The 115,343-nt window shown below is 65.1% G+C and carries 95 protein-coding genes and 1 riboswitch (1 of these 96 only partly in view); of the genes, 37 read left to right on the top strand and 58 right to left on the bottom strand.

Annotated elements, in window-relative coordinates; all coding sequences use genetic code 11:
• Positions 1 to 104: 104 nt before the first annotated feature.
• Both C8N35_RS17300 and C8N35_RS17295 read left to right on the top strand, forming a co-directional pair.
• Positions 105 to 869 carry a gamma-glutamyl-gamma-aminobutyrate hydrolase family protein gene (locus C8N35_RS17300; protein ID WP_107990960.1) on the top strand — a complete coding sequence of 255 codons (765 nt, stop codon included), beginning with the start codon at positions 105 to 107 and terminating at the stop codon, positions 867 to 869.
• A 184-nt stretch (positions 870 to 1,053) separates the two neighbouring features.
• Positions 1,054 to 2,880, top strand: coding sequence for an IlvD/Edd family dehydratase (locus C8N35_RS17295; RefSeq protein WP_107990959.1), 1,827 nt, complete (start codon positions 1,054 to 1,056; stop codon positions 2,878 to 2,880).
• Positions 2,881 to 3,093: 213 nt separating this feature from the next.
• On the opposite strand, the gene C8N35_RS17290 is transcribed toward C8N35_RS17295, so the two are convergent.
• Positions 3,094 to 3,798: an energy-coupling factor ABC transporter permease gene (locus C8N35_RS17290; RefSeq protein WP_107990958.1), complete on the bottom strand. Its 705-nt coding sequence runs from the start codon at positions 3,796 to 3,798 to the stop codon at positions 3,094 to 3,096.
• A 63-nt stretch (positions 3,799 to 3,861) separates the two neighbouring features.
• Positions 3,862 to 4,105: riboswitch (cobalamin riboswitch) on the bottom strand.
• 143 nt (positions 4,106 to 4,248) lie between these two features.
• Between C8N35_RS17290 and denD the strand changes: the two genes are divergently transcribed.
• Entirely contained in the window at positions 4,249 to 5,232 is a 984-nt protein-coding gene (gene denD, locus C8N35_RS17285; RefSeq protein WP_107990957.1) for a D-erythronate dehydrogenase, read from the top strand.
• A 55-nt stretch (positions 5,233 to 5,287) separates the two neighbouring features.
• Here the strand turns inward: denD and C8N35_RS17280 are convergent, their stop codons facing one another.
• Together C8N35_RS17280 and C8N35_RS17275 are read right to left on the bottom strand one after the other, a co-directional pair.
• The gene (locus C8N35_RS17280; protein WP_107990956.1) at positions 5,288 to 6,481 is read right to left on the bottom strand and encodes an adenylate/guanylate cyclase domain-containing protein; all 1,194 of its coding nucleotides are present in this window, start codon (positions 6,479 to 6,481) and stop codon (positions 5,288 to 5,290) included.
• 152 nt (positions 6,482 to 6,633) lie between these two features.
• Positions 6,634 to 6,837, bottom strand: a complete 204-nt coding sequence (locus C8N35_RS17275) for a cold-shock protein (RefSeq protein ID WP_107990955.1) — start codon at positions 6,835 to 6,837, stop codon at positions 6,634 to 6,636.
• A gap of 296 nt (positions 6,838 to 7,133) precedes the next feature.
• Between C8N35_RS17275 and C8N35_RS17270 the strand changes: the two genes are divergently transcribed.
• From C8N35_RS17270 to C8N35_RS17260, 3 genes are read left to right on the top strand one after another with little or no spacing between them, the layout of a single operon-like run.
• Positions 7,134 to 7,319, top strand: a complete 186-nt coding sequence (locus C8N35_RS17270; protein WP_107990954.1) for a hypothetical protein — start codon at positions 7,134 to 7,136, stop codon at positions 7,317 to 7,319.
• Positions 7,316 to 9,604, top strand: a complete 2,289-nt coding sequence (locus tag C8N35_RS17265) for an efflux RND transporter permease subunit (RefSeq protein WP_107990953.1) — start codon at positions 7,316 to 7,318, stop codon at positions 9,602 to 9,604. The genes C8N35_RS17270 and C8N35_RS17265 overlap by 4 nt, the downstream gene beginning before the upstream one ends.
• Complete coding sequence (locus tag C8N35_RS17260; protein WP_107990952.1) at positions 9,601 to 10,089, top strand: hypothetical protein; 489 nt, start codon at positions 9,601 to 9,603, stop codon at positions 10,087 to 10,089. The genes C8N35_RS17265 and C8N35_RS17260 overlap by 4 nt, the downstream gene beginning before the upstream one ends.
• A 229-nt stretch (positions 10,090 to 10,318) precedes the next feature.
• On the opposite strand, the gene C8N35_RS17255 is transcribed toward C8N35_RS17260, so the two are convergent.
• The 10 genes from C8N35_RS17255 to C8N35_RS17210 form a co-directional block, all read right to left on the bottom strand.
• Complete coding sequence (locus C8N35_RS17255) at positions 10,319 to 11,929, bottom strand: TRAP transporter large permease (RefSeq protein ID WP_107990951.1); 1,611 nt, start codon at positions 11,927 to 11,929, stop codon at positions 10,319 to 10,321.
• A gap of 5 nt (positions 11,930 to 11,934) precedes the next feature.
• Positions 11,935 to 12,741 (bottom strand): TRAP transporter small permease, encoded by an 807-nt coding sequence (locus C8N35_RS17250; protein ID WP_428977119.1) that lies wholly within the window; start codon positions 12,739 to 12,741, stop codon positions 11,935 to 11,937.
• 148 nt (positions 12,742 to 12,889) lie between these two features.
• Complete coding sequence (locus C8N35_RS17245) at positions 12,890 to 13,894, bottom strand: DctP family TRAP transporter solute-binding subunit (RefSeq protein ID WP_107990950.1); 1,005 nt, start codon at positions 13,892 to 13,894, stop codon at positions 12,890 to 12,892.
• A 481-nt stretch (positions 13,895 to 14,375) separates the two neighbouring features.
• Positions 14,376 to 15,731, bottom strand: a complete 1,356-nt coding sequence (locus C8N35_RS17240) for a sigma-54-dependent transcriptional regulator (RefSeq protein ID WP_107990949.1) — start codon at positions 15,729 to 15,731, stop codon at positions 14,376 to 14,378.
• Positions 15,732 to 15,826: 95 nt separating this feature from the next.
• Positions 15,827 to 17,611: a sensor histidine kinase gene (locus C8N35_RS17235; protein ID WP_107990948.1), complete on the bottom strand. Its 1,785-nt coding sequence runs from the start codon at positions 17,609 to 17,611 to the stop codon at positions 15,827 to 15,829.
• 331 nt (positions 17,612 to 17,942) lie between these two features.
• Positions 17,943 to 19,061 carry a molybdenum ABC transporter ATP-binding protein gene (modC, locus tag C8N35_RS17230; protein WP_107990947.1) on the bottom strand — a complete coding sequence of 373 codons (1,119 nt, stop codon included), beginning with the start codon at positions 19,059 to 19,061 and terminating at the stop codon, positions 17,943 to 17,945.
• Positions 19,061 to 19,756, bottom strand: coding sequence for a molybdate ABC transporter permease subunit (gene modB / locus C8N35_RS17225; RefSeq protein WP_107990946.1), 696 nt, complete (start codon positions 19,754 to 19,756; stop codon positions 19,061 to 19,063). The genes modC and modB overlap by 1 nt, the downstream gene beginning before the upstream one ends.
• A gap of 7 nt (positions 19,757 to 19,763) precedes the next feature.
• The gene (gene modA / locus C8N35_RS17220) at positions 19,764 to 20,576 is read right to left on the bottom strand and encodes a molybdate ABC transporter substrate-binding protein (RefSeq protein WP_107990945.1); all 813 of its coding nucleotides are present in this window, start codon (positions 20,574 to 20,576) and stop codon (positions 19,764 to 19,766) included.
• Between the two features lie 40 nt (positions 20,577 to 20,616).
• Positions 20,617 to 21,027, bottom strand: coding sequence for a winged helix-turn-helix domain-containing protein (locus C8N35_RS17215; protein WP_107990944.1), 411 nt, complete (start codon positions 21,025 to 21,027; stop codon positions 20,617 to 20,619).
• A gap of 344 nt (positions 21,028 to 21,371) precedes the next feature.
• A complete protein-coding gene (locus C8N35_RS17210) occupies positions 21,372 to 21,839 on the bottom strand; it encodes an Lrp/AsnC family transcriptional regulator (protein WP_107991030.1) in 468 nt (155 codons plus the stop codon).
• A gap of 208 nt (positions 21,840 to 22,047) precedes the next feature.
• Between C8N35_RS17210 and hppD the strand changes: the two genes are divergently transcribed.
• Positions 22,048 to 23,160 carry a 4-hydroxyphenylpyruvate dioxygenase gene (gene hppD / locus C8N35_RS17205; RefSeq protein ID WP_107991029.1) on the top strand — a complete coding sequence of 371 codons (1,113 nt, stop codon included), beginning with the start codon at positions 22,048 to 22,050 and terminating at the stop codon, positions 23,158 to 23,160.
• A gap of 199 nt (positions 23,161 to 23,359) precedes the next feature.
• On the opposite strand, the gene C8N35_RS17200 is transcribed toward hppD, so the two are convergent.
• The 7 genes from C8N35_RS17200 to C8N35_RS17170 all read right to left on the bottom strand — a co-directional run bounded on the left by C8N35_RS17200 (position 23,360) and on the right by C8N35_RS17170 (position 32,570).
• Positions 23,360 to 24,598 (bottom strand): DUF1501 domain-containing protein, encoded by a 1,239-nt coding sequence (locus C8N35_RS17200; RefSeq protein ID WP_107990943.1) that lies wholly within the window; start codon positions 24,596 to 24,598, stop codon positions 23,360 to 23,362.
• Positions 24,599 to 24,602: 4 nt separating this feature from the next.
• On the bottom strand, positions 24,603 to 25,982 hold the full coding sequence (locus C8N35_RS17195) for a DUF1800 domain-containing protein (protein WP_107990942.1): 1,380 nt from the start codon (positions 25,980 to 25,982) through the stop codon (positions 24,603 to 24,605).
• Between the two features lie 285 nt (positions 25,983 to 26,267).
• Complete coding sequence (locus tag C8N35_RS17190; RefSeq protein ID WP_107990941.1) at positions 26,268 to 27,659, bottom strand: alpha,alpha-trehalose-phosphate synthase (UDP-forming); 1,392 nt, start codon at positions 27,657 to 27,659, stop codon at positions 26,268 to 26,270.
• 158 nt (positions 27,660 to 27,817) lie between these two features.
• Positions 27,818 to 29,602, bottom strand: coding sequence for a glycoside hydrolase family 15 protein (locus tag C8N35_RS17185; protein ID WP_210203575.1), 1,785 nt, complete (start codon positions 29,600 to 29,602; stop codon positions 27,818 to 27,820).
• A 113-nt stretch (positions 29,603 to 29,715) separates the two neighbouring features.
• Positions 29,716 to 30,456, bottom strand: a complete 741-nt coding sequence (gene otsB / locus C8N35_RS17180) for a trehalose-phosphatase (protein WP_107990940.1) — start codon at positions 30,454 to 30,456, stop codon at positions 29,716 to 29,718.
• A gap of 297 nt (positions 30,457 to 30,753) precedes the next feature.
• Complete coding sequence (locus tag C8N35_RS17175; RefSeq protein ID WP_107990939.1) at positions 30,754 to 31,521, bottom strand: SDR family NAD(P)-dependent oxidoreductase; 768 nt, start codon at positions 31,519 to 31,521, stop codon at positions 30,754 to 30,756.
• Entirely contained in the window at positions 31,521 to 32,570 is a 1,050-nt protein-coding gene (locus C8N35_RS17170; RefSeq protein ID WP_107990938.1) for a phosphotransferase family protein, read from the bottom strand. The genes C8N35_RS17175 and C8N35_RS17170 overlap by 1 nt, the downstream gene beginning before the upstream one ends.
• Positions 32,571 to 32,781: 211 nt before the next feature.
• Between C8N35_RS17170 and yegS the strand changes: the two genes are divergently transcribed.
• The gene (yegS, locus tag C8N35_RS17165; RefSeq protein ID WP_107990937.1) at positions 32,782 to 33,687 is read left to right on the top strand and encodes a lipid kinase YegS; all 906 of its coding nucleotides are present in this window, start codon (positions 32,782 to 32,784) and stop codon (positions 33,685 to 33,687) included.
• 51 nt (positions 33,688 to 33,738) lie between these two features.
• On the opposite strand, the gene C8N35_RS17160 is transcribed toward yegS, so the two are convergent.
• The gene (locus C8N35_RS17160) at positions 33,739 to 34,506 is read right to left on the bottom strand and encodes a DeoR/GlpR family DNA-binding transcription regulator (protein ID WP_107990936.1); all 768 of its coding nucleotides are present in this window, start codon (positions 34,504 to 34,506) and stop codon (positions 33,739 to 33,741) included.
• A 671-nt stretch (positions 34,507 to 35,177) separates the two neighbouring features.
• Here C8N35_RS17160 and glpD point away from each other — a divergent pair.
• The 7 genes from glpD to C8N35_RS17120 all read left to right on the top strand — a co-directional run bounded on the left by glpD (position 35,178) and on the right by C8N35_RS17120 (position 42,842).
• Positions 35,178 to 36,743, top strand: a complete 1,566-nt coding sequence (gene glpD, locus C8N35_RS17150) for a glycerol-3-phosphate dehydrogenase (RefSeq protein WP_107991027.1) — start codon at positions 35,178 to 35,180, stop codon at positions 36,741 to 36,743.
• A gap of 78 nt (positions 36,744 to 36,821) precedes the next feature.
• Positions 36,822 to 37,910, top strand: coding sequence for an ABC transporter ATP-binding protein (locus C8N35_RS17145; RefSeq protein ID WP_107990934.1), 1,089 nt, complete (start codon positions 36,822 to 36,824; stop codon positions 37,908 to 37,910).
• 15 nt (positions 37,911 to 37,925) lie between these two features.
• On the top strand, positions 37,926 to 39,002 hold the full coding sequence (locus C8N35_RS17140; RefSeq protein WP_107990933.1) for an ABC transporter ATP-binding protein: 1,077 nt from the start codon (positions 37,926 to 37,928) through the stop codon (positions 39,000 to 39,002).
• Positions 39,002 to 39,877, top strand: a complete 876-nt coding sequence (locus tag C8N35_RS17135; protein WP_107990932.1) for a carbohydrate ABC transporter permease — start codon at positions 39,002 to 39,004, stop codon at positions 39,875 to 39,877. The genes C8N35_RS17140 and C8N35_RS17135 overlap by 1 nt, the downstream gene beginning before the upstream one ends.
• Positions 39,878 to 39,963: 86 nt before the next feature.
• On the top strand, positions 39,964 to 40,740 hold the full coding sequence (locus C8N35_RS17130; protein WP_211200042.1) for a carbohydrate ABC transporter permease: 777 nt from the start codon (positions 39,964 to 39,966) through the stop codon (positions 40,738 to 40,740).
• 25 nt (positions 40,741 to 40,765) lie between these two features.
• Entirely contained in the window at positions 40,766 to 41,038 is a 273-nt protein-coding gene (locus tag C8N35_RS17125; protein ID WP_107990930.1) for a DUF2160 domain-containing protein, read from the top strand.
• Between the two features lie 88 nt (positions 41,039 to 41,126).
• Positions 41,127 to 42,842 (top strand): ABC transporter substrate-binding protein, encoded by a 1,716-nt coding sequence (locus C8N35_RS17120; protein ID WP_107991026.1) that lies wholly within the window; start codon positions 41,127 to 41,129, stop codon positions 42,840 to 42,842.
• Positions 42,843 to 43,097: 255 nt separating this feature from the next.
• Here the strand turns inward: C8N35_RS17120 and C8N35_RS17115 are convergent, their stop codons facing one another.
• The 6 genes from C8N35_RS17115 to C8N35_RS17090 form a co-directional block, all read right to left on the bottom strand.
• Positions 43,098 to 43,871, bottom strand: coding sequence for an ABC transporter permease (locus C8N35_RS17115; RefSeq protein ID WP_107990929.1), 774 nt, complete (start codon positions 43,869 to 43,871; stop codon positions 43,098 to 43,100).
• Entirely contained in the window at positions 43,868 to 44,695 is an 828-nt protein-coding gene (locus C8N35_RS17110) for an ABC transporter permease (protein ID WP_107990928.1), read from the bottom strand. Before C8N35_RS17110 ends, C8N35_RS17115 begins: the two co-directional genes overlap by 4 nt.
• Entirely contained in the window at positions 44,695 to 45,489 is a 795-nt protein-coding gene (locus tag C8N35_RS17105) for an ABC transporter ATP-binding protein (RefSeq protein WP_107990927.1), read from the bottom strand. Before C8N35_RS17105 ends, C8N35_RS17110 begins: the two co-directional genes overlap by 1 nt.
• Positions 45,490 to 45,703: 214 nt before the next feature.
• A complete protein-coding gene (locus tag C8N35_RS17100) occupies positions 45,704 to 46,684 on the bottom strand; it encodes an ABC transporter substrate-binding protein (protein ID WP_107990926.1) in 981 nt (326 codons plus the stop codon).
• Positions 46,685 to 47,085: 401 nt separating this feature from the next.
• Positions 47,086 to 48,813 carry a hydantoinase B/oxoprolinase family protein gene (locus tag C8N35_RS17095; protein ID WP_170122144.1) on the bottom strand — a complete coding sequence of 576 codons (1,728 nt, stop codon included), beginning with the start codon at positions 48,811 to 48,813 and terminating at the stop codon, positions 47,086 to 47,088.
• 27 nt (positions 48,814 to 48,840) lie between these two features.
• Positions 48,841 to 50,892, bottom strand: coding sequence for a hydantoinase/oxoprolinase family protein (locus tag C8N35_RS17090; protein WP_170122143.1), 2,052 nt, complete (start codon positions 50,890 to 50,892; stop codon positions 48,841 to 48,843).
• A gap of 216 nt (positions 50,893 to 51,108) precedes the next feature.
• Between C8N35_RS17090 and C8N35_RS17085 the strand changes: the two genes are divergently transcribed.
• Together C8N35_RS17085 and C8N35_RS17080 are read left to right on the top strand one after the other, a co-directional pair.
• Positions 51,109 to 52,014, top strand: a complete 906-nt coding sequence (locus C8N35_RS17085; protein ID WP_107990923.1) for a LysR family transcriptional regulator — start codon at positions 51,109 to 51,111, stop codon at positions 52,012 to 52,014.
• A gap of 260 nt (positions 52,015 to 52,274) precedes the next feature.
• Positions 52,275 to 52,838 (top strand): type 1 glutamine amidotransferase domain-containing protein, encoded by a 564-nt coding sequence (locus tag C8N35_RS17080; protein WP_107991025.1) that lies wholly within the window; start codon positions 52,275 to 52,277, stop codon positions 52,836 to 52,838.
• 244 nt (positions 52,839 to 53,082) lie between these two features.
• Here the strand turns inward: C8N35_RS17080 and C8N35_RS17075 are convergent, their stop codons facing one another.
• Genes C8N35_RS17075 through C8N35_RS17065 form a run of 3 tightly spaced genes read right to left on the bottom strand, consistent with a single transcriptional unit; the run spans position 53,083 to position 56,350 of the window.
• Positions 53,083 to 54,192: an HlyD family secretion protein gene (locus tag C8N35_RS17075; protein WP_107990922.1), complete on the bottom strand. Its 1,110-nt coding sequence runs from the start codon at positions 54,190 to 54,192 to the stop codon at positions 53,083 to 53,085.
• A gap of 6 nt (positions 54,193 to 54,198) precedes the next feature.
• Positions 54,199 to 55,860 (bottom strand): MFS transporter, encoded by a 1,662-nt coding sequence (locus tag C8N35_RS17070; RefSeq protein WP_107990921.1) that lies wholly within the window; start codon positions 55,858 to 55,860, stop codon positions 54,199 to 54,201.
• The gene (locus C8N35_RS17065; RefSeq protein ID WP_107990920.1) at positions 55,850 to 56,350 is read right to left on the bottom strand and encodes a MarR family winged helix-turn-helix transcriptional regulator; all 501 of its coding nucleotides are present in this window, start codon (positions 56,348 to 56,350) and stop codon (positions 55,850 to 55,852) included. The genes C8N35_RS17070 and C8N35_RS17065 overlap by 11 nt, the downstream gene beginning before the upstream one ends.
• 306 nt (positions 56,351 to 56,656) lie before the next feature.
• Between C8N35_RS17065 and C8N35_RS17060 the strand changes: the two genes are divergently transcribed.
• From C8N35_RS17060 to C8N35_RS17005, 12 genes are all read left to right on the top strand, one after another.
• Positions 56,657 to 58,873, top strand: a complete 2,217-nt coding sequence (locus C8N35_RS17060; protein ID WP_210203572.1) for a VTT domain-containing protein — start codon at positions 56,657 to 56,659, stop codon at positions 58,871 to 58,873.
• Complete coding sequence (locus tag C8N35_RS17055) at positions 58,870 to 59,607, top strand: endonuclease/exonuclease/phosphatase family protein (RefSeq protein ID WP_245926833.1); 738 nt, start codon at positions 58,870 to 58,872, stop codon at positions 59,605 to 59,607. Before C8N35_RS17060 ends, C8N35_RS17055 begins: the two co-directional genes overlap by 4 nt.
• A gap of 105 nt (positions 59,608 to 59,712) precedes the next feature.
• Positions 59,713 to 59,943, top strand: a complete 231-nt coding sequence (locus tag C8N35_RS24390) for a DUF2188 domain-containing protein (RefSeq protein ID WP_107990919.1) — start codon at positions 59,713 to 59,715, stop codon at positions 59,941 to 59,943.
• A gap of 240 nt (positions 59,944 to 60,183) precedes the next feature.
• Positions 60,184 to 62,385 carry a TonB-dependent siderophore receptor gene (locus C8N35_RS17045; RefSeq protein WP_107990918.1) on the top strand — a complete coding sequence of 734 codons (2,202 nt, stop codon included), beginning with the start codon at positions 60,184 to 60,186 and terminating at the stop codon, positions 62,383 to 62,385.
• A gap of 62 nt (positions 62,386 to 62,447) precedes the next feature.
• Positions 62,448 to 63,110 carry a class I SAM-dependent methyltransferase gene (locus C8N35_RS17040; RefSeq protein WP_210203571.1) on the top strand — a complete coding sequence of 221 codons (663 nt, stop codon included), beginning with the start codon at positions 62,448 to 62,450 and terminating at the stop codon, positions 63,108 to 63,110.
• A 327-nt stretch (positions 63,111 to 63,437) separates the two neighbouring features.
• Positions 63,438 to 64,568, top strand: a complete 1,131-nt coding sequence (locus C8N35_RS17035) for an ABC transporter substrate-binding protein (RefSeq protein WP_245926832.1) — start codon at positions 63,438 to 63,440, stop codon at positions 64,566 to 64,568.
• Positions 64,569 to 64,623: 55 nt separating this feature from the next.
• Positions 64,624 to 65,763, top strand: coding sequence for a YncE family protein (locus C8N35_RS17030; protein WP_210203570.1), 1,140 nt, complete (start codon positions 64,624 to 64,626; stop codon positions 65,761 to 65,763).
• A gap of 75 nt (positions 65,764 to 65,838) precedes the next feature.
• On the top strand, positions 65,839 to 67,083 hold the full coding sequence (locus C8N35_RS17025; RefSeq protein ID WP_107990917.1) for an isochorismate synthase: 1,245 nt from the start codon (positions 65,839 to 65,841) through the stop codon (positions 67,081 to 67,083).
• Positions 67,080 to 68,714 carry a (2,3-dihydroxybenzoyl)adenylate synthase gene (locus C8N35_RS17020; RefSeq protein ID WP_107990916.1) on the top strand — a complete coding sequence of 545 codons (1,635 nt, stop codon included), beginning with the start codon at positions 67,080 to 67,082 and terminating at the stop codon, positions 68,712 to 68,714. Before C8N35_RS17025 ends, C8N35_RS17020 begins: the two co-directional genes overlap by 4 nt.
• Positions 68,715 to 68,718: 4 nt before the next feature.
• On the top strand, positions 68,719 to 69,612 hold the full coding sequence (locus C8N35_RS17015) for an isochorismatase family protein (protein WP_107990915.1): 894 nt from the start codon (positions 68,719 to 68,721) through the stop codon (positions 69,610 to 69,612).
• A gap of 272 nt (positions 69,613 to 69,884) precedes the next feature.
• Positions 69,885 to 73,805: a non-ribosomal peptide synthetase gene (locus C8N35_RS17010; RefSeq protein WP_107990914.1), complete on the top strand. Its 3,921-nt coding sequence runs from the start codon at positions 69,885 to 69,887 to the stop codon at positions 73,803 to 73,805.
• The gene (locus C8N35_RS17005; protein ID WP_107990913.1) at positions 73,798 to 74,577 is read left to right on the top strand and encodes a 2,3-dihydro-2,3-dihydroxybenzoate dehydrogenase; all 780 of its coding nucleotides are present in this window, start codon (positions 73,798 to 73,800) and stop codon (positions 74,575 to 74,577) included. The genes C8N35_RS17010 and C8N35_RS17005 overlap by 8 nt, the downstream gene beginning before the upstream one ends.
• Before the next feature lie 244 nt (positions 74,578 to 74,821).
• On the opposite strand, the gene C8N35_RS17000 is transcribed toward C8N35_RS17005, so the two are convergent.
• Both C8N35_RS17000 and C8N35_RS16995 read right to left on the bottom strand, forming a co-directional pair.
• Positions 74,822 to 75,604 (bottom strand): ABC transporter ATP-binding protein, encoded by a 783-nt coding sequence (locus tag C8N35_RS17000; RefSeq protein WP_107990912.1) that lies wholly within the window; start codon positions 75,602 to 75,604, stop codon positions 74,822 to 74,824.
• Entirely contained in the window at positions 75,601 to 76,695 is a 1,095-nt protein-coding gene (locus tag C8N35_RS16995; protein ID WP_107990911.1) for a FecCD family ABC transporter permease, read from the bottom strand. Before C8N35_RS16995 ends, C8N35_RS17000 begins: the two co-directional genes overlap by 4 nt.
• A gap of 168 nt (positions 76,696 to 76,863) precedes the next feature.
• On the opposite strand from C8N35_RS16995, the gene C8N35_RS16990 reads away from it, so the two are divergent.
• Positions 76,864 to 77,766, top strand: a complete 903-nt coding sequence (locus tag C8N35_RS16990) for an alpha/beta hydrolase (RefSeq protein ID WP_170122142.1) — start codon at positions 76,864 to 76,866, stop codon at positions 77,764 to 77,766.
• Between the two features lie 595 nt (positions 77,767 to 78,361).
• Here C8N35_RS16990 and C8N35_RS23710 read toward each other — a convergent pair.
• The gene (locus C8N35_RS23710) at positions 78,362 to 78,616 is read right to left on the bottom strand and encodes a hypothetical protein (protein WP_146177424.1); all 255 of its coding nucleotides are present in this window, start codon (positions 78,614 to 78,616) and stop codon (positions 78,362 to 78,364) included.
• 56 nt (positions 78,617 to 78,672) lie between these two features.
• Here C8N35_RS23710 and C8N35_RS16985 point away from each other — a divergent pair, with 56 nt between their 5' ends.
• The 4 genes from C8N35_RS16985 to C8N35_RS16970 are packed head-to-tail and all read left to right on the top strand — an operon-like array spanning position 78,673 to position 82,032.
• A complete protein-coding gene (locus C8N35_RS16985; RefSeq protein WP_107990909.1) occupies positions 78,673 to 79,518 on the top strand; it encodes a beta-keto acid cleavage family enzyme in 846 nt (281 codons plus the stop codon).
• A 39-nt stretch (positions 79,519 to 79,557) separates the two neighbouring features.
• Positions 79,558 to 80,724 (top strand): thiolase family protein, encoded by a 1,167-nt coding sequence (locus tag C8N35_RS16980; protein ID WP_107990908.1) that lies wholly within the window; start codon positions 79,558 to 79,560, stop codon positions 80,722 to 80,724.
• Positions 80,725 to 80,726: 2 nt separating this feature from the next.
• Entirely contained in the window at positions 80,727 to 81,377 is a 651-nt protein-coding gene (locus tag C8N35_RS16975) for a CoA transferase subunit A (protein ID WP_107990907.1), read from the top strand.
• A 10-nt stretch (positions 81,378 to 81,387) separates the two neighbouring features.
• The gene (locus tag C8N35_RS16970) at positions 81,388 to 82,032 is read left to right on the top strand and encodes a 3-oxoacid CoA-transferase subunit B (RefSeq protein WP_107990906.1); all 645 of its coding nucleotides are present in this window, start codon (positions 81,388 to 81,390) and stop codon (positions 82,030 to 82,032) included.
• A gap of 433 nt (positions 82,033 to 82,465) precedes the next feature.
• Here the strand turns inward: C8N35_RS16970 and C8N35_RS16965 are convergent, their stop codons facing one another.
• Positions 82,466 to 83,359, bottom strand: a complete 894-nt coding sequence (locus C8N35_RS16965) for a SphA family protein (RefSeq protein ID WP_107990905.1) — start codon at positions 83,357 to 83,359, stop codon at positions 82,466 to 82,468.
• Between the two features lie 851 nt (positions 83,360 to 84,210).
• Between C8N35_RS16965 and C8N35_RS16960 the strand changes: the two genes are divergently transcribed.
• Positions 84,211 to 85,206: an enoyl-CoA hydratase/isomerase family protein gene (locus C8N35_RS16960; RefSeq protein WP_107991019.1), complete on the top strand. Its 996-nt coding sequence runs from the start codon at positions 84,211 to 84,213 to the stop codon at positions 85,204 to 85,206.
• A 478-nt stretch (positions 85,207 to 85,684) separates the two neighbouring features.
• Here C8N35_RS16960 and C8N35_RS16955 read toward each other — a convergent pair whose 3' ends face one another.
• The 5 genes from C8N35_RS16955 to C8N35_RS16935 form a co-directional block, all read right to left on the bottom strand.
• Entirely contained in the window at positions 85,685 to 86,980 is a 1,296-nt protein-coding gene (locus C8N35_RS16955) for an MFS transporter (RefSeq protein WP_107990904.1), read from the bottom strand.
• Positions 86,981 to 87,126: 146 nt separating this feature from the next.
• Entirely contained in the window at positions 87,127 to 88,371 is a 1,245-nt protein-coding gene (locus C8N35_RS16950) for an MFS transporter (RefSeq protein ID WP_245926831.1), read from the bottom strand.
• 620 nt (positions 88,372 to 88,991) lie between these two features.
• Positions 88,992 to 90,008 carry a LysR family transcriptional regulator gene (locus C8N35_RS16945; RefSeq protein ID WP_107990902.1) on the bottom strand — a complete coding sequence of 339 codons (1,017 nt, stop codon included), beginning with the start codon at positions 90,006 to 90,008 and terminating at the stop codon, positions 88,992 to 88,994.
• A gap of 462 nt (positions 90,009 to 90,470) precedes the next feature.
• A complete protein-coding gene (locus C8N35_RS16940) occupies positions 90,471 to 91,787 on the bottom strand; it encodes an HlyD family type I secretion periplasmic adaptor subunit (protein WP_107990901.1) in 1,317 nt (438 codons plus the stop codon).
• Positions 91,788 to 91,791: 4 nt separating this feature from the next.
• Positions 91,792 to 93,522 carry a type I secretion system permease/ATPase gene (locus C8N35_RS16935; RefSeq protein ID WP_107990900.1) on the bottom strand — a complete coding sequence of 577 codons (1,731 nt, stop codon included), beginning with the start codon at positions 93,520 to 93,522 and terminating at the stop codon, positions 91,792 to 91,794.
• Positions 93,523 to 94,007: 485 nt separating this feature from the next.
• Between C8N35_RS16935 and C8N35_RS16930 the strand changes: the two genes are divergently transcribed.
• Positions 94,008 to 94,721 carry a lipoate--protein ligase family protein gene (locus C8N35_RS16930; protein ID WP_107990899.1) on the top strand — a complete coding sequence of 238 codons (714 nt, stop codon included), beginning with the start codon at positions 94,008 to 94,010 and terminating at the stop codon, positions 94,719 to 94,721.
• On the opposite strand, the gene C8N35_RS16925 is transcribed toward C8N35_RS16930, so the two are convergent.
• The 13 genes from C8N35_RS16925 to C8N35_RS16865 all read right to left on the bottom strand — a co-directional run bounded on the left by C8N35_RS16925 (position 94,679) and on the right by C8N35_RS16865 (position 108,996).
• Positions 94,679 to 96,085 carry an FAD-dependent oxidoreductase gene (locus C8N35_RS16925; RefSeq protein ID WP_107990898.1) on the bottom strand — a complete coding sequence of 469 codons (1,407 nt, stop codon included), beginning with the start codon at positions 96,083 to 96,085 and terminating at the stop codon, positions 94,679 to 94,681. The two genes, C8N35_RS16930 and C8N35_RS16925, sit on opposite strands and share 43 nt — an antisense overlap.
• Before the next feature lies 1 nt (position 96,086).
• Entirely contained in the window at positions 96,087 to 96,701 is a 615-nt protein-coding gene (locus C8N35_RS16920; protein ID WP_107990897.1) for a cysteine hydrolase family protein, read from the bottom strand.
• Positions 96,702 to 96,894: 193 nt separating this feature from the next.
• A complete protein-coding gene (locus tag C8N35_RS16915; RefSeq protein ID WP_107990896.1) occupies positions 96,895 to 98,943 on the bottom strand; it encodes a hydantoinase/oxoprolinase family protein in 2,049 nt (682 codons plus the stop codon).
• Positions 98,940 to 100,676 carry a hydantoinase B/oxoprolinase family protein gene (locus C8N35_RS16910; protein WP_107990895.1) on the bottom strand — a complete coding sequence of 579 codons (1,737 nt, stop codon included), beginning with the start codon at positions 100,674 to 100,676 and terminating at the stop codon, positions 98,940 to 98,942. Before C8N35_RS16910 ends, C8N35_RS16915 begins: the two co-directional genes overlap by 4 nt.
• Positions 100,673 to 101,542, bottom strand: a complete 870-nt coding sequence (locus tag C8N35_RS16905; RefSeq protein WP_107990894.1) for an isocitrate lyase/PEP mutase family protein — start codon at positions 101,540 to 101,542, stop codon at positions 100,673 to 100,675. The genes C8N35_RS16910 and C8N35_RS16905 overlap by 4 nt, the downstream gene beginning before the upstream one ends.
• Before the next feature lie 93 nt (positions 101,543 to 101,635).
• Positions 101,636 to 102,118, bottom strand: a complete 483-nt coding sequence (locus C8N35_RS16900) for a LeuD/DmdB family oxidoreductase small subunit (protein ID WP_107990893.1) — start codon at positions 102,116 to 102,118, stop codon at positions 101,636 to 101,638.
• Positions 102,115 to 103,392 (bottom strand): 3-isopropylmalate dehydratase large subunit, encoded by a 1,278-nt coding sequence (locus C8N35_RS16895; protein ID WP_107990892.1) that lies wholly within the window; start codon positions 103,390 to 103,392, stop codon positions 102,115 to 102,117. Before C8N35_RS16895 ends, C8N35_RS16900 begins: the two co-directional genes overlap by 4 nt.
• Positions 103,392 to 104,108 (bottom strand): ABC transporter ATP-binding protein, encoded by a 717-nt coding sequence (locus tag C8N35_RS16890; RefSeq protein ID WP_107990891.1) that lies wholly within the window; start codon positions 104,106 to 104,108, stop codon positions 103,392 to 103,394. The genes C8N35_RS16895 and C8N35_RS16890 overlap by 1 nt, the downstream gene beginning before the upstream one ends.
• A complete protein-coding gene (locus C8N35_RS16885) occupies positions 104,101 to 104,859 on the bottom strand; it encodes an ABC transporter ATP-binding protein (RefSeq protein WP_107990890.1) in 759 nt (252 codons plus the stop codon). Before C8N35_RS16885 ends, C8N35_RS16890 begins: the two co-directional genes overlap by 8 nt.
• Entirely contained in the window at positions 104,852 to 105,835 is a 984-nt protein-coding gene (locus C8N35_RS16880) for a branched-chain amino acid ABC transporter permease (protein WP_210203569.1), read from the bottom strand. Before C8N35_RS16880 ends, C8N35_RS16885 begins: the two co-directional genes overlap by 8 nt.
• Positions 105,835 to 106,707: a branched-chain amino acid ABC transporter permease gene (locus C8N35_RS16875; RefSeq protein ID WP_107990889.1), complete on the bottom strand. Its 873-nt coding sequence runs from the start codon at positions 106,705 to 106,707 to the stop codon at positions 105,835 to 105,837. Before C8N35_RS16875 ends, C8N35_RS16880 begins: the two co-directional genes overlap by 1 nt.
• Before the next feature lie 115 nt (positions 106,708 to 106,822).
• A complete protein-coding gene (locus C8N35_RS16870) occupies positions 106,823 to 108,061 on the bottom strand; it encodes an ABC transporter substrate-binding protein (protein WP_107990888.1) in 1,239 nt (412 codons plus the stop codon).
• A 59-nt stretch (positions 108,062 to 108,120) separates the two neighbouring features.
• Positions 108,121 to 108,996 (bottom strand): GntR family transcriptional regulator, encoded by an 876-nt coding sequence (locus tag C8N35_RS16865; protein ID WP_107990887.1) that lies wholly within the window; start codon positions 108,994 to 108,996, stop codon positions 108,121 to 108,123.
• Between the two features lie 147 nt (positions 108,997 to 109,143).
• Here C8N35_RS16865 and C8N35_RS16860 point away from each other — a divergent pair, with 147 nt between their 5' ends.
• Entirely contained in the window at positions 109,144 to 109,704 is a 561-nt protein-coding gene (locus tag C8N35_RS16860; protein WP_107990886.1) for a nuclear transport factor 2 family protein, read from the top strand.
• Positions 109,705 to 109,937: 233 nt separating this feature from the next.
• Here the strand turns inward: C8N35_RS16860 and C8N35_RS16855 are convergent, their stop codons facing one another.
• The 6 genes from C8N35_RS16855 to peaB all read right to left on the bottom strand — a co-directional run.
• On the bottom strand, positions 109,938 to 110,741 hold the full coding sequence (locus C8N35_RS16855; protein ID WP_107991017.1) for a DUF72 domain-containing protein: 804 nt from the start codon (positions 110,739 to 110,741) through the stop codon (positions 109,938 to 109,940).
• 109 nt (positions 110,742 to 110,850) lie between these two features.
• Positions 110,851 to 111,492: a S8/S53 family peptidase gene (locus C8N35_RS16850; RefSeq protein WP_107990885.1), complete on the bottom strand. Its 642-nt coding sequence runs from the start codon at positions 111,490 to 111,492 to the stop codon at positions 110,851 to 110,853.
• Positions 111,489 to 113,282, bottom strand: coding sequence for an ABC transporter ATP-binding protein (locus C8N35_RS16845; protein WP_107990884.1), 1,794 nt, complete (start codon positions 113,280 to 113,282; stop codon positions 111,489 to 111,491). Before C8N35_RS16845 ends, C8N35_RS16850 begins: the two co-directional genes overlap by 4 nt.
• A gap of 310 nt (positions 113,283 to 113,592) precedes the next feature.
• Positions 113,593 to 114,699, bottom strand: coding sequence for a quinohemoprotein amine dehydrogenase subunit beta (peaD, locus tag C8N35_RS16840; protein WP_107990883.1), 1,107 nt, complete (start codon positions 114,697 to 114,699; stop codon positions 113,593 to 113,595).
• A gap of 34 nt (positions 114,700 to 114,733) precedes the next feature.
• On the bottom strand, positions 114,734 to 115,066 hold the full coding sequence (qhpC, locus tag C8N35_RS16835) for a quinohemoprotein amine dehydrogenase subunit gamma (RefSeq protein WP_107990882.1): 333 nt from the start codon (positions 115,064 to 115,066) through the stop codon (positions 114,734 to 114,736).
• Positions 115,063 to 115,343: the end of a quinohemoprotein amine dehydrogenase maturation protein gene (gene peaB / locus C8N35_RS16830; protein WP_107990881.1), read on the bottom strand. Its footprint extends 1,156 nt past the window's final position; only the last 281 of its 1,437 coding nucleotides appear in the window; its start codon lies beyond the right edge, outside the window — the gene reads right to left on this strand; the stop codon is at positions 115,063 to 115,065. The genes qhpC and peaB overlap by 4 nt, the downstream gene beginning before the upstream one ends.

Here is a 115,343-nt window from a genome sequence, read left to right as displayed (position 1 = left end):
ACGCACAGCCCCGCAGTTTACAAGTTAAATTGCCGTTTCTATGTGGAAATCTGTACGTAAACACCTGTATTATATGGCCGTTTGTATAGAATAGGATAGATTCCATGACCCGACCGATCGTTCTTGTCTCGGCAGATGTCCGCCCCGGCGACGGCCATGAGTGGCACGCGGCCGCCGCGACCTATCTGGAGGCGGTGATCACCGGTTCGGATGCCGTGCCGCTGGTTCTGCCATCGCTGGGTGCGGCGATCGATCTCGATGCGGTGCTGACCCGCGTCGACGGCGTGATGCTGACCGGCGCGCGCTCCAACGTTCATCCCTCGCTTTATGGCGGCGTGGCCAGCGCGGAAAACGGCCCCTACGATCCCCAGCGTGACGCAACCACTCTGCCGCTGGCGCGTCGGGCGCTGGAACTGGGCATCCCGCTGCTGGCGATCTGCCGCGGAATGCAGGAGCTGAACGTGGCGCTGGGCGGCACGCTGGCGACCGAGATCCAGTCCCTGCCGGGGCGGAGGGATCATCGCGCGGCGCAATCGGACGTCCAGGACGAACGCTACGGCCTTGCCCACGAGATCGAGGTGGAGGCGGGAAGCTGCCTTGCAGCCGTGCTGGGCACTGCTCCGGACGGCGGGGTGACGCGCGTGAACTCGCTGCACCGGCAGGCTGTCGACATGCTGGCGCCAGACCTTCTCGCCGACGCACGCGCTGAGGACGGCACGATCGAGGCCGCCCACCCGCAGGCTGCGAAGGGCTGGGCGCTCGCCACCCAGTGGCACCCCGAATACTGGGTCGCCTCCGACGAGACCTCGAAGAAAATCTTCGCCGCATTCGGAAAGGCGATGCGGGCGCGCATGCGGCGGGCGGAATAGGAGGGACGAGTTCCCCCTGCCGGGGCTTCGCATGCATCGTTGCCGTCCCCGCGAGCCCGTTACGGGGGCTTCTTCCTGAAAGGAGAAACGCACCGGGCTATTCTTTTTGCCAACAGGCACTAGTGTTGGACGCGCGGCGCCGCAAGAAGCGGTGCATCGGAATAGGTGAGGGAGAAAGACGGAAATGAGCGACAACAAACGCCGGATGCTGCGCTCCAGGGCCTGGTTCGACAATCCCGACAATCCGGCCATGACCGCGCTCTACCTGGAGCGCTACCTGAATTTCGGCCTCACCCGCGAGGAGCTGCAGTCGGGCAAGCCGATCATCGGCATCGCCCAGACCGGCTCGGACCTCTCGCCCTGCAACCGGCATCACCTGGAACTCGCCAAGCGCGTGCGCGACGGCATCCGCGAGGCGGGCGGCATTGCGTTCGAGTTTCCCGTCCACCCGATCCAGGAAACCGGCAAGCGCCCGACGGCGACACTCGACCGCAACCTCGCCTATCTGGGGCTCGTCGAACTGCTCTACGGCTATCCGATCGACGGCGTGGTGTTGACCATCGGCTGCGACAAGACCACGCCCGCCTGCCTGATGGCTGCGGCGACCGTCAACATCCCGGCCATCGCGCTTTCCGTCGGGCCGATGCTGAACGGCTGGTACAAGGGGCAGCGCACCGGCTCGGGCACCATCGTGTGGAAGGCGCGCGAGATGCTGGCGGCCGGCGAGATCGACGTCGGCGGCTTTGCCGACCTCGTCGCCTCCTCCGCTCCCTCGGTCGGCTATTGCAACACCATGGGCACGGCGACGACGATGAATTCGCTCGCCGAAGCGCTGGGCATGCAGTTGCCGGGCGCGGCCGCCATTCCCGCCCCCTATCGCGAGCGCGGGCAGATGTCCTATCTCACCGGCAAGCGCATCGTCGACATGGTGCACGAGGACCTGAAGCCCTCCGATATCATGACGCGCCAGGCCTTCGAGAACGCGATCGTCGTCAATTCAGCGATCGGCGGCTCGACCAACGCGCCCATTCACCTCAACGCCATCGCCCGGCACCTCGGCGTACCGCTCGACAATGACGACTGGCAGGAGATCGGCCACCACGTGCCGCTTCTCGTCAACATGCAGCCGGCGGGCGAATATCTTGGCGAGGACTACCACCATGCCGGTGGCGTGCCGGCGGTGATCGCGGAGCTGATGAAGGCGGGGATGCTGCCGCATGCCGATGCGATAACGGCCAATGGCAAGCCGATCGGCGAGAATTGCGAAGGCGCCGAGAACCTCGACACGAAGGTCATCCGTCCCGTCGCCGACCCGCTGATGAGGGACGCGGGCTTCGTCAACCTGAAGGGCAACCTGTTCGACAGCGCGATCATGAAGACCAGCGTGATCACGCCCGAGTTCCGCGCCCGCTATCTGGAAAACCCGGACGACCCGAACGCCTTCGAGGGGCGCGCCGTCGTCTTCGAGGGGCCGGAGGACTATCACGACCGGATCGAGGACCCGGCGCTCGCCATCGACGAGAGCTCGATGCTGTTCATCCGCGGCACCGGCCCGATCGGCTATCCCGGTGGAGCGGAGGTGGTGAACATGCAGCCGCCGGCCGCCCTGATCAAACGGGGCATCACGGCGCTGCCCTGCATCGGCGACGGCCGGCAATCGGGCACGTCCGGTTCGCCATCGATATTGAACGCCGCACCGGAGGCGGCAGCCGGCGGCGGGCTCGCGCTTCTGCGGACCGGCGACCGCGTGCGCATCGATCTCAACAAGGGCATGGCGAACGTCCTGATCGGCGACGCGGAACTTGCCGAACGCCGCAAGGCGCTGGAGGCGGCCGGCGGCTTTGCCTACGCCCCAAACCAGACCCCCTGGCAGGAGATCCAGCGCGCGCTCGTCGACCAGTTCGACAAGGGCATGGTGCTGAAGCCGGCGGTCAACTACCGCGATGTCGGCAACTCCGCGCCGGCCGTGGGAAGCCACGGTATCCCCGGCGTGCCGCGCGACAATCACTGAAGCGGGCGGATGCCCTCATGAAAACAGCCACCTGCTCCCCTCTCCCCCACAAGGGGGAAGGGGGGCCCACTGATTGCGCACGGCACACCAGCACCCTGTCTGCTTGAACTGTGCGAGAGAGAGGGTGCGGAAGGGAGCGCATCGACGCCCCACGCAAAAGGGCTGCCCGCGTGACGGACAGCCCTTCGAATTTCGCAACAGATACAGAGCCTGTTACGCCGCCGGCTGGTAGAGCCGCGACTGTACCAGGCCGGAGCCGGACAGCCTGTCGAGCGCCTTGGCGCCGGCGAGAACGCCGAGATCGACCAGCGGCTCGACGATGATCACCGTCATGTAGGCCGCGCCGAAAGAGGCGACGTTGGCCATGTTCTCGGCACCGAAGCCCTGGCCGTAGAGCGCCCAGAACCCGACCCAACACACGATGCCGCCCTGGTAGGCCGTGGAAAGCGCCAGCGCCTGGGAGTACTTCACGTCCTTGTAGGCGGTGGCGGCGGGAATGATGCGCTTGGCGAGGAAGCTCATCGCATAGAGCGGCACGATGATCGTCGTGACGTTCATGCCATATTGCGGCAGGTCGAAGGGCGCGAAGAACAGCCCCTGAAAAAGCAGGCCCAGCGCCAGACCGAGGCTCGCCGGACCCGCGCCGAAGATCAGGAAGAGCGTCGAGCCGAGGATCAGGTGAACCTCGGAAACGCCGACGGGATGATGCGGCAGCACCTGGAAGAAGCAGAAGACCAGCGCGGTGGTGATCACCGTGCGCGCGGCGAGCGCGGAGGCGCCGCCGATCCGGCCGAGGCCGTTGCCGCTTTCGCGCACGGTATCGAGCGCCATCTTGCCGGCAAGCCCGAGGGCGGCCGCGCCCGTGGCATAGCTCAGGACGATCTTGGCGCCGTCGACGACGCCCGGTTCGATATGCATGTCGTTCCTTTCCCCGCACCCTTCGTGCGGGTTCGTGGCGCATGCCGCAAGACGGCAGCGCCGGTTGAGGCCGATATCCGGGCAGGTCTCCTGACTCACGCCTCAACACCGAAACTCCACCTTCCCGGGCTTTTCGCCCAGTGGCTTTGCCTCCCGGGCGTATCGCCCGGTGGACAACAGGAGCCGGCTCCGCGTTCACAGTTGCGAGGGCAGTCACGGATCAGGCCCCCGATTGGGTCGGCCTTGCCGTGTTCCCATTTAATCCCGCGGGCTTTGCCCGCATGGAACCCGAACACCGCATCCTAGACCAGATTCGATCCTCGGGGAAAGGCACACTGCGGGAATTCGCGATCACGACGGGCCCGCTCTTGTCACGCCCTTCGTCCGCCCGCATAGTTCCGCCCCTGGGGTGATCACGGGGCGGACATGGAGCCATGAGGAGGGCGCTCTATGACGCATGTTCTTATATTGGGTGCCGCCGGCATGATCGGCGCCCGCCTGGCGATGCGCATCGCGGAAAACGGCACCATAGGCGGGCAACCGGTCGACCGGCTGACACTTGCCGACGTCGTCGAGCCCGAGGCCCCCGCGATCGCCGCTGCGCCGGCTGCCCTGCCCATTGAGACATTCGCCGCCGATATCTCCGATCCGGAAACGGCGGAACGGCTCGTCTGCCTCAAGCCCGACATCATCGTGCATCTGGCCGCGATCGTTTCCGGCGAGGCGGAGGAGGATTTCGACAAGGGATACCGGGTCAATCTGGAAGGCACCCTGCGGCTTCTGGAGGCGTTGCGCGCCGCCCGCCATGTCCCCCGGCTTGTCTTCGCCTCGTCCATCGCCGTCTACGGCGCGCCCTATCCCGAGCGCATTACCGACGAGCACCACCTGACCCCGCTCACCTCCTACGGCACGCAGAAGGCGATCTGCGAACTGCTGATCGCGGACTATTCGCGAAAGGGATACGTCGATGCGGTCGGGCTCAGGCTTCCCACCATCGTGGTGAGGCCCGGCAAGCCCAACAAGGCGGCTTCGGGGTTCTTTTCCTCCATCATCCGCGAGCCGCTGAACGGCGAGGTGGCGACGCTGCCCGTGCCCACCACCGTGCGCCACTGGATGGCGAGCCCGCGCGCCGCCGTGAGCTTTCTCGAACGCGCCGCAACCATGGACACGCAGCCGCTGGAAGGCCGCCGCAACCTGACCATGCCGGGCATCTCGGTCACCGTGCAGGAACAGATCGACACGCTTCGCGAGCTTGCCGGCCAGCAACGCGTCAAACTCATCCGCTATCAGCCGGACGAGAGGATCACAGCCATCGTCGCGGGCTGGCCGCGCGACTTCAACACCTTCCGCGCCCGCAGCCTCGGCTTCGCCCCCGACAGGAGCTTTACCGACATCGTGCGCACCTACGCGACCGAAGAAGGCATCCGGCTGTAGGGCAAGCCTGCACGCCTGCACGCAACGCGCGAACGGGGGTGAGCGCAAGGTGGTTTCAGGATCTGCGGAGGTTGTGGCGCTCGATCGTGTGCAGCGACTGGGGCAGCGAGAAGCCCTTCAGCATGCGGGTGCCGAGTGCCTCGCTCGGCCCGCCCCAGGTTTGCGCGAAGGCCTGCGAGCAGACGATGCTTCCCGGCTGGGACTTGGCGATATCCTCCAGCCGGCTAACCAGATTGACCGTCTGGCCCACCACCGTGAAGTCGAGCCGATCGCGCGAGCCGATATTGCCGTAAACGACGGGCCCGAGATGGAGCGCGGCCGCAAAGCAGGGGAACACCCCGCCGCAGCTGGGAGCGAGCGCCACGTCGCGCAGGACAGCATCGGCCGCGTTCACCGCCGCCACCGCCTGGCCGCAGGCAATCGCGGCATTGACCGACCCGTCAACGGGAAAGATCGCCAGCAGTCCGTCGCCGAGGAACTTCAGCACCTCCCCCCGATTGGCCTTCACCCCGTCGGCCACCGCCTCGAAATAGGTGTCGAGAATGGAAAGCAGCTGCGCCTCGGAGCAGCGTTCCGACAGCGCGGAGGAACCACACAGATCGGTGAAGAGCACGACCGCGTCGAGATGGCCCATGTCGCCACGCCGGAAGGCGCCCGACATCACCCGTTCCGCCGGCCCGCGACCAAGATAGGTGGTGAGCAGCGAGCGGGCCGAACGGCGCATGGCGACCGGCTCCAGTGTCGCTGCCAGGGCATGGCGCAGCGACATGATCCGCTCCGCCGTCGCCTCATCCAGCTTTTCGGAAAAGACGAAGGCGCCGCCCTGAACCGAACCGTCGCCGTAGATGAAGGGGATGGCGATGTAGTCGCGTCCGCCGATTTCAGCCTGTTCGTGCAGGCTCTCGTGATCGTCGGGGGAAAGGGCCGTGAGATCGTACCGCCGGGGCGCGCGCGTCTGCACCACCGCCTGGAACGGACTGCCGAAATAGGCGGGGCCCTCCAGGGTCTCGCGGTCGACGACATAATCCTCGACGTGATCCGGCCGCCACACCACGCCCCACGCGGACATCAGCGGATCGGCGAGGCGTTGGCCGATGCGGCAGCGGATGAGCGGCAGGCCGGCATCGATCAGCCATCGGCAGACGCCGTCAACGATATCGGCCGGAGAATCGAAAAGCCGCGCCTCGCGGATGAGCCAGTCTTCCAGCCCGTCCAGCGTCTTGCGCGGCTTCACATCATTTGCGGTCATGTTTCGACGGCCCCGCCCACGTTGCCCTTGCGAACCAGGATACCCTGGCGGACCAAGATACCCTTGCGGAACTCACCGCAAGGGGTTGGCGGGACATAGGGCCTCGCGGCTCCGCTGGCAATCGCGTTGCCTGCGGGCCGGGCGCCAGACGCTTAAACGACCGCCAGGTCGCGCGCCTCGTTGCGGTCGCCGGCGTGGACCAGCTCGTAGAAGACCACCTGGCCTTCCTTAAGCAGGTTAAGGCCCGCCGCCTTGACCGCGTTCATATGGACGAAGACGTCGCTTCCGCCATGGTCGGGCTCGATGAACCCGAAGCCCTTGCGCGGGTCGAACCACTTCACATTTCCGTTTTCCATTTTTGTTTTTCCTTATTTCATGAAATATCGAAGCCGGCGCACATGTTTGCGCAGCCAGCTTGTGCAACACTTGCGGTTCTTCAAAAAGATCCGCCGGAAGGGAACCATCCGGGCCATGCGCAACGGGGACACAAAGCGGTCCCGACTTTCGCGCTGGCTCTTTTTTCTTTTTTCACCGGGGCATTCCGCCCCAGGCTGAGCCGTTTCGGTCTCAATTCATCTTGGATGGTGGACCGGTGTGGTTAAAAGATGGTGCATGAGCTGTCCGAATTCAAGCACGGTGAAACCCGTGCGCAATGACCGCCATGGAACAAATGCGAAAAATGATCGGGCATCTGCCTTTTCGCCGCCTCCCTGCCGTGCAAGATGGAGGACAACGCAAGAACACGGAACCGGACATGACCGACTGGCTGAACCACGCCGGCCTTGAAAGCATTTGCGCGCCCGAACCCACCAGCGAGACGCCGGGGTCTCGCTGGTGAAAGAGCATGAGCGAGACGACGAACCCGATATCGACGACGTTGGCGGTTCCGCGGGCGGACGGCGACCGAAAAGCACGTTTTCCGGCTTCGGACTGGATCTGCCGGGCCATTTCGCGGCCAAACACCCCGCGATCGCCGCTCTCCTGCTCGTTCTGGTGATCGTCGCCTCGGCGCTGGCGATCCCGAAGCTGCATTTCGACGACAATCTCCAGCGCATCTTCGCCTCGCGCGCGGAAACCTCGGAATCGCTGACGAGCGGGCGCAACGTGGTGGTGCTGGTGGAAAGCGAGCGCGCCTTCACGGCTGACGACTTCTCCGCCATGCGCGACTTCTCGCTTGAGCTGCAACTTCTCGACGGTGCGGAATTCGTGCTCTCGCCCTTCTCGATGCGCTTTCCCACGGCCGATCGGGACCATCCGGGCGAGGCCGTCTTTCCCTTCGACATCAAGGACGCCGATATCGGCGCACGGCTTGCAGCCTACCGCGCGAGCGAACCCGACATCCGGCCTCTCATTTCGAAGGACATGAAGAGTGCGCTCATTTTCGTGGCGCTCGACGGCACATTGAAACGCGGCCAGCTGCGCGCCAAACTCAGCGATATCCGCACGCTTTCGAAGGACTTCACCAAAACCGGCCTCACCTACGAACTGACCGGCGTCGATGCCATCGCCTTCGATATCTCGGGGGCGATCAAGTCCGACCTCATCCGGTTGAACGGGGCGGGCTGCGTCATCGCCATCGTCCTCGCCTTTCTGATCTTCGGCACGCTGCGCACGACGCTGGTGGTGGCCGCCCCCGCGCTCGTCGGTGCGGGCGTGTCGCTGGCGCTGTTCGTCGCCTTCGGCTTTCCCGTCACGGTGCTTTCCAACGTGGTGCCGATCCTGGTGCTGGTGCTCGGCATCGCCGACAGCATTCATCTGACCATGCACTATCTGGTGGAAACCGAAGGCACCCGGCGCGAACGGCTGACGCAGACCATCTCCGACGTCGGCCCTGCCTGCGCGCTCACCGCGCTCACCACCGCCATCGGCTTCGGCGCGATCGGCGCCACGTCGAACGCACCTTTGCGCGAGCTGGCCATTCTGGGAGCCGCCGGCGTGATGGCCTCCTATCTGGTGGTGCTGGTCGGTTTCACGCTGATCGCTCCCTATTGCCGGCCGCCGGCGAAGAAACGGCGCGGGGTGCTGATGCGCGCGCCGGTGCCAGCCTTTTTCGAGCGTTGGGCGCTGGGTCGAACGCGGCTCGTCATCGCCGTCGCCGTTGTCGTCATGGCCGGCGGACTCTGGTCGATCTCGCGCACGGAGATGTGGTTTCCGCTCTTCCAGAACATGCCGGAAACGAGCGACGTCAGGCTTGCCAACGACCGCATCGAGAAGGCTTTCGGCGGCTATTTCCGGCTGTGGATCGATCTCGACGTTTCCGGCGACAACGCGCTCGAGACGAAGGCCGGCTGGGCGCGGATGAAGAACCTCGTGGAAAAGGTGGAAGCCGCCGCGCCCGACTATTCGGTGCTCTCCGTCGTCACCGCCGCGCGCTGGCTGGGCGAACCGGACCGCGCGCCGAGCGAGGAGGAACTCGCAAAGCTCGATACCGCCCAGCGCACGCAGCTTCTCTCGCCCGACGGCAAGACCGCGCATGTCATCGTGTTCGTGCCCGAGCCGATGCGCGACCACACCACGCTGCGCCTGCAGGACGCCATCACCACGGCGGCGAAAAGCGCGGGTGCGCAGCGCATCTACGGCTTCCCCGCCGTGCTGCGCCACAACGCCCTGCCGATGATCCGCCAGCTTGCGGAAGGCCTGATGGGGGCCTGCATCGTTGCGGTGATCGTGGTCGCCGGCGCCTTCCGCTGGCCGATGCTGGCGCCCGCCCTGCTGTTTCCCAACGTGCTGCCGCTGGTCATATCCGCCGCGGCGCTTCATCTGGTCAACAACGGACAGGTCAATCCCACCGCCGTGCTGGCGCTGACGGTGGCCTTCGGCATCGCGGTGGACGATTCCATCCACTTCGCCAACCGCTACCGGCTGGAACGCTCCATCGGTCTGGACGTTGACGAAGCGCTACGGGTGGCGATCGGCCAGACCGGCCGGGTGATGATCATCACCACGGTGCTGATCGCGGCCGGCGTCATGGTGACGCTGACCAGCGCGTTCGCCACCGTCAGGCTGTTCGGCATCATGCTGATCCTGACGTTCTTCGTGGCGCTTCTGGCGGATCTGTTGCTGCTGCCCGCCATCCTGCGCCTGAAATGGCTCCGACGTCCCAAATGGTTTGCCGAGACATGATTGAACGACGCCTCACCATCGCCTTTGCCGCAACGCTTGGCCTTTTGACAGCGGTCCTTCCCGCCGCCGCCGACCCCGCGCTCGGCACCGCCACCGGCCGCTGGGCCGGCAAGGGCTGGGTGAAAAAGCCGGGCGATGCGGCAAAGCAGATCGTGCGCTGCCGCATCGCATCCGATTTCGAGGCGCCGCGCCTGTCGATCGACGGCAAGTGCGCCGCCTCGGGCACGAATTTTCCGGTCAAGGGCTATATCGACGAGACGAGCGGGCGCTTCACCGGGCGCTGGTACAGCCCGACAAGCAGCGCGGTCGCCCCGGTGACGGGCCGCGCGCGCGGCAAGACCGTTGCCATCAGTTTCACGTTTCCGGGAAAGGAAGGCCACAAGCCGGTTTCCGGAAATCTGAGCTGGGAAAAGGGCTCGGACGAACTGGTGCTGACCAGCACCGACGGCACGAACGAGCTGAGCCGGATCGTGTTCGAGCGGTGAGACGGAAAAGCGGACGGCGCTGACGCGCCAGCTGATTTGCTGGCTTCCGGGTCTGGCCATGCCGCTTCGCGACAGACCGCCCGGAATGAGGAGTTTGTGGCGGGCTTGAAGCCAACTCCACACTCCCTCATTCCGGACAAGCGAGGCGAAGCCGAGTGCCGATCCGGAATCCAGCGACCAAGCGCGCCCGCAAGGGCGCACCGATCGCCATTCCCTCTTTTCCCCGTCCCTACCTCTGCATCACGATCTCCGGCCCCATCAGCGCGTAGGGCAGGAAGGTCGAGAGCGGCTCGATGTAGGTCACCAGGATCAGGAACAGGAACAGGATCGCCACGAACGGCGCCGAGGCGCGCACGACCTGCACGAGCGACATTCCCGTTATGCCCGATGTCACGAACAGGTTGAGCCCGATCGGCGGCGTGATCATGCCGATCTCCATGTTCACCACCATGATGATGCCCAGATGCACAGGATCGACGCCGAGCTTCATCGCGATCGGGAACACCACCGGCGCCACGATCAGCAGCAGGCCCGAGGGCTCCATGAACTGACCGCCGAGCAGCAGCAGCAGGTTGATCGCGATCAGGAAGGTGAACCAGTTGAAGCCGGCGCCCACCATCCAGTCGGTGATCGCCTGCGGGATGCGTTCCGATGTCAGCACATGGGCGAACAGCAGCGCGTTGACGATGATGAACATCAGCATGATGGTCGTGCGCGCGGCGTCGATCATCACCTTGCGCGTTTCCGCGTTGGTGAAGGCGGGGATGAAGGCGCAGAGGATCTGCCACAGGTTGCGCCGCCAGATCGCCAGCGAATGCAGATAGGCGGTGCCGATGCCGGCGGTGCGCCGGTCGGCCCTGAGCACGGGATAGTAGGCCAGCACCGCGAGCGCCAACACCACTCCCGCCCAGAAGCGCGTCTCCAGCCCCAGCCCCTGCAGGAAGAAGAACGACAGGATCAGCCAGATGAACAGCACCGCCAGCGCGTAGATCGTGGCGGAGAAGCCGACGCGCGCATTGGGTCCGTCCTCGTCCCTCACCCACGGCACATCCTTCAGGGGGCCCATGTCGCGATAGATGAAGACGGCGATGATGAAGGAATAGACCGCGGCCACGGCTGCGGCTTCCGTCGGCGTGAAGACGCCGCCATAGATGCCGCCCAGGATGATGATGATCAGGAACAGCCCCCAGCCGGCATCGCGGCCGGCGGCGACCACCTCATGCACGCCGGCGAACGGCTGCTTGGGCATTTTCTTGATCCGGGCGTTGATGTAGATCGCCACCATCAGCATGAGGCCCGCCACGATCCCGGGAATGACACCGGCCAGGAACATGCGCCCGACCGACACGTCGGTCGCCGCCGCATAGACCACCATGACGATGGAGGGCGGGATCAGAATGCCGAGCGTACCGGCATTGGCGATGACGCCGGCGGCGAAGTCCTTGGTGTAGCCGACCTCGCGCATGCCGGCGATGGCGATGGTGCCGATGGCGACCACGGTCGCCGGCGAGGAGCCCGACAGCGCCGCGAACAGCATGCAGGAGAACACCGCCGCGATCGCCAGGCCGCCGCGCACATGGCCGACGGCGGCAATCGCGAAGCGGATGATGCGCCGCGCCACGCCGCCCGTCGACATGAAGGCGGAGGCGAGAATGAAGTAGGGGATCGCCAGCAGCGTGTAGTTCTGCGAGGCGGTGAAAAGCTGTTGCGCCACCGACGACATGGAATCGTTGGAGAACAGCGCGATGGCCAGGACGCTGGATAGGCCCAGCGAGATGGATATGGGGACGCCCAGAAACAGCAGCGTCAGCACCATGACGAAAAGAGTTGCGGCTTCCATGGTGCTCAGTCCTTCAACGCGTCTTTGTTTTCGGCGACGAGATCTTCGGCCTCATGTGCCGCGATCATCATTTCCCGCTCGCCCTTGATGATGGCGATGGCAGCCTGCAGGCAGCGGAAGGCGAAGAAGGCGAGCCCCGTGGGCAGCACCAGATAGACGATCCAGCGCTGCACGCGCTCCTTGGTGCCGAACAGGTGCTGGATGATATCGGGATAGCGCAGGTCGTCGAGGCCGATGCCGGTGCGGAAATTCAGCGTCCAGTAGGCGATGGCGCCGCCACGGGTGTGGATGCCGAAGATCTGCAGCCAGTCGGCCGAAATGAGAATGCAGGCGTAGAGCACGCCGCACAGCGCGCCGAAGACCGCTAGGATACGGAAGATTTTCGGCGGAAACAGCCGGATGCCGGCATCGACGCCGAGATGCGAGCCGATTTTCACGCCGTAGTTCATGCCGAACAGGATCATCCAGGCAAACAGCAGCCGGGTGAATTCGAGCGCCCCACCCCAGCCGGTGTTGAAGCCGTAGCGCGCCACCACCTGGGTAAAGGAGACCAGCGTCATCAGCGCCAACAGCAGCGCCAGCACGATCTCCTCGAAATGGGCGATGACCTCGGGCCATTGCAGCTCGATGACGTGGATGGTCATGACGAGCGAGGCGAGCGCCAGAATGCGCAGCACCAGTTCCATGTGCTTCCACTTGAAGCCGAGAATATCCGATATGGCGCCAGCCACCGTGCGCGCTTCCGCCGCCAGGTAGATCGCCAGGAACGCCAGCACCAGGGCGGCGATGATCGTTGAGAATTTTGAAGTCACGGCTTCCCCCGCACGCGCCGACGGCAAACCCGTCGGCCGGCAACCCCCGCACCTGTCATCCCCGGGGGCGACTTGTTTTTTTTCAGGCAACCGGGGGAGAGGCCATCAGGCCACTCCCCTTGTTTCAGGTCTTGGCGAAACGAGAGCGTCAGCTGTTGTTGGACGCCAGCGCCGCGTCGATCACGTCCTGCCCGATGTCGTCCTTGAACTTGTCCCACACGGGCTTCATCGTATCGACCCACTGCTTGCGCTGCTCGGGGGTCAGCTCGCGAATGGTCGAGCCGGCGTCGATGATGTTCTGCCGGTTGGCGGCTTCCTGCTTGCCGACATTGGCGTTGGCCTCGTCGGTCACGTCCTGGACGATCTTCAGGAACTTCTCGCGCACATCCGGCTCAAGCCCGTTCAGCCACTCGTCCGAGGTCACCAGCAGATAGGCGAGGGCTGCGTGGTTGGTCTCGGTGATGCCGTCCTGCACCTCGAAGAACTTCTGGGTGTAGATGTTGGACCAGGAGTTCTCCTGCCCGTCGACGACGCCGGTCTGCAGCGCGCCGTAGACTTCCTTGAAGGCGAGCTTCTGGGCGTTGGCGCCCATCGCCTCGATCATCGCGACGGAGACGTCGGAGGTCTGCACGCGGAACTTCAGGCCCTTGGCGTCGGAGGGCACCAGCAGCGGCTTGTTGGCCGAAAACTGCTTCATGCCCGACAGCCAGTAGCCCAGGCCCACATAGCCGACATCGGAGATCGAGGTCAGCAGTTCCTTGCCCTTGTCGGAGTTGCCGAAACGCATGGTCGCGTCGAGATCGTTGAACACGAACGGCAGGTCGAACAGGCGGAACTTCTTGGTATAGGCCTCGAACTTCGACAGCGAGGGAGCCGCGAGCTGGACGTCGCCCAGAAGCAGCGCCTCCATCACCTTGTCGTCGTCGAAGAGCTGAGAGTTCGGGAACACCTGCATGCAGGCGACGCCGTTCATCTCCTTGTTGACGCGCTCGGCCAAAAGCGTCGCGGCATCGCCCTTGGGATGACCGTGGGCGGCGACGACGTGGCTGAACTTGATGACCATCTCGCCGTCGTCGCACTCGTCGGCCGCAAGCGCCGGGGCAACAAAGGCGAAGGTGACAGCCGCGGCGGCCGCCAGAACGAACTTTTTCATGAATGTCCTCCCAGACATGATTGGGCTGCCGGCGAAATCCGGCGAAGCCCGATATCTTTAGCAACCGCCGTGCCAGCAGCGGGAGCTGCCACAAGAATGGCGCAAATGTGGCACTTTAGCGAGTCCTGTCGGAAACCCGGAGGCGGAAAATGGGTAGGAATGGAAACACCCGTGGCGCGTCAATGGGTCGGATTCGACACATTGACGCAGGGCGGGAGAGGGAGGGGAAGGCGGAAGGAAGAAAAAGGGTAAAGGAGCGCCTGCGGCGCGCTTGTTGCGCTGGATTCCGGGTCTGGCCATGCAGCTGCGCGGCAGACCGCCCCGAATGAGGGCGTGTGTGGGACGCTTGAAGTCCACCACGACCTCCCTCATTCCGGACGAGCGAGGCGAAGCCGAACGCCGATCCGGAATCCAGCGCAACAAGCGCGGCGAAGCCGCTCCGTTTTCCTTCCTTCCTCCCTTCCTTTCCCCTTCTCCGCGCTCACATCTCCAGCGCTTCTTCCTTTTCCAGCCCGAACTTCTTCATCTTCTCGTAAAGCGCCTTGCGCGACAGGCCCAGCGCCTCGTAGGTGGCCTTGATGGACCCGCCCTGGCGCCGCAGCTCCGCCGCGATCAGGGCCTTCTCGTACTTGCCCACGCGCACCGAAAGCGGCGTTCCGGCACTCTCCTCCGAGGCGTCCGCGCCGGTGCCCGTGCCGGTGATCTTGTCGACGCCGAGCACGAAGCGGTCGGCGACGTTCCTGAGTTCACGCACGTTGCCGGGCCACTCGCGCGCCATCAGCTCCGCCATCACTTCAGGCGTCAGGTCGGGGATCTCGCGGCGATAACGGGCACGCGCCTCGCGCGCCAGATGATGGAACAGCACCGGAATGTCCTCGCGCCGGTCGCGCAAGGGCGGAATGTCGAGGCTCACCACATTGAGCCGATAATAGAGATCGCGGCGGAAACGGCCGGCCGTACTTTCCTTTTCCAGATCGACCTTGGTTGCGGCGACGAAGCGCACGTCGAGCGCGATGGTCTTGTTCGAACCAAGCCGCTCGATGGTGCGGTTCTCGATGACGCGCAGCAGCTTGACCTGCAACTCCAGCGGCATGGATTCGATCTCGTCGAGAAAAACCGTGCCGCCGTCGGCATGCTCCAGCTTGCCGATGCGCTGGCGCGAGGCGCCGGTGAACGCGCCCTGCTCGTGGCCGAAAAGCTCGCTCTCGATGATATCCGCCGGCAGCGCGCCGCAATTGAGCGCGACGAAGGGCCCGTCCTTGCGCACGCCCTCCTCGTGCAGAGCCCGCGCCACCACCTCCTTGCCGGCTCCCGTCTCGCCCAGGATCAGCACGTCGGCATCGGTGGCGGCGAGTGCCTGCACCGCCGTTCTCAGCCGCTCGATCGCCGGCGAACGGCCGACGAGGCGCGCGGCAAGCCCGGCGGTGTCGCCAAGCTGTTCGCGCAGCACGCGGTTTTCCAACACGAGCCGGCGCTTTTCCAAGGCCCGCTCCACCACATTGGCGAGCCGGGCGACGGGAAACGGCTTTTCGATGAAGTCGTAGGCACCCGCCCGCATCGCCTCCACCGCCAGTGGCACGTCGCCATGGCCGGTGATCAGGATGACGGAAAACGCGGTGTCGATGTCGAAGGCGGCCTTCATCAGCGCCAGACCGTCCATCTTCGGCATGCGGATATCGGTGACGAGCACGCCGTAGAAGTCGCGCGAGACGCGGTCGAGCACGCCCTCGGCGTTGGGGTAGGCCTCCACCCGGTGGCCGGCCAATTCCAGCCCCTGTGCCAGCGCCTCGCGCAGGTCGGTCTCGTCATCGACGAAGAGGACGGTTGACTGGTCCATTCAAGAAGTCCCGATACTGTGAAAGGCTAACGGCCGGTGTAGCGCGGTTCGCGCCCGGATTGAAGCAGACGTTGCGGCGCGCCGCTCCCTCTCCCTCACCCGGCCGCGACCAGTTCCGCCTCCGGCAGGCGGACGGCGAAGATGGTGCCCCGCTCGCCTACCGGCATGTCCTCCAGCGCAAGCTGGCCGCCGAAGTCGCGGATGATCTTGTCGGCGATGGAGAGCCCGAGGCCGAGGCCGGCGCCCACCTCCTTGGTGGTGAAGAAGGGATCGAAGATACGGCCGCGTGTGGCGGCATCGATACCGGGGCCATCATCGGCGACCCGGATCACCACCATTCCCGGTTCCTCGCGAACCGTCGTCACCCGGATCGTGCCGCCCTCCTCACCCACCGCGTCGAGCGCGTTGACGATGAGGTTCATCATCACCTGTTCCAGCAGCACGCTATCGGCCCTGACGGCAAGGTCGCGCGGCGGGCGTTCGAACGAAATGGCCGTCTGCCCGCCCTTGATGCGCGGCGAGAGCAGCATCAGCGTCTCGTCGATCACCGGGCCGACTGGTACTGTCCGCGTCTGCGTCCCCGACTTCCTGGCAAAGCCCTTGAGGGTGCGCGAAATGGTGGCCATGCGCTCCACCATGGCGGTGATCTTGCGCAAGGACTCGCCCGCCTCCTCGCAACGCCCGCGCTGAACGAGCAGACCGGCATTGTCGGCCTGGGAACGGATAACCGCGAGCGGCTGGTTGAACTCGTGGCTGAGCGCCGCCGACATCTGGCCAAGCGTCGCGAGTTTTGCGGTCTGGACCAGTTCGTCCTGCGTGCGGCGCAATTCCCGTTCCGCCGTCTCGCGCTCCCTCACCTCCTCGCCCAGACGCTGGTTGGCGCGCCTGAGATCGCGGGTTCGATCGCGCACGCGCCGTTCCAGCCTGAGCGCGGCCGCGCGTTCGCCGCGCAGGCGCGCCTGCAGGCGCAACCGGCGTTCCAGCACGATCCACACGAGCCCGGTAACGATCAACGTCGCCAGAATGGCGATGAGCGCGGCGGTGGCGGCCTGCCGGGTCACGGAACTGGCATCGAAGAAGACCGCGACCGACCAGTCGAGCACCGGCAATTTCTTGGCCGCCTGGAGATAGAGCCTGCGCCCCGTTTCCGATGGCAGCGAGACGAGCAGATGGCCGCCGCGCCGCTCGGGCCGCGCATGCAGGCCTTCGAGTTCCGAGCGGGTGTCGCCCAGCGAAAGCTCCAGCCCCCGCCATTGCGGCCGGTTGGTCGCGATGATCCCGCCAGCCTCGTCAAGCGCGAGAACCGGATCGCGCGACAGTGCCCAGGCCTGCTCGACCCGCGCCAGATCGACCCGCGCCGCCACCACGCCGACGATTCCCCCGTCCGCCCGGACGGCGGAGGCGAAGATATAGCTCGCCGGCCGGCCCGCATGAGTGATCAGAAGCTGCCGGCCAAGCCGGCCTTCGCGCGCCTGTTCGACCGCTTCGCGGATTTCGGTGTCGAACGCATTGCCGACCGCATCGATATCGGAAGATCCGATCAGGCTGCCGTCTTCGGCAAGGAAGCGGATTTCCTCCGCCCCCGTCATGCCGGCCGCCGTTGCCGCGATGCGGTGGGCGGTTTCCCTGTCGCGGGTTCGCGACAGCTCCACCACGTCCGGCCGCCGCGAAAGGATAGGCGGCAGGATGCGGTACTTGTCGAGAAGGCTCTCCAGCGTGGCGGCCTGAAGATCGAGCGAGGCGGCGGCGCGCAGGCCGATTTCGTCGAGCATCAGCCGTTCGCTGACCCGCGCGGTAACCCATGCCACAAGCGCACCGGCGAGAAGGCAGGCGGCCACGACCCCGGCCACGGCGCGGCGCGTGCGAAGCGGATTGTTCATGGGGTGCGATGATAGCGGAAAAGAACGAAAAGGAAGAGATCGTCTTGGGGCGAAGCGGTCGGTGCCCCTCCGCCGTGCCCGGGATGACGGCGGAGGGGCCCTTGACGCCGGGGAGGAAAGGCTCCCCTTTGCAACGCAACGCCCATGTTTGACCGACGACGGGACGTTACGTCATTCGAGATCGGTTGCCGCAAACGGTCTCCGATATCCGACCTTTCCCGCGTCATCGCGCACGCGATGCGGTGCGAGGCGCCGCTTCACGGATCCGGGATGGCGCCGGGGGTTCTTCAGGAACGATGGCAACCTTGCCCCCGAGCGCGTTTTGCCCCCCCTAGCGCGACATGAAGCCGTCATTGTCGCGCTCCACGTCGAGGGAGGCGAGCGGGCGGTCGACGGCGACGCTCTTGACCAGCGCGAAGACCGGCTGGCCCGGCTTCAGGCCCAGCGCGACAAGCGAGGCGCGGGTGATGCGGGCACGCAGGCGCTGGGCGCCCAGTGCGCAGACCACCTCCGCATAGGGGCCGCGTTCGTGGGTGATCTCCAGCACCGTCACCGGCAACGCGTTGCGGATGGAGAGCCCGCCGGGAACTTCCAGCGCCAGCGCGATATCGCGGGCGCGCAGGTGCAGACGGACCTCCTCGCCGATTTCGGCCCTGACGGCGGGAACCTCGATCATCTGGCCTTCGACGTCGATATGGGTGAGATCCCATTCCTCGTCATAAGAGGAGATGCGGCCGTCAAGCACCGCACCGGCCTGCTGGCGGCCGGTGGCGGGGCCAAGATCGAGCCGGGTCATCACCTCACCCACCGGCCCCACGGCCTCCACCTTGCCATCGGAGATGATGACCAGCGTTTCCGCCAGCCGCGCCACCTCCTCCAGCGAATGGGAGACATAGACGATCGGGATCGCCGCCTCGCGGCGCAGCCGGTCGAGATAGGGCAGGATCTCGCTCTTGCGGGCCTGATCGAGCGAGGCCAGCGGCTCGTCCATCAACAGGATGCGCGGGCCCGACAGCAGCGCACGGCCGATGGCGACGCGCTGGCGCTCACCGCCCGACAGCTTGGCCGGCCGCCGGTCGAGCAGCTTGCCGATGCCCAGAAGTTCCACCACCTCGTCGAACGGCATGGACGCGGTGCGCCCGCCCGCCCAGTGCGAGAAGGTGAGATTGCGGCGCACGGTGAGGTGCGGAAACAGCCGCGCCTCCTGAAAGACATGACCGATGCGGCGCTGACGGGGGGAAAGATCGATCTTCCTGTCCGAATCGTAAAGCACCATGTCATCGACCGCGATACGGCCGCGCATGGGGCGCGACAGGCCCGCGATCATGTGGACCACCGAGGTCTTGCCCGCCCCCGAACGGCCGAACAGAGCGGTCACTCCGGCGGAACTCTCGAATGTCGCGGAGAGATGGAAGGTTCCGAGTTTGGCCTCGATATCGACGCTGAGCATCAGCCGCCTCCCAGCCGGCGGGCGAGCCGGCGCGACACGAATTCGGACGCGAACACCGCGCCAAACGCGATGATGGCGGCGGTGATGGCGAGGCGAAGCGCGGCGACATCGCCATCGGGCGACTGGGTGAAGGTATAGAGCGCCAGCGACAGGGTGCGGGTTTCGCCGGGAATGTTCGACACGAACGTGATGGTGGCGCCGAATTCGCCCATCGCCTTGGCAAAGCCCATCAGCGCGGCCGCGATAATGCCGGGGAGCGCCAGCGGCAGGGTCACGATGAAGAAGGTGACGATGCGGCCCGCGCCGAGCGTTTCCGCTGCCTGCTCAAGCTTGGGATCGACGGCCTCGATGGCGAGCCGGATGGGCCGCACCATCAGCGGAAAGGCCATGACGCCTGCGGCGAGTGCCGCTCCGGTCCAGCGGAAGGCGAGCGTGATGCCGAGATAATCGTACAGGAAGCCGCCGATGGGACCGTGGCGGCCGAACAGGATGAGAAGGACATAGCCCGTGACCACCGGCGGCAGCACCAGCGGCATGTGAATCATGGCATCGAAAAAGGCGTGGCCCGGAAACCGCCAGCGCGCGAGCGCATAGGCCGCGAAAATGGCCAGCGGCAGAGCGACCAGAAGGGCGAGACCGCCGACCTTGAAGGTCAGGACGACGGCCTCGATCTCTGCAGGGGACAGTGGCTGCATCGAAAAATCAGTCAACTGGCTGGAAGCCGACCTTGGCGAAGATCTCTCGCGCCTTCGGTGTCGCGAGGTAATCGAGGAATTTGACCGCGCCCGGCTTTGCGACTTTGGTTACAGCTCCGGGATAGACGATCGGGGCATGGCTGTCATCGGGGAAAGTGGCGACGACCGCGACGTCGGGCTGGATGGCTGCGTCCGAACCGTAGACGATACCGAGCGGGGCTTCGCCACGCGCCACGGCGGCGAGCGTCACGCGGACATTCTCCATCGGGGCGAGCTTGCCCTCAACCGCATCCCACAGACCAAGCGACGTGAGCGAGGCCTTGCCGTAGCGCCCGGCGGGTACGGATTCCGGCGTTCCGATGGCGAGCCGGCCTTCGCCGATACGCGCGAGAAGCGCCGTTTTGGTGAGGTTCAACAGCTTGGCATCGGCCTTCGGCGCGACGACGACCAGCGTGTTGGCGGCGACGTTGCGCACCGTCGCGGGGTCGATGGCATCGGCCTTCTTGAGGTAGTCCATCCACTTCACATCGGCCGAGATATAGACATCCGCCGGGGCGCCGGCCTCGACCTGACGCGCGATGGCGGAAGACGACGCGAAGGAGAAGACGACTTCGGTGCCGTTGTCCTTGGTGTAGGCGGAGCCGATCGCCTCAAGCGCATCCTTCATGCTGGCGGCGGCGAAGACGGTCAGCTTCTCGGCCGCTTGCGCGGAGCCGAGCGTTGCCGCGACCGCGAGGCCGGCGGCAACCGCTACGCCGGCGGCGCGACGAAGCACTCTGGAGGAAAACGAGGCTCCAGAGGAGAACTGGGCGGGTTTCATGGCAAATCCTTGCGATATGTTCGACGGAACATATCGGACCCTATACGTCGTCTTTACGATCCTCAAGCGTGGAATCGTCGTCGCGCGTGCGAAGTGTGGCCGCACCCGGTTCCACCATCGCTTGCAGGGCGGCGATATCGGCCGCGGCGGCTTCCGCCAGCGCCCTTTCCATGCCGCGAAAGTGGGAAAGCACGGCCTCGCCTGCCTCCGTCAGCCGCGCACCGCCGCCCTTCGCGCCGCCCTTTTCCGTCTCCACCAGCGGCGTGCGGAAGATGCGGTTGAGTTCTCCGACGAGGTTCCAGGCGCGCTTGTAGCTCATCGACTGGCGGTTGCCGGCGGCCCGGATGGAGCCGGTCTCCCGGATGCCTTCCAGAAGGTCCGCCTTGCCGGGCCCGAGCGCAACGCCGGGGGCAAGCACGAGACGGATGCGGGATTTGGGAAAGTCTGTCATGGCCGGCAGGGTCGGGTGCGGGGGCGACGGGGTCAAGGGACATAATGGCAGGGGTGGGGTGTGGAGAAGAGAGGAGAGAGAGAAAAGCGAAGCGGCTTCGCCGCGCTTGGTCGCTGGATTCCGGGTCTGGCCATGCGCCTGCGGCGCAGACCGCCCGGAATGAGGGCGTGTGTGGCTGGTTTGAAGCTTCACACACACTCCCTCATTCCGGACAAGTGAGGCGAAGCCGAGCGCCGATCCGGAATCCAGCGCAACAAGCGCGGCAAAGCCGCTCCATACTCTTCTCTTCTCTCTTCTCTCTTCTCTTCTCTCTTCTCTTCTCTCTTCTCTTCTCTCCTTCTCCCCTACCCGCCGATCGGCAACTGGTTGTCATCCCTCAACGTCTCCAGCACGACGGAGGAATGGACGTTCTGCACCGCGTCGTGCGCCAGCAGGTCGTCGTTGATGACGCGCGCCAGCGTCTTCAGGTCCGTAACCGTGATCTTGATCAGGTAATCCATCTCGCCGGTCAGCGCGTGCGCCTCCTGCACGCTCTCCATCGCCTTGACCAGATCGCGGAAGCGGCGCGAGTTGGCGCGGCTGTGCGCGTTGAGCGTGACGCCGACGAAGGCCGTGACCTGCAGCCCCAGCGCATCCTTCGACAATTCCGCGCGCACGCGGCGGATGACGCCGTCCGCCTCCAGCCGCGCGCGGCGGCGCGAGACCTGCGAGGCCGACAGCGCAATCCGCGCGCCGATCTCCTGATTGGTGAGCCCGGCATCGCGCTGCAGGAGCGCCAGAAGACGGATATCGAAGGCGTCGAGTGTGATCATGTGCATAAATTTATCATATGGCGCACGTTTCGTGCATACATTCCGTTACGGACGCCCCGAACGCATGCAAATTGCGGCGCAAAGCGCGCAAAATGGTCGCATTGACATTCCCGCGCAAGCGGCGCCGGCCAGGGACGGTGCCTCGCGACACGGCCCGGAAGAGGAGCCTTCGCGCAAGGGCACGGCCGGCGGACAGGAGGAAGACACCATGGGACCGTTTCCGCACGACGCACCGCCGGCCACGATCTCGAAAGAGAACCCCGCCGGCACCGACGGCTTCGAGTTCGTGGAGTTCGCCAGCGAGGAGCCGGAGAAGCTCGACGCCCTCTTCCGCCGCATGGGTTACGAGCCGGTCGCAAAGCACCGAACGAAAGCGATCACCGTCTACCGGCAGGGCGACATCAACTATCTCCTGAACGCCGAACCCGGGTCCCACGCCATGCGGTTCGTCGGCGAGCACGGCCCCTGCGCGCCCTCCATGGCGTGGCGGGTAGTCGATGCCAAACACGCCTTCGAGCATGCCGTTTCCAAGGGCGCGAAACCCTATGAGGGCGACGACAAGGCGCTCGACGTGCCGGCCATCGTCGGCATTGGCGGCTCGCTGATCTATTTCATCGAGACCTATGGCGAGAAGGGCTCCGCCTACGAGGCGGAATTCGCGTGGCTCGGCGAGCGCGACCCTCGGCCCTCGGGCGTCGGCTTCTATTACCTCGACCACCTCACCCACAATGTCTTCCGTGGCAACATGGACAAGTGGTGGGACTTCTACCGCGATCTCTTCGGCTTCCGGCAGATCCACTATTTCGACATCGACGGCCGCATCACCGGGCTCGTCAGCCGGGCGATCACCTCGCCATGCGGCAAGATCCGCATTCCGCTGAACGAGTCCAAGGACGAGACCAGCCAGATCGTCGAATACCTGAAGAAGTACCGTGGCGAGGGCATCCAGCACATCGCCGTCGGCACCGATGCGATCTATGACGCGACCGACAGGCTCGCCGACAACGGCCTGAAGTTCATGCCGGGCCCGCCCGAAGTCTACTACGAGAAGAGTGTCGAGCGCGTCCACGGCCACGAGGAGCCGGTGGAGCGGATGAAGAAACACGGCATCCTGATTGACGGCGAAGGCGTGGTCGACGGCGGAATGACGCGCATTCTGTTGCAGATCTTCTCGAAAACCGTGATCGGGCCTATCTTCTTCGAGTTCATCCAGCGAAAAGGCGACGACGGCTTCGGCGAGGGCAATTTCCGCGCGCTGTTCGAGAGCATCGAGGAAGACCAGATCCGCCGCGGCGTCATCAAGGCGGACGCCGCCGAATAGGATACCGGAGGAAGGCCGAAAAGACCCGCCCGGGAGGAGGGAAAGGGGCGATCCCACGCGGGGCCGTCCCTTTCGCTGTTTTTGGGGCAGAGGGTGTAAAGGACTTTCGGGGAAAGGCCCTGAAATCCCGCTCCTCACACCATTGTCATCCCCGCGCAGGCGGGAATGACATCGGATGTGTGGGACACTCTCTCCGCCCCTACCCCTGCAACAATCCCCGAACCGGCTTCGCACCGGCGCTGTCGGGAAACACGGTCTGCGCGAGCACGCGGTCGCTCAGGCCCAGGTGGTCGGCAAGCACGCCCTTGAAGAGCGTGCGCACGTCGAGCGTCGGCCTGAGGTCGCGGTTTTCGAAGAGTGCAGCCTCCGAAAGCCCCGGCCAGTCGGCCAGTACCCGGCCGCCGGAGACCGCGCCGCCGAGGAGGATCGCCACCGTGCCGACGCCGTGATCGGTGCCGGCCCCGTTATAGCGGACGGTGCGACCGAACTCCGTCATCAGGCAGATCACCGTCTGGTCCCAGACGGGGGCGAGGTTGGTGTGCAAATCGGCGATGACCCGGTCGAGCCGCGCCATCTGACGCACGAAGCGCGCATCGAACGGCTCGCCGTCGACGTGGGTGTCCCAGCCGAGGATTTCCATCGACCCGATGCGCGGGCCGCCCGGCTCCACCATCAGCTTGCCGACCGTGCGCGCCGTCATCCGTGCCAGCATCTCCGGGCCCTTGAGGTCCGGCGTCACCGCCCGGATCTCCCTCACGACCTCCATCTCGCCGCCGGTCGCGCGGTCGAGGTCGAGTGCCGCCTCGAAGGTGGCGAGAAGGCCGGGATCGGTGTGGCGATAGAGATCGAGAAGGCGGGCGCGCAGGTCGCCGTCGGCGGCGGGAAAGCCCGGCGGCATCCACGACATCACCTCCGCTTGCCCGCGCAGCAACAGCGGCACCTGCGCGCCGATGGAAAGCGCCGGCGCCGGCGAAGCGCCGATGCTCTCTCCGTGCGGCAGGGCGGCAAGCGCCCGGTTGAGCCAGCCGGTATGCGACTGGCCGACCGCCGCCGCGCCCGATTCCAGCACATCCTGGGCATCGAAATGGGAGCGGTCGCGATAGGGGGTGGCCACCGCATGGGCGATCAGCGCATGACCGTCGCGATAAAGCCCGTGAAGCGTCGGCAGCGACGGGTGCAGCACGAAGAGATCGTCGAGCGGCAGGCCATGGGCGGGATCGTCGGCCGACAGCACCGCCTCGCCGCGCAGCCTGTGATAGTCGGGATCGCCGACGGGGGCGACGGCGCCGAGCCCGTCCATGCCGCCGCGCAGGTTGACGACGAGAAGGCGCGGATCGCGCCCGGGCGCAGCCGCCGCGATGCGGGTCTGGTAGGCCCAGGCGACGAGCCCCGCCGTGCCGACCATGAACTGACGCCGGGAATAATCGCAGACGTTCATCGGCCTATCTCCTCTGCATTCCGGGGCTCATCATGAGCATGGCCAGCGCCTGCTGGCGCGTCTCCGCGCGGGTGACCGCAAGCCGCGTGTCGCCGTCATAGGCCGCGCCGAGAATATCGGCCGCGAAGGCATCGACATCATCGGGCACGGGCACCAGATGCGCGACCCGTTGCGCCCAGTCGAGCCGTTCCATCAGCGCATCGGGGGCAAGCCAGGCGTCGGGCGCGTCCGGCCAGCCGGCGGGCGACGGCGGCTGCCACGTGACCTGACCGAAGATGCGCAGCACGCGGGCGACTTCGGTCTCATTAAGCTCGAGACCGGTGGCGCGTGTCGACGCGGTCAGGAACTCGAAGGGGGAAATGAAGACAGCATGCGCCGGCTCCCACATTTCCGGTGCCGCGACGAGCGCCCGCGTCAGCGCCCCGAGGTCGCCGTCGGAGCCCGCGTAGGTGGCGGCGAGCCGGTCGATCAGGCCACCATCGGGCACCCGTCCCAGGAAATGACGGACCATCTTCGTGGCAAGAAACCGCCCCGTGGCGGGATGACGGGCGAGATCGGCGAGCGCGGCGATGCCCTGTTCCTCGCCCTGCGGCGGGTAGGAAGTGCCCAGAAGCGTGCGGATGCCCGGCTCGTGCGTGTTGGGATGGAAGCGGAAGCGGCCGGGCTCATCGCCCCGCGGCCCCTCGTAACTCCAGCCGGTGAGAATTCTCGAAAGCTCGATGACGTCGCCCTGGTCGTAGCCGCCATCGACACCGAGCGTGTGCAGCTCCATCGTCTCGCGCGCCAGGTTCTCGTTGAGCCCTTTGCCCGTGCGCTTGCCGAAACTGGAATTCGGGCCGACGGACTTGTCATTGTCGAGATAGGCGAGCATGGCCGGATGGCGCCGGGTGGCGAGAAGCATGTCCTCAAACCGGCCCAGCACATGCGGCCGGATCGCCTCGCGCTCGTAGTTGCCGGCGAGAAGCCGCACGATGGCGTCCGAATCGATGGCGACGCAGAAATGGTTGGACCAGAAGGCGACAAGCCGCTCAATGAAGGGACGGTCGCTGGAGGCAGCTAGCCGGGCGCGCGCCAGCACCTCCGCGCTGTAGACGGTGTAAATGGGATTGATCCCGAAAAGTTCCTTCTCGCGCGCATCGCGCGCCGGGCCCTTCAGCTCGCTCTGTTTGCGAAAATCGCCGCGCGCATCGCGAAACGCGAAGAAGTGTCGCGTGGCTTCGACCTGCCCGGGCAGGTCATCGTCCGGCCCGGCATCGGGATTATAGCCGTCGAGCTGGGCGAGCACGCTGGCCACCGGGTCCGGCAGGGCGGCGGCGATCTCCCCCGGTCGCGCACCGTAGCCGAAGCGCTTGGTCGCCAGAAAGGCCTGATAGTCGCGGCTCATCGGCTCATTGTCCTCACCTGCGGTGAATGCGGATTTCGCTGGCAGGCATGATCGGGAAGCCGTGCGGCGATTTGTGGACGGCAAGCGGGCGATTGCGCGGAGATCTGTCGGCTGCGTCTTGTTTCTCGCGCGCCGATCTCTCGTTCGTCATTGCCCGGCAAAGTCCGGGCAATCCATAGGGCAACGGCGCAAGGGGGGCGGGCTGGATCCCCCGGACTGCGCCGGGGGATGAGGACGGAGGGATGGCCATCGGGGTAGGCACGACTTCAGGCACCCTTGGGTGTCTCACGCCGCCAGCGTCGCCCGGTGGGTCTGTCTCAGGTCGGCGATGATCGATTGGGCCCAATGATGGGAATCGTTCTCGCTGAGCGTCTTGAACAGCGCGTTCCAGCGTTCCTTGCGCTCTTCCAGGCTCATGCGCAGCGCCGTCTGGATCATCTCCGCCACATGCTCGCGATTGTAGGGATTGACGATCAGCGCTTCGGGCATTTCGTGCGCGGCTCCCGCGAAACGCGAGAGAACCAGCACGCCCGGATCCTCTGGATCCTGCGCCGCCACGTATTCCTTGGCGACCAGGTTCATGCCGTCACGCAAGGGCGTGACGAGGCCGATCGCGCTGCCGCGATAGATGCCCGCCAGCGCCCGGCGCGTGAAGGAGCGGAACATGCAGTGGATCGGCGTCCAGCCCATGTCGGCGAAACGCGCGTTGATGTGGCCGGAAACGGACTCCAGCTCGCGGCGGATCTTGTCATAGGCATCGAGATCGGAGCGCGACAGCGGCGCCACCTGCATCAGCGAAACGTTGCCGCGATGTTCGGGATAGTTCTCGAGCAGCCGCTCGAAGGCGTGCAGGCGTTCCGGCAGACCCTTGGAATAGTCGAGCCGGTCGACGCCGATGATCTGCGTGTGCCCGCCCAGCGCCGCCATCAGCCGCTGCTGGTTGCGCTTGGCCTCCGCCGTCAGCGCGTACTGGGCGAACCCTTCCGTGTCGATGCCGATCGGATAGGCCTTGGCGAGGATCGTGCGCCCGAAGGCCGTGACCGAGCCATCCTCGCCCACATACCCGCCCAGCTCCAGTTCGGCGAAAGCGCGGAAGTTCTCCACGTCGCGCTGGGTCTGGAAGCCGATCACATCATAGGCGAAGAGATCGCGCACGAGCTGGTGGGAATTGGGAAGGGCGGTGAGAAAATCGGGGCCGGGAAATGGCACATGCAGGAAGTAGCCGATCGGATTTTCGACATCCATGGCGCGAAGCGCCCGGCCGAGCGGCATGAAATGATAGTCATGCACCCAGACCACGTCATCGGGCCGCAGAAGCGACTTCAGCCGCGTGGCGAAGCGATCATTGACGCGGCGATAGACGAGTTCGTAGGTGCGCTCGAAAACGGCGAGGTCCAGACGATAGTGCAGGACGGGCCAGAGCGACTTGTTGGCATAGCCGGCATAGTAGCCGTCATAGTCGGCCTGGTTGAGATCGATCGTGGCGGTCTCCACCCGGCGGGTGCTTTCCGTCTGCAGCGGCCCGAAGGTGCCTTCCTCGGAAATCCGCCCGCTCCAGCCGAACCACAAGCCCCCGTCCTTCTTCAGGGCATCGACCAATCCGACGGCAAGACCACCTGCCTTGCGGGAGTCCTTGAGAGGACCAACCCGGTTCGAAACAACGACAAGTCGTGCCATCGTACTGTTTTCCCATCCTCCAGTGGCCGACGACAGTCGCGGTCGCCGGGTTCCGGTTGAAAACGCGCGCTCGGGATCTTTCCGTTCAGGTAGATTTTCGACTGCGTCCTCGCTTTCGGGCGCTGCCTCGCGCAACGCTACGCAAGCAGTATCACCGATCAGATCGCCGATTCCCAGCCCGCGCTTAGTCGCATCGCGCCGTTGATTATTCCCACCATCGAGTATGTCTGCGGGAAGTTGCCCCACAATTCGCCGCTCCCCGTGTCGATATCTTCGGATAGCAGCCCGACATGATTGCGGCACGCCAGCATTGTTTCATAGATCTCGCGTGCCTCGTCCTTCCTCCCGATCCGCGCCAGAGCATCGATGTACCAGAACGTGCAGATATTGAACGCGTTCTCCGGCGTGCCGAAATCATCGGCCACATTGTAGCGGAACAGGTGATTTCCGCGCCGCAGCCGTTCGCCGATGCGATCGACGGTCGCGACGAAGCGAGGGTCCGAGGCAGGCAGGAACCCGACCTCCGCCATCAGCAGAAGCCCGGCATCCATGTCCTTGCCCTCGAAACTCTCAACGAATGAATTGAGCTCCTGGTTCCATGCCCGCGAGCAGATCGTCGCGTGGATCTCGTCGGCGCGCCCCCGCCAGTAGGCGGCGCGTTCGTCGAGTTCAAGCTTGTGGGCGATCTTGGCGAGCCGGTCGCAGGCCGCCCAGCACATCAACGACGACGAGGTGTGGACGCGCGCGCGCGTTCTCAGTTCCCACATGCCCGCATCGGGGCTTGCGTGCAGCGCATAGGCCCGCTCGCCGACGGCTTCCAAAAAGCGGAATTCCTCCTCGCCGAACGTGTGCAGCAGCCGCTCGTCGAAAAACGCCTGCGCCGCGCCCACCACCACGTTGCCGTAGACATCATGCTGGAAGTGCTCGTAGGCCTGGTTGCCGACGCGCACCGGCCCCATGCCGCGATAGCCCGGCAGATCGACGATACGCTCCACGAGATCCTTCTCCAGCCCGATGCCGAAGACCGGTTGCAGGTGATCGCCGTTCATCACCGCCGCGATATTGTTGAGATAGCGCAGGTAGTTCTCCATCGTCTCCATTTCCGACAGAGAGTTGAGCGCGCGCACGACGAAGAAGGCATCGCGCAGCCAGCAGAAGCGGTAGTCCCAGTTGCGCTCCGTGTTGGCGGCCTCGGGAACCGAGGTGGTGACGGCGGCGACAATGGCGCCGGTCTCCTCGTTGGTGCACAGTTTCAGGGTGATGGCGGCGCGGATTACCGCTTCCTGCCATTCCAGCGGCACGCCGAGCCGGCGCGTCCAGTGCTTCCAGTAGGTTTCCGTCTGCTCCTCGAAAGCCCGGCACAGCGTATCGGGGTGATCGGTCAGCGACTCGTCCGGCCCGAAATAGAACGACAGCGAGCGTTCCAGGATGAAGGTCGTCTCGTGCCGGACATAGGTGATCGGCGCGTTGGTCGTCATGCGCAGCACCTGATCCGGCCCGACATAGCGGATGTGGTTGGAGCCGGCGGTGATCTCCGGCGCGCTCTCGCCGTAGTCAAAGCCCGGACGCACACGGAAGGTCACCCGGGGCCGGCCCGACAGCGGACGCACCCGACGCGCGATCGCATTGGGACGGAACCCGCGATTGGCCTTGTAGAAGCGCGGGGCGAAATCGGTGATCTCCACCACCGCGCCATCGGCGGCATAGAGGCGCGTGCGCACGATCGCGGTGTTGGGCACGTATTCCTGCTCGGAGCGCACATGGCCATGCAACTCGATGGAAAAGGCGCCGTCATTGGGATCACCGCTTCTGGCACCCAGCAGCGAGTGGAAGACGGGGTCCCCGTCGAAACGCGGCAAACAGCACCACACGATGCGCGCGTTCTTGTCGACAAGGGCGGCAAGCGAGCAATTGCCGATCATGGCAAGGTCGAGCGAACTCACGGAATATCACCTCGTGCTGTGTTTCGTCGGGCGGCGGTCGGGGTTCCCCGGGCCGGAACCGCACCACCGCCTTGCAAGCTTCAGGCCGGTTTGGGAGCGCCGACGGCTTCGCGTCAGGCGCAGGCCCGCGCGGCGGCGAAGGCATCGAGCCAGGCGTGGACGGCCGCGACATCCGCCAGCCGATGGGCGGCCGCGGTTTCGCCGGCGCCCACCTTGACGGCGAAACCGCCGGCGGAGAGCACGGCGCGGAAACCATCCTCGTCGGTGACATCATCGCCGACAAAGACCGGGACCCGACCGGCGAAGACCGGCTCGTTCAGGAAGGTGGTGACGGCCACGCCCTTGTCATGGCCCTGTGACTTGATCTCCAGCACCATCTTGCCGTGCAGCATGTGCAGGCCGGAGAGATCGGCGCAGGCCTTGGTCAGGGCCGCTGCGAGCGCGGGCCCGCGCTCGGGCGCGCGACGGTAGTGGATGGCGATCGCGAGGCCCTTGTCCTCCAGCCGCACGCCCTCGCCGATGAGACCCGCAGCATCGATACGGCGGCGCAGGATGTCGAGCTCGGGCGGCGGCGCCACGCGCTCCACCGCCGCGCCGATCGTGGCGCGATGCTCCAGCCCGTGCAGGCCGGCGGCGGGAAGCCGCAAGGGCTTCAGAAGCGCATCGATATCGCTCAACGGCCGGCCGGAGACGACGGCGAGCGCTCCGTCCAGCCGGTCGGCCACGCGCGTGAGCAGCGCGCCCAGGCCCTCGGGCACGCGAATGCCCTCCGGCGTCTCGGCGATATCGACAAGGGTGCCGTCGAAATCGAGAAACAGCGCATGACGGCAGGAAAGAGGGGGCGGTGGTGTCATGGAGACTGCCTGAGGCTCGGTCTGGTGTCGCCCGTCATCCGCTGCTATTCGCGAGGTTTGTCGCATGCGGCGCGGGAAACGGGCACAAAGATCGCGACGTCCGACTTGCGGATTTTCACGGCGGAGCGAGGACTGGTCCGCAATACCGCATCCATCGACGACAATCTAGGGTCTGGCCTCACAAATGGAACCGGTATCGGCCGCGCGCGGGGTATCGGCGGCGCCAGGGTCCCGGCGGGGAGCCGGCCCCTACAGATCTTGTCAACGCCGCAAGCGGTAAACAGTTCCGCGCGCTTTTCACACGGCCGAGGCGCCGCCATCGAGGGCCACGGCCTGCCCGGTCATGAAGCTGTTGGCGTCACCCGTTATCCAGACGATCGCTTCCGCGATCTCTTGCGGGCTTGCGAGCCGGCCCATCGGAATGCCGGCAAGCAGGCGGGAAACCGCCTCGTCCGCGCTGCCGCGCATGCCGGACGCGATGGCGCCGACCATAGCCGTATCGGCGAAGGACGGACAGAGCGCGTTGACCCTTACGCGCGAGCGAGCGCACTCCGCGGCCGCCGTCTTCGTCAGCCCCACCACCCCGTGCTTGGCCGCCGCATAGGCCCCCAGAAGCGGCGCGCCGACGAGCCCCGCAAGCGAGGCGACGTTGAGGATGGAGCCATGCCCCTGCTCGCGCATGATGGCGGTTTGCGCGCGCAGGCAGAGGAAGGTGCCGGTCAGGTTGACGGCCAGCATGCGCTGGAAGGTTGCGAGATCCAGGTCCGCGATCCGCGCGGGTTCATGCGCGATGCCGGCATTGTTGACCGCGATGTCGAGCCGGCCGAAGCGGGTAACCGCGCCCTCGATGAGACCTGTGACATCGTCTTCCAGACTGATGTCGCAGGTGTGCGCCCACACCTGCGCGCCCGCCTCGCCCGCAAGACGGGCGGTCTCCCGAAGCCCGTCTTGCGGGATATCGGTAAGGGCCAGCGCCGCGCCCGTGCTGGCGAATTTCAGCGCGGCGGCCCGCCCGATGCCGCCGGCGGCGCCGCTCAGCAGCACAACTTTCGTTTCCCCCTCCATCAGCGCGCGTCGTCCTCGATAAGCTGGAGTGCGGTGCGCGCGATGAGCGGAACCAGCAATCCCATTTTCAGGCCCTGTTCGGGATTGGAGCCGGTGCCGTCGAGCGCCCGCTTCTTGACACCCTGAAGGATGGCGGCGATGCGGAAGAAGGAAAACGCGAGGCAGAACGTCCAGTCATCGATGCCGGAAAGCCCGCGCCGTTCGCAGTAGCGCGCGACATAGGCTTCCTCGACCGGAATGCCGAGCGCCGCGCGATCGAGCCCGGCGAGACCGCGAAGCCCGCCCTCGTGCGGCAGACGCCACTGCATGCACTGGTAGGCGAGATCGGAATGCGGGTGGCCGAGCGTGGCCAGTTCCCAGTCCACCACCGCGATGACGCGCGGGGCATCGGGCGCAAAGATCAGGTTGTCGATGCGATAATCGCCATGGACGAGAGCGACGCGGCCGTCATCGGCGGGAACATTCGCCTCCACCCAGGCGATCAGCGCGTCCATGTCGGCGATCGATTCCGTCTCGCTGTCGCGGTACTGGCGCGACCAGCGCGAGACCTGGCGGGCGAAATAGCTGCCGGGCCTGCCGAAATCGCCGAGCCCCACCGTTTGCGGGTCGACCGAATGCAGCGCCGCCAGAACACGGTTCATCTCGTCATAGACCGCACCACGTTCTGGCGGGGAAAGATCGGGCAGGGCCGGATCCCAGAAGACGCGCCCCTCGCGAAAGGCCATGACATAGAACATCGAGCCGATGACGCTCTCGTCCTCGCACAGCGCTAGCGGATCCGCGACGGGAACGTCCGTCTCCTTCAGCGCCTGCATGACGCGGTACTCGCGGTCGACCGCATGGGCGGATTTCAGCAGCTTTCCCGGCGGCTTGCGGCGCAGAACATAGGGGCCGCCGGCGGCATCGAGGCGGTAGGTGGGGTTCGACTGCCCGCCCGCGAACTTCGAAGCCGAAAGCGGCCCCTCGAAACCCGCGACATGGGCCTTCAACCACGGCTCGAGCCGCGCGAGGGCGAGCGTTTCCGCTCCCCTTTCCAGTATGTCCGACATTGATCCTCCCAAGATCCGTCCTCAAGGCCCCCGCTCCGCTTCCGCCCCTCCCAAGGCGCCCACGAACCGGGCCGCGCGAGACGATCGATATTCGTCTTGCGGCGCGCTGACCGTAGGTCACACTAGATCAACCCGTGTCTGATTGGGAACCGGCTTTCTGCAATGCGCGTTTGAAGGTGGCCGTCCCCGCGAAAAGGAAATCGGAACCGACATGCCAGACCCCAGACGCCTCACCCTCATCCTCAACGGCAAGGCGTCCGGCGACGAACGCGTGCGCGACGCGATCGCGGCGATACGCGACATCGGCCACCGGATCGACGTGAAGGTGACCGAAGGACCCGGCGATGCGGAGCGCTTCGCGGCCGAGGCGGCACGGGACGACGAGGCCGGCATCCTCGTCGCCGGCGGCGGTGACGGCACGCTCAACGCCGTGGTGCGCGGTGCGCTTTCGGGTGAGGGAGAACCGGCATGCTCCTTCGCGCTCCTGCCGCTGGGCACGGCCAATGACTTCGCCCGCAATGCCGGAATTCCGCTCGATCCCCTTAGCGCACTCGAAGTGGCTCTCGACGTCCCCGCCCGGCCCATCGACGTGGCGGTCGCCGGCATTGACGACGACGACCCGCGCCACTTCGTCAACATGGCAACCGCCGGTTTCGGCCCGCGCGTGACGGCGGAGGCCGATCCCGACCTGAAGGCGCGGCTCGGCGGCGCGGCCTATCTGCTCTCCGCGCTTGGCCGCATCGGCGAGGTCACACCGTGGGAGGGCACGGTGACAGGCCCGGACTTTGCCTGGCGGGGCAGTTTCGCCGCTCTCGCCATCGGCAACGGCCGGCGCGCGGGCGGCGGGGTGGAACTCTGCCCGCTTGCCGAACTCGATGACGGCGCGCTCGACGTGACCATCATCGAGGCGCCCGACGGCGACGTGCTCGCCGGGCTCATCGCCTCGCTGCCCATGGCCGTGGGGCTGGAGCCAGAAAGCGTGGTGCGCACCCGCGCCGCAAGCTTCGAGATCGAGACGCAGGCACCCGTGCCCATCAGCCTCGACGGCGAAATGCTGGAGGCGCGGAGCTTGCGGCTGAGCGTGGAGCCGAAGGCGATCCGGTTTCATCTGCCGTGAGCGGCGACGGGCGGTATCGCCCATCCTTCAAGACGGTCGCCTTGCCCCGTCTCACTCGGCCTGCGCCACCACGACCCGCGTGCCCCAGTCGGCGCAGCGCGCGCGCAGAACGTCCGCGATCGGCGTATCGGTGAAGAACGTGTCCACCTCCGACAACGAGGCGATGCGCCCGGGCGCCGTTCGCTGAAACTTGGAATGGTCGGCGACGAGATAGGTCTTGCGAGCCTGCCGGAGGATCGATTTGGAGACGTTCACCTCCTGAATGTCGAAATCGAGCATGTCGCCGTCGAGATCGATCGCCGAGCAGCCGACCACGGCGAGATCGAACTTGAACTGCATGATCGTCTGCGTCGCGAGATCGCCGACCAGCCCGCCATCCGAGCGCCTCAGCGTGCCGCCGGTGACGATGACCTGGCACTCCGGATTGACCGCCAGGATGTTGGCGACGTTGATGTTGTTGGTCACGACCAGCAGATTGCGATGATGCACCAGACGGCGCGCCACGGCCTCCGTGCTGGTACCGATATTGAGGAAGAGCGAAACGTCCTCGGGGATCTCCTGCGCACACACCGCCGCGATCCGCGCCTTTTCGCGCTCGAAGAGGCCGCGCCGGTCCTCATAGCCGATATTGGTTGTGCCCGAAGGCAGCATCGCCCCGCCATGGACGCGATCGAGCCGGCCCGTATCGGCAAGCTCTCCGAGATCGCGCCGGATCGTCTGCTGGGTGACGGCGAAATGCTCCGCCAGCCCCTCCACCGTGACGCGTCCCTCGCGCCGGGCGATCTCCAGAATCTCGTTCTGCCGGAAACTGATCGACATGCGGCCCTCCTCGCACAGGACGACCTGCTTAGCCCGATCGCGGCATGAGCGCAAATTTTCGCAAATGCGCGAAAGCGGGGCGCGTACCTCCTCACCCAAACTCACCAGCGTCATCCCGGGCGCGCTGCAACGTGAAACGTTGCTTCGCAGACCCGGGATCTCGAGAGGCGCGCATCGAGGGCAGATCCCGGATCTGCGAAGCGTCACTGACGTGCCGCATCGCGTCCGGGATGACGCAGGAGGGAACGGCCCGAGGGTTGAGGCTGGGGTTAAGGCTGGGGCGGGGGACGGTATTTGGGCGGACGACGTGCATTTGCCGGACGATGACGACAGAAGTGATGAACCGACCGCATCCTCCGATGTCATCCCCGCGAAAGCGGGGACCCAGTAACCGCAAAAGGCTGCGCTTCTTATATCACTCCCCCCAACGAGGTCCGTTATTCCACCACCGACCACCCACCCCGGTTACTGGGTCCCGGCTCTCCGCTTCGCTGCGGCCGGGATGACATCCGAGTGAGTGCCGCTCTCAAACCAACATTTTCGAAAATGATCTCTTTTCATTTCTGTTGGTTTTTCGTAACGTCATCCCCAATAACGAACCTCAACATGCGAAGTTCAGGGAAACGCTCGCCGTGTCGCAAGGTGCCGAAACCGGCCCTCTTTACGATCTCATGATCATTGGTGGTGGCATCAATGGCTGCGGCATCGCGCGCGACGCCGCCGGCCGTGGGCTTTCCGTCGCTCTCGCCGAGATGAATGACCTTGCCTGGGCAACCTCGTCGGCCTCAACCAAGCTCTTTCACGGCGGGCTGCGCTATCTCGAATATTTCGAACTGCGCCTGGTGCGCGAAGCGCTGATCGAGCGCGAGCGGCTGCTCTCCGCCATGCCGCATATCAGCTGGCCGATGCGCTTCGTGCTGCCCTACGGCTCGGACATGCGCTTCGATACGGACACCCCGGCCGCCCGGCTGCTGCACGCGGTGATGCCATGGCTGAAGGGGCGCCGGCCGGCCTGGATGATCCGCTTCGGATTGTGGCTCTACGACCACCTGGGCGGACGAAAGATCCTGCCGGCGACCTCCACGCTCGATCTGACGACGGCGCCGGAAGGCGCGCCGCTGCAGGAGCGCTTCGTCAAGGCCTTCGAATATTCCGACTGCTGGGTGGAGGATTCCCGCCTGGTGTCGCTGAATGCCCGCGATGCCGCCGAGCGCGGCGCCGAAATCATGGTGCGCACCAGGGTCATGGCCACGGAGCGGGACGGCGACGAATGGCGGATCGCGCTCGAAGATACCGAAACCGGTGAGCTGAAGGTGATCCGGGCGCGCTGCCTGATCAATGCCGCCGGCCCGTGGGTCGGGGAAATCCTGCGCGGCACGGTTCATCTGAACACGCGCGAGGATGTGCGGCTCGTGCGCGGCAGCCACATCGTCACCCGCAAGCTTTACGACCACGACAAGTGCTACTTCCTGCAAGGGACGGACGGGCGGATCATCTTCGCCATTCCCTACGAGACGGATTTCACCCTTATCGGCACCACCGACGCGGACCATCCCGACCCTTCCGTGAAGCCGGAATGCACGGTCGAGGAGCAGGACTATCTGTGCGATTTCGCCTCCGCCTATTTCGCGAAACCGATCACCCGCGACGACATCGTGTGGACCTATTCCGGCGTTCGTCCGCTCTATGATGACGGCGCCAGCTCGGCTACAGCAGCCACCCGCGACTACACGCTGAAGGTGGAAGCGAACGGCGGCGCGCCGATCCTCAACGTCTTTGGCGGCAAGATCACCACCTATCGCCGGCTCGCCGAAAGCGCGCTTGCGAAGCTCGCGCCCTGGTTTGCGGGTCTTGGCCCCGACTGGACGGCCGGCGTCGCGCTGCCGGGCGGCGATTTCCCGGTGGACGGCGTCAAGGCGTTGCAGCAGAGACTTGCCGGTGAGTACCCGTTTCTCGACGGTTTTCATGTCGCGCGGCTTGTGCGAGCATACGGCACGGATGCTTTCGACATGCTTGGCGCGGCAAGGAGTTACGACGACCTGGGGCAGTCCTTCGGCGCCACGATGACGGCATGCGAGGCGGCATGGCTGATGGACCACGAATTCGCCCGCACCGCCGAGGATATCGTCTGGCGGCGCGGCAAGCTCGGCCTGCGCATGAGCGCGGCGGAAATCAACAAACTGGAAGGTTGGATGCGGCGGCGCCGCGCGGGCGGCATGCCAAAGGCCGCTGAATAGTCCTGCGGAAAGGACGTTTCCGGGAGGAGGTTCCGGAAACGTCCGCAAGAGAAACCGCAACGGACTGGGGGAGGATCAATGACACTGGCTCTGGAAGCCGTCACCAGGACGGCGGGTGCGGTGACGCACATCCATCCGACCAGCATCGAGTTGCGCAACGGCACGATGAACGTGCTCTTGGGACCGACGCTGTCGGGCAAGACGTCGCTGATGCGGCTGATGGCGGGCCTTGACCGGCCCACGAGCGGCCGGGTGCTGTGGCAGGGCAAGGACGTCACCGGCATGCGCGTTCAGGACCGTGGCGTCGCCATGGTCTACCAGCAGTTCATCAACTACCCCTCCATGTCGGTCTACGACAACATCGCAAGCCCGCTGCGGCTGGCGCGCTGCAAGCCGGACGAGATCGACCGCCGGGTGCGCGCCAGCGCCGAGATGATGAAGCTGACACCGATGCTTCAGCGCAAGCCGCTGGAATTGTCCGGCGGCCAGCAACAACGCTGCGCGCTCGCACGCGCGCTGGTCAAGGGCGCCGAACTCGTGCTGCTCGACGAGCCGCTCGCCAATCTCGACTACAAGCTGCGCGAGGAGTTGCGCGTCGAGATCCCGAAGATCTTCGAGGCCTCGGGCGCGATCTTCGTCTATGCCACCACCGAGCCGGAAGAGGCGCTGCTGCTGGGCGGCAACACCGCGACGCTGTGGGAAGGCCGCATCACCCAGTTCGGCCCGACGCCGGAGGTCTATCGCCGTCCGGTGGACGCCACGACCGCGCGCGCCTTCTCCGATCCGCCGATGAATTTCCTCAAGATCTCCAAGACAGGCAACCGTCTGCTCTTCGGCCGCGGCCAGTCCCTCGCCGCGACCGGCAGGCTCGGTGAACTTTCCGACGGCCGCTACATGGCGGGCTTTCGGCCCAACCACCTGGAAGTGCATCGCCACACGCCCGACGCGATGATCTTCACGCCGAAAATCGATGTCACCGAGATCACCGGATCGGAGACCTTCCTCCATCTCGATCACCACGGCGAGAAATGGGTGGGCGTCGTCCACGGCGTGCACGATCTGACGCTCGGACAGCCGATCGAGGTCTTTCTCGATCCCGCCCATATCTACGTGTTCGCGGAAGATGGCCCGCTCGTCGTGCCGGCCGCCTACGCGATGGCCGCCTGAGGGGGAGAACGGGACATGGCACGGATCACGCTCGATCATCTGGCGCATTCCTACCTCGCCCGCCCGAAAGGCGAGGACGATTACGCGCTGAAGGAAATGAACCACGAATGGGGGGACGGCGAGGCCTATGCGCTGCTGGGCTCGTCCGGCTGCGGCAAGACCACCCTTCTCAACATCATTTCGGGCCTCCTGCGCCCGAGCGCCGGCCGCGTTCTGTTCGACGGGCGCGACGTGACCGACCAGCCGACGACGGCGCGCAACATCGCGCAGGTCTTCCAGTTTCCCGTCGTCTACGACACCATGACGGTGCGCGAAAACCTGGCCTTTCCGCTGAAGAATCGCGGCGCGGACGCGGCCTATGTGGCAAAGCGCGTGCAGGCGATCGCCAGCGTCATCGGCATGGAGGCCGCACTCGACCGCAAGGCGCGCGGGCTGACGGCGGACGCCAAGCAGAAGATCTCGCTGGGGCGCGGGATGGTGCGCGAGGACGTTAACGCGCTTCTGTTCGACGAGCCGCTGACCGTCATCGACCCGCACATGAAGTGGGAGCTGAGGACGCAGCTGAAATCGCTTCACCGCGAATTCGGCCACACCATGATCTACGTCACCCACGACCAGACCGAGGCGCTGACCTTCGCCGACAAGGTGGTGGTGATGTATGACGGCCGCGTCGTGCAGATCGGCACGCCGGAAGAGCTGTTCGAGACGCCCGCGCACACCTTCGTCGGCTATTTCATCGGCTCGCCCGGCATGAACATCCTGCCGGCGAAGATCGAGGGCGACCGCGCCCTGATCAACGGGTCCAGCGTTGCGCTTGGCCGCCATTACGGGCCGCTCGCCGGCGACGTCACAATCGGGGTGAGGCCGGAATATGCGCGCCTTTCCGCAACCGAGGGCCTGCCGGTGCGCATCGCCCGGGTGGAGGATGTGGGGCGCCACAAGATCGTGCGTGCGGAATTCTTCGGAAACGACATCAACATCATCGCGCGCGAGGACGAGGCGATCGGGGCGGACATGACCCGCGTCGCCTTCGATGCGAGCCGCATCAACGTCTATGCCGATGACTGGCGCGTTGAAGGGGAGGCTGCGTGATGGAGAAGACGACCAACCAGAAGGCCTGGTTCCTCGTGCTGCCGGTTCTGGCACTTGTGGCCTTTTCCGCCGTCATCCCGCTGATGACGGTCGTCAACTATTCCGTTCAGGACACCTTCGGCAACAACCAGTTCTTCTGGGCGGGGCTGGAATGGTTCCGCGAGATGCTGAGCTCAGAGCGCATGTGGAACGCGCTCTGGCGGCAACTGGTCTTCTCCGCGATCATCCTGGCGATCGAGGTGCCGCTCGGCATCTTCGTCGCGCTCAATATGCCCAAGCGCGGGGTCTGGGCCTCCACCTGCCTCGTGCTGATGGCGCTTCCGCTGCTCATCCCGTGGAACGTGGTGGGCACCATCTGGCAGATCTTCGGCCGGGTCGACATCGGCCTGCTCGGCTACACGCTGGAGGCGCTGGGCATCGACTACAATTATACGCAGGATATCTTTTCCGCCTGGGCGACGGTCATCGTCATGGATGTCTGGCACTGGACGTCGCTGGTCGCCCTTCTCGCCTATGCCGGCCTGCAATCGATCCCCGACGCCTACTATCAGGCGGCCAAGATCGATCAGGCCAGCCGCTGGGCGGTCTTCCGCTACATCGAGCTGCCGAAGATGAGCGGCGTGCTGATGATCGCGATCCTGCTGAGATTCATGGACTCATTCATGATCTACACCGAGCCCTTCGTGGTGACCGGCGGCGGGCCGGGCAACGCCACGACGTTCCTCTCCATCGATCTGGTGAAAATGGCGCTCGGCCAGTTCGATCTGGGCCCGGCGGCCGCCTTCTCGATCATGTATTTCCTGGTGATCCTGCTGATCTCCTGGGTGTTCTACACCGTCATGACCAATCTCGACCGGCGGGAGGGCCACCGATGAGCGACACAACTATGCCCCCCGCGCCCGCCCGCACCACGCCCGCGCGCGGCTTCGCGCTTCCCCGCGTCAGCGGTTCGGCGATCGTGATGACGCTCTATCTCGTGTTCCTGCTCACGCCGATCTACTGGCTCTTCAACATGAGCCTGAAGACCAATCAGGAGATCCTGTCGACCTTCTCGCTGTGGCCGCGCGAGGTGACGTTCGAGAACTACATGACCATCCTGACCGATCCCTCCTGGTACATGGGCTACGTCAACTCGATGATCTACGTGGTGATGAACATGGTGATCTCGGTCACCGTGGCGCTGCCGGCGGCCTATGCCTTCTCGCGCTATACCTTCATGGGCGACAAGCACCTGTTCTTCTGGCTGCTGACAAACCGCATGGCGCCGCCCGCCGTCTTCGCCCTGCCCTTCTTTCAGCTCTATTCCTCCATCGGGCTCTTCGACACGCACATCGCGGTGGCGCTCGCCCATTGCCTGTTCAACGTGCCGCTGGCGGTGTGGATTCTGGAGGGCTTCATGCGCGGCGTGCCGAAGGAGATCGACGAGACCGCCTATATCGACGGCTATTCGTTCCCGCGCTTCTTCGTGCGCATCTTCATGCCGCTGATCGCCTCCGGCATCGGCGTCGCCGCCTTCTTCTGCTTCATGTTCTCGTGGGTGGAGTTGCTGCTCTCGCGCACGTTGACATCCGTCAACGCCAAGCCGATCGCGGCCACCATGACGCGCACGGTCTCCGCGTCCGGCATGGACTGGGGCGTGCTCGCGGCCGCCGGCGTGCTGACCATCGTGCCGGGGGCGCTCGTGATCTATTTCGTGCGCAACTACATCGCCAAAGGCTTCGCGCTGGGGCGCGTCTAACAGGTCGTCAAGGAGGACAAGACACATGGACTGGATGGCCTGGACCACGCCGACAGCGATCTTCTTCGTCGTCATCGCCAGCCTGCTGATCGTCTTCTCCGCGCTGGCGATCCGCTTTCCCGAAACCCCGCGCGTCGGGGTCTTGCGGATCGAGACGACGCGCGGCGACCGCCTTTTCATCACGCTTCTGGGCGCGGCCTTCATCAATCTCGCGTGGCTCGCGCTTTCCGGCATGCCCCAGTGGGGCGCGCTGATCGTCTGTCTGGCCTATGCGGTGGCCGTTTTCCGCTGGGTCTAGCCGGACCTGAAGACCGCAATCCGGCAGGGGAGCGAGGCCGGGGCGCGCATATACGAGACGCTTCTTGATCTGGGAGGATCCGATGAAAATGAGTTTGAGACGAACGACGGCGCTCGCGCTTCTGGCGGGCCTGATGACGAGCCCCGCCTGGGCCGGCATGGAGGAAGCGAAACAGTTCCTCGACACCGAGATCGGCGATCTGTCGTCGCTCTCGCGCGCCGACCAGGAAGCGGAGATGCAGTGGTTCATCGACGCCGCCAAGCCCTTTGCCGGCATGGACATCAAGGTCGTGTCGGAAACGATCACCACCCATGAATACGAATCCAAGGTGCTGGCGCCGGCGTTCACCGCCATCACCGGCATCAAGATCACGCATGACCTGATCGGCGAGGGCGATGTCGTGGAGAAGCTGCAGACGCAGATGCAGTCGGGCCAGAACATCTACGATGCCTACATCAACGACTCAGACCTGATCGGCACCCACTGGCGCTACCAGCAGGCGCGCAACCTGACCGACTGGATGGCCGACGAGGGCGCGGACGTCACCAACCCGAACCTGGATCTCGACGATTTCATCGGCATCAAGTTCACCACCGGGCCGGACGGCAAGGTCTACCAGCTGCCCGACCAGCAGTTCGCGAACCTCTACTGGTTCCGCTACGATTGGTTCAACGACGAAAAGACCAGGGCAGACTTCAAGGAAAAGTACGGCTACGACCTGGGCGTGCCGGTCAACTGGTCTGCCTATCAGGACATCGCCGAGTTCTTCACCGGCCGCGACATGTCCTATGCCGGCGGGCCGACCAAGGTCTATGGCAACATGGACTACGGCAAGAAGGATCCCTCGCTCGGCTGGCGCTACACCGACGCATGGATGTCGATGGCCGGCATGGGCGACAAGGGCGAGCCGAACGGCCTGCCCGTCGATGAATGGGGCATCCGCGTCAACGACAAGTCGCAGCCCGTGGGCTCGTGCATGGCGCGCGGCGGGGCGACCAATTCGCCGGCTGCCGTCTACGCGGTGACCAAGGCCATCGAATGGCTGCAGAAATACTCCCCGCCGGCAGCAAGCGGCATGACCTTCTCCGAGGCCGGCCCCGTACCGGCGCAGGGCGAGGTCGCCCAGCAGATGTTCTGGTACACCGCGTTCACCGCCGACATGGTGAAGCCGGGCCTGCCGGTGATGAACGATGACGGCACGCCGAAGTGGCGCATGGCCCCCTCCCCGCACGGCGTCTACTGGTCGGAAGGCACCAAGATCGGCTATCAGGACGCCGGTTCCTGGACGCTGATGAAGTCGACCCCGGTCGATCGCGCCAAGGCGGCATGGCTCTATGCCCAGTTCGTCACCTCCAAGACGGTGGACGTGAAGAAGTCGCATGTGGGGCTGACCTTCATCCGCGAGAGCACCATCCAGGACAAGTCCTTCACCGAACGCGCGCCGAAGCTCGGCGGCCTGGTCGAGTTCTACCGCTCGCCGGCCCGCGTGCAGTGGTCTCCGACCGGCACCAACGTTCCCGACTACCCCAAGCTCGCGCAGCTGTGGTGGCAGAATATCGGCGACGCCATGTCGGGCGCGAAAACCCCGAAAGAGGCACTGGACGCGCTCTGCGCCGCCCAGGAAAAGGTGATGGAGCGGCTTGAGCGCGCCGGCGTGCAGGGCGATCTCGGCCCGCACATGAACGAGCCGAAGGACCCGGCCGAGTGGCTGAAGGCGCCGGGCGCGCCGAAGGCCAAGCTCGACAACGAGGACGAGGAGCCGAAGACCGTCTCCTATGACGAGTTGATCACGTCCTGGCAGTAGGCCGGAACGGAGAACGAGAAAAGCGCCGGGGTCCCCAAGGGCCCCGGCGTTTTCCTTTATCGAAGAGCATTGCCGGGAGTTGGCAGCTTGCGCCCCTCTCCCCCCTTGTGGGGGAGATGTCGGCCGCAGGTCGACAGAGGGGGGTAAGGCGGCAAGTTCGGAGCAAGCGGCATTACCCCCCTCTGTCACGCGAAGGCGTGACATCTCCCCCGCAAGGGGGGAGAGGGGTGCCAGACGACAAGCCTCAGGCTTCCCTCACTCCGCATCAACCCGCCACGCGTCGGTCTTCCTTTCCACGAAGCCGAGCGCCTGGGTCAGCGCCACGCCGATCAGCACGATGGCGACGATGGAGACCATCATCGGCGCGGTCTGCATGAGTTGCGCGTGCTGGGTGATCGAGTAGCCGAGCCCGGCGGTGGAGCCGAACAGTTCCGCCACGACGACCCCGGTAAGCGCCCGCCCGACACCAAGCCGGAACCCCGCGACGAGAAGCGGCACGGATCCAGGCAAGGCCACGCGCACGAACACGTCCAGCGGCCGCGCCCCGAAAGCGCGCGCGGTGCGCGCCAGATCGCGGTCGACATTGCGGATGCCGGCGAGCGTGTTGGCGTAGATCGGCGTCAGCGCGAAGAGGAAGCCGACGGTCACCACGGTTGGCAGGCCGTAGCCGAGATAGGCGATGAAGATCGGGTAGAAGGCGATGGTCGGCGCGGAATACTTGAACCAGATGAAGGGATCGAGCGCGGCCTCCACGTCGCGAAACCAGCCGGCCAGCACGCCGAGGCCGATGCCAACCGCCGCCGCAAGCGCCAGCGCCAGCGAAAAGGCGTGCAGCGTCGCGGATATGTTGACGAAAAGCGTACCGTCGGCGGCCTGCGTCATCGCCTCGCGTGCCACCGCCAGCGGCGTGGAAATGAAGAAGGGATCGATGAACCCGTTATCCACCGCCAGTTGCCAGGCAACTGCAATCGCGATGAGCGAGGCGGTGCCGACGAGAACGGCCTCGAAACGGCGATAGAACGCGATCACGGCTCCGCCCTCCAGCTTCGCAGCCCGTCTTCAAGCCGCCGCACCAGTTGGGTGAGCGCATAACCGAAGGCGGAGACGACGAGCGCGCAGACGAGCAGCCGATCCATGCGCAGCGCCGAGCCGTAGATCTGCAACAGATGACCGATGCCGGCGCGCGAAACGAACAGTTCGCCGACCACGACGCTCAGAACGCCGCGACCGACGGCGAGCCGCACGCCCATCGCGATGGAAGGCAGGGCGCCGGGCACCAGCACATGGGTGAAGATCGCCAGCCGCCCCGCCCCGAAACTCTGCGCGGCGCGCACCAGCCGCGGATCCGCCTCCCGCATGCCGGCCCCGGTGTTGACGATGATCGGAAAGAACGCGCCCAGAAACACCACGGCGACCTTCGATGCCATGTCGATGCCGAGCCAGATGGTGAGGATCGGCAGCAGCACCAGCGGCGGTGCGATATAGAGCGCCATCAAGGGCGGATCGAGGATCAGCCGCACCTGGCGCGACGTGCCAAGAAGCGCGCCGAAGGGCACCGCGACGGCCAGCGCCAGCACGAAGCCGAGAACGAATTCCTGCAACGACACCCAGGCGTGGCCATAGAAGGAAGCCTCGCCCAGCATCTGCGCGAAAGCGATCGCGACGGCGGAGGGTTGCGAGGTGTAGCGGGCATTCATCAGGCCCAGCGCGGGAACCGTCTGCCACAACGCGAGGAAGATCAGGACGGAGAGGAGGGAAATGGTCGTCGAGCGCCGCAGCGGCCAGCGCCGAAGGAGGCGCACGCCGGGGGCCCGCCGCGTGCCGTCAGCCGACTTGCCAAGCGACAGGCTCATCACACCCCCTCGGTGACCAGCCGCAAGGAGGCCATGTCCTCGGCCAGGCTTTCGCGCAGGCGCCGGCGGATGGTGACGAAGGTCTCGCTGTCCAGCATGTCGGGGGATCTCGGGCGCGGCAGGTCGACCTGCACCACGTCCTTGATGCGGCCCGGATCGCGGCCCATCACCACCACCTTGTCGGCGAGGAAGACGGCCTCTTCGATATCGTGCGTGACGAAAAGCGCGGTCTTGCGATCGCGCTCCCAGATGCGCAGCAGTTCGTTTCCCATCACCTCGCGCGTCTGCGCGTCCAGCGCGCCGAAGGGCTCGTCCATCAGCAGCACCTCCGGGTCGACCGCCAGCGCGCGGGCGATGTTGACGCGCTGGCGCATGCCGCCCGAAAGCTGGTGCGGGTGATAATCGGCAAAGTCGCCAAGCCCCACCATGCGGATATGGCGCAAGGCGCGCTCGGTCAGGTCGTCGCGCTTCCAGCGCCGCATTTCCAGCCCGAAGCGGACGTTGCCGAGAACCGAGCGCCACGGCAGCAACGAGGCATCCTGAAAGACCATGGCCGCGTGCCCCCCGGGCCCGGTGACCGGCGCCGCATCGATGACCACGCGGCCGGAGGCGAGCGAAACAAGTCCCGCCGCGGCGAGCAGCAGCGTGCTCTTGCCGCAGCCCGAAGACCCGACAACGGCAACGAAGGACCCGCGTTCGATATCGAGGCTGATGCGATCGATGGCGAGAAAGCGCTCGTCGCTCTTCGGCCGCCGATAGGAGACCGAGAGATCGCGAAACTGAATGTGGCTCATGCCGCTCCCCCCCTGTCGCGCGGATGCCGGCGTCCCTGCCCGGCCCTTCTGACGAGGCCTTCAGGCAGGAGAAACCGGAAGAACGCGGACCGGCGCGTACGCCGCCCCCCGCAGAACGTTTGGATACCCAAGCTCAGGTCCGCGCGGCCATCGATCTGGAACAGGGTGCCTGGGTCAGACGCAATAGTCAGGCACCCTGGTCAGACACAGCACTTCAGGTGCCCGGCTTCCACTGCGCATAGCTGTCGATGAAGGTGCGGTCGAGATACTTCGCCTCCGGCCACGCCTCATCGTAGGCCCCGCCGAGGATCCCCATTTCCCAAAACGCCTTCATGCCGGCCTCCGACGGCATCCGGCCGTCCTCGTAGATGCTGTCGATGAAGGCATCGTAGGCCCGCCCGGCATAGTTGTCGTTGAGGCCCGTGCGCTCGGCAAGCACCTGGATCGATCCCGCCCGGTCGGCCTTGGCGTCACGGATACCCCTGACGAGGCCGCGCAGGAAGGCGCGGATCGTTTCCGGATTCTTTTCACGGAAGTCATCCGTCGCGAAGAACACGTGGAAGGGGAAATCGGGTGCCAGATCCTTCTGGGAAACGATGCGGTTGTAGCCGAGATCCGCCGCCTTGAAGGTGTATGGCGGGGCGAGGATGTTGACCTCCAGCTGGCTGGTCTCCATCGCCGGCAGCCTGTCGCCCGAGCCACCCGCCGCGATGATCTGAACGTCCTTTTCCGGATCGATGCCATTGAGCTTCAGCGCGTAGCGGGTGAGAAAGTCGGTCGACGAACCAAGGCTGGTGACGCCGAAGCGCTTGCCCTTCGTCTCCTCGATCGAGGTGATGCCCTTGACGGCGTACCACTCGAACAGCGCCATGTTGAACCCGCCATAGAAGGCCTTGATCGGCTGTCCCGCCTTGATGCCGACGCTGACGCCGGCAAGCGCGGTGACACCGATGTCGACGTTTCCGGCGATCATCCCGCGCACCATGTTGGTGCCGCCGCGAAAGGTGACGATATCGACGTCGACGCCCTCGTTCTTGAAGTAGCCCCTCTCGTCGGCGAGGAAGAGCGGCAGGAAGGTCGCCGACGTCACCGGCAGTCCGACGACGATTTTCTGCTTCTCCGGTGCCGCCTGGGCGAATGTCGCGGCCATGAGAACCGCCAGCGCCCCGAGACAGGCGGTGATCAATCTCTGCATATCAATATTCCTCCAAAATAAACCAACCAAACCAGACCGCTTCGCGCGCCCTCCATCAAGGCTCTCCCGACCGTGCCCTTACGGAAAGATCACGGGGCCCCGGCAATGCCGGAGAGATCCCTCGTCCCTGCGGCTGGCGAGAAAATGCCGTCCGTCGGATCGTCCGATCAATCCGGATCCCGCGTCGACATGGTGCCTTAGCTCACACGCACTTGCACCCCCGCCAAACGGCGGGCTTTGCCGAAAAACGATCTTTTCGCGGGAAAATGAAGCCCCACGATGCCGTATGGGCAGAACGCGGTCCCCCGCCGGCGCGAAATGACGACCGCAAGTTGTACAGACAGACCTGGACAATCGACTGTTGACGCCGAGGCCCGGCGAGACGGGTCGCGCCCGCGCACCTATTGCGCCGCCAGCGCGCCCGGCGGATCGGTGGAAGCTGAGGCCGCGTCCGCGCAGCGCACGCCGTAGTCGCGTTCGGCCGCCTCCCGCGTTACCAGACCGTTGTCGATATCGGCGCGAACGAGATCGGGGTCGCGCAGCGCGGGATCGCCGTAACCGCCGCCGCCGGCGGTCAGAAAGGTGATGCGGTCGCCGGGCTCGAAGGCAAGTCCTGTCGCCTTCAGAACGCGTTCCACGGTTCCGTCTGCCCGCTCGATGATACCGATCGCGGTCACCCCGTCGTGACCGCCGGCCAGCCCCCAGGGCGGCGTCAACGTCCGGTCGAAGCCGAGATTGCCGCGGCAGCGGCACAGGCAGCGGTAGGTCAGTTCAACCCCGAGCCCGCCGCGAAACCGCCCGGCGCCGCCCGAATCCGGTCTCAGCGCGTGACGTTCGATGATGAAGGGATACTTGATCTCCTGCAGTTCCACCGGCGTGTTGCGCACATCGCCCTGACACACGGACATGGAGGCCGATGCGCCATCACCATGCGGCCGCCCGCCCCAGCCGCCGCCGAAAATGTTCATCAACAGGAACGGCGCGCCGTTGTCGTCGACGCCATGGAAGCTGCATCCGCCGAGATCACCCTTGTGCGCGGCGGGAATACGGTCCGGTATCGCGCAGGCCAGCGCCTTGAGGATGGTGTCGATTACCGTCGGCATGATGATCGACCATTGCCCCAGTGCCGCCGGCGGGCGGGCCGACAGCATCGTGCCTTCCGGCAGCACGACGTCAAGCGCGCGAAAGCACCCCTCGTTGACATCGAGATCCGGCGAGGTGAGCGCCTTGAAGGCGACGCGGGCGCAGGCGATGCCGCCGGAGCGGCCGCTGTTCACGGACGATTCCACCTGCGGATTCATGTCCGACAGGTCGATCGTCATGCACGCGCCGGAAATCTCGACAGCGACCTTGACCCGCAACGGCCGGTCGAGATTGAACCCGTCATTGTCGATGAAGCTCTCCGCCTCGTAGCGCCCGTCGGGAATGGCGGCGACCACCTGGCGCACGGCCTTGTCGGCCTGTTCCCAGACGAGCGAAACACAATCCGCCACGCCCTTGCGCGTGTAGCGCGCGACCAGCTCGCCAAAGCGTTGCGCGCCGATCTGACAGGCGGCGGTCTGGGCACGCAGGTCTCCGAGTGCCGCATCGGCGGAACGGATATTGTCGCGCAGGATCTGCATCAATGTCTCGTTCGGCTCACCCGCCTGCATGACCTTGAGCGAGCGCATCTGCAGGCCTTCCGCGAAGACATCCGATGTCGCGTTGTAGCTGAAACCCCAGCGCGATCCGCCAATATCCACCCAGTGCGCGCGGGTGGCGGCGAAGCCCACCAGTTCGCCCGCGTGGAAGCAGGGCGCGTAGACGACGACGTTGTTCAGGTGTTGGCCGCAGACGGTGCCGTGGTTCATCACCACGACATCGCCTGCGGCGAAGCCATCGAGACCGTAGCGCTTTATGCCGTCCTTCACCGCCACGCCCAAGTCGGCGAGGAAGATCGGCAGGCCGCCGCGATTTTGCGCGATCATGCGGCCTTGCGTATCCAGGAGACCGCAACAATAGTCGCGTACCTCATAGATCATCATGTTGTAGGCCGACTTGGATAGAACGTCGGCCATTTCGTCGGCATAGGCGACGATGGCATTGCGGACCACCTCGACGGTGATCGGATCGACCGGGTGTTCTTTCACTCTCTGGTCCATGGGGCCTTGGGCAGTTCAGACCGCGACCTTCACCACAAGATGACCGGCGTCGGTAACCACCGCCTCATCTCCCGGGTGGATCAATGTCGTGGAGTTTGCTTCCTCGATCACGGCAGGGCCGCTGATGCACATTCCGGGCTTGAGCGCCGGACGCCACAGGACGGGTGTCGGGATCGGGGTATCGGGATCGTCGAAAACGACATCGCGCAAGCCGGCGCTCGCGTCGCCTTCAGCGACAAACGGCTCGCTCAGCCAGCGTTCGGCGAGCGTGTCGTCGCGCGCGGCGGTGACGACGAGGCGCAGCGAGACGATCTCCATCGTCTCGTCGGGCGCGGACTGGGCATAGCGTCGGGCATGCTCGCGATCGAAGCGGATCCTGAGGTCTCCGTGATCGCCGGCGAGCTGGTGCGGCGCCTCCACAGGGATGGAGATCGCATGTTCCTGGCCCGCGTAGCGCAGATCCGCGTAGAAGCGGAAATCGGCCGTACCCGCTCCCTGCCGGTCGCGGCGAAGTTGCTCGCGTCCGGCCTCGGCGAGTTCGGCAAAGACCGCCTCCACCTGTGTCGCGTCCAGTTCGCCAATACGACCGATCAGCGTCTGCACGAAATCCTGGCGCCACGACGCCATCAGCATGCCATAGGCGGAAAACGCACCGGGCAGCTTCGGCACCACCACCTGCGAGATCGACAATTCGCGGGCGATCGACATCGCGTGCAGAGGCCCGGCCCCGCCAAAAGCGATCAGCGCGGTATCGCGCGGATCGACGCCCCGGTGAACCGAGACCGAGCGCACGGAAAGCGACATGGCGGCATCGGCGATGCGCACGATGCCGCGCGCCGCTTCCATCATCGAGAGACCAAGCGGCTCGGCAATCGCGCGGCGCATGGCGGAGCGTGCGGCGGGCGGATCGATCTGGATGTCGCCGCCCAGATACCGGGCCGGATTGATTCGGCCGAGCAGCAGGTCCGCGTCGGTGACGACCGCAAGGCCCGCTCCCTTGCCGTAACACGCAGGCCCCGGATCGGCGCCCACCGATTGCGGCCCGACGTGAAGCCCGCCCTGGGCGTCGATCCATGCGATGGAGCCGCCGCCGGCCCCGATCTCCACGATATCGACCACGGGAAGCTGCATCGGCTGGCCCGTCGCCCTGTCGCCAATGACATAGCCGGTCTCGATCGCCGGCACTCCATCGGCGATCAGGCTCGACTTCGCCGTGGTACCGCCCATGTCGAAGCCGACGGCGCGCGGCAGACCGAGCAGGCTTGCGAGCCGCCCCGCCCCGATCATGCCGGCGACAGGACCGGATTCCATCATCGTGACAGGCTGTTCGCGCGCATGGCGCAGCGACATCACCCCGCCATTGGAACGCATGATCCGCACCTGGCCAGTGAAGTCCGCACCGCCGAGATACCCTTCGAGCCGCCCCAGATAGCCGTCGACGCGCGGACCGACGAAGGCGTTGAGAACGGTGGTGGAGGTGCGTTCGTATTCGCGGTATTCGCGCAGAATCTCATGCGACAGTGTGACGAAGAGGTCGGGCCGGCGCCGGCGCAGGATCGCGCCGATCAGCTTTTCGTGCGCCGGATTGGCGTAGGCATGGACGAGACAGACGGCAACCGCCTCGCAGCCGGCGGCGTCGATCGCGGCGATCGTGCGCTCCAGCGCCCGTTCGTCGACCGGCACCAGCACCGAACCATCGGCCTTCATGCGCTCCGGGATCTCGAATGTGAGCGCCCGATCGACCAGCGGCCGGGGTCGTTCGAAGAACAGGTTGAACGCCTCGATCCGGTTCGATCGCCCGATGGCGTAGACGTCCCGGAAGCCCTCGGTGGTGATCAGCGCGGTGCGTGCGCCCTTGCGCTCCAGCACCGTGTTGATGGCGATGGTCGAGCCGTGCAGGATCTCGTCAAGCTCGGACGGCGCGCATCGGGCTATATCCAGGCTGCGCGCAATGGCCAGGGTGGGATCTGCCGGGGTGGTCGATGTCTTCGACGTCACAAGCTCGCCGTTCACGTAACCGACGAGATCCGTGAAAGTGCCCCCAATATCGACACCAACGATATTCACGCGCGTCTCACCTTTTCCTGGGGAAGGCCATGAGATCTTTTCGGCCCTCTCGCTAAAATTTCTTCTGAAACACAAACACGCAGGGCGAGATCATCTAAACAGTGGCGACGATCACTCACTTGATTCCGGTTGCGCAAGATTGACACTGCGGCACATTGGCAAGCAACGGGTCCAGCGCCTCTTTCTTTAATAGGTTATAGGCTATAGGATATAGGTATGATAAATGTTTCCTTGCGTCGCCTTGAGGTGTTTCTCGCCATCGTCGACACCGGAAGCTTTTCCCGTGCGGCCGAATTGCTGAACATCGCGCAGCCCTCCGTCTCCGCCCATGTTCGCGCGCTGGAGGAGCGGCTCGGCGGCCTCGTCTTCGAGCGCCGGCGCGGCGGGCGACCTCTCCTGACCGAACTCGGACGCGCGGTGCGCGAGCATGCCCGCGAAATGCTGGCCGAGGTCGACGACATGCGCGCCGACATCATCAACATGCGCGGCGGGGCCAGCGACCGTCTGGTCATCTCCATCCAGCGCGGTCTGGCGAACTTCGCGCTGAAGGACGCGCTGACGAGCTTCGCGCTCACCCGGCCAGACCAACAGCTTGTGGTGCGGGTCGGCAAGCACGAGGAAGTTGTGCACGACCTTCGCGAGAGCATCGCCAATGTCGGCTGCGTCCAGGTAAACGAGGACATACGGGGGCTTTCCTCGCGGGTGATCGGCGCGCAGAAACTCAAACTGATCGCCTCTCCCGACCACCCGCTCGCCAAACGACGGCACATTCGCCCCGAAACGGTGGCGCGCTACAGTTTCGTCGGCGCACCGCCGAGTTCGGTGTTCGGCAAATCGGTGGCACGGCTTCTCGCCAGCATCGGCATCCGCGATCCCAACACCGCAGCCCAGGCGACCGAATACCAGTTCCTGCGCGAACTGGTGGTTGCCGGCGTCGGCATCGCGTGCTCGACGGAAGCGAGCATCACTCCGGATGTTGCCGCCGGCAAGCTGGTCGTGCTCGACGTGGCGGCCGAAGATCTCTTCTTCGAGATCCGTGTGCTGACGGCGGCGCGCCGCCCCCTCTCCCCCTCGATGCAGGATCTGATCGACCACCTGGCCGCCGCCGCGCCCCACCCCTGATGGCGACACGCGAGGCGGGCGCAAACGGCCCCGCTCGCAAACGCCCGGCGCCGTACGTTTTCCCGTGACGTTTCGTTTCTCGGCCTTGAGCATGGAACACGACGCGTACCCGGTTCGTTGTCTCCATGTCGTCCCGCCTGTGAGCGTGGACGCAGACAACGGAACAGATGTGCTGCGGCTGCCGGCGCCGCCAGGGCGGATTTTCCCCGCGCTGGATCATTCGCGCCGCGTGCGGCCGGGCCGACCCGGAGTACAAGACCATGACCGATATCAATGCATCCCGCATCCTGATCATCGCGACCAACGGTTTCGAGCAGAGCGAGCTGGAAGTACCGCGCGACAAGCTGCGCGAAGCCGGCGCCACGGTCGACGTGGCGAGCCCCGACGGCAACGAGATCCGCGGCTGGAAGGGCAAGGACTGGGCCGACACGGTGCCGGTGGATCGCAAGATCGCCGATGCCCGCGTGGAGGATTACGACGCGCTCGTCATCCCGGGCGGCCAGATCAACCCCGACCTGTTGCGCGTCGACGAAGACGCGATGGCGCAGGTGAAGACCTTCCTCGCCTCCGGCAAGGTCGTTGCGGCAGTCTGCCACGGCCCGTGGCTGCTGGTCGAGGCGGACGCAGTGCGCGGGCGCGAGGTGACGTCCTACAAGTCCATCCGAACCGATGTCATCAACGCCGGCGGCAAATGGGTGGACCGCGAGGTCGTCGCCGATGGCGGCATCGTCACCAGCCGCCAGCCGGCAGACCTCGACGCCTTCGTGGCGAAGATCATCGAGGAGATCCGCGAGGGCCGCCACGAACAGCGCAAGGTCGCCTGAGCAGGAAAGCTTTCCCCCAAAGCTCTCGATAACCTAGAGCATATCCCGATCAGATTGAACCGATCTGATCGATAAGGATATGCGCAAGGTATTGATCTGGAGGGGTTTCTTGTCGTTCAGACGATTCCGTCTGAACGACAAGCGCTCTAGCGCCGGGCGCCTCCGGGCGTCCGGCGTTTTTCGTGCGGCACGGGCAAGCCGGCGCCCATTCCGGCGATGCGATCTCTCCGCCGTCTTCCCGTTTTTACGGCAATGCCACGCGGCTTTTCTGGGGCTCCGCCTCGGCAAGGGCCGAGGTGGGCGGCAACGGGGCGGACGCCACATCGACGCTGGCGACGACCGACAGCCCCGGCACCAGCCGACCGGTATCGGGCTGCCCCGCATCGATGGCGATGCGCACCGGCAAACGCTTGGCGATCTTGGTGAAGTTGCCGGTCGCATTGTCCGACTTGATCACGCTGAATTCGGAGCCGGTGGCCGGCGAGAACCGCTCGATACGGCCATGGAAGACCAGCCCGCCCAGCGCATCGACGGAAAAGCTGACCTTCTGGCCGGTCTTCATGCCGGGAAGCTGGGTTTCCTTGAAATTCGCCACCATCCAGATCGTATCGGTGACGAGCGAGGTGAGCGAGCTTCCGGCGGACACGTATTGCCCCACCCGCGCGCCGATCTGGCCGAGCGTGCCGTCGGCCGGCGCGGTGATACGGGTGTTCTGGAGATCGATCTCGGCAAGCCGCACGGCGGCTCCCGCGCCCTCCAGGTCGGCCTCGGCCTGCTGGCGGTCGGCGATCGTGGCTTCGAGATCCTGCTGGGCGACGACAAGCGCGGCGCGCGCCTGACGCACCGAAGCCTGCGCCTGATCGTAGGATGCCTGGCTCTCGTCGGCCGCCGAATTGGCCGAGAACCCCTTCTGCTGCAATGCCCTCTTGCGCTTCCAGTCGGCCTTGGCCTGCTTCAGCGCGGCTTCCGCGCTCTCAAGTGCCGCCTGACGCGACTCGACCGTCGCCCTGGCCGACGCGCGCTGTCTGGCGAGTTTTGTGAGCGCGGCCACCTTCGATTGAAGGGTCGCCTTCGCCTGGGCGAGCTTCTGGGCATAGATGCGGTCGTCGATCTTGACCAGCAGATCGCCCTTCTTCACGTGCTGGAAATCCTGCACGGGCACATCGACGACATAGCCGGCGAGCTGCGGCGCGATGGCGGTGACCTTGCCCTGGATATAGGCGTCGTTGGTCGTTTCCATCGAACCGTGAAAGGGCGGCAGGTTCCACGAATAGAGGACCAGCGATACTCCGGCGGCGGCGGCAACGATCGCCAGGGACGTGACGGCGGAGGGGAGAAGGGACTTGATGGCCATGACGGGTCAGCTTTCAGCCTGGACGGGGCGCACCATGTCGAGGAGCGCGCGCCAGGCCAGATAGAGGACGAGAACGATGACGGCGATCGTCGCGATCACCGATGTGACGAAAAAGGCGTCCGTGTAGGCCAGCACGTAGGCCTGTTTCTGCACCTGGGCAGCCAGCAGGACGGACCCTTCCGCCTTGAGCTGGACCGCGTCGGTGAGGACGCTCTTGTAGGATGCGGCAAGCTGGCCGATGCGGGCGGCGACCAGGGGATCGGACGGCACCAGACGGCTGACGAGATGCGCGGAATGAAACTGCTCGCGCCATGTCACGAAGGTTCCGAAGACGGCACTGCCAAACAGCGCGCCGAGGCGTTGCGTCGTCAGGAACACGATGACGAAGGACAGAAGGTAGTTCGGCCCTCGCTTCAACGCGGCGATGAAACCGAACGCCATGGCTGGCGGCAGGAACAGCCCGCTGGCAAAGCCCACCAGCATTTGCGAGAAATACATCTGCTCCGGCCGGGTCTGTGCTGTCGCCTGGGAATCGAGCCCGGTCCCGATGGCGAGCAGGGTCAGCGACAGCAGGTGGATACCGGCGACCTTGCCCGGCTGGATCAGCCGCGAACAGACGAACCCGGACGCCGCGCCGCTCACCAGCACGACCCAGTAAAAGCCGGATATCTGTTCGTTCAGGAGACCGAGCTGGCTGAAGAACTGCCGCGTTCCCGTCGATTGTTCCGACAGGAGAAGGCGGAACAGCAACAGGCTGCCGGTGAAGTGGACGATCTCCTTGGAGCTCAGCCACCGCACGTCGACCAGCGGTTCCTTCCGGTTGAGCTCGATGACGGCAGCCACCGCCAGACAGACGATGGCGAGTGCGATCAGCGCGCCGATCCACGGCGCCTCGAACCACCAGTAGTAACGCCCGGTGACCGTGACGATGGCAAGCGAACCAAGGCCGACGGCCAGGAAGGCATAGGTGACGAGATCCAGCAGGTTGAGGGGATTGAAGGTCAGGGTCGGTGTCAGCAGCGGCAGCCGGATGATCATGCCGAGCGCGACGAGCGCCAGCCCCGCCTCGAACATGAACAACGCCTCGGCGCCGCCCAGATTGAGCAGTGTCGGCGAGATCAGGCCCGCGATCGGCGTACCGGCGACCATGGCGGTCAGCGCAACCGGCAGACCGACCGTCAGCTTCCTTTCGCGTGGCAGGCCGTCGAGGATGTAGAGAATGGCGAGCGAGGACATCGGCGAGGCCGCCACGCCGGAACAGAAACGCACGACCAGCGCGGTCTGCAGATCGGTCGCCCAAAGCTGCACCAGGCTCGTGATCACGAAGATGATGATCGCGATCTCGGCGAACCGGCGCAGGCCGAACTGGGAACGCAGCTTCAACAGCAGCAGCGTCAGGCTGACATTCGGCGCCATGTAGATGGCGAGCAGCCAGATCGCCTCGTTGGTCGTCGCTCCGTATTCGCCCGCGAGCTGGCGAAGGTTCACGGACACAAGGCTCATGCCGAGCCCCTGCGTCACAGCCACGAGAACGCCGACGGCCATGTAGGTCACGACGAGACCGGTGGAATGCGGCGGAGGAGGAGGCGCAGCGGCGGCCGGCTGCGGGGAAGCCGCCGCCGCTGCGGGCTGCGTCGGGGAACGCAGCTCAGGTTCGTTATCGGCCATCGATCTTCCCCACGATCGGCTTTTCAACTTGCGCGGGGGATGCGGCGGCCGCGACCACGCATATTTCGGCCTCGATGCGTTCGAACAGATCGACCGCGCGGCGCAGTTCCGCATCCTCCACCTTGCTGAAAACCTCACAGCGCATCTCTTCGCCCAGACGCTGGACAAGGCTGGCCTGCTCGCGTCCATGGGCGGTGAGCACGATGTGCTTGGCACGCCGGTCGGCCGGATCGGGCTCGCGGGTGATCAGGTCGAGCGCTTCCATCCGGTCGAGAATGCGCACCAGCGTCGGCTGCTCCAGCTCCAGCTCGCAGGCGAGTTCGCGCTGCGTGCAGCCGGACTTGCGCGCCAGCCGGATCAACACCCTCGCCCGCGGATAGGTCAGCCCGTGCGCCGTCACCCGGGCGTTGAACAGGGTGCGGATCTTGCGGCTGAGCTTGGTCAACGCTTCCAGGAACTCCGAGGAGGCGCTCGGGTTTTGGGCAGACATGTCACTTTTCCGAATTAGTTCGCCCACGAATGAGTAGCAGGCTATTTAAATTACCATTTAAATATCATGAGGGCCGCCATGATGCAAGACGCCGCAACCACTGGGGGATGCCGCGGTCAGCCTCAACCACGCATATCGGGACCCATCGAAGGTTCGGGAGCTTCAATCTTTATCTATATTCTTCAGCTATTTAGAACAGGCTCGGGAACCCTCCCCACTTGTCGGCGTTGTCAAATCGCAGATCAGATCCGCCACAAAAGCATGGCAACCCGCCGGCGGATCAGGACCACGCGTTTTGGGGGCGCAATGCTGATGGAGACCGGGCCGGACGGCTCGCACGACGATCGATCGCCCAACGCGACACGGAACGGCGCCTCATCGCACGATGCGCCGACAGCCGGCGCGGACGAATCCGTGTTCGAACCGGGCCGCAACGTCTGGCGTGTGGAGCATGCGCCGCGCGTGGCGCCGCTGATCGATGCGGGTGCCTATTTCGGCGCGCTGCGCAAGGCGATGCTGATGGCGCGCAAGTCGATCGTCATCGTGGGATGGGATATCGAAAGCCGCATGCGTCTCGTCGGCCCCGACGGCACGGTGGACGACGACCTGCCCGAAACCTTCGCCGCCTTTCTCACCGAACTGGTTCGCCGCAACGACAACCTCCACGTCCGTCTGCTGCTGTGGGACTACTCGATGCTGTTCTCGCTGGAGCGCGAACTGGCGCCGCGGCTCCGGCTGTTCTGGTCGACCCCGCCGCAGATCGAGCTGTGCCTGGACGACGAAATCCCGCTCGGCGCCTCCCAGCATCAAAAGATCGTGGTGATCGATGACACGATCGCCTTCTCCGGCGGTCTGGATCTCACCCGCCGGCGCTGGGACAATCCGACCCACAAGGCTGAGGACGAGCGCCGGATAGACCCCACCGGCAGCAGCTATGGCCCTTTCCACGACGTGCAGATGGCGGTCGATGGCGATGCCGCCACGGCGCTTGGCGACCTCGTTCGCGAACGCTGGCGCATCGCCACCGACGAGCGGCTGGAACGCCCCGCAACCGACGACGACGTCCTTTCCCCCGAAACCGATCCCTGGCCGGAGGATCTCACGCCTCTTTTTCGGGATGCGCGGATCGGCATCTCGCGCACCTGCCCCGCGCACGAGGGCGCGCCGGCGGTCACCGAGGTGGAAGACCTCTGGTATGACATGATCGGCCGGGCGGAACGGGCCATCTATATCGAGAACCAGTTTCTCACCGCCCTGACACTCGCGCGCAAACTGGCGGACAGGCTGAAGCAACGGCCGAAGCTCGAGGCCGTCGTCGTCGTGCCCGACACCTATCCCGAATGGCTCGCAAAAGCCTCGATGCTGGATGGCCGGCAGCGCTTCATGCAGGTCTTGCGCGATGCGGGCGTCGCCGATCGCGTCCGCCTCGTCTACCCCCAGGCAAGCGATGATGGCGTCAACGTCGCCATCATGGTGCATGCCAAGGTGATGGTGATCGACGATCGCTGGCTGCGGATCGGATCGGCCAACCTGTGCAACCGCTCCATCGGTTTCGACAGCGAATGCGACCTGACGCTGGAAGCGCGCGACGAGGCGCAGCGCTTTGCTGTGCGCGAGGTGCGCAACCGGCTGCTTGGCGAACATGTCGGGGCCGAGCCGACAAAATTGCAGGCCGCGATCGACACAGCGCAGGGCTCGCTCTTCGACGCGATCGACGCGTTGCCGAAGACCCGCCGCACACTGGTGCCGGTTGCGGACGAGGAAATCAACGTTCCGGTATCGCTGCGCCAGATCGGCGATCCGCCGGAACCGCTTTACGGTCTCAACCCGGCGGCCGATGTCGCGCCCGATCCGCGCTGGTGGCCGACCATCGTGCGCGCGGCCATCGCTATCGGCGTCATCGGGCTCGCGATCCTGGCATGGAGATATTCCCCGGTGGCGGATCCGGAGAGGCTCGGCCAGCTGTTTCAGGGCATTTCCCGCCATCCCTGGGCGCCCGGCATCGTCATCGCAAGCTTTATCGCGGGCGGTCTCGTTGCCTTCCCCGTCACCGTGCTGATCCTGGCGACGGTGGCGGTCTTCGGCGGCTGGCTCGGCATGCTGCTGGCGGCGTCGGGTGCGACGCTCAGCGCCATCGTCACCTACCTGATCGGCCGCAAGCTCGGCCAGCGCGCGCTGCGCCGCATGGTCGGACCGCGCATCAGCCGCATCCGGCATGGCATGTCCGACAATGGCGTCGTCACCATCGCCAGCATCCGGCTGGTGCCGATCGCTCCGTTCACGCTGATCAATCTGGTGGCCGGCGCCATGCGGGTGCGCTTTGTCGACTATTGCATCGGAACCATACTGGGTCTCGCCCCGGGCCTGCTCACGATGACGCTGCTCGCCCAGCAGATCACCCGGCTCGTGAACGAACCGACGCTCGGCCGCGTCGCCGTCTTCGCGGGACTGATCGTCTTCTGGAGCGGGATCATTTTCGCCCTGCAGTTCCTGGTCCGCCGCTACCGCAGGGCGCGATCGTGAGCGAGCCCGGAGACGACAGGCCCGTGCGGCTGATGACGTGGAACATCCACGGCGGCGTCGGCGCGGACGGGCGGTTCGATCTCGCCCGCGTCTCCGACGTCATCCGTCGGCACGATCCCGATATCGTCGCGCTTCAGGAGGTCGACACGCGCGGGCGCGATATCGATTGCCTGGCGCCGCTGAAAACGCTGCACGAGGATAGCGGCCACTGGCGGGAGGCGCGCACCATCGAGGCGCCCGACGGCCGTTTCTATGGACACGCCATCCTGAGCCGCTGGCCGATGCGCGAGAGCGTGCTGCACGATCTCTCCATCGCCCGCCGCGAGCCGCGCTCGGCCATCGAGGCAATCATCGAAAGCCCGGGCGGCGCGCTGCACCTGATTTCCGTTCATCTCGGACTCAAGCTCGCGGAGCGGCGGATGCAGGCGCGAAAGCTGGCGGCGCTGGCCGGCAACCGGCGCGCGGCGACGAGCGTGGCGCTGGGCGATTTCAACGACTGGTTCACCGTCGGCGCGGTACGGCGTGCCATGCGTCAGGTGCTGCCGGTGCGCACGATGGTGAAGACCTTTCCCGCGCGCTGGCCGCTGCTGCGGCTCGACCGCATCTATTGCCGCGCGCCGCACAACCTGCTGAGGGTCTGGAGCGATGAGCAGGCACGCGCCTGCTCCGATCACCTTCCCGTCATCGCGGATATCCGCCTGTCGGCGCACTCTGATATCGCCCCTGCCACGTAGCCCCTCCGCACGCTGGCCGCATCCAGCCGGAACGCGAAGCGGCCACCGCACGTTGACCTCGGACAGAACGTCGAAGGCCAGCGGAAACAGCAACGGAGAGACAACATGAAGAAGATCGAAGTCGTGCAACGCGAGGACGGCTGGGCCTATGTGGTCGAAGGCCGTGTTTCACAGAGCTTCGGCACCCGCGAGGACGCGCAGGCCGCCGGCAAGGCCGCGGCGGAGGAACAGGCGGAGAAGGAAGGCGAGCTGGAAGAGGGCCTGCGTGACACCTTCCCCGCCAGCGACCCCGTATCGGTGACCCAGAGCGGACACACGGGCGGCGACAACGACTGATTCCGGCGGTAGGGCAAGGAGTTTCCCCTCCTCCTCACCTCCCACACCACCGGCCGACCTGTGGAAAAGTCCGCGCTCCATATCTCTGGAACATCCAGATCTGAGGCGGCGCCTCGGCCGCGGACCGTTGCGCATAGGTCACAGTGTGAATATTGCCGCCCTTAATTCTTGAGTTTTTGACTCAGGATATGATACTGCCTTTTGTCGACGAAGATCCTGTCTTCGGGACAAAGAGGTAACATGTCCATGGTCTGCAATAACAAATCGCTCAGGGGCATCCTGTCGACCACGGGGCTGGTTGGCATAGCGGCCCTGTCGGCCCTGGCGGCCCCTCCCGGCATTGCCCACGCGCAGCGCGCCAAGGCCATCGAACTGGAAACCATCGTCGTAACGGCGGATGGCGGCGAGGACCCCAAGGGTCCGGTGGACGGTTTCGTCGCCTCGCGCAGCACGTCGGGCACCAAGACCAACGCATCGATCCTGGAGACGCCGGCCTCCGTTTCGGTGGTGACGAAGGATCAGGTCGAACAGCAGGGCGCGCAGACGGTGCAGGAAGCGCTGCGCTATTCGGCCGGCGTCGCCGCCGATATCCGCGCGCAGGACCGCTACGACATCGTGCCGATGCGCGGCTTCGGCGGCTACCAGAGCTTCGTGCAGTATCTCGACGGCCTGCGCATGCTGAAGGGCATCTCCTTCGCCCAGCCGACCGTGGACGTGCGCGAACTGGAGCGCATCGAGATTTTCCGCGGGCCGGCTTCCGTGCTCTACGGCGCGGTCAATCCGGGCGGGCTGGTCAATCTCGTCTCCAAGCGTCCGACCAAGGAGACGCAGCACGAGCTGGAACTTGCCGTCGGCTATCCGTGGGGCGTCACCGGCGCCTTCGACACGTCCGGCCCGGTCAACGACGCCGAGACGTTCCTCTACCGGGTCTCGGGCTTCGGCTACTTCAAGCAGTCCGACATGGACGACATGAACAGCCAGCGCTATTCGATCTCGCCGTCGTTCACGTGGCTTCCGAGCGACGACACGAAGATCACGCTGCTCGCCAACGTGACGCACGAGCCGGAGAGCTACTACCCCTCGCGCCTACCGGCCGACGGAACCGTCTACCTGAAAAATGCGTCCACCCACATCCCCTACGACTTCAACATCGCCGATCCCGACTTCGACAAGTTCATCCGCGACAGCTTCCGTATCGGCTACGAATTCGAACACCAGTTCGACGACGTCTTCACCTTCCGTCAGAACCTGCGCTACTCCTACATGGAGACCGAGTTCAGAGGCTTCGCGCCGGGCACGATCTCCGGCACGACGCTCGGCCGCACCGCCTCGGCCGTCGACGAGGAACTGCACACGCTGGCGGTCGACAACCAGCTTGAGGCGGATTTCACGACAGGCATGGTCGAGCACAAGATGCTCGGCGGCTTCGACTACCAGTGGTCGGAAGCGAACCGCCTGTTCGGTGCCGCCGGGACCACGAGCATCGACATTCTCGACCCGGACTACTCCGGCACGATCGCGACGCCGGCTTTCAGGACGGATGTGGACCAGCACACCCAACAGGCAGGTACCTATCTGCAGGAGCAGGCGCGCATCGGCAAGTTGGCCCTGACGCTCGGCGGCCGTCTCGACTGGTATTCGCAGAAGACCGAGACGCTGACGATCGCCAGCGGCGATCTCAATACCCAGAACCAGCAGGACACGGCCTTCACCTGGCGCGCCGGTGCGGCCTATCTCTTCGACAGCGGTTTCGCGCCCTACGTCAGCTACGCCACCTCGTTCGAGGTGCCCGCGGGCGTTGCCGTCGGGAATGTCGCGCTCGACCCGGTCACCGGCAGGCAGTACGAGATCGGCGTCAAGTATCAGCCTGCGGGCTACGACAGCTTCCTCATGATCTCCGCCTTCGACCTGACCCAGAACAATGCGGTCACCTCCGACACATCAAACAGCGGTTACTACAGGAAGATCGGCCGGGTAAATTCCCGCGGCATCGAGGTGACCGGCAAGGCGAGCTTTGACAATGGCTGGGACCTGACGGGCTCCTACACTTTCGTCGACGCCGAGATCAGGAAGGACCTCGTCACCAAGACGAATGTCGGCAACACGCCGGCGACCATCCCGCAGCACATCGCCTCGATCTGGGCGCACTACACGTTCCAGTCGGGCAAGCTGGAGGGCCTGGGGCTCGGCGCCGGCGCGCGCTACACCGGCGAGAGCTGGGGCAACGACGAGAACGAATTCAAGGTGAAGGACTTCACCCTGTTCGACGCGGCCCTCGACTACGATCTTGGCAAGCTCGACGACCAGCTCGAAGGCACGACCTTCCGCTTCAACGTGCAGAACGTTCTGGATACCGAGTACGTCTCCTCCTGCTCGGCCTCCAACGCCTGCTTCTATGGCACCGGCCGAACCTTCCTGGCCTCGCTCAAGTACAAGTGGTGATTGCCTGCCCCGCCGGAATGACCCGGCGGGGCCTTCCTCCTTTTGAGAAGGAACGACCTGTCGTGCAGAAGGAAAAGAAGGTCTCCGACATGGAGATCCGCCGCTACGTCATCGACACCGGCACGCGGCAGACCGACATCCAGAAGGACCTGCGCGCCGAGACCATGGCGATGGCGAACGGCATGATGATGGTCTCGCCCGCCTGCGGCGAGTTCCTGGCTCTGCTCGCCAAACTCATCGGCGCGAAGCGGACGCTGGAGGTCGGCACGTTTACCGGCTACAGCGCGCTTTCCGTCGCCGCCGCCCTGCCCGAGGACGGCGAGATCGTCGCCTGCGACATGTCGGAGGAATATACCGCGATCGCCCGGCGCTACTGGGAGCGCGCTGGCCTTTCCGACAAGATAAATCTCCAGCTCGGCGAGGCGGTCGCCACCCTCGACCGGCTGATCGAGGAAGGACAGGCGGATACCTTCGATCTCGCCTTCATCGACGCCGACAAGAACGACTACGACGCCTATTACGAACGCTGCCTGAAACTGGTGCGGCCCGGCGGACTGATCGTCTTCGACAACATGTTCTGGGGCCGCTCGGTGGCCGATGCCGACGACAACCGCCCCGAGACGGTCGCGCTGCGCGAGCTCAACATCAAGATCCGCGACGATGCCCGTGTGGACATGTCGCTCATTCCCTTCGGCGACGGCATGACCTTCGTTCGCCGCCGCTGATATTGCACGTTCATTTTCGTGTATTCGTTGGCTTTATCGCCTCAATTATGCCAATTTTTCGCGATGGACGGTCAATACAACTGCAATAATGGCGAACTCCTGCCATGAAAAATGCGGTAATACGTTAAACATATTTCATTGGCGCCATATATATTTGAATCTTTCTAAACAAAATCAGAAATTTCTGCGTGCATACGGACCTCTTAAGGAGAAAAACTTTCCACCACCGCATTGGACGCTTGACAGCTCGATGCGGAAGCGCGATTAGAATGCTCATATTCATGAGTTAAAAAGTCAAGTTTTATGCGACGAGGAATAACGATGCGCATGCGCCTTGCACGTCCGCGTTTTGCGGAAAAAGGGCGGACGGCCGGCCTGGTGGCACTGCTCCTGCTCGCCCCGGCGCTGCTCGCCGCAACCGCCCCTGCCACGGCCGAGATCGTCGCCAAGGACGTGACCGGCCGCACGATCCGGCTGGAGGCGCCCGCACATCGCATCCTCATCGACGACGGGCGCTACTTCCTCAACCTCGCCCTGCTTGCCGACGATCCCGTCTCCCTCGTCGTCGCCTGGCCGCATGACAGCAACCGGCTGGGCGAGGAAATCTACGCCCGCTTCAGGCAGCGCTTCCCGGCAATCGAGACCCTGAAGCACACGGCGAGTTCGTCGCGCACGCTGTCGGTGGAACAGGTGCTGGCGGCCGACCCCGACCTTGCCGTCTTCTCGCTCATGTCGAAGCCGTCGGCGCGCGAGATCGAGTTGATCGAGGCGGCCGGCATTCCCGTCGCCATCGCCGACAACGTCGCGGACCCGCTCGCAAACGTCGACAGGACGCTGCTGATGCTGGGCACGCTCACCGGCAACGAGGCGAGGGCCGAGGCGGCCGTCGCCTTCCGGCAGCAGCGCTATCGCGTAATCGCCGAGCGGCTCGCCAGCCACCCGGACGCGGGGCGGCCGAAGGTCTTTCTGGAGGCGCACGCCTCCACCTCCACCGACTGCTGCAATTCGCCGGGCACGGGCAGCATCGGCGCGATGATCGATTTCGCCGGAGGGCACAACATCGGCGCCGACGTGATCGACCGCGCCTTCGGCAAGATCAGCCTGGAATACGTGATCGAGGCGAAGCCCGAGATCTACATCGCCACCGGCGGCGCCTACATGGAAAAGCGTTCCGGCGTGCTGGTCGGCCCCTATTATGATCCCGAACGCACTGCCGAAACGCTCGCCAAAGTGCTCGCGCGCACCGGCTTTTCCGAGCTGCCCGCGGTGAAGGCTGGCAACGTCCATGCGCTCTCCCACCAGCTGTTCTCCTCGCCCCTCGATGTCCTCACCATCGAGCTGCTGGCGAAGTGGATCCACCCCGATCTCTTTTCCGACATCGATGTCGCGAAGACCCGCGACGAGATGAACGCGCGCCTCCTCAGCGTTCCGCTGGAAGGCGTCTACTGGAGCGAGTAGCGCGGGTTTCTCCCGATCCGCACCGGCCGCCCGTGACATCTGACAGGAGTATCCCATGCGGACGCGTATCCACGCCGACGTAAGCACCCCGTTCGCTACAATGGCGCCGACGACGAGCGGGGCAACAGCCGCACTCGAAACGGATGGAGGCAATCCCGGCCTCGGCATCCTGAAGGACGTCCTCCGGCCGCTCGCCCTCGTCGGCACGCTGGCGCTGCTGGCCACCGCCGCCGACGCGGCCCCGGCGGTGGTCAAGACCGTGCCCGCCGGCACCAACGTCTATGAACTCGCCGTGGCGCCGGACGGCCCGGTCTACGTCGCAACCGCCGGCGAGCGCGGCAAGCACAACTCGAAGATCCTCGTGCTCGATCCCGAGACGCTGGAGATCAAGAACACCATCGACATGGCCGAAGTACCGGCCTTCGGCATCACGCTGAACGCGAAGACGAACACGCTCTATGCGACCGGCACCCGGCTCGGCGCGGTCGCCGCCGTCGACGCTAAGGCCGGAAAGCTGATCAAGCCGATCGCCACCGGCAACAAGGCGCATCTGCGCGAGATCACGGTCGATGAGGCGGCGAACCGGATCTACGCCACCGTCGTCGGCCGCAAGGAGGACAAGAGCGCGATCTGGGTGATCGACGGCGCCACCAACACGCTGGAAAAGACCTTCGACGGCATCGATCTCGGCGCGACCGGGCTGGCGCTCGATCCGAAGAACCGCCGTCTCTTCACCACGCTTCTTTATTCCAACGAGGTGATCGCGCTCGACACGGAAACGGGCGCGGTTTCGGCGCGCTATCCGTCGGGCGGCGAATTCCCGACCAACGTCGCCTACGACGCGGACCGCGGCCGGCTCTACGTTACCAACCAGAAGTCCGGCACGATGACGGTGCTCGATGCCGACAACGGCAAGCTGATCGACACCGTGAAGACCGGCGACGGCGCGCTCGGCGTCAATTTCGATGCGGGCCACGTCTACATCGCCAATCGCGGCGCGGGAACGGTCAGCGTCATCGATGCGGAAACGCTGAAGGTTCTCGCCAGCCTGAAGACCGGCAGCGCGCCCAACACCGTCGCCGTCGACCGCAAATCTGGCCGGGTCTACGTCACAAACAAGACGACGCCGCGCCCGCGCGACGCCCCGCCGGTGATCGATCCCAACGGCGACACGGTTTCGCTCATCCGACCCTGAGGCCCCGACGGTCATGGGCGGCCCCACAAGGGGCTCCGCCTGCGGCCGTCGTTTCAAGATGCGGGATTGACGACCATGACGACACAGCCCTTCTGGCACGGTTTTTCCGAACGCACACCTGCTGGTGCCCACGGCCATCCCCTGCCCTTCGCTCTGGTAGGCGGCGCCGAAACGCTGATCGGCCATGGCGAAAGAGCGGCGCTGGACAAAGGCCCGCTCGAGACCTTGAGCGAACGGGTCGCCCGCTTCTTCGAGGACCAGGCGGAGGGCCCCGATGTGCTGGTCGGGGCCGTGCCGTTCTCGCGAGACGAAAGCGCCCATCTGGTGCAGCCGCGCCAGGTGATGCGGATCCAGGGGCGGTTCGATCCGCATGACGTGCTGGAGCTGTCATCGGTGCGCGATCGCACGCCCCAAACATCGGGCCAGTGCCGCATTGCCGGAGAGCCTGACGCCGACGGCTACGCCCATTCGGTCGATGCCGGACTGGAGGCGATCGCCTCCTCCGCCGGGGCCTTGCGCAAGATCGTTCTGTCGCGCAGCCTCGTGGTCCGGGCCGAACATCCTTTCGATCTGCGCATGCTGTTCGCCCGCCTCGCCGGCGACGAGAGCATCACCACCTTCGCCGCCCCGCTGCCAGCCCGCGACGGCGCACCGCGAACGCTGATCGGCGCGACGCCGGAACTGCTGGTCGAAAAGCGCGGGCTTCGTGTCCTCTCCCACCCATTGGCGGGCTCAGCCCCACGCCGCACCGACAAGGGTGCGGACGAGGCCTCGGCGAAGGCGCTGATGGCGTCGGGCAAGGATCACCGCGAACATGCGCTGGTGGTCGAGGCGATCCTCGATACGCTCGCGCCCTTCTGCCGCGATCTTGCGACGCCGGAAGGAACCTGCCTGCGCGCAACCGCGAGCCTCTGGCACCTGGGCACGCGCATCGAGGGGCGGCTGAAGGACGCGGCGATCTCGTCGGCCGATCTCGTCGCCGCCCTTCACCCCACGCCCGCCGTCTGCGGCGAGCCGCGCGCTGAAGCCGCCGCGGCCATCGACCGGCTGGAGGGCTATGACCGCGATTTCTATGCCGGCGCCGTCGGCTGGTGCAACGCGGCAGGCGACGGCCGCTGGTCGGTTTCCATCCGCTGTGCGGAGATTTGCGGCCGCACGGCCCGGCTCTATGCGGGCGCCGGCATCGTGCCGGGCTCCGATCCGGCATCGGAGACCAACGAGACCTCGGTGAAATTCAAGGCGATGCTGGCGGCGCTCGGCATCGCGGAGCCGGGACGCGGCCCGGAACGTCGCGAAGGACAAGGGGAGGCGGCGCGATGATCCCCGTCACGCAAATCTGGCCGCAGGACGTTGCCCGCCGCTACCGCGAAAAGGGATACTGGAACGGGGAGACATTCACGTCCTTCCTGAACCGCCGCGCGGCGATGCACCCTGACCGCATCGCCGTGGTTGGTGACGGCGTGGGCTGGAGCTACGCCGAGCTCCAGACGCGCGCCGAAACCGTCGCGGCCGGCTTCCTGGCGCTGGGCCTTGCGCCGGGCGAGCGCGTCGTGGTGCAGCTTCCCAATATCGCGGAATTCCTGTCGGTCGTCTTCGGCCTGTTCCGGGCGCGGCTGATACCCGTCTTCGCCCTGCCGGCCCAACGGCTGACGGAGATCCGCCACTTCGCGCAAACGGCAGAAGCCTCCGCATATGTCGTCAAGGACCGCTGGGACGAATTCGACTATCGCCACCTCGCGCGCGCGGTTAAGGCCGAGGTGCCGACGCTGCGCCACGTGGTGGTGGTCGGCGAGGCGGAAGAGTTCGTCCCGCTCGATGGGTTCACGCCCGATGCGGGCCTGCTGCCAGCGGACGCCGCGCCCTGCGATGTTGCCTTCATGCAGATTTCCGGCGGCACCACGGGGCTTTCCAAGCTCATTCCGCGCACGCATGACGACTACATCTATTCCTTCCGCGAAAGTGCCCGGATCTGCGGGCTGAGCGAGAAGAGCGTGCTGATGGTGGCGCTGCCGGCCGCGCACAATTTCCCGATGAGTTCGCCCGGCTTCTTCGGCGCGCTTTATGTCGGCGCGCGGGTCGTCATGAGCTCTTCACCCTCCCCCGACCGCGCCTTTGCGCTGATCGAACGCGAGCGCGTGACGACGACGGGTCTCGTGCCGCCGCTGGCGCTTTTGTGGCTGCAGGCCGCCGACACGACGTCTGCCGACCTCTCCTCGCTCGAAGTCCTGCATGTGGGTGGGGCGAAGCTCATGCCCGAAGTCGCGCGGCGCGTCAGGCCGGTGCTCGGCTGCACGTTGCAACAGGTCTTCGGCATGGCGGAGGGGCTCGTCAACTACACGCGGCTCGACGACCCGGAAGAGGTGATCGTCTCAACGCAAGGCCGCCCCATCAGCCCGGACGACGAGGTGCTGGTGCTGGACGATCGCGGCGTTCCCGCTCCCGACGGCACACCGGGACATCTGTTGACGCGCGGCCCCTACACGATCCGCGGCTATCACAACGCGCCCGCCGCCAACCAGCGCGCCTTCACGCCCGACGGCTTCTACCGCACCGGCGACATCGTCGTGCGCCGCGCCGACGGCAATCTCGTCGTGCAGGGCCGCGCCGGCGATCACATCAACAGGGCGGGCGAGAAGATCTCGGCCGAGGAGATCGAGGATCATCTGCTGGCGCACGACAACGTCTTCGATGCCGCCGTCGTCTCCATCCCCGACGACTACCTCGGCGAGCGCAGCTGCGCTTTCATCATCCCGAAGGGCGAAAAACCCCGGAGCGCCGCCATCAAGGCTTTCATGCGCACGCGCGGCCTCGCCGATTTCAAGGTTCCAGACCAGATCGTCTTCGTGGAACGCTTCGAGACGACGGCGGTCGGCAAGATCAGCCGCAAGGAGCTGCGGGCCCGGCTCAGGGCACAGTTTCTGGAAACACAACGAGAAAAGCAGGGAGTTTGAAACGATGGGACTTCCCCGGATCGCCCCTTACCAGCTGCCCGTGGCGGGCGACATTCCCGAGCCCCGTGGCCCATGGAAAATTGAGGCAGGCCGCGCCGTGCTGCTGGTCCACGACATGCAGACCTACTTCGTGCGCGCCTTCGACCGCACCATGGCGCCGATCGCACCCGCCATTGCCAACATGGCGCGGTTGATCGAGCAGGCCCGCGCGCTGGAAATCCCGGTTTTCTACACCGCCCAGACCGGCGACCAGGACCGCCGCGACCGGGGCCTTCAGGCCGATCTGTGGGGCCCGGGCATGTCGAATGATCCCGGCGAGACGGCAATCGTCGCTGAACTTGCCCCCAAGGCGGGCGAACGGGTGCTGGTGAAGCACCGTTATTCCGCCTTCCAGCGCTCGAACCTCGAACCGCTGATGCGGGTGCGCGGCCGCGACCAGCTGATCGTGACCGGCATATACGCCCATATCGGCTGCCTGATGACCGCATCCGAAGCCTTTCAGCGCGATTTCGAGACCTTCGTGGTCGCCGACGCGATGGCGGATTTCTCCCGCGCCGAACACGACATGGCGGTGCGCTGGGTCGCGGGGCGCTGCGGCGTGGCGATGACGACGGATGCGATACTGCAGGCGCTGGGCGCTGCCCCTGCTCTCAGTGACGTGCTGACGCGGGAGCGGATGCGCGCCGACATCGCCGCGACGATCCACGAGGACCCCGGCGAGATCGGGGACGACGACAACCTTGTCGACCTCGGTCTCGATTCCATGCGGGCAATGACGCTGGTGACCGGCTGGCGCGACCTGGGGCTCGATCTCGACTTTTCGGAATTCGCACAGGACCCGACGCTTTCCCGCTGGTGGGCCGTGGTGGAGCGGCGCCTGCGGAAGATGGCGGCCTGAGGCAGGCATTCCCTGTCGGAGCCGATTGTCCTGTATCCGCACCGCTTGCGCCCCTCTCCCCCCTTGAGGGGGAGATGTCGGCTTTGCCGACAGAGGAGGGTGGCGGCAGGTTCATAACACGCGGCCTACCCCCCTCTGTCACCCATAGGGTGACATCTCCCCCTCAAGGGGGGAGAGGGGCGCAAGCGGGACAGGCACGGAACCCAGAGCGGCCAGCAGACGGGAGAGCAACGCATGCCTGATCGAGGCTCACGAGGGAGAGGCCCGAAACCATGACGGCGACAGCATCGGCGGCGCGCGCCGAAGGGCCCGCGCGCTTTCCGCTCACCGAGGCGCAACGGGGCATGTGGTTTGCCCAGCGCATCGACGCGGCAAATCCGACCTTCAACACCGGACATCTAGTCATCCTCGACGGTCCGCTGGACAGGACCGTCTTCGCGCAGGCGATAACGCAGGCGCAGCGTGAGGCCGAAACACTGGCGATCCGCATCCGGCCCGACGACGGGGGCGACGACACGCTGGAGATAGACCCGAGCCGCCTGCCCGTCCTCGAACGCCTCGACATGACGGGCGAGCCCGCCCCGGAGGCCGCAGCCCTCGCGCTTGCCCGGGCCGACATGGCCCGCCCGCTGGACCCGACCCGCGATCCGCTTGCCCGGCAGGTGCTCGCGAAGGTCGGGCCGGAACGTCATTTCTGGTACCAGCGCATCCACCACCTCGCCATCGACGGCGTCGGCACGATGACACTATGCGACCGGGTCGCCGATCTCTATGGCGCCCGTGTCAGCGGCCGGGAGCCAGGCGCGCCGCTGAGCCCCCTGTCCGCCGTGCTGCAGGAGGACGACGACTATCGCGCCAGCGAGAAATACGCAAAGGACCGCGCCTATTGGGCGGATGAAATGACAGGGGCGGAGGCGGCGAGCCTCGCGGGCACCAATGCCGCCGCCTCGCCGCGCATCCACCGTCTGTCGCGCGATCTCGATGGCGCGCTGCCCGATGCCCTGATGCGGCTGTCGAAACGTGCGCAACTGCCGTGGCCCGATGCCGCGACCGCGCTCATCGGCGCCTATTGCGCGCGCCACATCGCGGCGGACGAGGTGGTGCTGGGCGTTCCTCACATGGGACGCTTCGGCACGAAAGCCGCGCGCGCCGCCTCCATGGTGATGAACGTGCTGCCGCTGCGCTTGCGCGTGGACGAGGACGCGCCGCTTGCCGATGTCCTGAACGAGGCGGCCAAGCGCATGATGAAAGGGCGGCGGCACGGGCGCTATCGCGGCGAACAGATCGCCCGCGACCTGCGGCTCGTCGGCACCGGCCGGCGCCTCACCGGTCCGCTCGTCAACATCCTGCCCTTCGACGAGGCGCCGCAGTTCGCGGGGCTTTCGTCGGAACTCGTCATCCTCGGCACCGGGCCGGTGGAGGACCTGACAATCTCGCTGCGCGGTGATCCGGCGACCGGGCGCATGCGGCTGGAGATCGAGGCCAACCCGGCGCTCTACGACGAGGCGGACATCGCCGCACATGCCCCGCGCCTTGAGGATTTCCTGATACGGGCGGCGGATGCGGAAAGGCTCGCCGACGTGGCGACGGCAAGCACGGCGGAAGCCCGCTGGCTCGAGCGCCTCAACACCACAGCCCATCCGATCGAGGAGACGACGCTCACGACGCTCATCGAGCGGCGTCTCGCCGCAACGCCGGAGGCGGTTGCCATTTCCTTTGCCGGCGAAACGGTGAGCTACGGCGAACTTGATGCGCGCTCCGCGGCCCTTGCCGCAAAGCTTGGCGCGCTCGGCGCGGGACCGGAGAAGATCGTCGCCGTGGCGCTGCCGCGTTCCGTCGAGCTGATCGTCGGACTGATCGCGATCCTGCGCGCCGGTGCCGCCTACATGCCCGTCGACACGACCCATCCGGCGGAACGACTCAGGCGCATCTTCGACTCCGCCGGGCCGGTGGCGACGCTGGCACTGCCCGATGCGGCGCTGCCCGCAACGGCCGCGATCCTTGCGCCCGATGACTGGCCGCGAGAGGCGGATACGGTACCGGCGGGCGGCGCCGATCTGACGCCCAACAATCCGGCTTACGTGATCTACACGTCGGGCTCGACCGGCGAGCCGAAGGGCGTGGTGGTGGAACACCGCGCCATCGTCAACCGGCTGGAATGGATGCGGACGCATTACGGCTTTTCCCCCGCCGACCGCATCCTGCAGAAGACGCCGATGACCTTCGACGTCTCGGTCTGGGAGTTCTTCCTGGCGTTCCTGTCGGGCGCCACGCTGGTCGTCGCCCCGCCGGACGCGCACAAGGACCCGCTTGCACTCGCTCAAATTCTGCGCACGGAGCGGATCACCACCTGCCATTTCGTGCCCTCCATGCTGGGCGCGTTCCTCGCCGAGCCGTCCGCGAAGGGGCTCGACATCGCCCGTGTCTTCTGTTCGGGCGAGGAACTGACGGCGGACCTGCGCGACCGGTTCCACAAGACGATCGCGGGCGAGCTGCACAATCTCTACGGGCCAACGGAGGCCGCCGTCGATGTGAGCTACTGGCCGGCCTCACGCGACGACGCATCGCGCCCGGTGCCGATCGGCTGGCCGGTCTGGAATACCGCGCTGCATGTGCTCGATGCCCGCATGCGGCCCGTGCCGCCGGGCGTCGTCGGCGATCTTTACCTCGCCGGACGCCAGCTTGCGCGCGGCTATCTCGGAAGGCCGGACCTGACGGCGGAGCGCTTTATCGACGATCCGCATCGATCAGGCGACCGGCTCTACAGGACCGGCGACGTGGCGCGGCGGCGGCACGACGGCGCGGTCATGTTTCTCGGCCGCATCGATCATCAGGTGAAGATCCGCGGCCTGCGCATCGAACTCGACGAGATCGAAGCGGCGGTGACGGGCTCCGGCCTCGTGCGCCAGGCGGGCGTCATCGCAACAGACCGGGACGGCCTCGGCCCGCGCATCCTCGCCTATGTCGTGCCGGGCGAAGGCTATGACGAGGAACGGCTCGCCGCCCATGTCGCGGCACTTGTTCCCGACTACATGGTGCCCGCGGCCTTCGTCGCGCTCGATGCCCTGCCGGTGACGACAAACGGCAAGCTCGACCGTGCCGCCCTGCCCGCCCCCGATATCGCGGCAACCCAGGGCCGTGCGGCCGCGACGGAGACGGAAATCCGCGTAGCAAGCCTCTTCGCCGAAATCCTGAAACTGAAAACGCCGCCCGCCGCCGACGGCGACTTCTTCGCGCTCGGCGGGCACTCGCTGCTGGCGGTGGAGCTGATGCGCCGCATCCGCGAGGAATTCGGCCGCGATCCGGGGCTCGGCGCGCTTTTCGCCAATGCGAGCGTGGAGCGGCTTTCCGCCGTGATCGAGGCGGCGGACGAACGGGTGAGCGGGCTCGAACCGCTGATCCGGCTCACCGAAGGCGACGGGTTGCCCGTCTTCGTCATCCATCCGGCCGGCGGTATCTCGTGGTGCTATGGCGGGCTCGCCCGCACGCTCGGCAGGCCCGTTCTGGCGCTTCAGGCCCGCGCGCTCTCGCCCGATTGCCCGGCGCCCAAGAGCCTTGCCGCGATGGCAGAGGACTATGGCGACCAGATCCTCGGACACGCGCCCGCCGGGCCGATCCACATCGCAGGCTGGTCGGTCGGCGGCATCCTCGCGCAGGCGGTGGCGGCAAGCCTGCAACGACGCGGCGCGCGGCTCGGCGTCGTCGCGCTTCTCGATGCCTATCCGTGCGATTGCTGGCGCGACGAACCCGACCCGGGCCCCGGCGCGGAACTGAAGGCGCTGCTGGCGATTGCCGGCCACGATCCCGACCAACTGGTGGCGGACGGCCTCGCCCTGACACGGCCGACGGTAATGACATTCCTCAAGGAAAGCGAAAGCCCGCTCGGGCAACTCCCGGACGAGGCGCTCGACGGCGTGATGCGGGTGGTGGCAACCAACAACCGACTGGTGCGCGGCCATCATCACGACCGGTTCTCCGGACATCTCACCCATTTCCGCGCGGCCCTCGACCACGGGACGAGCGGACTGACGCCGGCAAGCTGGGCACCTTATGCGGACGGGATCGAAATCATCGACGTGCCGTCTCTGCACGGATACCTGACCGGCGCGGAGGCGACCGCGATCATCGCGCCGGAGCTGAAGAGCCGGCTTGAGCGCGCCGAACGCGCGGAAACGGAGGCGCAGCATGCGTGACAGCGGATTGAAGGGGCGTGTGGCACTGGTGACGGGCGCGCGCGGCGGCATCGGTGCGGCCGTGGTTCGGCTTCTGGCGGAGGAAGGTGTGCGTGTCGTCGCCGCCGATATCGAGGCCGCCCCGGCGGTGGATTTCGCGATCGACTGCAACGGGGCGCGGATCACCAATGTCGATCTGGACGTTACCGACAGCGCCGCCGTCGATGCGCTGGTCGCACGCATTGAAAGCGACATCGGGCCCCTCTCCATCGGCGCCAACATCGCCGGCGTTCTCTCCACAACGCCCATCATGGAAACCGACGATGCGGACTGGCAGCGGGTTTTTGCGGTCAATACGGGCGGTGTTTTCCATGTGTCGCGCGCGCTTGCCCGGGTGATGAGCCCGCGCCGCAAGGGCGATATCGTGACGGTGAGTTCCAACGCGGCCGGCATCCCGCGCCACTCCATGGCGGCCTATGCGGCCTCCAAGGCGGCGGCCACCATGTTCACCCGCTGCCTGGGGCTGGAATTGGCCGAATTCGGCATCCGCTGCAACGTGGTCGCGCCCGGCTCCACGCTCACCCCGATGCAGACCGGCATGTGGGCCGACGGGAGCGGCTCGGAGGCCGTGATCGCGGGCCAGCCGCAGGTCTTCAAGACGGGCATTCCGCTTCGAAAGATCGCGACGCCGGAGGATATCGCGGAAGCCGTGGTGTTCCTGCTGTCGGCGCGCGCCGGCCATATCACCATGGCGGATCTCTATGTGGACGGTGGGGCGACGCTCAGGGCGTGAGGGGAATGTACCCGCCTGTCAGGACGCGGCGGCCAGAAGGTCAATGCAAAGCCGTGAACTCACCGCTTGCTCCCCTCTCCCCCTTGAGGGGGAGATGTCGGCAGCAGCCGACAGAGGGGGGTGAAGCGACAGGTTCGGAGCAAGCGGCGTTACCCCCCTCTGTCACGCATTCGCGTGACATCTCCCCCGCAAGGGGGGAGAGGGGAGCAAGCTGTGAACTCACAGCAAACCGCTGCCACACCCCTTACGCCGGCCCGTCGACGCTCACCTGCAGGAACCCGCGCGAACAGCGCTCCACACGTGCCGAAACACCGTAGACAGCGGCCAGAACCTCGGGCGTGACCGCCTTTTCCGGTGTGCCGTCGGCGACCACGGCGCCTTTCGAGAACACCATCACCCGTTTGCACCAGCGGCAGGCGAGCGCGATGTCGTGCAGCACGATGATGGCGACGATGCCGCGTTCGCGCGCGACCTCCTCCACCAGCGCCATGACCTTGTGCTGGTGGTTGAGATCGAGCGCGCTCGTCGGCTCGTCGAGCAGCAGCACCCGCGGCGAACGCACGATCGCCTGGGCGAGGCTCGCGAGCTGGCGCTGGCCGCCGGACAGTTCGTCGAGCGATGAAAGTGCGAGATCGGCGATGCCGAGGCGTTCGAGCGCCCGCATCGCCTCGTTGCGCGCGCCCTCGGGTGACATCCCGGCAAGCGGCGATGCCCGCAATGCGGCCAGCACCGCCTCGAACACCGTGAGCGCCACGCGCTGCGGCAGGCTTTGCGGCATGTAGGTCACGCGCGAGGCGCGCTCGGCAACCGAGAGCGCCGTCAGGTCTTCCCCGCAGAGATCGAGCCCGCCCGTCATCGGCAGCAGCCCGGCCAGGGCGCGAAGCAGCGTGGTCTTGCCCGCCGCATTCGGGCCGAGCAGTGCCGTGACAGAGCCTCCCTCGATGGCAGGCACGCTCAAGGTCTCGATGATGCGGCGACGACCGTAGCCGGCGCAAAGGTCGCGGATCGTCAGGAGGGAGGAACTCATGTCCGCTCGCGGCTCGTGAAGATGAGAAAGATGAAGAACGGCACGCCGATGAGCGCCGTCATGATGCCGACGGGAAGGACGACACCGGTGGCCAGCACCTTGGAGAGCGCGGAAGCGAGCGACATCAGGAGCGCGCCGGTGAGAACGGAGGTCGGCAGGAAGAAGCGATGATCCTCGCCCACCATGAGCCGCGCGATATGGGGACCGACAAGCCCGATGAAGCCGATCGTTCCGACGAAGGCCACCGACGTACCGGCCAGCAGGCTGACGCGCACCAGCGAGACGAAACGCAGGCGCGCGACATTGATGCCGAAGCTGCGCGCCCGGTCCTCGCCAAGCCTCAGCGCGGTCAGCTTCCACGCATCCTTCAACGACAACGGCAGCAGGATGATGAGCAGGAACGCCAGGATCGCCAGCTTGTTCCAGCTCGCCCGGCCGAGGCTTCCCATGGTCCAGAAGACGAGCTGCTGCAGCGCGTCCTGGCTGGCGACGAACTGCACCAGCGCCACCAGCGCGTTGAACGTAAAGACCATGGCGATGCCGACGAGGACGAGCGTCTCCACGCCCGCACCGCGCGCCCGCGCCATGCCCTGCAGCAGCAAAACGGAGGCGAAGGCGAACAGAAAGGCGTTGCCGGAGACGATCCAGTCGGGCGGCACGCCGGGAATGCCGATCCCGAGCACCAGCGCCAGCGCCGCCCCCAGCGAGGCGGCCGACGAGACCCCGAGCGTGAACGGGCTCGCCAGCGGATTGTTCAGAACCGTCTGCATTTCCGCGCCCGCCAGCGACAGCGCCGCGCCCACGAGAATGGCGACGATCGCCGCCGGTACGCGAACGTCGAAGATGATGATGCGTTGCGGCAGCGAAAGCTCGCCCAGGCCGAAAAGCCCTTTCAGGGCGTGCGGCACACCCATGCTCGAGGGACCGGTGATGAGGTCCAGAACGAAGGAGGCGCAAAGGGCGAGCGACAGAAGGACGAGGATGACGAGGCGACGGCGGATGCGCGCGTCATAGCCGGAGATCCACGCGCGCGCCTCGCCTGCTGCCTCTTCCGATTGCCCGCTCCCGGCGGACGGCACGCGGCTCGTCATCTCGCATCCTTCGCGAAAACGTGTGGCGGGAAGACTGGTCCACCCGGTCGCCTCGGTGATGCAATAGATGAGATTTACAGTCAAGTTTTATGGCGTGATATCGGATAGGTCGATATGGTGCGTCGCGCCGCAGGGACATCATCAGGATTTGAAGGATACGGACAGATCATGAAAGCCGTCGACGCCGAAGCCCGGACCCTGCCGGAAACGAGCCCCGTTCTGGTGGCGGGCGCGGAAACCTTCGACATCGAGGCGAGCGCCACCGGCGCGCCTTACCGCATCTTCCTCTCCACGCCGGCGGCCCCGGCACCGCGGGGCGGCTATCCGGTCATCTATCTGCTCGACGCGAACGCCGATTTCGCCTTGCTGTCGGAGACGATGCGGCGGGTGAACCAGCGGGTGAGCTACACCAATATCGACCCGGCGGTGATTGTCGGCATCGGCTATCCCGGCACGTCCGATTTCGAGCCTAACCGGCGGATGCTGGATTTCACGTCCGGGCCGTCGATCGATCCCGACGTCCGACCCGACGCGCCTTTTGGAGGAGCGGAGGCCTTTCTCGCCTTCATCGAGGCCGACCTGAAGCCGCTGATCGCGCGGATGCGGGCCATCAATACGACGCGGCAGATCCTGTTCGGCCATTCACTCGGCGGTGGCTTCGCGCTGGAGCTTCTGGCCGAGCGCCCGGACCTTTTCCACGGCTGGATCGCGGTCAGCCCCTCGCTGTGGTGGAACAAGGATCGGCTTCTTGAGAAGTACGCCGCGCGCAAGGCCGCTCCGGCCGCCACCCTGCCCGAGGCGGGGCTCCGGGTCATCGTGCTCGCCGGCCGGCTCGAAGAGGACATCGCCCCCTGGCACCTCACCCACCCCGACCGCGAGATCTTCAAGACCCGCAAGCGGCGACGCCGGATGTGCAATAACCCGAGCGAGCTGGCCCCGGTCATCGGCGATACATATCCGAACGCTGATGTGGCGCTGACCATATTCGACGGCGAAGATCACGCGACCGTTCTGGCGCCGGCCATCAGCAAGGCGTTCCGCTTCGCGCTGAAGCCGGTCAAGGCGGAGTGACCGCCCCTCGGACCTGGCGCCAGTACGCTCACACCGGGGCGACATCACCGTGCCGGCGGCGCGCACGCCGGCGGGATCCGAGAGAAACGGCAAAGCGCCATGGCCCTTTCCGGCCGCGATACCTCGCGCTCCCCGGAGGATATGTGTCCTTGCGCCATATGCTCTGCATTCACTCAAATGAGGAGAGCGGCCGCACGGAATTGAGACTGTTCCGCGAGAGTTCGAGTTTCTGGCCGAGCATCTGAATTTCAGTCCGACGGCCAAGCCGTTGAACATGATCCATCCTGCGGATCGACGGTTCGCAACGCGACCGGTTATGCTTGGCGAGCATGTTCATTTACCCAAAAAGAATTACCGTAAATATATTACATCTATATCATACATAGTACACATAGTCTTCTGACTGCATAATTACAATATAAAGAAAATAACGAAAAACGTCCGACGACGAGCAGATTTTACTTGTCTCAAGAGTGAAAATCTTGTGGGCAATGAAGTCGAGCAGGGAAGGCCGGATGGGTTGTCGAGAAAAGGAGACCGTTTCTGGAGCGCTGCTTGCACCGCTGCACGACGGAACCCGGAACCGCGCGCAGTCTCACCGGATGGCCCGTTCGGTCGCGACGCCCACATGCCGCGACCACCGATCGGCACGCACCTCGCTCCAGCGGGACTGGAGCCGGGAAAGCCATGGGCCACCAGGAGCACCACCGGCGATGAGCAACTGCGAGGACCGCTTGTTCGAAGGATCGGCGGCGCGCGAGCAGCCGCCGACCACCGGCCGCCCCTGCGCCGCCCCCCCCGCGACGCCGAACGGATCGGGCCGATACCGCCCCTTTGGAGCCAGGCCCACGAGCAATCAAGCCCCCGGGAGATCATGCCCGCCGGGAAATCAAGACTGAGGAAGCCATGACTGTCGAAAACAAGGTCATCATCTCCGCCGCCCTGACCGGCGCCATGACCCCCAAGGACATCAACGAGAACATTCCCCTGACACCGGAAGAAATCGCCAGCGACGCCTACGCCTGTTGGCAGGCGGGGGCTGCTGTCGTCCACCTGCACATGCGCGACGACAACGGCATCGGCACGATGGACCCGGCGAAGTTCAAGGAAACGATCCGCCTGATCCGCGCTCACGAGGACTGCGACGTGGTCATCAACTGCACCACATCCGGCGACAACCGCGCCACCGACGCGCAGCGCATGGAACATGTCGCGACGCTCGACGGGATCGAGATGGCCTCCTATGACGCGGGCTCCTTCAACTGGATGCCGGGCGGCGTCTTTACCAACTCCCCGAAGTTCCTCGGCGAGCTCGGCCAGGTACTGATGAACCGCGGCATCAAGCCGGAGATCGAGATCTTCGATTCCGGCATGCTCGGCGTCGCCGGCTACTTCATGAAAGAAGGCAAGCTCTCGATTCCCGGCCACTACCAGTTCTGCCTGGGCGTGCTCGGCGGCATGCCGGCCACCGTGGAGAACCTGCTCTACCTCAAGTCGAAGCTGCCGGCCGGCTCGACCTGGTCGGCCTTCGGCATCGGCAAGGACCACCTGCCGATCATGTACGCCGCGCTCGCGCTCGGCGGCAACATTCGCGTCGGCCTGGAGGACAACGTCTATTTCTCCAAGGGCGTGAAGGCCACCAACCTGCAGCTGGTTGAACGGGCCGCCGACGCAATCCGGCTCTTCGGCAAGGAGCCGGCCAGCCCGGCGCAGGCACGCGAAATCCTGGGCATCAAGCCGCTCGCGCGCTGATCGTCCGTTCCTTACCTGAGACCTGCTGGAGTTTTCTCGATGAGAGAAGCCGTCATCGTATCCACCGTCCGCACCCCGGTCGGCCGCTGCCGCGGCCAGTTCGCCCCGGTGCCGGCCCATATCCTCGGCGCCGCCGCGGTCAGGGAGGCGGTCGCCCGCGCGAAAATCGATCCTGCCCGGATCGACGACGTCATCTACGCCAACCTGATGAACAACGAAATCAACAACATGGGCCGCATGGTGGCGCTCGAGGCAGACCTGCCGGTGACGGTGCCGGGCATCACGCTCGACCGTCAGTGCGCGGCCTCTCTGAACGCCCTTGCCTACGGCGCCATCCAGATCATGGCGGGCTTTGCCGACGTCATCGTCGCCGGCGGCGTGGAAAGCGACTCGCGCCGCACCTATTCGCTGGAAAAGTGCGAGGTGCCCTACTCCGTCGCGCCGCCGCAATTCGTCGACATCCACACCGCGCCCGACCGCGTCGGCCATGTGACCATGGGCATCACGGCGGAAAACGTCGCGAAGAAATACGGCTTCACCCGCCGTCAGCTCGATGAGTTCTCGGCGCAGTCCCATGCCCGCGCCACGAAGGCGTGGGATGCCGGCCTCTTCGACGAACAGATCGTGCCGATCGAGGTCAAAGGCCGCAAGGGCAGCACGATGATCAGGCGCGACGAGCCGGTGCGCGCCGACTGCACGGCGGACACGTTGGCCGCTCTGAAGCCCTGCTTCATCGCCGACGGCATCGTCACGGCGGGCAATTCCTCGCCGATGAGCGACGGCGGCGGCGCCATGGTCATCATGGAACGCAAGGCGGCGGAGGCGGAAGGGCTGCCGATCCTGGCCGTGTTCCGCAGCTATGCCGCGGCCGGCGTCGATCCCAACATCATGGGCGTCGGACCGATCGCGGCCGTCGGCAAGCTACTGGCGCGCGAGAAGCTCACCGTCGCCGACATCGACCTGTGGGAGCTCAACGAGGCCTTCGCCTCGCAGTCGCTCGCCTGCATCCGCGATCTCGGGCTTCCGATCGACAAGGTCAACCCGAACGGCGGCGCCATCGCGCTCGGCCATCCGCTGGCCGGCACCGGCGCCATCCTGACCGCCAAGACAGTCTACGAAATGCACCGCTGCGATCTGGAAAAGGCCGTCATCACCTTCTGTGTCGGCGGCGGCCAGGGCGTGGCCGTGCTTCTTACGAGGGATTGAACATGCTGGGAAAACTCCGCGCACGTGAAGAGATCGTGGCGCTGTTCAAGGACGGCCAGACGATCGCGATCGGCGGCTTCGCCAATCATGGCACGCCGAACGAACTCATCGAATGCGTCATCGACAGCGGCGCTCGCCACCTGACGCTGGTCTCCAACGACACCGGCGACGCCAACCTGACGATCGGCCGCCTCGTACACGAGGGCCGCATCGACAAGGTGTTCTGCTCGCATATCGGAATGAACACCGAGACGGTGCCGCTGAAGGAGGCCGGGAAGATCGACGTCACCCTGATCCCGCAGGGCAGCTTCGCCGAGCGCCTGCGGTGCGGCGGCTCGGGCCTTGGCGGCGTGCTGACCAAGACCGGCCTCGGCACGATAGCGGCGGAAGGCAAGCAGATTATCGAGGTCGCCGGCGAGACATACCTGCTGGAACCGGCGTTGCGCGCGGAGATCGCGCTTGTGCGGGCGCGAACCGCCGATCCGCTGGGAAACCTCACCTATCGCGGCACGAGCCGCAACTTCAATCCGCTCGTCGCCAAGTGCTCGGATCTGACGATCGTGGAGGCCGACATGATGGTCGAACTCGACGAGGTCGGTCTCGACCATATCGTCACTCCGGGCGTCTTTGTCGACATGATCCTGGCCAGGTAGGGGAAGTCAGATGGACAAGCGTAACAGGATGGCCAAGCGCGTCGCGGAATACTTCAAGCCCGGCGACATTATCAACCTCGGCATCGGCATTCCGAGCCTTTGCGGCAACTATGCGCCCAAAGGCGTCATGCTGCACACCGAAAACGGCCTCATCGGCGTCGGCCCCGCCTCCACGGGGTTGCAGAACGTCGAGAGTTTTTCGAATGCCAACGCCATGCGTTTCGTGCCGGTGCCCGGCTCCAGTGTCTTCGACAGCGCTGAGTCGTTTGCCATCGTGCGCTCCGGACGTCTGGCGGCAACCGTGCTCGGCGGGCTGCAGGTTTCCGTTAAGGGCGATCTCGCCAACTGGGCCCGGCCGGGCAAAACCGTCGGCATGGGCGGCGCGATGGATCTAGTCAACGGCGCGCGTCAGGTCATCGTCACCATGGATCTGGTGACCAAGACCGGCGAGCCGAAGATCCTCAACGAATGCACCTTCCCGCTGACCGGCAAGGCCTGCGTCAGCCATATCGTGACGGACCAGTGTGTGATCGACGTGGTTCCCGAAGGCCTGCTGCTGCGCGAGATTCTTGAGGGACTGGCGCCGGAGGATATCCAGAAGCAGGTCGAACCGACGCTCGTTGTGGCCGGCGATCTGGCCGTCATGGCCGAGTGACATGATCGGGTGAGGCTTTCTGGCGGCGACGCCGGATGCCCCTCCCCGCAGATATCGCGCCTTGCCTGAGGGCGCGCGCCAAGAGGGTACAGGTTCAGCGCAAAGGTCCCCCTTCCGTTGGCCTTGCCCTCGTGGCAGTCGCCGCCGATCCCGGTTCAAACCGGGGTCGGCGGCGATTTATCTTGTGCGCCAAATGAAGGTCGTGACCGCCGGTTTGACCGGGCGGACCCTCAAGGCCCAAGCCGTCCGACGGCAGCATTCTCCTCAGGAGCCGGATGGCGACGTCATTGTCGCGGCAGGCGGCTACCATCCGGCGGGCGGCGCAGGCAATATGCCTGGCCCCAAACAGAAATGCGGGCCGCTGCCTCCTTTCGAAGGCAGCGGCCCGCACCTTTGGTTGCCGTATTCCGATATCGTATTGCGCCGAAAGCGGTTACTTGCCTGGTCGGTAGAGCGGAACGCCCACGCCGATATGGAAGAAGGAGACGCCCATATCATTCTCCGTGCGGATGTTCTGGAGATAGCGGGCCGACACGGTGAATTTGTCGAAGTCGTAGCTGAGATACGGCCCGGCCATGACGTGCATGACCTGCGTATCGTCCAGCTTCACACCGTACTGCTCGTCCTCTTCCAGCTGCTGCGTGTAGTTGGCGACGGCGCCGACCTGCCAACGGCCGAACCGCTTGGTCGCCGTCGCGTCCAGATAGTAGAAGCTGCCAGTCTGATAATCGTTCGACTCGTTCTTGGTGTTGAAGTCGAAGGTGTTGTTCAGCGTGAGGTTCCAGCCGTTGGCGAGGTAGCTGACGGCCAGGTTCGGTTCGAAGGTCCAGAATTCGTTGGCGTAGCGGTCGAAGTCACCGGTCTTCATGTAGATGTTCATGCCCGTCCCGACGAAGAGACCGTTTCCGAGATCCCAGGACAGGATGGCCGGCGTCAGGATCAGGTTGAACAGCGCGTCGGTGATTTCGGAGCCCGTGGTCTCGGTATGCTGATACGGCTGGGTGATCGCCATGCCGTAGCGCGCGCCGAGGACCTCCCAGCCGGGAACCCACAACAAGGTCGGCGTCACGCCGATATTCATCGTGTTGATCGACCGCCCGGCAGGTTTCACCCGCTTGCCGTCGTCGCCCCTGAGCGAGCCGTTGTTTACGAACGTGTCGACGGAGAAATAGAGCCCGTCAGGCGGCAATGCACCCGCCGCATTGCCCGTCGAACCGCCAGGCTGCATCGGGGTCAATCGTTCCGCAGCATTCGCCGAGGACATCGGAAGCAGCGCAGCGCCCGCCGCCAGGCACGCATACACGCCGAACACCTTGAGATTTTGCATGTTTACTTGCACTCTCTACTGGAGGTTGGTTACCCATGAAGATTTGAATTTCGGGACTGCGAACGCGCCGAAATCCCGGAGATGTCCCGATGGACGGGGTCTCGGTCCACGGACTTTCTCGTTGCGATCGGTTCTCTCGCGCGCCTCCCTGGCTCGGGTTACTGCGAAAAAAACTTGCGAACGAAAGAGCGCGCCCGTGTACATGCATGTATCCATCGCAGTTCTCCGGTGTATTCGCGCGCTTTCGACCGAAATAAATCTCCGCTTCCGCGTCGAATAGTTATGCTTTTCTCCCTTCTCCCCCCGAAAGATGAGCAATATTCATCAGGCCGGGACTCCCTGCGGAATCTCGTCAAATCGCGAATATAATCATCCATTTGAGAATATATCGTGCTTCGGGAAATGGATTTCCTTCAGATACACCTCGCAAAAACATCGTATCGATGGAACATATTATGGCTAATACTATTTCAGTATTTTGCTAATGCTTCGGAAACATAACCAGGGACTTGATCCGAAGCCGTTGCGCGAACCGCGCCCCGATGTTTCGCGACGACAGTCGCCCGGGCATTCGCCTCGCCGTGGGCAATGCCCGGCAGGCGCATGAAGCGCCACTCGTGACCTGGCCGACTTCGCCCTACAGCTTATGCGCGAATGGCATAATCGAAATATATAAACAGAATTTCTCTTATACATATCGACAGTGATAACTATTTATTCGAATAAGCATCAGTACGCGAAAGTATATTTATCGCAAAGACGATCGCTTATCGCAAGAATAGAGAAGCCAATTGCGGATGGCGCATGTCGACGAGGTGCTCTCGCGGGGTGTGCTTGAAAAGGAGTACAATATGGCGATCAAAGCCAATTTCGAATCCGACGCCGGCAAGCGGAAGGAAATGTCCCACGAAGAACTGGGCACCATTCCGCACATGCCTTTCGAGGAATATTCCGAGCGCCTGAAGCATTGCTTCCAGATGAAGCGCACGAACGGCATCCTGGAAGCCCGCATGCACACCAATGGCGGCCCGATCCAGTGGGGCGCGCCGCTTCACCAGGGCCTGCACTATTTCTTCGATTGGGCCGGCCGGGATCCGGACAACGAGGTCATCATCCTCGGCGGCACCGGCCCCGATCTCTTCAAGGGCATCGGCCGCGTCGGCAAGAACGGCGAGTGGCTGCCTTCCACGGAGTTCGCCTCGGCCCCGCAAGAAGCCTGGAAGATGTACGAGTACCAGTACTATGACGGCACCAACGACATCGAAGGCCAGGTCTTCGACATCGAGGTTCCGACCATCGGCGTATGGAACGGCGGCGCCTTCCACTCCGATCTGGTGCTGTTCTCCGACATCACGCTGTGCACCGAGGACGCCTGGACGACCGAGATGCACTACCGCGTCAACATGGTCCCCGGCGACGGCGTCCAGATCGCCTGGCGCGAGCTGATGGGCCGCAAGCGCTATGCCTATGCGGAGCTCACCGGCGAGATCATCACCGCCCGCAAGGCGCTACAGCTCGGCATGGTCAACGAGATCTGCACGGACACCGAAGCCTGCTACACGCGTGCGCACGAGATCGCCGAACTCATCATGAGCCTCGGCACCCGCGTCACGCGCCGCATCACCACCCAGCAGATCCGCAAGCCCTGGAAGGAAGACATCGCCAACGAGCTGCGCAATGCCTTCTCCACGGAGATGTTCGTCACCGCTACCGAGCATTCCCCGCATGAGATCGGCTACTGGGACTGGGCCAAGGAAGAGGCCGAACTCGTCAAGGCCGCCGAAAAGAAGGGCAAGATCGTCCGTCCGCGCGTAGGCGGCGGTCAGGAGGAAGACGAGATCAAGTAACGACAGGCACGGAGAGGACGCGCCTCTCCATCCTTTCATGCAAACAGATGGGCCGGCACGCATCAAAGGCGTGCCGGCCTTTTTCTTGCTTTGACCTCCATGTCGCGCGCAAGGACGCCCCCGCCCTGCAGCCTCTCCGCCCGGGCATATCCCTCGCGCCATGAGCGCCGACCGTCCTGCCTCGCCGCCATCGGACTGCGGCCGGGCGACGGTAGGTGAGGCGAGGAAAGGATCGATACGACACGGCAGAAATGCGCCGCGGTGCGGTCCGGGCTGCGGCGACAGCGGTCTCACGAAGGCAGGCGGCCGCAACGGGCATCCGCCCGCGAGCGGTGCATCGTCCCATTCGAAGCGCTCCGCCTCTGCAAACGCATTCGGCCGGACACGAGGTCCGGCCGAAAAGCGGTCTTTGTCGGATCGGACCGATCGGCCCGCGGGACAATGGGGAAAGGCCCGGCGCGAACCGGGCCCGCGAGCATCATGCGACCGGGGTCGGATCCATGATCCAGAACAAGATCAATGTGACGACGCCGACGGCCGCCAGGCAGGCGTAAGCCCCGATATATCCGCCGAGGTAAGTGAGCCCGAAGGCCAGAATGGCGAAGGAGCAGCACCTGATGATGCCCTGGATCGGCTGGATGAGGGCAAAGGCCCGAACGAAGGCAGCCCGCGGGAACTTCTCCGCCACGATCGCCGTGGTCAGGTTGCTCGCCCCGCCGAAGCTGAGCCCCAGCATGCCGAGCGAGAGATAGAGGACCACCGGGCTCAGTTCGAACATGTTGAGGATGACGGCCACCAGCCACCACAGGGTGTAGAACAGGAGCCCGTTCTTGGTGCCGAACTTCTGGCCGATCCAGCCCCACATGTAGGCGCCGGGAACGCCGATCAGGGCGGAAACGGAGAGATAAAGGATCGCCTTGTCGAGCGAATAGCCAAGCGTCATCAGCCGCGGAACGAACTGGCTGAGAACGCCGACCAGCATCACGAAGATGCCGCCCGAGCCGAGCGCGATGAACCAGACATCCTTCATCTTCAAAAGCTGCCCGATGGTGAAGGGGCAGGCCTTGCTTTCCGCAGCCCCATTGCCGCCATCGGGAGCCGGCGCGACGACCGGCATGTTGTCAGGGGTCATCCCGCGTTCTTCCGGCGTGTTCTTGACCATCGCGAGCACGATGACGAGCTGCACGCCCAGCAGCGCCGAGATCGCCCAGAAGCCGGCCTGAACGCCAATGTGGACAAACAGATAGGCCAGCAGCGGCACGAAGACCACCGTGGAGAAGGTCTGCCCCATGGTGACCCAGCCGAGCGCCAGGTTCTTCTTGCCCGGGAACCAGTTGGCGATCAGCGCGAAGCCGCCCACATAGGCATAGCCCGAACCGAAGAAGCACACGCCGAAGAACAGGATCACGAAGCCCGGCACGGTGCCCCAGGTGCCCAGCATGCCGAAGCACAGGGCGCACATGATCAGGCTCATGACGATGGTGATCTTCGCGCCGAACTTGTCTGCGATCATGGCGCAGACGAAGCCGGCGATGACCGAGCCCCCGGAAGCAGGCGTCGCCCAGAACAGCAGCGTTGTGCGCGGGATGCCGAAATGCTCCGACAATGTCGGCACCATGATGTTGAGACCGTGGACCTGCACGCCCGCGCTGCCCCACAGCATGAATGCCTCGATAATGACGATCGACCACCCCCAGAAACCGAAGTTGCTCTTGGTGTCGATCGCACGCTTTTCCGGGACGCCCCCGGAAAGTGTACTTGCCTCGTCTGTCATCGACGTTCTCCAATAATCGGCACCTCGGGAGGTGCTGCGTGTTGAACTGTGTGGCCTTCCGAGGCCCGGATTGAGGTCGCACTCCGGGTGTCCGCGCACTTCGCGTGCGCGGGGAAAGACCGCTTAGCGATTGAAACAAAAGGCGTTCAGGTCACCGGTTCGAGATCGACCAGCCAGATCAGGACGATCGACACGATCGCGATGACCAGCAGGACGGCGTAGGCTCCGGAAAACCCGCCCAGATAGGTCAGCCCGAAGGCCAGGATGGCGAAGGCGCAACTGCGGATGATCGACTGGATCGGCTGCACGACCCCCCAGGCCTTGACGAAGGCTTGCCGAGGGAACTTCTCCGCAACGATGGACATCGAGAGATTGGTGGCCCCGCCGAGCGCCTCACCGATCATCAGCAGGGAGATCCACAGGGTGACCTCGTTCATCGCGACGATGTTGAGAACGAGGGCGATGGCGTACCACGAGAGATAGGCGATGGAGCACCACTTGACGCCGATCCGCTGGCTCAGCCATCCCCACAGGTAGGCGCCCGGAACGCCGACCATCGCCGCGATCGACATGTAGATGATCGCGGTTTCCTGATCGATGCCCGTCGCCATCATGCGCGGGACGAACTGGCTGAGCAGCCCGACGACGACCACATAGACGCCGCCGAAGGCAAGGCCCATGAACCAGACGTCCTTCATCTTGAGCAATTGCCATGTGGTGAATTCGGCGGTGTAGGTTTCCTGTTCGCGCCGGCTCTCCTCCAGCTCCCGCGCGCTCATCTGCACGTTGTCCGGCGCGCATCCGAAGTCTTCCGGCTTGTCCCTTACGAAGAACAGGACGACGACGAACATCACTGCCATCAGCGCGGTAATGCCCCAGAACCCGCGCGCCACGCCGAAGGTCGCGAACATGAAGGCCAGGTAGGGCACGTAGGTGGCGGTGGAGAAGGTCTGTCCCATGGTGGCCCACCCCAGCGCCAGCCCCTTCTTGCGCGGAAACCAGGTGGCGAGCAGCGCCGGTCCGCCGATATAGGCAAAGCACGTGTCGAAGAAGCAGATGATCGAGAAGAGAACGAAGAACCCGGTGGTCGTCGTCCAGGTGCCGAGCAGACCGAAACTCACGCCGCCGACGCACAGGCTCGTCAGGATGAGGAACTTCGCGCCGCGCCTTTCGCACACATACGCGCCCACGTAGCCTGCCACGATGGACGCCCAGGTGGCCGGCGTCGCCAGCGCCAGCAGGACCGTGTGGTCAAGCCCGAACGCCCCCGACAGCGCCGGCAATATGATGTTCATGCCATGAACGACGGAGCCGCTGCTTATCCATAGCAGCGCCGCCTCGATGAAAATGATCGTCCATCCTCGGCCGCCAAAATTGCTCTTCCTGTCCACCGGCGACACTCCGGTGGAAGCGGAATTCTGGACCATTGCCACATTTATTTGCGTTTCCATCATTGCGGCCCATTTTTATTATTGTCATGAAGAAGTCGATTGCTACCGGGCAGCACATGTGGATGCACTCGTGCGGCGTTCCGCCTTGAGATGATCCCACCCGAGGCAAAGCACTCGGAATGAGTGACGGCAAAGGCTGCAAGCCGAGGACCAGCAGAAACGACGATGACGGTTTGCCTTCTTCCATGTCGTTGGGAGCGCACGCCGAGCACCGGCCGGCACTGCGGGAGAAGTCTGTCACTTTCAGCCGAACGCTTTGAAAAACGACTTTCACATCGTATTTCTCATCTATGTATTCAGACTTCCGGACTCACCAGTTCCGATGTTTAATTATATATATCGATTATTTTTCCGGTAATTCTTTTTCCGAAAATGGATATTCACGCAAGACATAACCGAATACGACGTAATGCAATGCCAAGTACAGGATCGGAAGCGCTGACGGGAATACGAAAGCGAGCGGCCACGCAGATTCGGGCCTGATTGAATCGGCCCGGTCGGCGAGAATGTGTGCAGGATGTCAGCTTGGAGCGTGTCCCGCTCCGGCTGGCTATGTGCCGTCAGGCACGGCCGACAAGAGCATTCGCACTGCGCAAGGGTGAGAGACCGCCAGACTGGAAAGCCTCGTGGAGGACGACCTCCCGTCCGGCGGGGAACGGACTTTGCGGCGCGAGACTGTGTTCCTGCGAAAACGCGCTCAATTCCTTGACGAACACGTCGATGCAGGGGTTCCGGTTCTCCCGCTCCCAGATCAGATCGATATCGAACTTGCAGTCTTCCTCATCGAGCCACACCAGTGTGGAGTTGGGCGACATGAGGTCGGAACAATGCCGCGGCAGGATGACGACCGCCTCTTCATGGATATCCTGATAGAAGCAACATGTCTTCAGGTTGGGGCATTCGATCTCGATTCTGTCCTTGTAGCCGTAGCGCTCGAGAAAATGAGCGTTGCATTCCCCGGAACGCGGTGAGAGCTCGCGACTGGTGGCGATCACCGGCCATTTCGCCGCCTCGTGGATGGAAACGCTCGCACGCTGCGCCAACGGGTGGTTCTTGTTGACCGCGATGCACATGCGATCCTCGAACAGATGAAGGTGCCTTACCGACGCAATGGTTTCCGCAACCCCGTGCGGACGGATAACGAAGGCCAGATCGCATGTGTGTTTCTTGATTGCCTCGGGAACCGCATCGAGTTCGCTGTCACAGCATTCCACGGTGATATCGCCATGGTTCCTGCGGAAGGTGCCCAGGAACGAAGACAGGAAGCTGCGCGTCGCCTCGCCGAGATAGAGAACGGAGAGCTTGCCGTTGCCCAGCCCCTTGGCCGCGCGCACCGCAAGTGTCAGGGATTCGAACTGGGCGATGATTTTCTTGGATTCTTCCAGCATGAGCCTGCCGGCGAGTGTCAGTTCCACCTTGTGGGTGTTCCTGTTCAGCAGCCGGACCTGAAACTGCTCCTCCAGATACTTGATGTGACGACTGAGCACCGGCTGCGTCATGTTCAACTGCTCGGCTGCCCGGCTGAAATTCAGGTGTTCGGCCAGAACCTCGAACTCGCGGAACAGTTTCAATTCCATTTAGCCGCTCTCCCCTCGCCAACACTGTGATGCCGAGATTATCGATATCCGTACCTGCGCATTTTCCAATTCCGGGCCGATATAATCACATTTGCAACGTAAACTGAACACGAGCCAAGTGCGACTTTTAGGTCGCGAACCAGACAAGACCAATGGCGGTTTGATTTATATCAATAATGAATGTGCATTTATTTTGGATATTTGGCATGAAACGTAAACTTTTTCATTTGAATGACTGTATTCGGCAGGATCTCTCTGATGGTCCGATAATATGAGGGCGCGAATTATATTAGAGTGATCCTTCACTCTTCATTGGCCGAGTCTTCAGGATGTCCGTGGCTCCCATGGATCGATATTGCGAGCGAGCACGCGTTCATTGAACTTGCCGCCACCGTCCGCACCTCGCGAAAACCGTCCCGTCGATGAGCTTGCCGCCGCCCGCGCATAGCTCTTGGCCGCCCTCTAATCTTCCCGAAGTGCACGGTTGAACTGGTCGGACAGCGGCTTGATAAGGTAGCTCAGCACGGTTCGGGACTTCGTTTCGATGAAGGCTTCCACCGGCATGCCCGGCAACAGCTGAAGCGCCCCCAGCCGCGCCAGTTCGGCTTCCGAAATCGTGATCTCCACCCGATAGAACGGCCGTCCCGTCTTCTCGTTGACGATGCTTGCCGGCGAGATGTTGGTGAGCACGCCGAAGATCTCCGGCGTCGTGCGTTGGTTGAAGGCCGGGAACCGGATGGCCGCCGTCTGCTCGCGGTAGATCTGGTCGATGAATTGCGGCTGGACGGCGACCTCCACCTCCAGCCCGCCGCCAACGGGAATAAGCTGCATCAAGGTGCCGCCGGGTGGCACCACGCCGCCGATCGTGTGTACGTTCAGCTCATGCACGATGCCGTCGATCGGCGCGCGAATATCGACACGTTCGAGCTGCTTATCCGTCGCCACGATCTGCTGCACGAGATCATCCACCGTGGTTGACGCCTCGCGCAGCTCGGAGAGCACCTGTTCGCGGAACTGGCGCTCGACCTGAAGGATTGAGATTTCCGTCTCGCGGATGGAATTCTCGATGCGCGCCAGATCGGCCCGATGCTCCGAGATCTGGCCGACAAGATTGGCGCGCGCACGCGCCTGCGCCATCACCCGCGTCCTCGACGTGAGCCCCTTTTCCTCAAGCGTGCGCAGACCCGCCAGCTCCTCCTCGATGAGCGAGAGCTGTTCCTGCTTGGCCGCGATCTGGCCCTTGACGCCCGCGATCTGATTGGCAAAGCGCGCGATCTTCTCGCGCTGCTGCGCAATCTCGCCTTCCCGCGTCGCCCGGCGGGCCTCGAAGATCTTGCGCTGCCCCTCGCGATGGATCTCATCTTCGCCGCCCAGCCCGTAGGTGCGCACAAGCGCGTCATCGAACACGATCACATCGAGCCCGTCGCGCTCGGCCTGTAACCGGTCTCGCCGCGCTGCTGCCTCGCGCAGGCGGTTGCGCGCGATTTCGAGCGTTGCCCGCAGCAGCGTTTCATCGAGCCGCACGAGAACGTCCCCGGCCTTCACCAGGTCGCCGTTCTCCACCTCGATCGCTTCCACGATGCCGCCGTCCAGATGCTGCACGGATTTCGCCTTGCCGCGCACGATGACGGACCCTTCCGCCACCACCGCCCCCGACAGCGAGGCGAAGGCCATCCAGCCGAAGCCGCCGGCAAACAGCAGCACGAAGGCCACGAGCCCGACGATCACCGCCGTGCGATAGCCGGTGCGCGCAGCGCGCGCGGGTTCTGTCCTGCCCATACCGCTACCCCGCAGCCATGCGCGTGACCTTGCGCAACACGTCGGCCTTGTCGCCGAATTCCTTCATCGTGCCGCCGGCCAGCATCGCCACCTTGTTGACCGCCGCGATCGCGGAAGGCCGGTGCGCCATGACGATGACCACGGACCCGGCCCCGCGCATCGCCTCGATCGCCGCCGTCAACGCGGCATCGCCATCGGCATCGAGATTGGAGTTCGGCTCGTCAAGCACCACCAGCCTGGGCCCGCCATAGAGCGCGCGGGCGAGCCCTATGCGCTGGATCTGGCCGCCGGAAAGCGGTCCGACGCGCTCGCCGACCAGCGTGGCGTAGCCCTCGGGAAGCCGCAGGATCATGTCGTGGACGCCGGCGATCTTCGCGGCGCGCACGATCTCGCCATCCTCGGCCTGCGGATCGAACCGCGCGATGTTCTGCCGGATCGAGCCCGGCAACAATTCGACCGTTTGCGGCAGATAGCCGATATGGCGGCCAAGCGCTTCGCGCTCCCAATGCTCCAGCGAGGCACCGTCGAGGCGCACGCTCCCCACATCCGGCTTCCAGGCGCCGACGAGAAGCCGCGCCAGGCTCGACTTGCCACAGGCCGAAGGTCCGATCACCCCGAGCCCGTCGCCCGGCTCAAGATCGAAATTCACATGCGACAGGATGGCCCGCCGCCGGCCCCCCTCATCAACGGAAGAGGCCGACGCGGTTTGGGGCACGAACTGGGTCGCGATGCGCACCTGCAGATGACCTTCGGGCTGCGGCAGCTGCAACGGCGCCTCGCCGGCGCCCGTCCCCGCCAGATGCCCTTTCAGCCGGCGATAGCTTTGCCGCGCCCGCACGATCGAGCGCCACTGGCCGATGACCTGATCGACAGGCGCGAGCGCGCGTCCGGAAATGATCGAGGTGGCGACGATCATGCCGGGCGTGATTTCCTGATGGATCGCCAGCCACGCGCCCAGCCCGAGGATGGCGGATTGCAGCAGCAACCGGGCCGATTTGGAGAGGGCGGAAAGCACTTCCGCCCGTTCGCCGCCGGTCTGCGCACGCTGTGCGCCCTCGGCATGGATCGCCTGCCACTGGCCGGCGATATGGCCGAGCATGCCCATGGGCACGATCGTTTCCGCATTGCGGTGGCTCTGGTCGGCGAACCGGCCTTCGGCCAGCTCCGACGCCATCGCCTGGCCGAGCGGCTTTCGCGTCAGGAATTCCGTGGCAAGCGCCAGTGCAGCGACGAACAGCGCCCCGGCAAGCGCCAGCAGGCCGAGATAGGTGTGAATGAGGAAGACGATCGCCAGATAGAGCGGCATCCACGGCAGGTCGAAAAGACCGGTAAGACCGGGACTGCCGAGAAAGGAGCGCAGCACCGCCATGTCCTGGACCGGCCTGCCAACCGGCCCCGTGTTCCCCTGTCCACTTCCGGAAATCCCGCGAGCGACATAGGTGCGGAAATTCAGCGGCCCGAGCCGGTCGTCAAGCCAGTAGCCGGCGCGCGACAGCACGCGGGTGCGGATCGCCTCGAACAGGCCGAGAAACAGGAACAATCCCCCAACGAGACCGGCGAGCGCGACGAGCGTGGGTACAGAACGGCTGGTCAGCACCCGGTCGTAGACCTGCAGCATGAACAGCGGGCCCGTCAGCATCAGGAGATTGATGGCCAGCGAAAAGACGCCGACGCTGACGAAGGCACCGCGCAGCGCCGAGATCGCCTCCCGCAAGGGATTGTTGTGTTCATTCATCCCGACAGACCGTAATTCCATCAACGCGGCATGCGCCAGCCCCGGAAAACCTGCGGACCGAACGTGAGCAGACCGACGAATGCCCCGTCCCGCAGGCGCGATGACCATGATCGCACCGAACGCGTTAACAGCTATCAGAATATTTCCAGATGTAACCGAAGAAATACTGTCCCGCTGGCCGTGGAGGCCCACTTTTTCAAAGCGAGACCGCCACCGGGCGTTTCTCTCGCATCATGATGCGACCCGGAAGGGTCGGGCCATCGCCGATAATTTATCCACCACGAAGAACCGGCGGGAGTGCTCGCGTGCAGCCTCCTCCGCGCCCGCAATCCACATCCCAATTGCCGCACGCCGTCTCCCGGCGGACGAATCTGGTATCCCCTGAATATGGCAACCGCCCCTTGCGACGCGGCCCGCTGGCCCTTGCCTGCGGCCGGACGCGATTTCATCAATAGCGAAGAGACCGGCCCTGCCGGCATCGAACAATGGACCATCTGATCGCCGAACCCGCTCCCGCAACACATGGTGCGGTTCTCACCCTGTTCGAACCCGGCGAAGCCGCCGGTCGGTTTGGCGATATCGAACATCTGGCAGGCGAAGTGGCGGCGGGCCGAAGACCGCCATCAGTCGTTTTCTGGCGTGCTGCCAGGGCGCTGACAGTCACGGACGCGCAAACCCGTCTGCCCGGCTTTGCCGCGGCCCGCAAGCGGTTGGGGCACGACGGCTGGCCAATCGTGGTCAGGAAAAGCGGTGGCGGCGCCTTCCCCGTCGAGCCGGGGACCTTGCAGATCTCGCTGCTGACACCGCGCGATACGCCGGGCCTCTCCTTCGATGCCCTCCATTGGCGACTGGCGAATCTCATCCAGCTGGCGCTGGTGAACCTCGGTGTGCCGAGCGAGATCCGCGAGGTGGGACGCGCCTTCTGCCCCGGCCGCTTCGATGTCGCCGTGGGCGATCAGAAGATCGCCGGGCTGTCGCAGGCCGGGTCAGTCAACGGCGCGGTTGTCGCGGATGCCTCGATCCTCATCGACGAAGATCCGAATGACGCCGCGGTGGCCGTCAACCTGTTCAACGCGCTAACCGGCTCCAGCCAGCGTTGCGACCCAGCGGCCGGCCTCGCACTCCATGACCTGACGCGCGCAAGCATGGAAGCGATCTACGGCGCCTTCCTCGCCGCCGCCGAACTGCCGGCGAGATAGCCGAAGGCGATCGCCGTCAGAAGACCGTTGCCCGACAGATAGCCCGAAACCTCGGGCCCCGACACGCCGCAGGCGGCCCCGCCGCCCGCATGGAGGTTCGCGAATGCGTGGCCTTCGGTGTCGAGCACGCGGGCATCATCATTGATCATCAGACCGCCCTGGGTGTGAAACAGTGCGCCGGTGACCTTGACCGCATAAAAGGGCGCGGCAAGCGCCGGCTTGCCGGTGAAATCGCGGCCGAACGGATCCGCCGTCTCGCCACGCTGGCAACGCGCGACCTCTGCGAAGGTCTCGGCAAGCGCATCCGCCGGCAGGCCTATGACGGCGGCAAGGCCCGCCACGCTTTCGCCTTCCCGGATGGCGCCGACATCGAGCGCATCGCAGTAGTCGGGGAACCCTTGCGCGAACCGATGCAGGCGGTCGTCGTAGACGTTCCAGGCGATGCCGCCGGGCTGGGCCAGCACGTTGACCGCCTGTTCCGAATAGCCGCCGTGCTCGTTGGAAAAGCGCTGGCCTTGCGTATTCACCTGAAAGCCGCCCTCCATCATCAGCGCCCAGGAGATGAGAATTCCGTGCGGATGGGCGAGCGACCCGTGGCCCTGATAGCCTGACAGATGCCGAAGCTCCGCGCCGATCTGCTCGCCCCACAGCACCGCATCGCCCTCGTTGCCTTCGTGGCCGTAGTAAAGGCCGTCGGCGATTTCCGGGATGAACTTGGCGACAAGCTCCCGGTTGCCGCCGAAGCCGTTGCAGGCGAGCACCAGCGCACCGCAGCCGATGATTTCGCTCGCCCCGTCCGGCCGCGTGACCTCAACCGCCTCGATGCGGTTTCCCTCATTGGCAAAGAGCGTGGTGGCGCGGGCCTCCGTCACGATGGGAATATCGGCGGCCTCCGCTGCGGCGATCAGGCGGGCGAGCAGCGCCTCCCCGGTCTTTTCCGGCACCGCGTGCATGCGATGGCGGCTGTGACCGGGATAGAGGAAGTCATCGAGCACGAGCCATTCGAGCCCGTGCGCACGGCTGAGCCATTCGAGCGCGGGGCCGATGGTTTTCGCCGCAAGCCTTGCGAGCGCCGGCTCCGACTTGCCCTTGGATTTCGCCATGATATCGGCGGCAAAGCGCTCCGGCGTGTCGTCGGCAACACCGATGGCGCGCTGAAAGCGGGTGGCGGGCGCAGGCACGAAGCCGGACGACATGGAGGTGGACCCGGTGGGCGAGGCATCGCGCTCGACGACGATCGCCTCCGCGCCCGCATCACGCGCCTTAAGCGCCGCGACGAGACCGCAGGCGCCCGCCCCGATGACCAGAACGTCGGTTTCGACATCGAGCCGCGGCGGCGCTTCGCGGGAAACGCGCGGGCTCATGTCAGAGCGCCTCGATGAACGCCACTGCCTCGGCGCAGGTCATCGGCGTGGCGATGGTGGAAAGATCGGCGATTGCCGCGTCGTGCGTCGCCTGCTTGAAGGCGCCGCAGCCATCGGTGAGGATCGCTGTTGCAAAGTCACGCACATGCGCATCGCGCAGCGTGGAGGCGACGCCGCCATTGGTGACGATGCCTGAGAAGATGAGCGTGTCGATGCCGGCCTTCTTCAAGACCCATTCCAGCCGCGACATGTAGAAGGCGGAATAGGCGACCTTCTCTACGGTGAGGTCGGCCGGCTGGAGGTCATCGAGAAGCTGGTGCCCCCATTGACCGGGGCAGAAGTCGTTTTTCCTGAGGAAGGGTCGCAGTTCCTTCAGGTGCGGGGAGATGAAGGGCTCGCCGGCCTTGCCCGGCACCAACGTGAACTGGGTGGAGATGACCCATCCGCCTTTTGCGCGAAGGGCGTCCGCCACCGGTTTCACGCGCGCCGGCAGCGCCGCGATCATGTCCGACGTCGCCCCGCCGCGCGCATAGGCGCCGTCGGGATGGACGAAGTCGTTCTGCAGATCGACGATGACGAGGCCGGTGCGGGAAGGATCGAGATTTTCGAGGGACATGAAAAGCGTGCCTTGTTTCCGTGGACGCGGGCTCGCTCCCCTCTCCCCCCTTGCGGGGGAGATGTCACGCATCGCGTGACAGAGGGGGGTAAAGCCGCTTGTTCCGAACCTGCCGCCTTACCCCCCTCTGTCGGCTGACGCCGACATCTCCCCCACAAGGGGGGAGAAGGGTGCAAGATCAACATTCACGGTGTCACTCCGCCTTGATCACCAGGTTGCCGAACGGGTCCACCGTCGCGACAAGCCCGGGATCGACAAAGATCGTGGTATCCGCCTGTTCCAAGAGCGCCGGACCCTCGATGGTCGCGCCGACTTCCAGCTGAAGCCGCTCGTAGACGCCGGCCTCATGGAAAGCGCCGTCGACATAGACCTGCCGCGTGCCGATCCGGCAAGCTTGCGCCGGTTTGCCGTCGACAGGCGCGAAGACGCCCATGTCGAGTTGCGGGCGGCGCCCGATGACGGCGATGCGGTAGTTCATCACCCGCATCGGGATGCCGTCGAGAAGCCGGCCGTAGGCCTCGCGGTAGGCCGCCTCGAAGGCGTCACGGATCGCCTCACGGGTAAGCCCCCCGGCCGGCATGTCCAGAGCGACCGAAACGGTGTGCGTCTGGCCGACATAGAGCATGTCGAACTCGTAGACCCGGTCGATGGCCGAAAACGCGATGCCGGCGCTCCGAAGCAGCGTCTCGGTTTCGTCCGCCACCGCCTTCATCTCGCGGCCGAGCGCTTCTGCGTCGATCTCATCCAGCGTACGGTTGACCGTCTGCACCTTGTCGTGGCGCATGTCGGCGACGACACAGCCAAGCGCCGAGGTGACACCCGGGAACCGCGGCACGAGTGCGGAGGAGAGCCCCACTTCCTTGATGAGCGCACCGGTATGGAGCGACCCGCCGCCGCCAAACGGCATGGCGGAGAATTTCGCCGGATCATGCCCCTTCTCGATGGAGACAAGGCGGATGGCGCCGGCCATCTTGGCGTTGGCGAGCTTCAGGATCGCTTCCGCCGCCTCCTCGATGCCGAGGCCGAGCGGACGGGCGATGTGCGTCTCGATGGCCTTGCGGGAGGCATCGATATCGAGCCGCGCAAGCTTGCCGCCGATGGGCCGGTCGGGGTTGATGCGGCCGAGCACGACATTGGCGTCCGTCACCGTCGGGCGGTCGTTGCCGAGCCCGTAACACACCGGTCCGGGATCGGAACCGGCCGATTCCGGCCCCACCTGCAACAGCCCCGACTTGTCGACCGAGGCGATGGACCCGCCACCCGCGCCGATCGTGGTGATCTCGATCATCGGCGTGCGCACGACCATGCCGAACTCGATCGAGGTCTGGGCGGCAAGCGCCGCCTCGCCGGCCGCGATCAGCGAGACGTCGAAGGACGTGCCGCCCATGTCGCACGTGATGATATTGTCAAAACCCGCCGCCTTGGCGATGGCGGTCGCGGCGATGACGCCAGCGGCCGGGCCCGAAAGCGCGGTGCGCACCGGATATTCCTTCGCCGTCTCCACCGACATGACGCCGCCGTTCGACTGCACGATCAGGATGTCGCCGGCAAAGCCCTCAGCCGCGAGACCCTTTTCCAGCCGGTCGAGATAGGAGGAGACGACCGGTTGCAGATAGGCGTTGAGCGTCGCCGTCGACAGCCGCTCGAACTCGCGGATCTCCGGCAGGATCTCGGTTGCGGCGGTGACGTAGGCATTCGGCCAGACCGAGCGCACAGCCTCGACCGCGCGGCGCTCGTTGTCGTTGTTGGCGTAGCCGTTGATGAAGAACACGCAGACCGCCTCGCAGCCTGCGTCGGCCAGCGCCTTCGCCTGCGCCTTCACCTGCTCCTCGTCCACGACCTGCAGCACCGAGCCGTCGGCGAGGACGCGTTCCGACACCTCGACCCGGTCGGGGCGTTCCACCACCGGCGTGAACGCGCCCTTGAGGCCCCACGTCGTCGGCCGGTCGCGACGGCGCATTTCCAGAACGTCGCGGAAGCCTTCCGTGGTGATGATGCCGGTGCGGGCCCCTTTGCGCTCAAGAAGCGCGTTGGTGCCGACCGTGGTGCCGTGCACGACGGTGGAGATCGCGGAGAAATCGTCGACCTTTCGGCCGATGCCTTCCACGAAGCCCTTGGACTGGTCGCCGCGCGTCGACGGGATCTTGGTGATCACGACCTCGCCGGTGGTCTCGTCCAGAATGAAAACATCGGTGAAGGTGCCGCCGACATCGACGCCGATCACATATGAGGGACCGCTCATTGGGCAGCCTCCTGGGTACGCAGGGATTGGGTTGCGGTCTGATCGACCGAGCCGTCGGCCTTCAGCACGACGGCATAGTCGGCTTCAGCCCGGTCGCGCGAGACGAAGCCGAGACGGACATCGCGGGCCACGGCTTGCGGGTCCCTATCATGGGCATCGCCGTAGCCGCCGCCGCCGGGGCTGTCGAGGCGCACCCGTTGGCCGCGATCGATGCCAATCCCGACGATTTTCGAGACCATCGGCGGGACGTGTTCGCCATCGTTCTGCTGGTAGTGGAAGACGTTGCGCGCGCCCGGTCCGCCGCCGAGGATGCCCGGAGGCGCGAACTTGCCGCGCTCGCCGAACAGGAACACGTCGGCGTGCTTTTCCAGAAGCTCGATCTCGTAGGTGGCCCCCAGTCCGCCGCGATACTGCCCGGCGCCGCCGGAATCCGGCCTCAGCGACCATTGCGTGAAGCGCACCGGATAAGCGGCTTCCAGAATTTCCAGCGGCGGAATGGTGGCGGTCGAAATCGGCGCATTGCCGTGGTTGAGACCGTCGCCGGCCCCGTGCGCGCCATGACCGCCGCCGAAGAACGAGAACATCACCCAGCGCCGGCCGTCCTCACGGTGGCCGGCGAGCGACAGCGCGTTGATGGTGCCGTAGGCCGGCGCCATCGCGTCTTGCGGCGCGAGCTGCGCGATCGCCTCGAAGATCACGTCGATGAGCCGCATGATCGTCTCGGTGTAGCCGCCCACCGGCTTGGGTGCCTTGACGCTGAGAAGCGACGCCTCGTCGATGACGAAATCGACCGGCTCCAGAACGCCGGCATTGGCCGGAACATCACCGAAGACGTGCTTCAGCGCGACGTAGCAGGCCGCGATCGTGGTGGCGCGGGAAATGTTCACCGGTCCCATGCAGGCCGGCGAAGAGCGAGAGAAGTCCATCACCATGCGCTCGCCGTCGATGGTGAGGTCGAGCGCGATCTTCAACGGCGCGTCGGAATTGCCGTCATTGTCGAGGTAATCCTCGGCCGATACGGTGCCGGCGGGAAGGCTCGCGATCTGCGCCCGCATCATCTGCGCGGCGCGGGCCTTCAGCTCCACAAGGCACTCGGCGACGGTCGCATCCATATACTCGTCGAGAAGATCGGCCATGCGCTTCTCGCCGAGGCTCAGCGCGTTGATCTGGCCGTTGAGATCGCCGTAGAGCGACAGCGGCAGGCGGGAATTGGCCGACAGGATATCGACCACGTCCTGCCGGAATTCGCCCCGGTCATAGAGCTTGACCGGCGGGATCAGCATGCCTTCCTGGAAGCACTCGGTGGCGGCCGGGTTGTAGTTGCCCGGAACGTTGCCGCCGACATCGTGCCAGTGGCCGACGGAGGCGAGGAAGCAGAAGAGCTTGCCATCGCGGAATACCGGCTTCACCAACCGGAAGTCGGACAGATGCGTGCCGCCCTCGTAAGGATCGTTGAAGATCCAGACGTCGCCCTCGTGGACGCCGCCCTGGCGGGCCGCCTTGTCGATGACGGCCTTGACGGCGAAGGCCATGACGCCGACGAAGATCGGCAGGCCGGACTTGCCCTGCACCAGCGTCTCTCCGGTCGTCGCGTCATAGATGCCGTGCGAGGCATCGTGCGCTTCGGCGATGATCGGGTTGAAGGCGGAGCGGAACAGCGTCGCGTCCATCTCGTCGGCGATCTGCTCCAGCCGGCCTTTCAGGATGGCCAGCGTTACGGGATCGATACTCATTGCGCGCCCTCTCCGTCGTAGCGCTTGCCGGTGACGAGCAGGTCGTCCGTGCCGAGGACCTCGTTCAGTCCGGCAAAATCGAACATGCGGTCGCGAAATTTCTGGTTGGAGCCGTTGGCGACCAGATTGGCGTAGTAGTCGCGCGCGGTGACGGCCAGTGCGCGTACGATTCCGCCGGGAAAGATCACGAAGGAGAAGCCGAGGGCTTCGAGGCCGGCGGCGTTGACGATCGGCGTCTTGCCGCCCTCCACCATGTTGGCCATCAGCGGCACGCGGCCCCTGAAGCGCTTCAGAATCTCCTCGATCTCGCCCATCGACTGCGGCGCCTCGATGAACAGCATGTCGGCGCCAGCCTCGACATAGGCCTCGGCCCGGGCGAGAGCCGCCTCGAAGCCCTCCACGGCGATGGCATCGGTGCGGGCGATGATCAGCGTTTCCTGCGAGGCGCGCGCATCAACGGCGGCGCGGATCTTGCCGGCCATCTCGGCCGTCGGGATCACCGACTTGCCGTCCAGATGCCCGCAACGCTTGGGCAAGGTCTGGTCCTCAAGCTGCAGGGCATTGGCGCCCATGCGCTCGAAGACGCGCACCGTGCGCTGGACGTTGAGCGCGTTGCCGAAGCCATTGTCCGCATCAACGATCAGCGGCACGGAAATGCGGTCGCGCACGGCCGCAATCGTGTCCGCGACTTCCGCCATCGAGACGAGCCCGATATCGGAGCGGCCGAAGCGGGTATAGGCGATCGACGCGCCGGAAAGGTAGACCGCCTCGGCACCCGCCTGCTCGGCGATCAGGCCGGTAAGGGCGTCGTAGACACCGGGGGCGAGCAGGATTTTCTCCTCGCTCAGCCGACGTTTGAGGCTCATGAGCCTGCCTCCTGTTGGATCGGTCCGCGATGGGAACGGCCGATCGTCTTCCACTATTAGAGCCGGTTGATCCGGCCCGGATCAGCGCTCCGGTCAGCCTTGGGCCGCGAAGCGCTTCTTGAGGTGCGGCACGAGCCCGCCATCGGCGAGCATGGCCTTCAGATTGTCGGGCAAGGGCTCCAGCGGAACCGTTTTCCCGGGAAGCCGGAGTTCCCCGGCCGCGATGTCGAGATCGGCCGCCGCCCCGTCCTCCACACCCGCCAGATCGTTTGCGATCATGACGGGCAGACCGAGATTGATGGCGTTGCGATAGAAGATGCCGGCAAAGGAACGGGCGACGACACCGGCGACGCCAAGCCGCTTCAGCGCCTCCGCCGCCTGCTCGCGCGACGAGCCCATGCCGAAATTCGTGCCCGCCACGACCACGTCGCCGGGCTTCACTGTCTTCGCAAAATCCGGCCGGATGCCTTCCAGGCAATGGGCGGCGATCGCCTCGATGCCGCCCTTCATGTATTCGCCGGGCGCCAGCTGGTCGGTGTCGACGTCGTTGCCGAAGAGAAAGACGCGGCCGCTCATGCTTCCGCTCCTTCATCGAGGAAAGGACGCGGATCGGAGATGCGGCCGACGATGGCGGATGCTGCAACCGTCAGCGGCGAACCGAGCCACACCTTGGAGGATGCAGCCCCCATGCGGCCCTTGAAATTGCGCGCCGTGGAGGAAATCGCGACGACGTCCTCGCCGAGCCGTTCGGTGCCGTAGCCCGCGCAGATGCCGCAGGCGTTGGGCAGGATCTTCGCGCCCGCCGCCTCGAAAACGGCCATGATGCCTTCCGCTTCCGCCCGGTCCTGATCCATGCGCGAGGCGGGCGCGACGGAGAGAGCGACGCCGGGCGCCAGCTTGCGGCCCTTCAGGATCGCGGCAGCCCCTCTCAGATCCTCGTATTTCGCGCCCGTGCAGGCGCCGATATAGGCGACCTCGATGAGCGTTTCGGAAATCTCCGTGACGGGCGCGGCGTTGGCCGGGGAATGGGGGGCTGCCGCCTGTGGTTCGAGCGTTGCCGCATCAAAAACGTGATGGGCGAGAAGCGCCGCGCCGGGATCGGTCTTCAGGCCCTGCCACGAACCCACATCCCCGCCGACGGAGCGGAGGAAGGCCGCAGTCGTCTCGTCGGGTTCGATAAGGCCCGCCTGACCGCCGAGTTCAGCGGCCATGTTCGACAGCGTCATGCGCTCCTGCATCGACAGCGCCGTTATCGCCTCGCCCGCATATTGCACGGCCTGGTACTGCCCGCCGTCCATGCCGAGCCTGCCGCACAGAGCCAGCATGATGTCCTTGGCGAGAACGCCGGGCTGCAGTCGGTTGCGCCATTCCACGAGGATCGTTTCCGGCACCTTCAGCCAGATCTCGCCGGTCGCCAGAACGCCGGCCATTTCGGTCGCGCCGATGCCGAACATGTAGGCGCCGAAGGCCCCGCCGGTCGGCGAATGGCTGTCGCCGCCCACCACCAGCATGCCGGGCTTCAGCCGACCGCTTTCCGGCAGCACCACATGGCAAATGCCGAGGCCGTCATGGAAGGCGACCTTGCGCTTCTGCGCCCACTGGCGGGTAAGCTCGAGGATGCGGGCGCCCTCGTCGGTGTCTCCGGGCACGAAATGATCGGAGATCAGCACGACCTTATCGGCATCCCACAGGCCAACGCCGAGATCCTGCAAGATCGGCTCCACCCGGCGCGGTCCGCCGGAATCGTGGATCATCGCCAGATCGACATTGACGGTGACCACCTCGCCGGGCGTGACGATCTCCCGTCCGGCCGCGCGCGCGATGATCTTCTGGGCGAGCGTGGAGGCCATCAGACAAGCCCCAGATAGGAGCGCTGCAGCTCGGGGTCGTCCATCAGCTCCGCCGATGTTCCCGACAGTGTGATGGCGCCGTTTTCCATGACGAAGGCGCGGTTGGCGATCTCCATCGATTGCAGCACGTTCTGTTCGACGAGAAGAATGGTCAGCCCCTCCCCGTTGAGCGTGGTGATCAGCTCGAACATCTCCTCCACCAGCAGCGGCGAGAGGCCGATGGACGGTTCGTCCAGAATGAGAAGCTCCGGCTCCGCCATCATTCCGCGACCGATCGCCAGCATCTGCTGCTCGCCGCCCGACAGCGTGCCGGCCTTCTGGTCGAAGCGTTCCGACAGACGCGGGAATACGGAGACGACATGCTCCATGTTCTTCGCCCGGTTGGCCCGGCCGCGCCGGTAGGACCCGAGTTCCAGGTTTTCGCGAACGCTCAGGTTGGGGAAAATGTGCCGGCCCTCCGGCACGTGGATCAGCCCCATGTCGATGATCGCGCGGGGCGACAGTTTCTGGATTTCGCGCCCCTTGAAGCGGATCGCGCCGCCCCAGCAGGACACGAGGCCCGTGAGGATGGAGGAAAGCGTGGTCTTGCCGACGCCGTTGGAGCCAAGCAGCGCGACGATCTCGCCGCTGGCGATATCGAGATCGACACCGCGCAAGACCTCCACCGCGCCGTAGCCGCCACGAAGGCCGGATATCTCGAGAAGCGTATCAGACATCGGCCTTCTCCCGGGCTGCGATGCGCTCCGCCATGCCCTTGCCGAGATAGGCCTCGATCACGTGGGGGTCGGAGACAACGTCCTTCGGCACTCCCTCCGCGATCAGTCCGCCCTGGTTGAGCACCCAGGTGTATTCGGAAAGGCTCATCACGGCCTGCATGACGTGTTCGATCAGGAGAATGGTGATGCCGCGATCCTTCACCGCCCGGATGACCGGAATGACATCGCGGATTTCGGATGGGTTGAGACCGGCCAGCACCTCGTCGAAGAGGATCAGCTTCGGCTCGGTGGCGAGCGCGCGGGCAACCTCCAGCCGCTTGCGGCCGGCGACGGTGAGCGAGGAGGCGTCCTGGTCGAGCCGGTTGCCGAGGCCGACCTCGCGCGCCACCTCCTCCGCCTTGGCCAGCGCGCCGCGACGCGAACGAATGCGCAGATGCGCGCCGACCGCGATGTTGTCGCGCACGGTCTGGCCGGCGAACGGCTTCACCACCTGAAACGTGCGGATCATGCCGCGCTCGGCGATCTCCTCCGGGGATGCTCCGGTGATGTCCTCGCCCAGGAACCGGATGGAGCCGGAATCGGGCTTGAGGAAGCCGGTGATCTGCGCAAACAGCGTGGTCTTGCCGGCACCGTTCGGCCCGATCAGGGAGGTGATCTTGCCGTCGGGCACGCTCAACGAAACGTTGCGCGAGGCGCGCACGCCGCCGAAGGTCTTGCAGATATTGGAGACCTCGAGCATCGCCTCAGGCATGTTCGGCCTCCTGCTTCTTCCGGTTTTGCGGCGCGGCTTTCCTGCGGATCAGCAATCCGGCAAGCCCGCGCGGCAGGAACAGCACCATCACGACAAGCAGCGCGCCATAGAGAACCAGGCTGATGCCGGGGACATCGCCGATGAGATCTCGCGAGACTTCCGAGATCGCGTGCAGCACGACCGCGCCCAGCAACGGCCCAAACAGCGTGCCGATACCGCCGATGATCGGCACCAGCAGGCTCTCGATGGAGACCGACGCGCCATAGGCGATATGCGGATCGAGATAGAGGAAATATTGCGCGTAGAAGACGCCGCCGAGGCCGGAGAAGAAGCCCGACAGCATGATCGCCCGAAGCTTGACGGAATAGGCGCGCACGCCGAGTGCACGGGCCGCGTCCTCGTTGTCGCGTACCGCCATGAGCTGCGCGCCGAAACGCGAGTTGCCGATCCAGCAGGCGGCCGCGAAGGCGCAAAGCGCCATCGCCCAGACGAGCCAGTAATAGCTGCCCTTGTCGGCGAACTGCAGATTGGACGGCGCGACCTGAAGCGGGATCAGCAGGCCGACGCCGGCGCCCGTGATCGGCACCGAATTCGACAGGATGCGCAGCACCTCTGCAAAGGCCAGCGTCACCAGCGCGAAGTAGGAGCCCTTGAGGCCGTAGCGAAACGTGGAATAGCCGATGATCGCCGCGACAACGACGGCGGCCAGCCCGCCGGCGAAGAGCCCGATCCACGGATTGATGCCGTATTGCACCTGCAGGACGGCGACGGTGTAGGCGCCGGTGCCGAAGAAGGCGGCATGGCCGAAGGAGAACTGGCCGCCATAGCCGCCGAGCATGTTCCAGGCCTGACCGAGCAGCGCGGAATAGAGCACCATGATCGCGATGTTGAGCCAGACGTCGGAGACGACGAAGAACGGCACCAGACCGAGCGCGGCAAAGACGGCGGCGAGGATGATAAGGGTTCGCATCGCCATCAAACCTTGTGTCCGAGAAGCCCTGTGGGGCGGAAGATGAGGACGACGATGAAGATCGCGAAGATGCCGATCTGGCCGAGGCTTTCGCCCAGGAACAACCCGCTCAGCGCCTCCACGACGCCGATGAAGAGCCCGCCGATGAGTGCGCCCACGAAAGACCCCATACCGCCGAGCACCACGATGGTGAAGGCGATCAGCACGAAGCCCTGCCCGACCTGCGGGCTGACGTAGTAGCTCGGCAGCAACAGGCAGGCGGCGACGCCCAGACAGGCGATGCCGAGGCCGAAGCTCATGGCGTAGACGTGATCGGCATTGATGCCAACGAGCGTCGCGCCCTTGCGTTCCTTGGCAAGCGCGCGGATGGCGCGGCCGAGATCGGTGAAGCTCATCAGCGCCCACAGGAGGCCCGCGGTGACGAAGGCGCCGATGAAGGCGAAGACCTTGGGCTCGGGAACGAAGGCGCCGATGATCTGCACCACCTCGAAGGAATAGGGCGTGTCGATGATGCGGGTATCGGACTTGAAGAAGAACAGCGCCAGGTTCTCGATGACGATGGAAAGCCCCAGCGTCACCAGCAGGATGTTCTCGTCGCGGCCATGGCCGGCACGGCCGATGATGCCGCGCTGCAGGGCGTAGCCGAGCGCGAACATCGCCGGCGGGACGATCAGCAGGCACACATACGGATCCAGCCCGAACCGGGTGTTGAGATAGTAGACCGCGTAAAGCCCGAGCATCAGCAGGGCGCCATGGGCGAAATTGATGATGTGCAGCACCCCGTAAATCAGGGTGAGCCCGAGCGCCACCAGCGCATAGAGCGCGCCCGTGGTCAGTCCGTTGAGGACCGAAGGAATGATGATCGCCAGGTCAGGCATGGCACTCACGATGAATTGGGAAAGGTGCCAGACGACGGCATTGCGCCGTCCGGCTTCAGGTGGATGGGACCACGTCTTGTTTTTCTGGTCCGGCTTCCCGTGCGTCCGTTCGGACTTAGGAATTCATCGGGAAGACGGGTTTCGCGGACGCGAACTGTTGCGGGAAGATCACCTCGATCTTGCCGTCGAGAACCTGGGTGTTCACCGGCCGGGCGCCGACGTTCTGACCGTTGATCATCCTGGTCGGACCGTAGGGCATGTAGGACATGTCCAGCGTGGAGGCGGCGAGCGCGGCGTTGACCGCGTCATGCTCGGTGGAGCCGGCACGCTCGAATCCGTCGGCCAGCGCCAGAACCGCGTTGTAGGCGAGGAACACCTCGTAGGTGTAGACGAGGCCCTTGGCTTCCGCCGCCGCCTTGCGCTGAAGCGCGACCTCGGACTTCGGATTGAACCAGTGGTTGCAATCCATGATGCCCTGGGCGGCTTCGGGGAATTCGTTGACGAACTTGTAGTTCGACGCAGCGCCGCCGAGCACCGAATAGATGCCCTTCGCCTTGACCTGCTGCTGGCGCATGGTGCGGGCAAGCAGCACGTATTCGTTGTAGTAGTTGGCCGGGATGATCAGGTCCGGCTTCTTGGACTTGATCTGCAGCACGATGTTGGTGAAGTCGCGCGTCGGATTGGCGTGCTTGATGACATCGAGCACCTCGATGCCGATTTCCGGCAGCTTCTTCTGCAGCAGGTTGGCGGTACCCGTGCCGAACAGCGACTCCTCGTGGATGATCATGGCCGTCTTGGCCTTGTCGTCGGACATCTGGTTGATGCCGGCGAGATTGTCGACCGCGAACTTGGCAATGGTGCCGTAGCCCGGCGCGAAGCGGAACGTGTTCTTGAGGCCACGATCGACGATCTGGTCGGAGACGCCGACATCGACGATATGCGGCGTCATCGACTTGGCGGCCTCCTGCGATGTTGCGAGCGAAATCGCCGACGAATAGCCCGCGACGATGCCGTGAACCCCGCCCTCGACCATCTTGGAGACTTCCGAGGCGCCGACTTCCGGCTTGCCCTGACTATCGCCGAGCATGGCCTCGAGCTTCGCGCCGCCAAGCGACTTGATGCCGCCGGCGGCATTGATATCGGCAATCGCCATTTGCGCACCCTCGCGGCACTGGGTGCCGGAGAACGCGATGAAACCGGAAACAGGGTGGATCAGCCCCACCTTGACGGATGCCGGCTGAGCGCGCAGCACCGCCGGAAAGCCCGTGACGCCGAGCCCGAGGACGGCAGCACCTGTAGCCAGAAATTCGCGACGACCGAGGCCGCCGTTACGCTTACCCTTGTTGTCAGTCATGCTGACCTCCCGAATTGCGACCTTGAAGGCCCGATGTCTCCCGGTGTTCCCTGCTATTTTTATGCGTCGCCGGCCGGGACCGATGACGAAGTCAGTGCTGCCCAGCGCATGCCTTCTTTTTCGCGCACGCGGCGCATGGACATGTCGAAGCGATAGACGTCCGGGCGATAGAGAACCCGGAGATATTCAACCGGCCGCCCGGAGGTATCGCGCACCACGCGCAAGATCTCCAGCAACGGCGAACCGGCCTGAATGGAAAGCGCGTTGGCGACCGCCGGATCGGCTACGATGGCGGAAATCTGCTGGCGGGCGGAGGACACCTCGATGCCGGCCATTTCCAGAAGCCTGAGCAGCGGCGAGCGATCGAGATCGTCGCGGTCGAACTGCCGGCCGATATCGCCGGGCACGTAGGTGATCAGATAGGACATCGGCTCGCCGTCGAGCGTGCGTACGCGCACCGCGCGCTGCACGTCGGAACCGGCCTCGATCTCCAGCGCGTGCGCCACATCCTCATTGGCATGGACGTGATCGAATTCGAGAACCCGCGCTTCCGTGGCCGTGCCCATCAGCGTGATGTTCTCCAGCCACCCCTCGATGGAGGAGGCGACGGCCGGGGCCGGCGGACGGTGGATGACCCGCGTACCGCGGCCGCGTTCGCGCACCACCAGTCCGGCATCCGCCAGTTCATTGAGCGCGCGCTTGGCGGTGATCCGCGAGACGTCGAACTCGGCCGCCAGTTCCTGCTCGCCCGGCACCAGATTGCCGGGCATGATCTCGCCGCCGTAGATGCGATTGCGCAGGATGAGGAAGATCTGGTGGTAGAGCGGCACGCGCGACTGGGTGGAGAGCAGGCCGACCGAGCGGCCCTTTCCCTCCGGCTGGCGATCCGTGCCGCCGGCCTCCTTCCCGTCATCCGATTGCCGCTTGTCCGACACCCTCGACCCCCGCTGCCGTTCCGTGATCTAATGGATTATGTTTATACCATTATGTCAACATGATTCCGCGTGACATGACGTAAAAATACGAATGACCCGCCACAGCCTCGCAAGCCCGCCACAGCCCCGCAAGAAGGAGCCCACCGCATGCCGATTATCCGAATGACACTGATCGAGGGCTATGACGACGACACCCGCCTCCGCCTTGCCACACGGCTGACCGATGCGATCCGCGCCACCATTGCCGCTCCGCTTGACGCGATCACCGTCGCCATCGATGAGGTGAAGCCCTCAAGCTACATGCGCGGCCGCGTGACACGCACGCCCGGCGTGCCGCTGCCCGCGCCGGTCGATATCGTGCGCGATTACCTGGCGAAGATGGAGGCGCGCGATCTCGCCGGCGCAAGCGCGCATTTGGCCGACGGCTTCCGCATGACCTTTCCCGGCGGCGCGACGTTTGCGCGACTGGAGGATCTGGTGGACTGGGCGAAATCGCGCTACCGCTTCGTGACCAAGACCTATGAGGGCTTCGACGAGGCCTTCGGCGAAAACGGCGTGACGGTCTATTGCCGCGGCACGCTTGCGGGCGAATGGCCCGACGGCACACCCTTTTCCGGCATCCGCTTCATCGACCGGTTCACGATGGAGGACGGCAAGCTGACCGATCAGCAGGTGTGGAACGATCTGGCGGAAGCATCGAAGGGATAGCGACGCCGCCCCTTGAGGGCGCTTGTGGCCCATCCTTCGAGACGGCCTTATCAGGCCTCCTCAGGATGACGTTATCGTGTTGCTCGTTCCTCTAAAACATCAACAAACACAGCGTCATCCTGAGGAGGCCGCGCAAGCGGCCGTCTCGAAGGATGGGCCGCTTGTACCCGTCGAACCGTGTCCTCTCATCCCGGACAGTCCGTTGCCGCTGCGGCGCCTCTCCTGCGTCCGCCTCACCCCACTCGCCGGATCAGCTCCATTGCGGCCGCCGGGTTCGCCACCTTGTGGCCGGAAATCACATAGAGATAGACATCGCGCGGCGCGCTCGGCACGGGCTCCGCGAACGTCGCAAGCCCCTCCGGCACATCGCCTTTTGCCCATGTCCCGGCGCGTTGCGCCCACGTATCGAGAGCGCTCGGCGCGTAGCCCGCCTCATGCTCCTCGCGCGTGCCCATCAGCCGGACATAGACGAACGGGGCGGTGAGATCCGCGATCTGCGGAAACTCCGAATCCGCCGCGAACACCACGCCAACGCCGTAGTCACGCACCAGCGCCACGAAATCGGGTGCGCAGAAGCTGTCGTGGCGCACCTCCACCACATGCCGGATATCGCGGCCCTCGACCGTTTTCGGCAGCAGCTTCAGGAAGGCCTCGAAATCGTCCGGGTCGAATTTCTTGGTCTTCATGAACTGCCAGTTGACGGGGCCGAGCTTGTCGCGAAGCTCCATGAGCCCGCTTGAAAAGAACTTCTCGATCGATGGCCCGGCCTCGGCCAGCACCCGCCGGTTGGTCGCGAAACGCGGCGCCTTGGCGGAGAAGACGAAGCCTTCCGGCGTTTCCTCGCGCCACTTGATGAAGCTTGCCGGCTTCTGGCTGCCATAATAGGTGCCGTTGATCTCGATGGAGGTGAGGTGCTGCGCGGCATATTCGAGTTCGCGCTTCTGGGCGAGCTTTTCGGGATAGAACACCCCGCGCCACGGCTCATAGGTCCAGCCTCCGATGCCGATCCGGATTGTGCCCCGTTTTCCGTCCGTCATGGGAGTGCCCGCCTTTCTGCCTGAAACCCGCGGCACCGCAAGGAACCGCAGGAGAAACATACCGGCGGAACATCCGAACGACCACCCGCTTTGCGGCCGGACACCCGTTTCACATGGTTGGCTCGGTCCGCCTCTCACACCCGTGATACCGGATTCGCCGCTCGAACGCGCGAAGGGTTTCCAGCCCGCCGCCCGCCCAGTCGGCTGCCAGCATGCCACAGACATGGGCAGCGGCGATGCTCGCGCCCCGGATATCCGGCGCCTCCGGCGAGACGACGCAGGCTCCGAAAATCGCGCCCGGCAGATCAAGCCGGGAGATGTCTTCCGGCTTGCAGCGCGCATCACCTTGTACGGAGACGACGCCCTCAAGGGCGGCCGGATAAACCGGATCCCCGCGCGCCGGCGCCGAGGCGGTGATCAATGACCCTGCCTTTTCCAGCGCGCGGATACGCATTTCCAGCTCCAGCGACGCACGCGCCAGCCCGAAGGAACAGTGGACGATCTCCGGCGGATCCTCCCCCAACCATTCCAGCGCATCGCACAGCACGGCAACCGACGTCACCAGCTTTCCGGGAAAGACGATGCCGTTGACGAAGTTCACATGCGGCGCGTGCCGGTGGATAGTCGTCGCCATGGCGAGCGCGTGGACGCAGGCAGACATCGCGCCATCGGCCTTTGCGAACCGTCGTTGGGCGGCTAGATCGGGATAGGCGGACGGCAGAGCGCCATCGAGAAGAGCGACACGGATCATTGTGGCCCTCCTTTCATCGCCGAAAAGGCGGAAAGCTCGATCACGCGGTCGAAGCCGCCATAGCGCGCGGGCTCACCATGCGTGACGACAATGCGGGTCGCGTCGCCGAAACAATCATCCAGCCGCATCATAATACGGGCGACCCGCGTGCCGTCCACTTCCGACAGGCTTTCGTCGAGGATGAGGACGCGGAAGGGCTGCAACAGGGCGCGTGCCAGGCACAGCCGCTGCCGCTCGCCGCCGGAGAGATCAAGCCCGCCTTCCCCCAGCGGCGTCTCGAAGCCATGCGGGGCAGGCGCGCGTTCCTCGGACAACAGGTCTCCCGGATCGAAGAACCGGTCCTCCATTTCCACCAGCCGCAATGCGTCCATCATGGCCTCCTCGCTCGCATCCGGGCGGCCAAGGCGGAGGTTCTGCCCAAGCGTACCGGAGAAGACGTGCCCCTTTTGCGGAACCAGCGCGACGGCGGAGCGCAGATCATGGAGGCTCAAGTCGCGAAGATTAGTGCCGCAAAGGCAGATTCTACCACTGAAAGGGTCATCCTGACGCTGGAGAAGCGACAGCAGCGACGATTTGCCAATACCCGACGGCCCGTCCAAGCGAACTTTCGATCCGGCGGCGATTTTCACGTACACGCCGGTGAACAGCGGTTGCCCGGCCGGGCCGTAGGCCACGCCCTCAATCGCGACTTCACCGCCTCCCTCGGGCAAAGGTCGCGGATCGGCCGGATCGCTCACATCGGGTGCTGCGCTCATGATCTCGTCGAGCCTGTCGAGCGCCGCCTTCATCCGCGCCTGGCCATGCCACAGCGAGATGAGCGACTGCATCGGTCCGATCAGAAAGCCGAGATAGGCGGTGAACGCGATGAGCGAGCCGAGCGGCATCGTGCCGTCGATGACCGCCATCCCGCCAACGAGAAACACGGCACCGCGCACCATGGCGGTCAGTACCATCGGCACCGCGCGGGTCACCTCCCCCCACATCTGCGCCGACATCAGCGCGCGAACCAGCCCCTGCTGGCGTTCCTCGATCATCCCGGCCGCCGAGCGCGTCGCGTTGAGTGCGCGCAGTGCGGCGAGCCCGGTGATGGTTTCGGCCAGTCCCGAGGCCAGCACGCCGCGCGCGGCGCGCACGGCGCGGGCGCGAGCATGGGTGACCGGCCGGGCCCTGGCGAAGAAGACGAGCTCGACGGGCGCCAGTGCCAGGGCCAGCATGGCAAGCTTCGGGGCGAGCACGAACAGCATGACGAGCCCGCCCAGAAGCCTCAGCACGCTTCCGGCACCTGTGACGAGCGCCGCGAAGGCGAATTGCTGCACCTCGCCGGCATCTCCATCAAGCCGGCTCATCAGTTCGCCGATCTTCTGCCGTGCCTGCCAGCGCGGCGACTGGGCGAGGATGCGGGCCACCGCCGCCCGCCTCAGATCGGCGAGAAGCCGGGCCGAGAACCGCAGATGCACGAGCGAATTGACGGCGCCCAGCGCCAGCGCGCCGAGACCGAAGACGAACATCAGGCCGACATAGAAAACGAGCGCGGACGTGTCGCGCGCCATCAGGCCCTCATCGATGACGAGCTTGGTCAACCACGGCGGAACGAGCGCGGCGCCAGCGGAGACGAACGACATGACGAGCAGGGCGGCGACCGGTAAGCGATAAGGCACGAGAAGCGGCGCCAGCCACGCGGCCTCCCGGATCCCGAAAAGGCGACCAAGCAGACGGCGCCCAAGCGAAAGCCGCAGCCCTCGGGCTGCGGCCGCACCGGGTTCGGACGTGACGGGGATGGCGTTCGTCATTCAGCCTCGTCGTTTTGCCGTTGAAGGATGGCAGGTTCCGTGCGTGCCGCCTCCCCCCACTCCTAACCCCTCCCCTCAAGGGGGAGGGGGATGCATCTTGCTTGCCGCCAGTTTTGCGGCGCGGCTTGTATTCGTAGTGCCGAACCGCCGCGAAGGCGTTTCTGTCGTTGTCCGAGACCCCACGCCACGGCCCACCTCCCCCTTGAGGGGAAGTCGAACGACCGCTTTGGTCGTTCGGGTGGGGGGCGCGATCTGTCAGCGAACAGTGGGTCCGGCGATCGCCCCCTACGCTGCCTCGAGCGGTTCCCCCTTAACTGCCCATCCTGACCACGTGCATCGTACCGGCCGCCATGTCGCCGCCGGACGGCAGGCGGATCTCGCCGATGCGCTCCAGCGTTTCCGCGTCGTAGACGCCGATGTCATCGTTGGTGCCGCCGACATAGATCTCCTTGCCGTCGGACGAGATGTTCACGCAATAGTAGGTATGCGGCAGGTCCACCCGCTTGATCAGCTCCTTTTTCGCGACGTCATACTTGGAAAGCTGCGTGTAGACGCCGTAGAGCTTTGACTTGTCGTTGGGATCGCGCACGGCGGAGAACATGATCACCTCGAAGGACGCGAAATCCTCGATCTCGCTCTTGCCCGTCGCAAGGTCCACGCTCTCGTAACCCCAGACGAAATCGGCCATTTCCGACTTGGTGGCGTCGGTGAACTTCGCGGCCGAATAGAGCAGCAGAAATTCGTTCGCCTGCGTGCCGATCGGCCAGAAGGCCAGCACGTCCGGTCCGGAATAGGTCGGCCGGTCCCACGACCTGTTGGCGATCTTGATCCTGAATTCGCCCGTGTCCGGGTCGATCGCATAGATCTCGTGGCCCGCCGCATAGACGGTTCCGTCCTCTCCCGTGGCCATCACCGTCATGCGGCGAGGGGCGGGCGATGTCTTGACCGGCTCGGCATTGAGTCCCGACGACGTGTCGTAGACTGCGAATTCCGGCTCCATGACCTGATAACGATCGACCAGCAGCTTCACCGGATTGCGCACGGTGTAGAGATGCTTGCCGTCCTTGGAAACGGCGAGCGAGGCGATCGATTTGCGTCGCACCTCTTCGTCGGACTGGTGGGCGGAGAACACGGTCTCGCAGGTTGAAAGATCGATGCCGAAAACATCCTCCCAGCGGTTGCCGAGCACGTAGGCGATCGCGTTGTCGGGCGACATGGCGATGACGCCCGGGATGATATTGAAGTCCAGCTTGCAGGCCTTGTCGACCGTGCGGGCCTTCGCGTCGATCACGTAAAGCTGATCGGGCTTGGCCATGGTGACGATCATGTCCCTGGCGGACGCGGCAAGCCCCCCGGCGAGGGCGAGAAGGCCGGCCAGCCCGAACCTTGCCCCGAAGGTTACAATGCGCTTTCGCATGCGTTTGCTCCTGTAGGTGGCGACAGCCGTCGCTTCAGGTTTCGCTGTCGGAGGGAAACACGGTGCCGAGCGAGCGCCAGTCCTTGGCGGCATTGTCGGCATCGCCGTTCCAGTCCTTGTAGGAGTTGATGGTGTCGGGCACCTGGGCCGGCCACCAGCACGGATCGGAGCAGCCGTAGAGATCGGCCTCCATCGGCTGGCAAAGTGCTGCGACCCCGCCGAAGGGGTCGACCTCCCAGCCCGGATCGAGCGTCGAGGCGCAGCCGGCGACGATGGTCTGCATGGCGCGGACCTCGTCCATCTTGTCTTGCGTGACCGCGCGGGTGACGCGTTCGGCCTTCTGGTTGAGCGGCTTCAGATGTCTCATTTGCCGTAGGCCCTCCGGGGCATGATGTGATCGGTGAAGAAGGCAGGCGCCTTCGCGATGAGGTCGCCGTAAACCTCGATGCCGAAATCGACCCAGTCGCGCATCAGGTCGCAGTAGTGGTAGGTCGGCTTCATCGGATCCGCGTAGTGGGCGTAACTCTCGTGGTAGCAGCCGCCCGCGCAGATGTTGCGGATGCGGCAGGTGGCGCAGCCCTTTTCCGTGCGGTCGGCCCTGTCCTCGATGAAACGGGCGAGCCTTTCCTTCTCGATGCCGCTTT

The sequence above is a fragment of the Breoghania corrubedonensis genome, assembly GCF_003053845.1.
In the GTDB taxonomy this organism is placed as follows: Bacteria; Pseudomonadota; Alphaproteobacteria; order Rhizobiales; family Stappiaceae; genus Breoghania; species Breoghania corrubedonensis.
This window is presented reverse-complemented; position numbering and strand designations above follow the sequence as displayed.

Coding starts and splice junctions, on each gene's coding strand:
- C8N35_RS17300 (WP_107990960.1), top strand. CDS start 105: ATGACCCGACCGATCGTTCTTGTCTCGGCAGATGTCCGCCCCGGCGAC.
- C8N35_RS17295 (WP_107990959.1), top strand. CDS start 1,054: ATGAGCGACAACAAACGCCGGATGCTGCGCTCCAGGGCCTGGTTCGAC.
- C8N35_RS17290 (WP_107990958.1), bottom strand. CDS start 3,798: ATGCATATCGAACCGGGCGTCGTCGACGGCGCCAAGATCGTCCTGAGC.
- denD (WP_107990957.1), top strand. CDS start 4,249: ATGACGCATGTTCTTATATTGGGTGCCGCCGGCATGATCGGCGCCCGC.
- C8N35_RS17280 (WP_107990956.1), bottom strand. CDS start 6,481: ATGACCGCAAATGATGTGAAGCCGCGCAAGACGCTGGACGGGCTGGAA.
- C8N35_RS17275 (WP_107990955.1), bottom strand. CDS start 6,837: ATGGAAAACGGAAATGTGAAGTGGTTCGACCCGCGCAAGGGCTTCGGG.
- C8N35_RS17270 (WP_107990954.1), top strand. CDS start 7,134: ATGACCGCCATGGAACAAATGCGAAAAATGATCGGGCATCTGCCTTTT.
- C8N35_RS17260 (WP_107990952.1), top strand. CDS start 9,601: ATGATTGAACGACGCCTCACCATCGCCTTTGCCGCAACGCTTGGCCTT.
- C8N35_RS17255 (WP_107990951.1), bottom strand. CDS start 11,929: ATGGAAGCCGCAACTCTTTTCGTCATGGTGCTGACGCTGCTGTTTCTG.
- C8N35_RS17245 (WP_107990950.1), bottom strand. CDS start 13,894: ATGAAAAAGTTCGTTCTGGCGGCCGCCGCGGCTGTCACCTTCGCCTTT.
- C8N35_RS17240 (WP_107990949.1), bottom strand. CDS start 15,731: ATGGACCAGTCAACCGTCCTCTTCGTCGATGACGAGACCGACCTGCGC.
- C8N35_RS17235 (WP_107990948.1), bottom strand. CDS start 17,611: ATGAACAATCCGCTTCGCACGCGCCGCGCCGTGGCCGGGGTCGTGGCC.
- modC (WP_107990947.1), bottom strand. CDS start 19,061: ATGCTCAGCGTCGATATCGAGGCCAAACTCGGAACCTTCCATCTCTCC.
- modB (WP_107990946.1), bottom strand. CDS start 19,756: ATGCAGCCACTGTCCCCTGCAGAGATCGAGGCCGTCGTCCTGACCTTC.
- modA (WP_107990945.1), bottom strand. CDS start 20,576: ATGAAACCCGCCCAGTTCTCCTCTGGAGCCTCGTTTTCCTCCAGAGTG.
- C8N35_RS17215 (WP_107990944.1), bottom strand. CDS start 21,027: ATGACAGACTTTCCCAAATCCCGCATCCGTCTCGTGCTTGCCCCCGGC.
- C8N35_RS17210 (WP_107991030.1), bottom strand. CDS start 21,839: ATGATCACACTCGACGCCTTCGATATCCGTCTTCTGGCGCTCCTGCAG.
- hppD (WP_107991029.1), top strand. CDS start 22,048: ATGGGACCGTTTCCGCACGACGCACCGCCGGCCACGATCTCGAAAGAG.
- C8N35_RS17200 (WP_107990943.1), bottom strand. CDS start 24,598: ATGAACGTCTGCGATTATTCCCGGCGTCAGTTCATGGTCGGCACGGCG.
- C8N35_RS17195 (WP_107990942.1), bottom strand. CDS start 25,982: ATGAGCCGCGACTATCAGGCCTTTCTGGCGACCAAGCGCTTCGGCTAC.
- C8N35_RS17190 (WP_107990941.1), bottom strand. CDS start 27,659: ATGGCACGACTTGTCGTTGTTTCGAACCGGGTTGGTCCTCTCAAGGAC.
- otsB (WP_107990940.1), bottom strand. CDS start 30,456: ATGACACCACCGCCCCCTCTTTCCTGCCGTCATGCGCTGTTTCTCGAT.
- C8N35_RS17175 (WP_107990939.1), bottom strand. CDS start 31,521: ATGGAGGGGGAAACGAAAGTTGTGCTGCTGAGCGGCGCCGCCGGCGGC.
- C8N35_RS17170 (WP_107990938.1), bottom strand. CDS start 32,570: ATGTCGGACATACTGGAAAGGGGAGCGGAAACGCTCGCCCTCGCGCGG.
- yegS (WP_107990937.1), top strand. CDS start 32,782: ATGCCAGACCCCAGACGCCTCACCCTCATCCTCAACGGCAAGGCGTCC.
- C8N35_RS17160 (WP_107990936.1), bottom strand. CDS start 34,506: ATGTCGATCAGTTTCCGGCAGAACGAGATTCTGGAGATCGCCCGGCGC.
- glpD (WP_107991027.1), top strand. CDS start 35,178: ATGATCATTGGTGGTGGCATCAATGGCTGCGGCATCGCGCGCGACGCC.
- C8N35_RS17145 (WP_107990934.1), top strand. CDS start 36,822: ATGACACTGGCTCTGGAAGCCGTCACCAGGACGGCGGGTGCGGTGACG.
- C8N35_RS17140 (WP_107990933.1), top strand. CDS start 37,926: ATGGCACGGATCACGCTCGATCATCTGGCGCATTCCTACCTCGCCCGC.
- C8N35_RS17135 (WP_107990932.1), top strand. CDS start 39,002: ATGGAGAAGACGACCAACCAGAAGGCCTGGTTCCTCGTGCTGCCGGTT.
- C8N35_RS17130 (WP_211200042.1), top strand. CDS start 39,964: ATGACGCTCTATCTCGTGTTCCTGCTCACGCCGATCTACTGGCTCTTC.
- C8N35_RS17125 (WP_107990930.1), top strand. CDS start 40,766: ATGGACTGGATGGCCTGGACCACGCCGACAGCGATCTTCTTCGTCGTC.
- C8N35_RS17120 (WP_107991026.1), top strand. CDS start 41,127: ATGAGTTTGAGACGAACGACGGCGCTCGCGCTTCTGGCGGGCCTGATG.
- C8N35_RS17110 (WP_107990928.1), bottom strand. CDS start 44,695: ATGAGCCTGTCGCTTGGCAAGTCGGCTGACGGCACGCGGCGGGCCCCC.
- C8N35_RS17105 (WP_107990927.1), bottom strand. CDS start 45,489: ATGAGCCACATTCAGTTTCGCGATCTCTCGGTCTCCTATCGGCGGCCG.
- C8N35_RS17100 (WP_107990926.1), bottom strand. CDS start 46,684: ATGCAGAGATTGATCACCGCCTGTCTCGGGGCGCTGGCGGTTCTCATG.
- C8N35_RS17085 (WP_107990923.1), top strand. CDS start 51,109: ATGATAAATGTTTCCTTGCGTCGCCTTGAGGTGTTTCTCGCCATCGTC.
- C8N35_RS17080 (WP_107991025.1), top strand. CDS start 52,275: ATGACCGATATCAATGCATCCCGCATCCTGATCATCGCGACCAACGGT.
- C8N35_RS17075 (WP_107990922.1), bottom strand. CDS start 54,192: ATGGCCATCAAGTCCCTTCTCCCCTCCGCCGTCACGTCCCTGGCGATC.
- C8N35_RS17070 (WP_107990921.1), bottom strand. CDS start 55,860: ATGGCCGATAACGAACCTGAGCTGCGTTCCCCGACGCAGCCCGCAGCG.
- C8N35_RS17065 (WP_107990920.1), bottom strand. CDS start 56,350: ATGTCTGCCCAAAACCCGAGCGCCTCCTCGGAGTTCCTGGAAGCGTTG.
- C8N35_RS17060 (WP_210203572.1), top strand. CDS start 56,657: ATGCTGATGGAGACCGGGCCGGACGGCTCGCACGACGATCGATCGCCC.
- C8N35_RS24390 (WP_107990919.1), top strand. CDS start 59,713: ATGAAGAAGATCGAAGTCGTGCAACGCGAGGACGGCTGGGCCTATGTG.
- C8N35_RS17045 (WP_107990918.1), top strand. CDS start 60,184: ATGTCCATGGTCTGCAATAACAAATCGCTCAGGGGCATCCTGTCGACC.
- C8N35_RS17035 (WP_245926832.1), top strand. CDS start 63,438: ATGCGCCTTGCACGTCCGCGTTTTGCGGAAAAAGGGCGGACGGCCGGC.
- C8N35_RS17030 (WP_210203570.1), top strand. CDS start 64,624: ATGCGGACGCGTATCCACGCCGACGTAAGCACCCCGTTCGCTACAATG.
- C8N35_RS17025 (WP_107990917.1), top strand. CDS start 65,839: ATGACGACACAGCCCTTCTGGCACGGTTTTTCCGAACGCACACCTGCT.
- C8N35_RS17020 (WP_107990916.1), top strand. CDS start 67,080: ATGATCCCCGTCACGCAAATCTGGCCGCAGGACGTTGCCCGCCGCTAC.
- C8N35_RS17015 (WP_107990915.1), top strand. CDS start 68,719: ATGGGACTTCCCCGGATCGCCCCTTACCAGCTGCCCGTGGCGGGCGAC.
- C8N35_RS17010 (WP_107990914.1), top strand. CDS start 69,885: ATGACGGCGACAGCATCGGCGGCGCGCGCCGAAGGGCCCGCGCGCTTT.
- C8N35_RS17005 (WP_107990913.1), top strand. CDS start 73,798: ATGCGTGACAGCGGATTGAAGGGGCGTGTGGCACTGGTGACGGGCGCG.
- C8N35_RS17000 (WP_107990912.1), bottom strand. CDS start 75,604: ATGAGTTCCTCCCTCCTGACGATCCGCGACCTTTGCGCCGGCTACGGT.
- C8N35_RS16995 (WP_107990911.1), bottom strand. CDS start 76,695: ATGACGAGCCGCGTGCCGTCCGCCGGGAGCGGGCAATCGGAAGAGGCA.
- C8N35_RS16990 (WP_170122142.1), top strand. CDS start 76,864: ATGAAAGCCGTCGACGCCGAAGCCCGGACCCTGCCGGAAACGAGCCCC.
- C8N35_RS16985 (WP_107990909.1), top strand. CDS start 78,673: ATGACTGTCGAAAACAAGGTCATCATCTCCGCCGCCCTGACCGGCGCC.
- C8N35_RS16980 (WP_107990908.1), top strand. CDS start 79,558: ATGAGAGAAGCCGTCATCGTATCCACCGTCCGCACCCCGGTCGGCCGC.
- C8N35_RS16975 (WP_107990907.1), top strand. CDS start 80,727: ATGCTGGGAAAACTCCGCGCACGTGAAGAGATCGTGGCGCTGTTCAAG.
- C8N35_RS16970 (WP_107990906.1), top strand. CDS start 81,388: ATGGACAAGCGTAACAGGATGGCCAAGCGCGTCGCGGAATACTTCAAG.
- C8N35_RS16965 (WP_107990905.1), bottom strand. CDS start 83,359: ATGCAAAATCTCAAGGTGTTCGGCGTGTATGCGTGCCTGGCGGCGGGC.
- C8N35_RS16960 (WP_107991019.1), top strand. CDS start 84,211: ATGGCGATCAAAGCCAATTTCGAATCCGACGCCGGCAAGCGGAAGGAA.
- C8N35_RS16955 (WP_107990904.1), bottom strand. CDS start 86,980: ATGACAGACGAGGCAAGTACACTTTCCGGGGGCGTCCCGGAAAAGCGT.
- C8N35_RS16945 (WP_107990902.1), bottom strand. CDS start 90,008: ATGGAATTGAAACTGTTCCGCGAGTTCGAGGTTCTGGCCGAACACCTG.
- C8N35_RS16940 (WP_107990901.1), bottom strand. CDS start 91,787: ATGGGCAGGACAGAACCCGCGCGCGCTGCGCGCACCGGCTATCGCACG.
- C8N35_RS16935 (WP_107990900.1), bottom strand. CDS start 93,522: ATGAATGAACACAACAATCCCTTGCGGGAGGCGATCTCGGCGCTGCGC.
- C8N35_RS16930 (WP_107990899.1), top strand. CDS start 94,008: ATGGACCATCTGATCGCCGAACCCGCTCCCGCAACACATGGTGCGGTT.
- C8N35_RS16925 (WP_107990898.1), bottom strand. CDS start 96,085: ATGAGCCCGCGCGTTTCCCGCGAAGCGCCGCCGCGGCTCGATGTCGAA.
- C8N35_RS16920 (WP_107990897.1), bottom strand. CDS start 96,701: ATGTCCCTCGAAAATCTCGATCCTTCCCGCACCGGCCTCGTCATCGTC.
- C8N35_RS16915 (WP_107990896.1), bottom strand. CDS start 98,943: ATGAGCGGTCCCTCATATGTGATCGGCGTCGATGTCGGCGGCACCTTC.
- C8N35_RS16910 (WP_107990895.1), bottom strand. CDS start 100,676: ATGAGTATCGATCCCGTAACGCTGGCCATCCTGAAAGGCCGGCTGGAG.
- C8N35_RS16905 (WP_107990894.1), bottom strand. CDS start 101,542: ATGAGCCTCAAACGTCGGCTGAGCGAGGAGAAAATCCTGCTCGCCCCC.
- C8N35_RS16900 (WP_107990893.1), bottom strand. CDS start 102,118: ATGAGCGGCCGCGTCTTTCTCTTCGGCAACGACGTCGACACCGACCAG.
- C8N35_RS16895 (WP_107990892.1), bottom strand. CDS start 103,392: ATGGCCTCCACGCTCGCCCAGAAGATCATCGCGCGCGCGGCCGGACGG.
- C8N35_RS16890 (WP_107990891.1), bottom strand. CDS start 104,108: ATGTCTGATACGCTTCTCGAGATATCCGGCCTTCGTGGCGGCTACGGC.
- C8N35_RS16885 (WP_107990890.1), bottom strand. CDS start 104,859: ATGCCTGAGGCGATGCTCGAGGTCTCCAATATCTGCAAGACCTTCGGC.
- C8N35_RS16880 (WP_210203569.1), bottom strand. CDS start 105,835: ATGGCGATGCGAACCCTTATCATCCTCGCCGCCGTCTTTGCCGCGCTC.
- C8N35_RS16875 (WP_107990889.1), bottom strand. CDS start 106,707: ATGCCTGACCTGGCGATCATCATTCCTTCGGTCCTCAACGGACTGACC.
- C8N35_RS16870 (WP_107990888.1), bottom strand. CDS start 108,061: ATGACTGACAACAAGGGTAAGCGTAACGGCGGCCTCGGTCGTCGCGAA.
- C8N35_RS16860 (WP_107990886.1), top strand. CDS start 109,144: ATGCCGATTATCCGAATGACACTGATCGAGGGCTATGACGACGACACC.
- C8N35_RS16855 (WP_107991017.1), bottom strand. CDS start 110,741: ATGACGGACGGAAAACGGGGCACAATCCGGATCGGCATCGGAGGCTGG.
- C8N35_RS16850 (WP_107990885.1), bottom strand. CDS start 111,492: ATGATCCGTGTCGCTCTTCTCGATGGCGCTCTGCCGTCCGCCTATCCC.
- C8N35_RS16845 (WP_107990884.1), bottom strand. CDS start 113,282: ATGACGAACGCCATCCCCGTCACGTCCGAACCCGGTGCGGCCGCAGCC.
- peaD (WP_107990883.1), bottom strand. CDS start 114,699: ATGCGAAAGCGCATTGTAACCTTCGGGGCAAGGTTCGGGCTGGCCGGC.
- qhpC (WP_107990882.1), bottom strand. CDS start 115,066: ATGAGACATCTGAAGCCGCTCAACCAGAAGGCCGAACGCGTCACCCGC.